At 45.7% G+C, this 109,868-nt stretch carries 131 protein-coding genes and 3 other RNA genes (2 of these 134 cut by a window edge); 75 read left to right on the top strand and 59 right to left on the bottom strand.

All coding sequences use genetic code 11. From position 1 onward, the window contains the following. The 4 genes from recR to ffs all read right to left on the bottom strand — a co-directional run. Nucleotides 1–260: the 5' portion of a recombination protein RecR gene (recR, locus tag JSU04_01235; GenBank protein MBS1968896.1), read on the bottom strand. 355 nt of this gene lie to the left of the window's left edge; 260 of the gene's 615 nt are visible here — the first part of the coding sequence; its start codon is at nt 258–260; the stop codon falls past the left edge of the window. Nucleotides 261–264: 4 nt separating this feature from the next. Then, nucleotides 265–588, bottom strand: coding sequence for a YbaB/EbfC family nucleoid-associated protein (locus JSU04_01230; GenBank protein MBS1968895.1), 324 nt, complete (start codon nt 586–588; stop codon nt 265–267). A gap of 1 nt (nt 589) precedes the next feature. Further along, on the bottom strand, nt 590–2,221 hold the full coding sequence (gene dnaX, locus JSU04_01225; protein MBS1968894.1) for a DNA polymerase III subunit gamma/tau: 1,632 nt from the start codon (nt 2,219–2,221) through the stop codon (nt 590–592). Between the two features lie 50 nt (nt 2,222–2,271). Then, nucleotides 2,272–2,369: signal recognition particle sRNA small type (gene ffs, locus JSU04_01220), an RNA gene on the bottom strand. A gap of 116 nt (nt 2,370–2,485) precedes the next feature. On the opposite strand from ffs, the gene JSU04_01215 reads away from it, so the two are divergent. Then, nucleotides 2,486–2,857, top strand: a complete 372-nt coding sequence (locus JSU04_01215) for a hypothetical protein (protein MBS1968893.1) — start codon at nt 2,486–2,488, stop codon at nt 2,855–2,857. Nucleotides 2,858–2,942: 85 nt separating this feature from the next. On the opposite strand, the gene JSU04_01210 is transcribed toward JSU04_01215, so the two are convergent. Beyond that, complete coding sequence (locus tag JSU04_01210; GenBank protein MBS1968892.1) at nt 2,943–3,905, bottom strand: serine/threonine protein kinase; 963 nt, start codon at nt 3,903–3,905, stop codon at nt 2,943–2,945. A 28-nt stretch (nt 3,906–3,933) separates the two neighbouring features. Here JSU04_01210 and JSU04_01205 point away from each other — a divergent pair, with 28 nt between their 5' ends. The 4 genes from JSU04_01205 to JSU04_01190 all read left to right on the top strand — a co-directional run bounded on the left by JSU04_01205 (nt 3,934) and on the right by JSU04_01190 (nt 7,261). After that, nucleotides 3,934–4,701 carry a M48 family metallopeptidase gene (locus JSU04_01205; GenBank protein MBS1968891.1) on the top strand — a complete coding sequence of 256 codons (768 nt, stop codon included), beginning with the start codon at nt 3,934–3,936 and terminating at the stop codon, nt 4,699–4,701. A 126-nt stretch (nt 4,702–4,827) separates the two neighbouring features. Next, nucleotides 4,828–5,706: an alpha/beta hydrolase gene (locus tag JSU04_01200; GenBank protein MBS1968890.1), complete on the top strand. Its 879-nt coding sequence runs from the start codon at nt 4,828–4,830 to the stop codon at nt 5,704–5,706. A gap of 200 nt (nt 5,707–5,906) precedes the next feature. Next, on the top strand, nt 5,907–6,584 hold the full coding sequence (locus JSU04_01195; GenBank protein MBS1968889.1) for a hypothetical protein: 678 nt from the start codon (nt 5,907–5,909) through the stop codon (nt 6,582–6,584). A 29-nt stretch (nt 6,585–6,613) separates the two neighbouring features. After that, nucleotides 6,614–7,261, top strand: a complete 648-nt coding sequence (locus tag JSU04_01190) for an iron-containing redox enzyme family protein (GenBank protein MBS1968888.1) — start codon at nt 6,614–6,616, stop codon at nt 7,259–7,261. A 14-nt stretch (nt 7,262–7,275) separates the two neighbouring features. On the opposite strand, the gene JSU04_01185 is transcribed toward JSU04_01190, so the two are convergent. Together JSU04_01185 and JSU04_01180 are read right to left on the bottom strand one after the other, a co-directional pair. Beyond that, nucleotides 7,276–8,046: a hypothetical protein gene (locus JSU04_01185; protein ID MBS1968887.1), complete on the bottom strand. Its 771-nt coding sequence runs from the start codon at nt 8,044–8,046 to the stop codon at nt 7,276–7,278. Between the two features lie 6 nt (nt 8,047–8,052). Beyond that, on the bottom strand, nt 8,053–8,322 hold the full coding sequence (locus JSU04_01180; protein ID MBS1968886.1) for a helix-turn-helix transcriptional regulator: 270 nt from the start codon (nt 8,320–8,322) through the stop codon (nt 8,053–8,055). Nucleotides 8,323–8,647: 325 nt separating this feature from the next. Between JSU04_01180 and JSU04_01175 the strand changes: the two genes are divergently transcribed. The 6 genes from JSU04_01175 to JSU04_01150 all read left to right on the top strand — a co-directional run bounded on the left by JSU04_01175 (nt 8,648) and on the right by JSU04_01150 (nt 13,468). After that, nucleotides 8,648–9,958: a hypothetical protein gene (locus JSU04_01175; protein ID MBS1968885.1), complete on the top strand. Its 1,311-nt coding sequence runs from the start codon at nt 8,648–8,650 to the stop codon at nt 9,956–9,958. A 127-nt stretch (nt 9,959–10,085) separates the two neighbouring features. Continuing rightward, on the top strand, nt 10,086–11,033 hold the full coding sequence (locus JSU04_01170) for a TIGR02147 family protein (GenBank protein ID MBS1968884.1): 948 nt from the start codon (nt 10,086–10,088) through the stop codon (nt 11,031–11,033). Nucleotides 11,034–11,320: 287 nt separating this feature from the next. Continuing rightward, nucleotides 11,321–11,672: a transfer-messenger RNA gene (gene ssrA, locus JSU04_01165) on the top strand. 150 nt (nt 11,673–11,822) lie between these two features. Continuing rightward, nucleotides 11,823–12,077: a GIY-YIG nuclease family protein gene (locus tag JSU04_01160; GenBank protein ID MBS1968883.1), complete on the top strand. Its 255-nt coding sequence runs from the start codon at nt 11,823–11,825 to the stop codon at nt 12,075–12,077. 42 nt (nt 12,078–12,119) lie between these two features. Next, nucleotides 12,120–12,521 carry a nuclear transport factor 2 family protein gene (locus JSU04_01155; GenBank protein ID MBS1968882.1) on the top strand — a complete coding sequence of 134 codons (402 nt, stop codon included), beginning with the start codon at nt 12,120–12,122 and terminating at the stop codon, nt 12,519–12,521. Nucleotides 12,522–12,673: 152 nt separating this feature from the next. Then, on the top strand, nt 12,674–13,468 hold the full coding sequence (locus JSU04_01150) for a class I SAM-dependent methyltransferase (GenBank protein ID MBS1968881.1): 795 nt from the start codon (nt 12,674–12,676) through the stop codon (nt 13,466–13,468). 45 nt (nt 13,469–13,513) lie between these two features. On the opposite strand, the gene JSU04_01145 is transcribed toward JSU04_01150, so the two are convergent. Beyond that, nucleotides 13,514–13,840, bottom strand: a complete 327-nt coding sequence (locus tag JSU04_01145) for an EthD family reductase (GenBank protein MBS1968880.1) — start codon at nt 13,838–13,840, stop codon at nt 13,514–13,516. A gap of 68 nt (nt 13,841–13,908) precedes the next feature. Here JSU04_01145 and JSU04_01140 point away from each other — a divergent pair, with 68 nt between their 5' ends. The 3 genes from JSU04_01140 (at nt 13,909) to JSU04_01130 (ending at nt 15,489) form a co-directional block, all read left to right on the top strand. Next, nucleotides 13,909–14,352, top strand: a complete 444-nt coding sequence (locus JSU04_01140) for a helix-turn-helix transcriptional regulator (GenBank protein MBS1968879.1) — start codon at nt 13,909–13,911, stop codon at nt 14,350–14,352. 28 nt (nt 14,353–14,380) lie between these two features. Next, nucleotides 14,381–14,821 (top strand): SRPBCC domain-containing protein, encoded by a 441-nt coding sequence (locus JSU04_01135; GenBank protein MBS1968878.1) that lies wholly within the window; start codon nt 14,381–14,383, stop codon nt 14,819–14,821. Between the two features lie 149 nt (nt 14,822–14,970). Next, nucleotides 14,971–15,489 carry a hypothetical protein gene (locus JSU04_01130; GenBank protein MBS1968877.1) on the top strand — a complete coding sequence of 173 codons (519 nt, stop codon included), beginning with the start codon at nt 14,971–14,973 and terminating at the stop codon, nt 15,487–15,489. Here JSU04_01130 and JSU04_01125 read toward each other — a convergent pair whose 3' ends face one another. Next, complete coding sequence (locus JSU04_01125) at nt 15,490–16,452, bottom strand: SOS response-associated peptidase family protein (protein MBS1968876.1); 963 nt, start codon at nt 16,450–16,452, stop codon at nt 15,490–15,492. Between the two features lie 95 nt (nt 16,453–16,547). Between JSU04_01125 and JSU04_01120 the strand changes: the two genes are divergently transcribed. The 6 genes from JSU04_01120 to JSU04_01095 all read left to right on the top strand — a co-directional run bounded on the left by JSU04_01120 (nt 16,548) and on the right by JSU04_01095 (nt 21,411). Beyond that, nucleotides 16,548–17,075: a hypothetical protein gene (locus JSU04_01120; GenBank protein MBS1968875.1), complete on the top strand. Its 528-nt coding sequence runs from the start codon at nt 16,548–16,550 to the stop codon at nt 17,073–17,075. A gap of 151 nt (nt 17,076–17,226) precedes the next feature. Continuing rightward, nucleotides 17,227–19,434 (top strand): catalase/peroxidase HPI, encoded by a 2,208-nt coding sequence (katG, locus tag JSU04_01115; protein MBS1968874.1) that lies wholly within the window; start codon nt 17,227–17,229, stop codon nt 19,432–19,434. A gap of 267 nt (nt 19,435–19,701) precedes the next feature. Further along, nucleotides 19,702–20,340 (top strand): GNAT family N-acetyltransferase, encoded by a 639-nt coding sequence (locus JSU04_01110; protein ID MBS1968873.1) that lies wholly within the window; start codon nt 19,702–19,704, stop codon nt 20,338–20,340. Nucleotide 20,341: 1 nt separating this feature from the next. Then, nucleotides 20,342–20,536, top strand: coding sequence for a hypothetical protein (locus JSU04_01105; protein ID MBS1968872.1), 195 nt, complete (start codon nt 20,342–20,344; stop codon nt 20,534–20,536). Between the two features lie 73 nt (nt 20,537–20,609). Then, complete coding sequence (locus JSU04_01100) at nt 20,610–21,095, top strand: SRPBCC family protein (protein MBS1968871.1); 486 nt, start codon at nt 20,610–20,612, stop codon at nt 21,093–21,095. Beyond that, nucleotides 21,088–21,411, top strand: a complete 324-nt coding sequence (locus JSU04_01095) for a helix-turn-helix transcriptional regulator (GenBank protein ID MBS1968870.1) — start codon at nt 21,088–21,090, stop codon at nt 21,409–21,411. The genes JSU04_01100 and JSU04_01095 overlap by 8 nt, the downstream gene beginning before the upstream one ends. A 3-nt stretch (nt 21,412–21,414) precedes the next feature. On the opposite strand, the gene JSU04_01090 is transcribed toward JSU04_01095, so the two are convergent. After that, nucleotides 21,415–21,618: a DUF2892 domain-containing protein gene (locus tag JSU04_01090; protein MBS1968869.1), complete on the bottom strand. Its 204-nt coding sequence runs from the start codon at nt 21,616–21,618 to the stop codon at nt 21,415–21,417. A 175-nt stretch (nt 21,619–21,793) separates the two neighbouring features. On the opposite strand from JSU04_01090, the gene JSU04_01085 reads away from it, so the two are divergent. Beyond that, nucleotides 21,794–22,207, top strand: a complete 414-nt coding sequence (locus JSU04_01085) for an HIT family protein (GenBank protein ID MBS1968868.1) — start codon at nt 21,794–21,796, stop codon at nt 22,205–22,207. A gap of 2 nt (nt 22,208–22,209) precedes the next feature. Here JSU04_01085 and JSU04_01080 read toward each other — a convergent pair whose 3' ends face one another. Continuing rightward, on the bottom strand, nt 22,210–22,623 hold the full coding sequence (locus tag JSU04_01080; protein ID MBS1968867.1) for a hypothetical protein: 414 nt from the start codon (nt 22,621–22,623) through the stop codon (nt 22,210–22,212). A 189-nt stretch (nt 22,624–22,812) separates the two neighbouring features. On the opposite strand from JSU04_01080, the gene JSU04_01075 reads away from it, so the two are divergent. Continuing rightward, entirely contained in the window at nt 22,813–23,310 is a 498-nt protein-coding gene (locus tag JSU04_01075) for an FBP domain-containing protein (protein ID MBS1968866.1), read from the top strand. Between the two features lie 2 nt (nt 23,311–23,312). Here the strand turns inward: JSU04_01075 and JSU04_01070 are convergent, their stop codons facing one another. From JSU04_01070 to JSU04_01050, 5 genes are all read right to left on the bottom strand, one after another. Further along, nucleotides 23,313–23,912 carry an HAD-IA family hydrolase gene (locus tag JSU04_01070; protein MBS1968865.1) on the bottom strand — a complete coding sequence of 200 codons (600 nt, stop codon included), beginning with the start codon at nt 23,910–23,912 and terminating at the stop codon, nt 23,313–23,315. Between the two features lie 3 nt (nt 23,913–23,915). Further along, a complete protein-coding gene (xth, locus tag JSU04_01065) occupies nt 23,916–24,689 on the bottom strand; it encodes an exodeoxyribonuclease III (protein ID MBS1968864.1) in 774 nt (257 codons plus the stop codon). 66 nt (nt 24,690–24,755) lie between these two features. Continuing rightward, complete coding sequence (locus tag JSU04_01060) at nt 24,756–25,196, bottom strand: hypothetical protein (GenBank protein MBS1968863.1); 441 nt, start codon at nt 25,194–25,196, stop codon at nt 24,756–24,758. Continuing rightward, complete coding sequence (locus JSU04_01055) at nt 25,196–25,999, bottom strand: hypothetical protein (GenBank protein MBS1968862.1); 804 nt, start codon at nt 25,997–25,999, stop codon at nt 25,196–25,198. Before JSU04_01055 ends, JSU04_01060 begins: the two co-directional genes overlap by 1 nt. Before the next feature lie 177 nt (nt 26,000–26,176). Beyond that, the gene (locus JSU04_01050) at nt 26,177–27,073 is read right to left on the bottom strand and encodes a LysR family transcriptional regulator (GenBank protein MBS1968861.1); all 897 of its coding nucleotides are present in this window, start codon (nt 27,071–27,073) and stop codon (nt 26,177–26,179) included. 126 nt (nt 27,074–27,199) lie between these two features. On the opposite strand from JSU04_01050, the gene JSU04_01045 reads away from it, so the two are divergent. Next, entirely contained in the window at nt 27,200–27,745 is a 546-nt protein-coding gene (locus JSU04_01045) for a hypothetical protein (protein ID MBS1968860.1), read from the top strand. Between the two features lie 46 nt (nt 27,746–27,791). On the opposite strand, the gene JSU04_01040 is transcribed toward JSU04_01045, so the two are convergent. The 3 genes from JSU04_01040 to JSU04_01030 form a co-directional block, all read right to left on the bottom strand. Further along, nucleotides 27,792–29,018 carry a hypothetical protein gene (locus tag JSU04_01040; protein MBS1968859.1) on the bottom strand — a complete coding sequence of 409 codons (1,227 nt, stop codon included), beginning with the start codon at nt 29,016–29,018 and terminating at the stop codon, nt 27,792–27,794. Nucleotides 29,019–29,199: 181 nt separating this feature from the next. Beyond that, a complete protein-coding gene (locus tag JSU04_01035; GenBank protein ID MBS1968858.1) occupies nt 29,200–30,156 on the bottom strand; it encodes an SRPBCC domain-containing protein in 957 nt (318 codons plus the stop codon). Continuing rightward, on the bottom strand, nt 30,140–30,505 hold the full coding sequence (locus tag JSU04_01030) for a helix-turn-helix transcriptional regulator (protein MBS1968857.1): 366 nt from the start codon (nt 30,503–30,505) through the stop codon (nt 30,140–30,142). The genes JSU04_01035 and JSU04_01030 overlap by 17 nt, the downstream gene beginning before the upstream one ends. Before the next feature lie 117 nt (nt 30,506–30,622). Between JSU04_01030 and JSU04_01025 the strand changes: the two genes are divergently transcribed. Continuing rightward, nucleotides 30,623–31,969: an MBL fold metallo-hydrolase gene (locus JSU04_01025; protein MBS1968856.1), complete on the top strand. Its 1,347-nt coding sequence runs from the start codon at nt 30,623–30,625 to the stop codon at nt 31,967–31,969. Here JSU04_01025 and JSU04_01020 read toward each other — a convergent pair. After that, on the bottom strand, nt 31,958–32,323 hold the full coding sequence (locus JSU04_01020) for an MGMT family protein (protein MBS1968855.1): 366 nt from the start codon (nt 32,321–32,323) through the stop codon (nt 31,958–31,960). The genes JSU04_01025 and JSU04_01020 overlap by 12 nt on opposite strands. Nucleotides 32,324–32,449: 126 nt before the next feature. Here JSU04_01020 and JSU04_01015 point away from each other — a divergent pair, with 126 nt between their 5' ends. The 5 genes from JSU04_01015 (at nt 32,450) to JSU04_00995 (ending at nt 35,428) form a co-directional block, all read left to right on the top strand. Next, nucleotides 32,450–33,052 (top strand): hypothetical protein, encoded by a 603-nt coding sequence (locus JSU04_01015; protein ID MBS1968854.1) that lies wholly within the window; start codon nt 32,450–32,452, stop codon nt 33,050–33,052. Between the two features lie 113 nt (nt 33,053–33,165). Then, the gene (locus JSU04_01010; protein ID MBS1968853.1) at nt 33,166–33,507 is read left to right on the top strand and encodes a hypothetical protein; all 342 of its coding nucleotides are present in this window, start codon (nt 33,166–33,168) and stop codon (nt 33,505–33,507) included. Beyond that, entirely contained in the window at nt 33,479–33,919 is a 441-nt protein-coding gene (gene yidD, locus JSU04_01005; GenBank protein ID MBS1968852.1) for a membrane protein insertion efficiency factor YidD, read from the top strand. The genes JSU04_01010 and yidD overlap by 29 nt, the downstream gene beginning before the upstream one ends. Next, a complete protein-coding gene (locus JSU04_01000; protein MBS1968851.1) occupies nt 33,897–34,607 on the top strand; it encodes a hypothetical protein in 711 nt (236 codons plus the stop codon). Before yidD ends, JSU04_01000 begins: the two co-directional genes overlap by 23 nt. Beyond that, nucleotides 34,604–35,428: a hypothetical protein gene (locus tag JSU04_00995; GenBank protein MBS1968850.1), complete on the top strand. Its 825-nt coding sequence runs from the start codon at nt 34,604–34,606 to the stop codon at nt 35,426–35,428. The genes JSU04_01000 and JSU04_00995 overlap by 4 nt, the downstream gene beginning before the upstream one ends. Before the next feature lie 2 nt (nt 35,429–35,430). Here JSU04_00995 and JSU04_00990 read toward each other — a convergent pair whose 3' ends face one another. Then, nucleotides 35,431–36,429 (bottom strand): hypothetical protein, encoded by a 999-nt coding sequence (locus JSU04_00990; GenBank protein MBS1968849.1) that lies wholly within the window; start codon nt 36,427–36,429, stop codon nt 35,431–35,433. A 270-nt stretch (nt 36,430–36,699) separates the two neighbouring features. Here JSU04_00990 and JSU04_00985 point away from each other — a divergent pair, with 270 nt between their 5' ends. Further along, complete coding sequence (locus tag JSU04_00985; GenBank protein MBS1968848.1) at nt 36,700–38,778, top strand: hypothetical protein; 2,079 nt, start codon at nt 36,700–36,702, stop codon at nt 38,776–38,778. 58 nt (nt 38,779–38,836) lie between these two features. Here the strand turns inward: JSU04_00985 and JSU04_00980 are convergent, their stop codons facing one another. Beyond that, nucleotides 38,837–39,247, bottom strand: coding sequence for a CoA-binding protein (locus JSU04_00980; protein ID MBS1968847.1), 411 nt, complete (start codon nt 39,245–39,247; stop codon nt 38,837–38,839). Nucleotides 39,248–39,402: 155 nt separating this feature from the next. Continuing rightward, nucleotides 39,403–39,906 (bottom strand): pyridoxamine 5'-phosphate oxidase family protein, encoded by a 504-nt coding sequence (locus tag JSU04_00975; GenBank protein MBS1968846.1) that lies wholly within the window; start codon nt 39,904–39,906, stop codon nt 39,403–39,405. A gap of 408 nt (nt 39,907–40,314) precedes the next feature. Here JSU04_00975 and JSU04_00970 point away from each other — a divergent pair, with 408 nt between their 5' ends. Together JSU04_00970 and JSU04_00965 are read left to right on the top strand one after the other, a co-directional pair. Continuing rightward, nucleotides 40,315–40,806, top strand: a complete 492-nt coding sequence (locus JSU04_00970) for a hemerythrin domain-containing protein (protein ID MBS1968845.1) — start codon at nt 40,315–40,317, stop codon at nt 40,804–40,806. A gap of 9 nt (nt 40,807–40,815) precedes the next feature. Then, complete coding sequence (locus JSU04_00965; GenBank protein MBS1968844.1) at nt 40,816–41,091, top strand: hypothetical protein; 276 nt, start codon at nt 40,816–40,818, stop codon at nt 41,089–41,091. Nucleotides 41,092–41,188: 97 nt separating this feature from the next. Here the strand turns inward: JSU04_00965 and JSU04_00960 are convergent, their stop codons facing one another. Together JSU04_00960 and JSU04_00955 are read right to left on the bottom strand one after the other, a co-directional pair. Beyond that, nucleotides 41,189–41,545 (bottom strand): alkylphosphonate utilization protein, encoded by a 357-nt coding sequence (locus JSU04_00960; protein ID MBS1968843.1) that lies wholly within the window; start codon nt 41,543–41,545, stop codon nt 41,189–41,191. Between the two features lie 24 nt (nt 41,546–41,569). Next, a complete protein-coding gene (locus JSU04_00955) occupies nt 41,570–42,199 on the bottom strand; it encodes a TetR/AcrR family transcriptional regulator (GenBank protein ID MBS1968842.1) in 630 nt (209 codons plus the stop codon). A gap of 88 nt (nt 42,200–42,287) precedes the next feature. Here JSU04_00955 and JSU04_00950 point away from each other — a divergent pair, with 88 nt between their 5' ends. Then, nucleotides 42,288–42,824 carry an SRPBCC family protein gene (locus JSU04_00950; GenBank protein ID MBS1968841.1) on the top strand — a complete coding sequence of 179 codons (537 nt, stop codon included), beginning with the start codon at nt 42,288–42,290 and terminating at the stop codon, nt 42,822–42,824. Between the two features lie 8 nt (nt 42,825–42,832). Then, a complete protein-coding gene (locus tag JSU04_00945) occupies nt 42,833–43,291 on the top strand; it encodes a GyrI-like domain-containing protein (GenBank protein ID MBS1968840.1) in 459 nt (152 codons plus the stop codon). Between the two features lies 1 nt (nt 43,292). Here the strand turns inward: JSU04_00945 and JSU04_00940 are convergent, their stop codons facing one another. Then, complete coding sequence (locus JSU04_00940; GenBank protein ID MBS1968839.1) at nt 43,293–44,045, bottom strand: dienelactone hydrolase family protein; 753 nt, start codon at nt 44,043–44,045, stop codon at nt 43,293–43,295. 127 nt (nt 44,046–44,172) lie between these two features. On the opposite strand from JSU04_00940, the gene JSU04_00935 reads away from it, so the two are divergent. Together JSU04_00935 and JSU04_00930 are read left to right on the top strand one after the other, a co-directional pair. Next, a complete protein-coding gene (locus tag JSU04_00935) occupies nt 44,173–44,670 on the top strand; it encodes an SRPBCC family protein (GenBank protein MBS1968838.1) in 498 nt (165 codons plus the stop codon). Continuing rightward, nucleotides 44,671–45,210, top strand: a complete 540-nt coding sequence (locus JSU04_00930; protein ID MBS1968837.1) for an SRPBCC domain-containing protein — start codon at nt 44,671–44,673, stop codon at nt 45,208–45,210. A 16-nt stretch (nt 45,211–45,226) separates the two neighbouring features. Here JSU04_00930 and JSU04_00925 read toward each other — a convergent pair whose 3' ends face one another. The 3 genes from JSU04_00925 to JSU04_00915 all read right to left on the bottom strand — a co-directional run bounded on the left by JSU04_00925 (nt 45,227) and on the right by JSU04_00915 (nt 47,422). Beyond that, nucleotides 45,227–46,099 (bottom strand): SRPBCC domain-containing protein, encoded by an 873-nt coding sequence (locus JSU04_00925; GenBank protein MBS1968836.1) that lies wholly within the window; start codon nt 46,097–46,099, stop codon nt 45,227–45,229. Between the two features lie 101 nt (nt 46,100–46,200). Continuing rightward, nucleotides 46,201–46,653: an Hsp20/alpha crystallin family protein gene (locus JSU04_00920; GenBank protein MBS1968835.1), complete on the bottom strand. Its 453-nt coding sequence runs from the start codon at nt 46,651–46,653 to the stop codon at nt 46,201–46,203. Between the two features lie 358 nt (nt 46,654–47,011). Beyond that, on the bottom strand, nt 47,012–47,422 hold the full coding sequence (locus JSU04_00915; protein MBS1968834.1) for a diacylglycerol kinase: 411 nt from the start codon (nt 47,420–47,422) through the stop codon (nt 47,012–47,014). Between the two features lie 210 nt (nt 47,423–47,632). Between JSU04_00915 and thrS the strand changes: the two genes are divergently transcribed. Next, nucleotides 47,633–48,856: a threonine--tRNA ligase gene (gene thrS / locus JSU04_00910; GenBank protein MBS1968833.1), complete on the top strand. Its 1,224-nt coding sequence runs from the start codon at nt 47,633–47,635 to the stop codon at nt 48,854–48,856. Here thrS and JSU04_00905 read toward each other — a convergent pair. Continuing rightward, nucleotides 48,831–49,436, bottom strand: a complete 606-nt coding sequence (locus tag JSU04_00905; protein ID MBS1968832.1) for a hypothetical protein — start codon at nt 49,434–49,436, stop codon at nt 48,831–48,833. The two genes, thrS and JSU04_00905, sit on opposite strands and share 26 nt — an antisense overlap. A gap of 32 nt (nt 49,437–49,468) precedes the next feature. Here JSU04_00905 and JSU04_00900 point away from each other — a divergent pair, with 32 nt between their 5' ends. The 7 genes from JSU04_00900 (at nt 49,469) to JSU04_00870 (ending at nt 53,741) form a co-directional block, all read left to right on the top strand. Further along, on the top strand, nt 49,469–50,458 hold the full coding sequence (locus tag JSU04_00900; protein ID MBS1968831.1) for a hypothetical protein: 990 nt from the start codon (nt 49,469–49,471) through the stop codon (nt 50,456–50,458). Nucleotides 50,459–50,500: 42 nt separating this feature from the next. After that, nucleotides 50,501–50,992, top strand: a complete 492-nt coding sequence (locus JSU04_00895) for a hypothetical protein (protein MBS1968830.1) — start codon at nt 50,501–50,503, stop codon at nt 50,990–50,992. A gap of 83 nt (nt 50,993–51,075) precedes the next feature. Continuing rightward, a complete protein-coding gene (locus JSU04_00890) occupies nt 51,076–51,810 on the top strand; it encodes a DTW domain-containing protein (GenBank protein MBS1968829.1) in 735 nt (244 codons plus the stop codon). Continuing rightward, nucleotides 51,807–52,139: a hypothetical protein gene (locus tag JSU04_00885; GenBank protein ID MBS1968828.1), complete on the top strand. Its 333-nt coding sequence runs from the start codon at nt 51,807–51,809 to the stop codon at nt 52,137–52,139. The genes JSU04_00890 and JSU04_00885 overlap by 4 nt, the downstream gene beginning before the upstream one ends. Before the next feature lie 40 nt (nt 52,140–52,179). Further along, nucleotides 52,180–52,419 carry a hypothetical protein gene (locus JSU04_00880; GenBank protein ID MBS1968827.1) on the top strand — a complete coding sequence of 80 codons (240 nt, stop codon included), beginning with the start codon at nt 52,180–52,182 and terminating at the stop codon, nt 52,417–52,419. A 38-nt stretch (nt 52,420–52,457) separates the two neighbouring features. Beyond that, entirely contained in the window at nt 52,458–53,402 is a 945-nt protein-coding gene (locus tag JSU04_00875) for an aldo/keto reductase (protein MBS1968826.1), read from the top strand. Nucleotides 53,403–53,411: 9 nt separating this feature from the next. Beyond that, a complete protein-coding gene (locus JSU04_00870) occupies nt 53,412–53,741 on the top strand; it encodes a hypothetical protein (protein ID MBS1968825.1) in 330 nt (109 codons plus the stop codon). On the opposite strand, the gene JSU04_00865 is transcribed toward JSU04_00870, so the two are convergent. Beyond that, complete coding sequence (locus JSU04_00865) at nt 53,734–54,366, bottom strand: hypothetical protein (GenBank protein ID MBS1968824.1); 633 nt, start codon at nt 54,364–54,366, stop codon at nt 53,734–53,736. The genes JSU04_00870 and JSU04_00865 overlap by 8 nt on opposite strands. Nucleotides 54,367–54,429: 63 nt before the next feature. On the opposite strand from JSU04_00865, the gene JSU04_00860 reads away from it, so the two are divergent. The 5 genes from JSU04_00860 to JSU04_00840 all read left to right on the top strand — a co-directional run bounded on the left by JSU04_00860 (nt 54,430) and on the right by JSU04_00840 (nt 57,294). Next, nucleotides 54,430–54,675 (top strand): hypothetical protein, encoded by a 246-nt coding sequence (locus JSU04_00860; protein ID MBS1968823.1) that lies wholly within the window; start codon nt 54,430–54,432, stop codon nt 54,673–54,675. Nucleotides 54,676–54,688: 13 nt separating this feature from the next. Next, a complete protein-coding gene (locus JSU04_00855) occupies nt 54,689–55,300 on the top strand; it encodes an FMN-binding negative transcriptional regulator (GenBank protein MBS1968822.1) in 612 nt (203 codons plus the stop codon). Nucleotides 55,301–55,305: 5 nt separating this feature from the next. After that, nucleotides 55,306–55,740 (top strand): GNAT family N-acetyltransferase, encoded by a 435-nt coding sequence (locus JSU04_00850; protein MBS1968821.1) that lies wholly within the window; start codon nt 55,306–55,308, stop codon nt 55,738–55,740. A gap of 81 nt (nt 55,741–55,821) precedes the next feature. After that, nucleotides 55,822–56,376 carry a hypothetical protein gene (locus JSU04_00845; protein MBS1968820.1) on the top strand — a complete coding sequence of 185 codons (555 nt, stop codon included), beginning with the start codon at nt 55,822–55,824 and terminating at the stop codon, nt 56,374–56,376. 168 nt (nt 56,377–56,544) lie between these two features. Next, nucleotides 56,545–57,294, top strand: a complete 750-nt coding sequence (locus JSU04_00840; protein MBS1968819.1) for a cyclic nucleotide-binding domain-containing protein — start codon at nt 56,545–56,547, stop codon at nt 57,292–57,294. On the opposite strand, the gene JSU04_00835 is transcribed toward JSU04_00840, so the two are convergent. Beyond that, complete coding sequence (locus tag JSU04_00835) at nt 57,284–57,763, bottom strand: GreA/GreB family elongation factor (GenBank protein MBS1968818.1); 480 nt, start codon at nt 57,761–57,763, stop codon at nt 57,284–57,286. The genes JSU04_00840 and JSU04_00835 overlap by 11 nt on opposite strands. Nucleotides 57,764–57,951: 188 nt before the next feature. Here JSU04_00835 and JSU04_00830 point away from each other — a divergent pair, with 188 nt between their 5' ends. Then, nucleotides 57,952–59,406 (top strand): DUF1254 domain-containing protein, encoded by a 1,455-nt coding sequence (locus tag JSU04_00830; GenBank protein MBS1968817.1) that lies wholly within the window; start codon nt 57,952–57,954, stop codon nt 59,404–59,406. Here the strand turns inward: JSU04_00830 and JSU04_00825 are convergent. Continuing rightward, a complete protein-coding gene (locus JSU04_00825) occupies nt 59,403–60,173 on the bottom strand; it encodes a lytic transglycosylase domain-containing protein (protein MBS1968816.1) in 771 nt (256 codons plus the stop codon). The two genes, JSU04_00830 and JSU04_00825, sit on opposite strands and share 4 nt — an antisense overlap. Before the next feature lie 170 nt (nt 60,174–60,343). Here JSU04_00825 and JSU04_00820 point away from each other — a divergent pair, with 170 nt between their 5' ends. The 4 genes from JSU04_00820 to JSU04_00805 all read left to right on the top strand — a co-directional run bounded on the left by JSU04_00820 (nt 60,344) and on the right by JSU04_00805 (nt 64,495). Beyond that, the gene (locus tag JSU04_00820; protein ID MBS1968815.1) at nt 60,344–61,102 is read left to right on the top strand and encodes a cyclic nucleotide-binding domain-containing protein; all 759 of its coding nucleotides are present in this window, start codon (nt 60,344–60,346) and stop codon (nt 61,100–61,102) included. Nucleotides 61,103–61,118: 16 nt separating this feature from the next. Beyond that, a complete protein-coding gene (locus JSU04_00815) occupies nt 61,119–61,892 on the top strand; it encodes a LamG domain-containing protein (protein MBS1968814.1) in 774 nt (257 codons plus the stop codon). After that, nucleotides 61,879–62,778: a phosphate/phosphite/phosphonate ABC transporter substrate-binding protein gene (locus tag JSU04_00810; GenBank protein ID MBS1968813.1), complete on the top strand. Its 900-nt coding sequence runs from the start codon at nt 61,879–61,881 to the stop codon at nt 62,776–62,778. Before JSU04_00815 ends, JSU04_00810 begins: the two co-directional genes overlap by 14 nt. Nucleotides 62,779–63,265: 487 nt before the next feature. Then, a complete protein-coding gene (locus JSU04_00805) occupies nt 63,266–64,495 on the top strand; it encodes a GAF domain-containing protein (GenBank protein ID MBS1968812.1) in 1,230 nt (409 codons plus the stop codon). Nucleotides 64,496–64,525: 30 nt separating this feature from the next. Here JSU04_00805 and JSU04_00800 read toward each other — a convergent pair whose 3' ends face one another. Next, nucleotides 64,526–65,752 carry an NADP-dependent isocitrate dehydrogenase gene (locus tag JSU04_00800; GenBank protein MBS1968811.1) on the bottom strand — a complete coding sequence of 409 codons (1,227 nt, stop codon included), beginning with the start codon at nt 65,750–65,752 and terminating at the stop codon, nt 64,526–64,528. A gap of 89 nt (nt 65,753–65,841) precedes the next feature. Between JSU04_00800 and JSU04_00795 the strand changes: the two genes are divergently transcribed. Together JSU04_00795 and JSU04_00790 are read left to right on the top strand one after the other, a co-directional pair. After that, complete coding sequence (locus tag JSU04_00795; protein ID MBS1968810.1) at nt 65,842–67,440, top strand: FAD-dependent monooxygenase; 1,599 nt, start codon at nt 65,842–65,844, stop codon at nt 67,438–67,440. Nucleotides 67,441–67,478: 38 nt separating this feature from the next. Continuing rightward, nucleotides 67,479–68,678 (top strand): M20/M25/M40 family metallo-hydrolase, encoded by a 1,200-nt coding sequence (locus tag JSU04_00790; GenBank protein ID MBS1968809.1) that lies wholly within the window; start codon nt 67,479–67,481, stop codon nt 68,676–68,678. Here the strand turns inward: JSU04_00790 and JSU04_00785 are convergent. Beyond that, nucleotides 68,675–69,598, bottom strand: coding sequence for a LysR family transcriptional regulator (locus JSU04_00785; protein ID MBS1968808.1), 924 nt, complete (start codon nt 69,596–69,598; stop codon nt 68,675–68,677). The two genes, JSU04_00790 and JSU04_00785, sit on opposite strands and share 4 nt — an antisense overlap. 92 nt (nt 69,599–69,690) lie before the next feature. Between JSU04_00785 and JSU04_00780 the strand changes: the two genes are divergently transcribed. Next, nucleotides 69,691–70,056 (top strand): HPF/RaiA family ribosome-associated protein, encoded by a 366-nt coding sequence (locus JSU04_00780; protein MBS1968807.1) that lies wholly within the window; start codon nt 69,691–69,693, stop codon nt 70,054–70,056. A gap of 29 nt (nt 70,057–70,085) precedes the next feature. Here the strand turns inward: JSU04_00780 and JSU04_00775 are convergent, their stop codons facing one another. Further along, nucleotides 70,086–70,940 carry an FTR1 family protein gene (locus tag JSU04_00775; GenBank protein ID MBS1968806.1) on the bottom strand — a complete coding sequence of 285 codons (855 nt, stop codon included), beginning with the start codon at nt 70,938–70,940 and terminating at the stop codon, nt 70,086–70,088. A 15-nt stretch (nt 70,941–70,955) separates the two neighbouring features. Next, a complete protein-coding gene (locus JSU04_00770; GenBank protein ID MBS1968805.1) occupies nt 70,956–71,279 on the bottom strand; it encodes a cupredoxin domain-containing protein in 324 nt (107 codons plus the stop codon). 86 nt (nt 71,280–71,365) lie between these two features. On the opposite strand from JSU04_00770, the gene JSU04_00765 reads away from it, so the two are divergent. After that, nucleotides 71,366–71,956, top strand: a complete 591-nt coding sequence (locus tag JSU04_00765) for a hypothetical protein (protein ID MBS1968804.1) — start codon at nt 71,366–71,368, stop codon at nt 71,954–71,956. Nucleotides 71,957–72,036: 80 nt separating this feature from the next. On the opposite strand, the gene JSU04_00760 is transcribed toward JSU04_00765, so the two are convergent. From JSU04_00760 to JSU04_00750, 3 genes are all read right to left on the bottom strand, one after another. Further along, complete coding sequence (locus JSU04_00760) at nt 72,037–72,657, bottom strand: superoxide dismutase (protein ID MBS1968803.1); 621 nt, start codon at nt 72,655–72,657, stop codon at nt 72,037–72,039. Between the two features lie 94 nt (nt 72,658–72,751). Continuing rightward, nucleotides 72,752–74,032: a polyamine aminopropyltransferase gene (gene speE / locus JSU04_00755; GenBank protein ID MBS1968802.1), complete on the bottom strand. Its 1,281-nt coding sequence runs from the start codon at nt 74,030–74,032 to the stop codon at nt 72,752–72,754. Between the two features lie 7 nt (nt 74,033–74,039). Next, nucleotides 74,040–74,966 carry a class I SAM-dependent methyltransferase gene (locus tag JSU04_00750; protein MBS1968801.1) on the bottom strand — a complete coding sequence of 309 codons (927 nt, stop codon included), beginning with the start codon at nt 74,964–74,966 and terminating at the stop codon, nt 74,040–74,042. A 183-nt stretch (nt 74,967–75,149) separates the two neighbouring features. On the opposite strand from JSU04_00750, the gene JSU04_00745 reads away from it, so the two are divergent. From JSU04_00745 to JSU04_00700, 10 genes are all read left to right on the top strand, one after another. Next, nucleotides 75,150–75,815 carry a Bd3614 family nucleic acid deaminase gene (locus JSU04_00745; GenBank protein ID MBS1968800.1) on the top strand — a complete coding sequence of 222 codons (666 nt, stop codon included), beginning with the start codon at nt 75,150–75,152 and terminating at the stop codon, nt 75,813–75,815. 39 nt (nt 75,816–75,854) lie between these two features. After that, complete coding sequence (locus JSU04_00740) at nt 75,855–76,487, top strand: RDD family protein (GenBank protein MBS1968799.1); 633 nt, start codon at nt 75,855–75,857, stop codon at nt 76,485–76,487. Between the two features lie 300 nt (nt 76,488–76,787). Continuing rightward, the gene (locus JSU04_00735; protein MBS1968798.1) at nt 76,788–79,484 is read left to right on the top strand and encodes a hypothetical protein; all 2,697 of its coding nucleotides are present in this window, start codon (nt 76,788–76,790) and stop codon (nt 79,482–79,484) included. Next, nucleotides 79,481–80,011, top strand: a complete 531-nt coding sequence (locus JSU04_00730; GenBank protein ID MBS1968797.1) for a hypothetical protein — start codon at nt 79,481–79,483, stop codon at nt 80,009–80,011. Before JSU04_00735 ends, JSU04_00730 begins: the two co-directional genes overlap by 4 nt. Nucleotides 80,012–80,017: 6 nt before the next feature. Next, nucleotides 80,018–81,010, top strand: coding sequence for a prepilin-type N-terminal cleavage/methylation domain-containing protein (locus JSU04_00725; protein ID MBS1968796.1), 993 nt, complete (start codon nt 80,018–80,020; stop codon nt 81,008–81,010). A 1-nt stretch (nt 81,011) separates the two neighbouring features. Continuing rightward, on the top strand, nt 81,012–82,571 hold the full coding sequence (locus JSU04_00720) for a hypothetical protein (protein ID MBS1968795.1): 1,560 nt from the start codon (nt 81,012–81,014) through the stop codon (nt 82,569–82,571). Then, the gene (locus JSU04_00715) at nt 82,543–84,927 is read left to right on the top strand and encodes a PQQ-binding-like beta-propeller repeat protein (GenBank protein ID MBS1968794.1); all 2,385 of its coding nucleotides are present in this window, start codon (nt 82,543–82,545) and stop codon (nt 84,925–84,927) included. Before JSU04_00720 ends, JSU04_00715 begins: the two co-directional genes overlap by 29 nt. A 5-nt stretch (nt 84,928–84,932) precedes the next feature. Next, entirely contained in the window at nt 84,933–86,246 is a 1,314-nt protein-coding gene (locus JSU04_00710) for a rhodanese-like domain-containing protein (GenBank protein MBS1968793.1), read from the top strand. Then, nucleotides 86,243–87,208, top strand: coding sequence for a hypothetical protein (locus JSU04_00705; GenBank protein MBS1968792.1), 966 nt, complete (start codon nt 86,243–86,245; stop codon nt 87,206–87,208). Before JSU04_00710 ends, JSU04_00705 begins: the two co-directional genes overlap by 4 nt. A gap of 82 nt (nt 87,209–87,290) precedes the next feature. Further along, entirely contained in the window at nt 87,291–87,947 is a 657-nt protein-coding gene (locus JSU04_00700; GenBank protein MBS1968791.1) for a cupin domain-containing protein, read from the top strand. On the opposite strand, the gene JSU04_00695 is transcribed toward JSU04_00700, so the two are convergent. The 7 genes from JSU04_00695 to JSU04_00665 all read right to left on the bottom strand — a co-directional run bounded on the left by JSU04_00695 (nt 87,944) and on the right by JSU04_00665 (nt 93,489). Continuing rightward, a complete protein-coding gene (locus tag JSU04_00695) occupies nt 87,944–88,282 on the bottom strand; it encodes a hypothetical protein (protein MBS1968790.1) in 339 nt (112 codons plus the stop codon). The two genes, JSU04_00700 and JSU04_00695, sit on opposite strands and share 4 nt — an antisense overlap. After that, a complete protein-coding gene (locus JSU04_00690; protein MBS1968789.1) occupies nt 88,266–88,838 on the bottom strand; it encodes a hypothetical protein in 573 nt (190 codons plus the stop codon). Before JSU04_00690 ends, JSU04_00695 begins: the two co-directional genes overlap by 17 nt. Continuing rightward, nucleotides 88,828–89,868, bottom strand: coding sequence for a hypothetical protein (locus tag JSU04_00685; protein ID MBS1968788.1), 1,041 nt, complete (start codon nt 89,866–89,868; stop codon nt 88,828–88,830). Before JSU04_00685 ends, JSU04_00690 begins: the two co-directional genes overlap by 11 nt. Nucleotides 89,869–89,871: 3 nt before the next feature. Further along, nucleotides 89,872–90,981 carry a hypothetical protein gene (locus JSU04_00680; GenBank protein MBS1968787.1) on the bottom strand — a complete coding sequence of 370 codons (1,110 nt, stop codon included), beginning with the start codon at nt 90,979–90,981 and terminating at the stop codon, nt 89,872–89,874. Then, on the bottom strand, nt 90,974–91,618 hold the full coding sequence (locus JSU04_00675) for a hypothetical protein (protein MBS1968786.1): 645 nt from the start codon (nt 91,616–91,618) through the stop codon (nt 90,974–90,976). Before JSU04_00675 ends, JSU04_00680 begins: the two co-directional genes overlap by 8 nt. Before the next feature lie 98 nt (nt 91,619–91,716). Beyond that, nucleotides 91,717–93,189 carry a methyltransferase domain-containing protein gene (locus JSU04_00670; GenBank protein MBS1968785.1) on the bottom strand — a complete coding sequence of 491 codons (1,473 nt, stop codon included), beginning with the start codon at nt 93,187–93,189 and terminating at the stop codon, nt 91,717–91,719. A 3-nt stretch (nt 93,190–93,192) separates the two neighbouring features. Further along, nucleotides 93,193–93,489: a chorismate mutase gene (locus JSU04_00665; protein MBS1968784.1), complete on the bottom strand. Its 297-nt coding sequence runs from the start codon at nt 93,487–93,489 to the stop codon at nt 93,193–93,195. 181 nt (nt 93,490–93,670) lie between these two features. Between JSU04_00665 and aroF the strand changes: the two genes are divergently transcribed. Next, nucleotides 93,671–94,483 carry a 3-deoxy-7-phosphoheptulonate synthase gene (gene aroF / locus JSU04_00660; protein MBS1968783.1) on the top strand — a complete coding sequence of 271 codons (813 nt, stop codon included), beginning with the start codon at nt 93,671–93,673 and terminating at the stop codon, nt 94,481–94,483. Here the strand turns inward: aroF and JSU04_00655 are convergent. After that, the gene (locus JSU04_00655) at nt 94,476–95,867 is read right to left on the bottom strand and encodes a hypothetical protein (GenBank protein ID MBS1968782.1); all 1,392 of its coding nucleotides are present in this window, start codon (nt 95,865–95,867) and stop codon (nt 94,476–94,478) included. The two genes, aroF and JSU04_00655, sit on opposite strands and share 8 nt — an antisense overlap. A 143-nt stretch (nt 95,868–96,010) precedes the next feature. Between JSU04_00655 and JSU04_00650 the strand changes: the two genes are divergently transcribed. Beyond that, complete coding sequence (locus JSU04_00650; GenBank protein ID MBS1968781.1) at nt 96,011–96,766, top strand: TfoX/Sxy family DNA transformation protein; 756 nt, start codon at nt 96,011–96,013, stop codon at nt 96,764–96,766. On the opposite strand, the gene JSU04_00645 is transcribed toward JSU04_00650, so the two are convergent. Further along, complete coding sequence (locus tag JSU04_00645; protein MBS1968780.1) at nt 96,767–98,893, bottom strand: fatty acid cis/trans isomerase; 2,127 nt, start codon at nt 98,891–98,893, stop codon at nt 96,767–96,769. Between the two features lie 198 nt (nt 98,894–99,091). Continuing rightward, nucleotides 99,092–99,538 carry a fibronectin type III domain-containing protein gene (locus JSU04_00640; GenBank protein ID MBS1968779.1) on the bottom strand — a complete coding sequence of 149 codons (447 nt, stop codon included), beginning with the start codon at nt 99,536–99,538 and terminating at the stop codon, nt 99,092–99,094. A gap of 113 nt (nt 99,539–99,651) precedes the next feature. On the opposite strand from JSU04_00640, the gene rnpB reads away from it, so the two are divergent. Next, nucleotides 99,652–100,047: RNase P RNA component class A (gene rnpB, locus JSU04_00635), an RNA gene on the top strand. A gap of 8 nt (nt 100,048–100,055) precedes the next feature. On the opposite strand, the gene JSU04_00630 is transcribed toward rnpB, so the two are convergent. Further along, nucleotides 100,056–100,481 carry a hypothetical protein gene (locus JSU04_00630; protein MBS1968778.1) on the bottom strand — a complete coding sequence of 142 codons (426 nt, stop codon included), beginning with the start codon at nt 100,479–100,481 and terminating at the stop codon, nt 100,056–100,058. Nucleotides 100,482–100,525: 44 nt separating this feature from the next. On the opposite strand from JSU04_00630, the gene JSU04_00625 reads away from it, so the two are divergent. Further along, the gene (locus JSU04_00625; protein ID MBS1968777.1) at nt 100,526–101,347 is read left to right on the top strand and encodes a class II glutamine amidotransferase; all 822 of its coding nucleotides are present in this window, start codon (nt 100,526–100,528) and stop codon (nt 101,345–101,347) included. 41 nt (nt 101,348–101,388) lie between these two features. After that, the gene (locus JSU04_00620) at nt 101,389–102,345 is read left to right on the top strand and encodes a hypothetical protein (GenBank protein ID MBS1968776.1); all 957 of its coding nucleotides are present in this window, start codon (nt 101,389–101,391) and stop codon (nt 102,343–102,345) included. Here JSU04_00620 and JSU04_00615 read toward each other — a convergent pair whose 3' ends face one another. The 8 genes from JSU04_00615 to JSU04_00580 form a co-directional block, all read right to left on the bottom strand. Beyond that, nucleotides 102,346–102,867, bottom strand: a complete 522-nt coding sequence (locus tag JSU04_00615; GenBank protein MBS1968775.1) for a CAP domain-containing protein — start codon at nt 102,865–102,867, stop codon at nt 102,346–102,348. Between the two features lie 107 nt (nt 102,868–102,974). Beyond that, nucleotides 102,975–103,769, bottom strand: a complete 795-nt coding sequence (locus JSU04_00610) for a hypothetical protein (protein ID MBS1968774.1) — start codon at nt 103,767–103,769, stop codon at nt 102,975–102,977. A 98-nt stretch (nt 103,770–103,867) separates the two neighbouring features. Beyond that, nucleotides 103,868–104,041, bottom strand: coding sequence for a DUF1328 domain-containing protein (locus JSU04_00605; GenBank protein MBS1968773.1), 174 nt, complete (start codon nt 104,039–104,041; stop codon nt 103,868–103,870). An 82-nt stretch (nt 104,042–104,123) separates the two neighbouring features. Continuing rightward, nucleotides 104,124–104,852, bottom strand: a complete 729-nt coding sequence (locus tag JSU04_00600) for a hypothetical protein (protein ID MBS1968772.1) — start codon at nt 104,850–104,852, stop codon at nt 104,124–104,126. Continuing rightward, nucleotides 104,845–106,074 carry a hypothetical protein gene (locus tag JSU04_00595; GenBank protein MBS1968771.1) on the bottom strand — a complete coding sequence of 410 codons (1,230 nt, stop codon included), beginning with the start codon at nt 106,072–106,074 and terminating at the stop codon, nt 104,845–104,847. Before JSU04_00595 ends, JSU04_00600 begins: the two co-directional genes overlap by 8 nt. A 122-nt stretch (nt 106,075–106,196) precedes the next feature. After that, the gene (locus JSU04_00590) at nt 106,197–106,721 is read right to left on the bottom strand and encodes a hypothetical protein (protein ID MBS1968770.1); all 525 of its coding nucleotides are present in this window, start codon (nt 106,719–106,721) and stop codon (nt 106,197–106,199) included. Between the two features lie 90 nt (nt 106,722–106,811). Then, nucleotides 106,812–107,867: a methyltransferase domain-containing protein gene (locus JSU04_00585; protein MBS1968769.1), complete on the bottom strand. Its 1,056-nt coding sequence runs from the start codon at nt 107,865–107,867 to the stop codon at nt 106,812–106,814. Nucleotides 107,868–107,872: 5 nt separating this feature from the next. Further along, the gene (locus JSU04_00580) at nt 107,873–108,340 is read right to left on the bottom strand and encodes a hypothetical protein (GenBank protein MBS1968768.1); all 468 of its coding nucleotides are present in this window, start codon (nt 108,338–108,340) and stop codon (nt 107,873–107,875) included. A gap of 87 nt (nt 108,341–108,427) precedes the next feature. Between JSU04_00580 and JSU04_00575 the strand changes: the two genes are divergently transcribed. Together JSU04_00575 and JSU04_00570 are read left to right on the top strand one after the other, a co-directional pair. Beyond that, nucleotides 108,428–108,991, top strand: coding sequence for a DUF4442 domain-containing protein (locus JSU04_00575; protein ID MBS1968767.1), 564 nt, complete (start codon nt 108,428–108,430; stop codon nt 108,989–108,991). Between the two features lie 9 nt (nt 108,992–109,000). After that, a protein-coding gene (locus JSU04_00570; GenBank protein ID MBS1968766.1) for a methylcrotonoyl-CoA carboxylase crosses the window boundary here: on the top strand, nt 109,001–109,868 show its 5' portion. 740 nt of this gene lie beyond the right edge of the window; 868 of the gene's 1,608 nt are visible here — the first part of the coding sequence; the start codon lies at nt 109,001–109,003; the stop codon falls past the right edge of the window.

The following is a 109,868-nucleotide window of genomic DNA, read 5'->3' as shown; positions in this document are numbered from 1 at the left end:
TCTTCCACCACGCAGATTGATTCATCGGTACGATGAACGTCTTTGCAGTATTTGCACTCATCAGCGTCTGTGTAGTTATAGCAAGTTTTGCAGGTGTGAACTTCCGCACGCACACGAATCAAAGCCTCGCTCAAGCGATCGGTGTAGTTATCCTTCGACTTGAGGATATGATACGCCAAGCGCTGAGCCGTCTTCGGACCGATGCCCGGAAGTCGGCTGAGTTCGTGAACTAATTTTTCGAGTGCGGGAATATTCAGCATGTCTCTAGAATAGACCAGGAATGTTCATGCCGCCAGTAACTTTTTCCATCTCTTTTTGCGAAGTTTCACGAGCGATCTTTACAGCTTCGTTTGTTGCTGCCAAAACCAAATCTTGTACCATCTCAACATCGCCTGATTTGATGACATCTTCTTTGATGATCAAAGAAGTCATTTTGTATTCGCCGTTTACTTTCACAGTAACAACGCCACCGCCGGCAGTTCCTTCGTACTCAGCTTTCGCGAGTTCTTCTTGGACCTTTTTCATCTTACCTTGCATTTGGTTAGCTTGCTTCATCAGCTGAGCCATACCGCCAGAAAAACCTTTCATGTTACCTCCTGCCTTTTTCGGCAATCTCAGTCACGGCTTTGATTTGGCCTTTGAAAGCCTTCTGAGCCGCAATCACCATCGGGTTTTCATCGATTTGTTTACGAATTGCATCCTCTGCTGCCTGAGATTTCTTCTGCATCAGAGTATTGGCAGTTTCGCCTTCAATCGGATCCCGACTGCTTAAAACTTGGAAAGAATAACCAGCCCCCCAGTACGAATCAATAAATCCTTGCAGCTTGGCGCGGATGGCAGAGTCATTCATTTGCTCTTTCAAAAACGCCAGCTTTGGTGGAACTCCGAGGCTGAGGAGAGTTCCTTCTTCTTTCACAAAAATCAGATTTTCGATTTTGGCCGCAAACAGAGCCTCATCCTGACGAACAGCATGGACAAAGGCGAGCCATTTTTCATTGAGATTCGGTCCCGTAACGTACTTCGGGCCTTCAGGAACGGCAGGTTTCGCAGCAGCGGCAGCTGTTTTAGTCACAGTCGCGCGCTTGCCTAGCCTGGCACCACCTCTAAGCAAGCTTTCTAGATCGGTGATCTGAGGAGCTGCGGCCATTCTAAGAAGGCTTACTTCCAGCACAATGCGTGGATCCTGAGCCTTCGGAATATCGTTGCCGCCTTTAAGGGCCATATCAAAGAGCATGTGAAGATCTTCTTCAGAAGTGTTCTTCGCCATTTCACCGAGAGCTTGGATTTCAGAATCTGGAAGTTCGAGGATATGAGCGACTTCCGCACCGGAAACTTTCACCAAAAGCAAATTGCGGATCATCTCGAGCAGATCTTGCGCAAACAAGTGTGGTTCAAAACCAGAAGTCGCAATTTTCTCAAGCACCGCCATCACCGCTTTAGTATCGCGTGAAAGAAGGCCTTGCAGAGTCTCAAGCAGCAAGCTACGGCTCGTCAGACCCAAGATCTCAACCACGTTTTGGCGATTGAGAGGGCCATTCGCGAAAGTGATCACTTGATCCAGCAAGCTCAAGCTGTCGCGCATAGAACCATCACCCTGACGGGCGATCATCCACAGAGCTTCATCTTCAGCGCCGACATTTTCGCCGTCGCAGATTTTTCTCAACTGATCAGTAATTTGCTTGATCGGAATGCGGCGGAAATCATAGCGCTGGCAACGCGACAAAATCGTCTGCGGAATTTTTTGTACTTCCGTCGTCGCCATGATGAACACCACATGCTCCGGTGGTTCTTCGAGGGTTTTTAAAAGCGCATTGAACGCGCTTGTCGAAAGCATGTGAACTTCATCGATGATATAAACTTTGTATTTACCAGAAGACGGCATGTAGCCAACAGAGTCGCGCAGATCACGGATCGCATCGACACCGTTGTTGCTCGCACCATCGAGCTCAATCACGTCAGCACTACGGCTTTGCGCGATCTCAAGGCAAGAGTCACACTTATCACAGGGAACAAAATCAACCGCATTCGGGCAACGAATCGCCTTAGCAAGAATACGTGCTGAAGAAGTTTTACCAGTCCCGCGAGGGCCGGTGAGAAGAATAGCGTGATGAAGGCGATTGTTTTTAAGGGCGTTGGTCAGCGTTTGGGTAATATGGTTCTGTCCAACGACTTCGTTGAAAGACTGCGGACGCCATTTACGTGCTATGACCTGATAAGACAAAGAGACCCCTCGAAAAAACTGACTCTAGCACAAGTAGCAGGAACAAAGAAAGTGGCCGAGCACCCCATATCACATAGTCCCTTAAACGCCGTTGCTTCCTTCCGGACCTAGCGGATTCAGTAAGGGCTCTATTGTACGGGACCCGGCCATGGGTGGATGTATCTCCCTGCAGAGCGTATTTCACCTAATAACGCCCCGCGCACACTAAAAAGTCGTGAACATTTCCAGGGTCTTTGCCTAAATTCAACAAACACAGGAGGAACTATGAAATTCCTAGTAATTAGCCTTAGTTTTATGAGCTCTCTCGCGCTTGCTCAGACGATGGGAATCAAAGACATCCCAGCTGATGGCGACACAACAATCAAAATCGAAAAAGGTCAGAAAACTGACAATAAATTCGAAATCACCGAAGGTGTTGATACCATCGAGGGCGATGCAGCTCCGCTTTTGAAAGAAGCTCGTTCAAACTGGAAGACCGCTTGCACGGACTGGAAAAAGGAGTTCAAAGACCTTAACAAAGGCAACGGCAATCAGATTATTTCTATGAGCTGCGGCACTATGAAATGCTCGACCACAGCAATGGAAACAACCTGCTCATCTGAAGCCAAACACAAAGTAAAAGTCCAAGTAAAATAAGTACTTACAGACACCAGGGTCCCGGGGACAGTGAAACTTCTTCTCGGGATCTTGTGATTTTCAAAGGCCCCTTTACTTGGAATAACTAAAGAGCCCAGGCGATCTTTTCGAGCGCCTCAACCTCTTCAGCCCAGTAGCGATACGTATTGTATTCCGGGAATAGGCGCGGGAAGCTCGGATCTTCCCAGCGCTTTGCGATCCAACCTGCATACGAAATAATTCTTAAGCCTCGAAGCCATGGCACCCACGCCCATTGATGATCGGGGAACTCACGCAACTCTTCATAGCCTTTGATAATTTCATCGCGCTCGCGTTGGCCTTCTTCACCTTCACCACTAAGGAGCATCCAAAAATCTTGAATGACCGGACCATTGCAGAAATCATCGAAGTCGACCAAGAAAAACTGTTTACCGTTGTGAAGTAAATTGCCTTTATGGCAGTCGCCGTGAATGCGGATAAACTCACTCGGATCGAGGATGTCATCCAAACGCTGCAGAATGCCCTCAGCCGCGTCGTTGTAACGACCGCGCACTTCGGGGGCGATCCAGTCTTGCAAGAAGTCTAAGGTGTCCCAGCCGCCGTAATAGCTCGTGTCTAGTACCGGGCGATGAGGAGCTTCTTTGCGCGCGCCCACGTTGTGAACTTGCGCCATCAAGCGGCCGATCTGGAAAAGCTCATCGCCAACAAACTCTTGTGGCATGCGGCCGCGGACTTTCGGAAAAAACGCCGCGTACATTCCATACTCTTCAGCAACGGTGCTGCCAGAGCGAAGTTTCAGTGGTGCGACTGCGGGAATGCTTTCAGCTTGCAGATCCAACAAGAACTCGTGTTCTTCAAGAACCGCTTCTTTACTCCAGCGATTCGGGCGATAAAATTTCGCAATGATGTTTGTGTGATTTTCAAATGAATTTTCGAGACGAATGTCAAAGACCCTATTCTCATAGGAGTTGAGCTGTGAAAACTCACCCGTTGTAAGAAATCCCTCGTTTTCTGCGGCTTGTAGAACCTTTTCGGGATCAAGATTGTAAAAGGAGCTCTTTGAATTCATAATACGAGTGTAAATCTCATAAGACTCCATGGCAAACAAGGCAAAAGAAACAGAAAGCTTTTCATTTTCAAATTGGACGGTTGAAGTCCATCGCCGAGCGTTCCGACGCTCGGTCTCGATTTATTTGTATCCACAGAAGCCTATCAAAGTGGTTGCCGGGAAGCTCACGACGCAGAAGGTGATCTACGAATTCCTGCTGTCAAAGAAAGACTGGATCGAAAAGCACTTCACTAAGTTCAACGAACTTTCTGAAAAGTTTCCCGAAAGAAAAATAAGGTCTTATGAAAAATTCCCGTTTCATGGCCGCAATCTGCCACTGAAGATGGCGCTGACGGTTTTGAAAAAATCTTTCGTCGCGATTCAAGATGAAGAATTGCGTTTGCATATTCCGCACAATAAATGGAGCGCGGATGTGCTGACCGACGAGCATCCGGAACTGCTTGCGGTGATTCGTGATTTCTATAAGCGCGAAGCCATCAAGACCATCACGGAGCGAACTAAACATTGGGCCGGGCAGATGAGTCTCTATCCCAAGACTCTGAAGTTCCGCGAACAAAAAACTCGCTGGGGCAGCTGTTCTTCGAAGGGTGGTATTAATTTTAATTGGCGTTTGATTGTGTTCAAGCCTGAGATCGTTGATTACGTGATCATTCATGAGCTTGCACATCTTCGTCACATGAATCATTCGGCGCACTTCTGGCAACTTGTCGAAGCACACTGTCCAGATTACGAAGTTTTGATGAAAGAACTCAGAGAGTCTCAGTATCTTTGTGAATTTCTCACGCCACAATCTTGAAACTTTCTTTAAAGTCTTAATTCACGTTTGTATTTTGTAGGTTCTCAGGATTTTCCATGGTCTTCGTGGAAGCTGCGGGATTAGTCTGCGGACTTCTTTCCTCTCATCCACACTAAGGAGACTTTCATGCCCAAGGCCCGCTTGAATGGCACTGATATTTATTTTGAAGACTACGGCCCTAAAGAGGCGCCAGCGATTGTTTTTAGTCCTCTTCTATACATTGATATGTCCGTCTATAAACCGCTCCTGGAGCTTTTCAATGATGAATTTCGTGTGGTGACCTATGACCATCGTGGGCAGGGGCAGAGTGCGCGAAATACTAAAAAGTCGGACCTACAAACTTCAACGAAAGACACCATTGCCCTGATTGAGTATTTAAATTTAGAGCCCTGTCACTTCGTGGGAAATTGTCTAGGCGCTTTTGTTGGATTGAACTTGGCTGTGCAACGCTCGGATCTCTTAAAGAGCTGCACGTTAATGGGGGCCGTGCCTGAAGGGGCCACCACCAAAGAGGCCAAAGACATGGACAACTATCTGGATAATTTAAAGAAGGAGGGGCCTCGTCTTGGTATGCAGAGCTTTGTGAACCGAGTTTTTGGCGAAACATTCCGAACGAGCATGGATCCGTCGGTCATTGAGCGGCGTGAAAAGATCCTGCAACATTTGAAAGTAATGTCTGTCGACGAACTTGAAAATGCCCGTCAGATTTTTCATCGCCAGACGATTTCAAAAGAGGACTTACAGAAAATTTCTGTGCCTGTTTTGATTATTGCCGGGGATGAGGATGTTCCAGAATATTTAGCTTCCTATAAGCGTTTAGGACTGGCGATTCCACATGTGACGTATAAGACTCTCCATCACGCGGGTTACTCTCTCGTCGTCGAACAGCCTTATGAAGTTGCACATCTCGTTCGAGATCATATCGAAAAAGCAGAGCGTAATTATGCGGCGATGTTGTCATCCGGCAAAAAATCAAAGGGAAAACCCTCACGACTACGCTCATAAATTAAAACTACATTATAGAGCAATTTAAAAAGAGGCCAGCTAGCCTCTTTAGTGGACCGAAGTGCACGAAAAGGTCCTGGTTTGAAACCCCGCAAAAAAATTTTTACTGGGCCTATCGCTTGATTTTATTGTTCGAGCCAACTCTGGTCTCCTCTTTGAATAAATACTGTTTATAAATGGATTTGTTTTAGGAGGAAGTCATGAAGTTAGAATACGTGATCGTACCCGGTCAGTGGCCAGCGCCGGAGATCAAAGATTTGTATCAAAATGTTTTTAATTGCTGGTGGAATGTTTGGACCGAAGCTTTCAAAGAACTCGGTAAGCCCGATGGATATTTGAAATCAGATGCCTTCACCCGTCAGGATTATGTGGGTGGTATACTTGTGGATGGAAAGTGCCTTGCAGTGTGCTTCTATCGTTGGGCCGATCCGACGATGCCGACGATGGCAAAAGATTCTTATTTTTCAAATTGGGGCGAAACTCATATTCAAAAATTACGTTCGCGCGGCGACAAGATCGTTGTGTGCAGTAACTTCACGGTGGCTCGCGAAGCCCGCGGCGTGAATTTAGGTTTTCCGATGAAAGATCTTTTGATGGGAACTGTGGCGAAGACATTTGCTTGGTTAAACCCTGATGGCATGACTGCAGCCCTTCGCCGTGATCGTAACGTGCAAGGAGTGTGTGGCAAGTGGGGCGCACAAGAAATTGCATACGAGGTTCCATCGGGACACGGTGATACGGTTGAGCTTATGGGTTTCTTTAGCGACGTAATGGCAAAGCATCCACGCCAAGAACTCAGCGATCTCGTCGACAAGCTGTGGAATGAAAGCCCGTATATTCCGTCGACAGGCGATATCGAAAGAAAAATTGCAGTTTAGTTTTAAATATAACTCACGGAGGAGTTGTCATGCGTAAATATAAAATTGAAGACGTAGAGGGTGCTTTTGAAATCGCAGTCAAGAAAATGGCTGATGCTGTTGATGCGTTTCCTTGGGAAGACGAGGCTTGTTATGCTCAATGGTTGGGACAGACTTACTACACGGTCCGCCACACAACGCGCTTTCTGACGTTGTCAGCGGGCTTGATGAAAATTGATCAGGAATCTTTCCATCAATTCTATTTGCATCATCTTCGCGAAGAAACAGGTCACGAGATGATGGCTTATCGCGATTTCGAGGCCATGGAATGGAAAGTCGAAGACATTCCCGAAACAACTGAAGCTCAGTTGATGATCCAAAGTCAGTATCACTTCTTGCACCAAACGCCGTTTGCACACTTTGGATTCTTCTGGTGTTTAGAAAGACTGTCATGTGATCGTGGTCAAATGATCACTCAGCGTGCGCGTAAAGCTCACGGTCCCGAGACCATCAGCTTTATTACTTTGCACGCGGCCGAAGATGTCGGCCACGTTAAAACAATCCGCGATAAGGTGAGCGATATTCCGCCCGCGGACTACGAAGACCTGATTAGAAATATTGAGCAAACAGGTTATCTGTACTCAAAGATGTTGAATGAGATCGCGGTGAAGTACGCGAAAAAAACAAAGGCTGCTTAAAGCAGCCTTTGGGTTTAGATAAAATCGAGTTTCAAGGCGTCGTCGCCGACATTGAGGAGTCGTGCCTCGGAGGTGACGACAAAGCCGCAGATTTCATTGCGGGCATTGAGCGTCGGATACATATCTCTAAACTGAACGATAATAGAACGAGGTAAGAAGGGCTGAGTAGTTCCATCATCATAAGTTTCACGAACAACGTGAGGGCCTACTGGCATCTCGGTGTTTGCGCGGGGAGCTCCGCTCATCACTTGAGCCACGATCGCGTTTAGTTGCTCCATGACTCTGCTAGGGCGCTCCCAAAGGACGTACCATTCGTTCACACACAAATCTAAAAGAGAATAGCCACAAGTTTTAAAGAAGTTGAGGCTGCGATGAAGTTGAACGCCTTGATGGTTGTAGATCTCGATAATGCGGTCTTGAGCTTTTTGTTCCCACGTCTCGTCGGAAACACGGAAACCAAAGCAAGAAAGAGCTTTTTTTGCCAACCCCACTTCGTTAACTCCGTCTTCGATTTCAGTTTCTGGCTCCGGAGAAATTTCAGGCTCCATGGAACTAAGAACACCGAGAAGTTTTTTTGCGTTATCGAGAACTTGGAGTTGCTTTGTCTCGTCGAAGCTCAGAAGAGTTTCGACCGCAGACTTGGTATACGCTCTTGTTGGGTAGCCGCGTTTGAGTAATAGGCCGTGAGCGTGATCAATATGATGTGTAATCTCTAAAGCAAGAGCACTGTTTAGACGAATTGCTTCGGTTTCGAATTTGTTCATCAGCGCAGTGCTTGCCTGCATAAATTCCTACTTTGCTTTAGATTGCTTATAGAACTTTTCAGTCAACTCAGCAGTCACTTGGTCAATTGTCGCTTTCAACATAACATCAAACATATCGTTTGCGGAGATGTTGTAGATCTGAGCGATCTTGCGAAGAGTTGCTACTGGCGGTTGCGAAAGACCGCGTTCCCAGTTGCTTACAAATTGTGGGCTTGTGTAACCAAGTTTCTTAGCTACCGCACCTTGAGAAAGACCCGCTTGAAGTCGTTTTTCTTTTAAAAATTTTGATAAATCCATAAACGTGCCACTTCCGTAAATTGAAAAATATTTATCGCAAATCTACATTTTTTTGTTCGATTTATCAATTGAATAATGATGGAAATTGTTTCGGAGTCACACTTCGGCATTTTTTCTATAGTCGTCTAAGAGTTTGTTAGAGACTTGAAACGTGCAGTGGAAGCGTCTTCTCAAGTGACAACTTTTTTAACAAGGCTGAAATTCTTTCCGCGAAAATCTGATCTAAAGAGCTTCTACTGGCTCTAAATTACAATACAGCCATGACAATTTTTGGCCTACGGCTTGCTCAATGCCTTGCTGGATATAAAAATTGGAGGGCCTATTTATGGGTTCAGGGATTCACATTAAAACAATTAAGTATTTAGCAACAGTATTGGCTGTTGTCGCGCTTTCTGCATGCGGTGAGAAGAAAGAGGTCCGTGGACCACAGCCTCCGCCAGAGGCTCCGAAGACAACAACGACAGTTGATAACATGAGTAACCCAGGCGGCGGCGTCGATTTGCCAGGCCCAACAGCGCCAGGTACAACACCGACGCCAACTCCCTCGGAGCAAGGGGCGCCAAACCCAGATCAAACAATACTCAAGGATCCTCTTGATGATGATTCTGGATACGAACCAGTTGATCCTCGCGCTATCGACAGCAATGATTTTGATAAACGTTATACGGGCATGACCGATCCGGATGGTCTTTTCTATACGGGCTCCTCAACAGACAAACTTTTGACTTATCTCCGTCTGAGAAATGAAGACCCTAATTTGGATGCCAGCGTTAAAGCTCGCAACTTAGATGCTGCGCAAAGTATTCGTTCTGCGCATCTGAGCCGCGATCCTGAAACCGGTGATGTTGTGATCACTTTAAAAATTAAAGAAGGTCAAAACTTGAAGAACTACGTTCTTGCCGGTGGAATCTCTGAGGGTGAAGGCGCCTCAAAACTGCGTCTTGCCAAAGGCAGAAACGGCTTGAAAACAACGGGCGAGCAAACAATCAGCGGCAAAATGAAATGCCTTGATCAAGATGGCGGCTGCGAAACTATTTTTGCACGCCTCGTTCTTGAAGCTCCAGCGCCAGCTCCGGCTCCGGTAGCCTTGGGGAATTCAAGTGGCGGCCGTGCCGCTGTAGCGATTTTGTTCCGTCAATCATTGGCGGATATTCGCGCGAGCATTACGAAAAGTTCTGGCAACCCGGAGTACGATAACATCCGTGACTTCTTTATCAACTCTCATAACGAAGCTAATACTGATATGAAGTTGAAAAAAGTGGTGTTGAAATCTTTCGAGGTTGTCAATGGCCGCTCTGGTTTCGAAGCTCAATTGATTGGTGAAAACCGCCAGTTGATTTCGTTGGGTGGTCCGTTGCTCGCTCCGGATGCGGGGACTTCTGTGGATATTCGCGCAGACCGTACCGCTGAAATGCAGGACTCTCTGGATCTTGATAACTTAGCTGGTTACAAATTTGATTTGGCTAATTTTATTGGCAGCGCGCAAATCGTGAACAACAACGGTTTGGGTCAGGTACGTATTGCGTTGAAAATGCGAAAGCGCGTTGGTTACACACCAGAGCCATTCAAGCTTACTGTTATGCGCATCATTAAACCAACTGTTGAGCCAAACGAAGATAACTTGAATTTAAAGTAAAATTACAAGCTAAAAGCTTCTTTCCTTTGCGGGGCGGCCTTTTCAAAGAGCCGCCCCGTTTTTTTTTGTTGTCAGGCCGAAAATCCCTGTGGTCCACTTATAGGCATAGAAAAAGGAGCTCGATTCTATGCACGGAACACAGCTTGAGTTTGCAAAGACTGCAGCCAATTCGAATACTTCCATTCCTGTCCCGCAGGTTTCAGATTACATGGATTTCCGCCAATACCTGGCGAGTTTCTTTGAATACAAACGTAAACTCACGGCGAGCGATCTTCGCCCTTATAACTACGCGGCGTTTTCTGCCGGCGCGAATATCAAATCACCGAACTATTTAAAAATGATCATCGAGGGCCGTCGCAATCTTTCAGAAGAGATGGTTTTGAAATTCGCCAAAGCTTTGGGTCTTAATAAAGAAGCCACAGAAGATTTCGATTTGCTCGTGGCATACGGGCAGGCGACAGATCCTGCGGATAGGAATATGTTCCTTAAAAAACTTTCGGAACACCGAGTGCAGGCCAAGCTCAAAACCGGCGAGATCGACAAAAAGACTTGGGAAAAGATCCCGAGCTGGGCCGCATGGGTGATCTACGCGATGGTGGATCAAGAGGGCGTGAAGTACGACACAAAAACTCTCAAGGATCTTCTTCGCGGTAAAGCTTCTGAAGATGAAATTGAGCAAGCGTTGCAGAGTCTCTTTAACTCGGGCGAGCTGGTGCTAGATCCAGAAACTCAGGAAGTGCGCAAAGCTCGCGCGCTGATTGAGTCGGCGGAAGATGTTCCAGTAGCACTCGTAAGGAAACTGCAAGCTCAGCTCATGTACTTGGGCTTAGAATCTTTGTATCAGGATGCTGCGAACGAGCGCGAGTTCGGTACGTTGACGTTGAGTATGACGAAGCAAGAGTTTGAAGAAGTGAAGTTCAAGCTTCGTCAGATGCGCAAACAAATCAATAAAGACAATTCGATTGCGCGTTCTTCATCAAAAGGTGAGAAGGTTTACCAACTGAACATCCAACTTTTCCCGGTGACAAACGCCGTTTCTGCTGACAAAAACAGCAAAGATGATTCATCGCACTAGAATTTAAGAATCTTAAAAAGAGGGCCATAAAATCTCCAAATTTTGAGCAAGTCTGTGGATAACTCTGTGGAGACGGTTGATAACTTGGCGATTTGAGTCCGTTTTGTGTCAGAATGTCCCGTGCACACAATCAAAACTTGTAAAGATTTGGACAAAATCATGACAAGTTGGGGATATTTTGCCCCCAGCGAAAAGTGACGTTTTCACTTGAGATCACCAAAATTTCGGACATGATTACTAGTTTTTTTGAATTGAACAGGATTGTGATATACTCGCGATCCTGATGTGGGGGCGACACGGCTTCGACGTGGGTGCTGAAGCATAAGGAGCATACCGGGGAGTATGAGGACCTCGTTAAAAACATACACTTTGTAATTGGCAACGATTACGCACTTGCAGCTTAATTTAATTTAAGCGCACGAGCCCTCGCTAGTGGTGACGCCGCGAGATCAGTTCGTCATTAGTTACCAAGGCTCTAGTGGGTTTCGCAGCGCTAGGGCCGAGATAAAGCTGCGAAAAATGTTGTGTGCGGATTCTGTCGGTAGAAGACGCACAACCAAATTAAATTACCGGCTAAGTATGTAGCGCCTTATCGTGGATCGCTTGCGGACGGGGGTTCAATTCCCCCCGCCTCCACCAACCTTCGCTCTGCGAGCTTCGGCTGGCGGGCCACAGGTTTTTCAAAAGTTAGTGTGGGCTATGTCCGAGAACGCGAAGGTTGTCCGCCGAAGCTTTAGCGTAGGCCGGACCGGTAATTCGCTTTATTTCAATTACAGCTAAGAATAATGTTTGCAATGCGCAAGTCGCATGTATGTTTACCGCTTAAGAAGCATTCCATGTCCAAATCAAATCTACTCAGGCATCACTGATAATCCCAAGCAGCGCTTGGCAGACCACAACGCCGGCAAATCCCCACACACGAACAAGTACAAGCCATGGAAAATGGAACTATGCATTTGGTTCGCAGAAGAATCCAAAGCAAGAGCATTCGAAAAATATCTAAAATCAGGTTCGGGTCGAGCATTTAGCGCAAAGCATTTCTAAATTCACTTGGTCTGAATAATTTCAAAATGTAGAGTGACCCTCATGCCGAATAAAAACGAGATCGAAGTAGTCAAAAAATTCTACGCTGCCCTCAACCAAAACGATGTTCCTGCGGCACTCGAGTGCCTTGATCCACAAATTGAGCGGGTCGAGTTCGAAGGGACTCCGTCAGCAGGCAGGTTTCGCGGTCTTTCTGAAATGAGTGCGCATATATCGCAAGGTCGTTCGACTTGGGCTGAAGGAAGTTGCAATCCTGAGCGTTTCATTTCTGAAGGCGACAAGGTTGTTGTGCTCGTGCATGTGCACGTCAGGCTGAAAAATAAAACAGAGTGGATCGATGGACGCGTAGCCGACGCCTTTACTTTAAAAAATGGCAAGATAATTGAGTTTCGATCTTTTATGAAGGCCGAAGAGGCTTTCAAGTGGGCTGGCGTAAAGGGGTAGGGAACTAAACTCCCTTATTGACGGCACGGCACTCTTATTCTAACTTCGCTCCATCAAATGAATAACTAGTTCCTAAAATCTCATTTTTCTCTCTATTGGCTACGGCATCGTGGTCTGTATCTATTTTTATTAAATTTAATTTGGAGTTAGTCATGGAATCAAAATTTCACGAAGGTCTCTATTCGTTTTCAAAATATTATGACATCGCGTTTGATTTTAAAGATGTCCCGAAGGAATGCGCGTTCCTCGAAGGTTTGTTTTTAAAACACTCGCAGCGTAAGTTGGCGTCGTTCATCGAGTTTGGCGCCGGTCCGGCTCTTCATTGTCTAGAGTTGGCAAAGAGCCTTAGGCAGGTGACTGCTGTCGATCTTTCGCAAGAAATGGCCGACTACGCGAAGATGAAGTCTCTTGTTCTAGGAGTATCGCTAGATTGCGATTGCGCTGATATGGTCACCTATCAATCTTCAAAGACCTATGACATGGCAGCGTTGCTGATGGATTCAACTTCCTATTTGCTAACGAATGCGCAAGTCATTGAACATCTTCACTCTGTTGCAAAGGTGTTAAACCCTGGTGGTCTTTACGTTCTAGAGATGAGTCATCCTAAGTCGGTGTTTGATATCTCTAAGACGACTGTGAATGAATGGAATATGGAACGAGAAGGCATCAAGGTGAAAGTCACCTGGGGTGGTGCTGATGATAAATTTAATCCCATCACTCAGCTGACTGAAGTGTCAGTGGTGCTTGAATATCAAGATGGCGATAAGACGGGTATTCTGCATGATCGGTCTCTGCAACGATGTTTTACGGCGACCGAGTTCGCGGCGCTCGTTACAGCTTCGGGTGTTTTTGAAATCGTCGAGTACTATGGCGGAATGAATTTGGCGATGCCGTTTAACAATGAGGAACATTCGTGGCGAATGGTTCCTGTGTTGAGAAAGATATAATTTGAAGCACAGGGGAAGGGAAACCTCCCCCTAGCGGCTGATTATTTACGAACTATAAGCCGTCACGACGTCTCCGAAAAGAAACATCTGCACATCTTCATCGTTAGGTGCGAGGATTCGGCGGTCCTTCGCGCATGCTTGCCCGCATTCTGAGGCAAAGGCTTCTTTAATCGCATCCATAGAATCAAAATAGAGAGTCGCAATGAGATAGGTATTCTTATCTCCACTGGCCACGGCAATAGGCCCACGGCTGACTTCATATTTTCTGAGGCCCGGCAGGCCCTTGGCTAAAGGAATATGCACATCCCAGTAGTGCTTTTCAAAGGCTGCGATGTCTTTAGGAGTTTTATAGATCACTAACATTCTTGCCATAAATACCTCTCTGTTTCAGATTAGGCAATTAACTTGTATTTTGCAAGTTAATGTGTAAACTGTATCATATGAAGAACAAGAAGCTCCGTTCCCACTGTCCTATTAACTTCTGCCTTGAGTCCTTTGGGGATAAGTGGACTCTATTGGTTCTTCGCGACATCGTCTTTCGCGGGAAAAGCTCTTATAATGAGTTCCTCAAATCTGAAGAGGGCTTTGCAACGAATATTCTGGCTGCTCGGTTAGAGCTTTTAGAAGACGAGCGCATCCTTAAAAAAATCGTCGATCCTGAAGATGCCCGTCGCAGTAAGTTTATCCTGACTGAAAAGGGTCTCGATCTGATTCCGATCATGTTTGAAATGATGGTCTGGAGCGAGAAGTATGACTCCAAGTCAGAGGCAAAGCTGATCCCGCGTTTGATGGGGTTGATTAAAGACGACAATCATAAAATTAGCGAGAAAGCCAAAGAACGTTTGCGCAATGGACAACCACTTTTTCCTGAATACTTAGGATGAAAAACCAGCACAACAGAAAGAGGCCCCCATGAGTTCCAAAAACTATACAGTTTCGATTTCCGTGAATAAGACTCCGAAAGAAGCCTATGATGCGATCCGAGACGTCAAAGCCTGGTGGGTCGGTGAAGTGAAGGGTGATGGTTCGGAGGTTGGATCTCAGTTTAATTTCCGTTACAAGCACTATCACGACAGCACTCAGAAAGTGACTGAGCTTGTTCCCAATGAAAAAGTTGTTTGGCGCGTGGAAGATGTCGGCGTCAGTGCCATCAACGAGTGGAAGGGCACAAAGATTGTGTTTGAGATTATGCCGAAGGGGAAAGAAACGGAAATTGTTTTCACCCATCACGGATTAACTCGCCAGTCTGAGTGCTATGATGCTTGCTCGGGTGGCTGGGATTTTTATATCACTCAGAGTCTTAAGAATCTTATTACCAACGGTCAGGGAATTGATCCTAAGTTTGGCGAATAGGATTTATAAACTGAAGGGTACACTCATCATGGTTGAGTTTGGCTTATTTTCAGTTGAGAACCCTTTTAATAAAATATAGATTTAGTCACATGAACATTTCGTCGGCAGCCCTTTCTTTTGGTTCCTTAAAACACTCTTGGGATGTCTTTATGCTCTTCACGATTCCGATCGGCGGAGGCATTCCCGCAGGCGTCGTGCTCGCACAAAGCAAAGGGATCGGCTGGGTCGCGATGTCGGTTCTGTATTTTGTTTCAGATGTGTTACTGGCATTCGTATTTGAGCCGATCATGATGTTCTTTGCGTGGCTCGCGAAGTATTCAAACTTTTTAAGACTCTATATTGCGAACATGAAAGCGTTCACTGATAGAACGATTGCAGCTTATGGGCATAAGCCGGGTCCGTTCTTACTGATTGCGATTGCTTTCGGTGTCGATCCAATGACGGGCCGGGCGGCAGCGCTGGCTCAGGGCCATGGCTTTATTGCCGGTTGGGCAGTGGCGATCGCCGGCGATATGTTGTTCTTCTGGGTAATTATGGCGTCGACGATTTGGCTCAATGGTATTTTGGGGAATGGAACGCTGACGGCGGTAATTATTATGGTGCTGATGTTTGCGATTCCGCCGCTTGTGAGAAAGATCAAAGGCGCTGTAAAGCCTGCGCAAAACTAATTACGCGGCTTTGTGCTCGAAGTATGTAGGGACGACATCTGTTAGTAGTTCCACCAGTTCTTTTGTCGTCTCTTGTGGATCTAGCCATCTTTCGAATTTATCTTCAGACAAGAAAACCGGGCAGCGATCGTGACCTGCGGCTGCAACCTCTGGTGGTGGTTCATCAGTAATTGCAGCAAACGATCTGAGAAGTCCCGGTTCGATCTTTGATTCTTCATAAATCGCGGCTGACCACATGATCTCTTGATCTTTCGGCTGGAAGTAAATGATCTTTGCTTCGCCGTTCGGGCCTTCGACACTTTCATAGAAACGTAAGAATGGAAAGATCGCGTGTTTCTTTCCGAAGACGGGTTTCCAAGTGCGGGATTCTAATAATTTATCTCTACGAGCATTGAATAGATTGTACTGGAACGCATTGAGTTCTTTACCGTTCTTCGGGCACATATGATAGCGCATCAGACGAATCACTTCTTCTTTACCGTCTTTGACGATAACGGGAGCATAGAAATTCGGGAACACGCGGGGAGCACCGGTTTCTTCGATGCGTTCGTAGTAATCGATCTTTTCTTTGTGCCACTCGACCGTCTCGCGACGCTTTGCTAGTTTTTCATCGAGGCCTTTAGCTTTCGAGCCAGATTTGATCTTCGCTTCGAAGTCTTTAACGTCTTGCTCGTACTTTTTGAGCTTCGCTGAGAACTTTTCGATTTCGCCTTTGTAGTGCTCTTTCGCCATTTTAGCGAGGCGCTTTTGCTGTGCAGTTTCGGCGTTCTGAATAATATAGGAGTCGAGGCCCGACGGAATCATCGCCTGGTCGTACTTCATACGAATACTGTAAGCCTCATCGAAACTTTCCCAGTCGATTTTAACGTTGAATTTCTTTTGAAGCTTGCGGAGGTCGGCCTCGATCATCGCGGAATAGCACATGAGATTAGTGTTCCAGTGGTGGAATTCGGAGACAAGCATTTAACTGATCGAGCAGGTCTTACCGCCCGAGGTCTGGGTTAGGTTCTACTACCGTTTAAACATATTTTGTTGATAATATGTGACGGGGGAAGTACATGAGAGAAGCTATATACTGGGATTTACTTACGACATTTCATTTGATTGTTATTTTAGTTTTTCTGCTAATTTTTGGGTTAGAAATTCTGTTCATTAGAAAAGCATTTGCAAAGAGAAAGATTCCTTTGATGGGAGCTTCTCTATTTCTTATTTTGGTTACTATATTTGCTGCGCTTATTGCGAGAGGGTCCATGTTTCCTGGTGGTGGACTCTATGATACGTTTTATGATGCTGACAGATTTCGTATTATGAACATTCAAGAGCACCTCGAGGCACATCGAGAAGCATGCAAGTCCTATCCGACCAGTGAGCAAGGGTTAGATCGCCTGACTTGCGATTTAAAAAAAGTTGGTTGTCCTGATTTCGTACCAATGAGTAGTTCTATGATGGAAAACGTGAAGTATAAATCTGATGGACAGACTTACGAGATCGAAACGACTCGAGACTATGGAATTCCAAATCTTTTAATAAAAGCAAAGAATGGCGCCCGCCCTCGTCTTTATATTCGAACCACAAATGGTACTTAAAGTATCCTGCGTGTCCTAAAATCATGCTTTTCGACAATTTCCTTATAGTCCCAAACCCACTTTTACTTAGAACGTCATTGGACAACTCGTCCGGTAATTGATCTCCTTCTAGGATCTATAACATACAAACTTCCCTAATAAGGAGCTAACTATGTCTGAACCTAGAAGTGAGAGTGAAAATCCCGCTATTCCGTCGCCGAAACCTAAAACTATGAAACGCCCTCATTCCAATCGGGATTGGTGGCCGAATCAGTTGGATCTCTCCGTGCTCAATCAGCACTCGCCGAAATTAAATCCCATGGACGGTAAATTCAAATACTCCGAAGAGTTCAAGAAACTCGACGTCGAGGCGCTTAAGCAAGACATGTTCAAACTTATGACCAATTCGCAAGAGTGGTGGCCTGCTGATTACGGACATTATGGGCCCCTCTTCATTCGTATGAGCTGGCATGCCGCTGGTACCTATCGTATCGAAGATGGTCGCGGTGGCGGTGGTGATGGAGCCCAACGATTCGCGCCACTCAATAGCTGGCCGGATAATGCCAATCTCGATAAAGCGCGCCGCTTGCTTTGGCCACTTAAAAAGAAATATGGTCAGAAAGTTTCTTGGGCGGATTTGCTGGTGTTTGCCGGCAACTGTGCGCTGGAGTCCATGGGCTTTAAAACTTTTGGCTTTGGTTTCGGGCGCGAAGATGTGTGGGAGCCTGAAGAGGTTTTCTGGGGGCCCGAAGATACTTGGCTCGGGGATGAACGCTATAGCGGTGATCGCGAGCTCGCAAATCCTTTCGGGGCCGTGCAAATGGGGTTGATCTATGTGAACCCCGAAGGACCCAATGGCAATCCCGATCCGAAGAAAGCTTCGAAAGATATTCGTGAAACCTTCGCGCGCATGGCGATGAATGATGAAGAGACCGTGGCGCTGATCGCAGGCGGTCACACCTTTGGAAAAACTCACGGAGCGGCCCCGGCTGATAAAAATGTCGGGCCTGAGCCTGAAGGCTGTCCGATTCATGCCATGGGGCTTGGTTGGAAGAACTCCTTTGGTACCGGTAAAGGTGATGATGCCATCACCAGCGGTCTTGAAGGTGCTTGGACCAGCACGCCGACAAAATGGGGCAATGGATTCTTTGATAATCTTCACAAACATGAATGGGAACTTAAAAAGAGCCCTGCCGGTGCTCATCAGTGGAAACCAAAAGACGGTGCCGCGAAAGACACCGTGCCCGATGCGCACGATCCGAATAAAAAACATGCACCCACGATGCTTACGACCGATCTTTCATTAAAGGTCGACCCAGAGTACGCCAAGATCTCAAAGCGTTTCCACGAAAATCCCAAAGAGTTCGCTGAAGCCTTTGCAAAAGCTTGGTACAAACTCCTTCATCGCGACATGGGTCCCGTATCTCGCTATTGGGGACCATGGGTTGCGCCAGTGCAGATCTGGCAAGATCCTGTTCCTGAAGTTGATCACAAGCTGATTGATGCTCAAGATGTGAAGGCTTTGAAAGAAAAAATTATGGCTTCGGGAATTAGTCCTTCTCGCTTGATTGCCACGGCTTGGGCGGCGGCATCTTCATATCGTGGTACCGATATGCGTGGCGGAGCTAACGGTGGCCGTTTACGATTAGCGCCACAAAAAGATTGGGAAGTGAATGAGCCGGAAGAACTCGCAAAAGTTCTGCCGGTCTATGAAAAGATTCAAAGTGAGTTTAATAAATCAGCTTCTGGTGGCAAGAAGGTTTCTCTTGCTGATTTGATCGTGCTGGGTGGTGGGGCTGCGATTGAAGCGGCGGCGAAGAAGGCTGGCTTTAAAGTCGAAGTACCATTCTCGCCAGGGCGTACAGATGCTTCCCAAGATCAGACCGATGCTCATTCGTTTGCAGTGCTTGAGCCTCGTGCTGATGGTTTTAGAAATTACATCCATAGCAAGATTCAGCTCTCGCCTGAGACATTACTTTTGGATCGCGCGAATATGCTGGAGTTGACGGCTCCGGAGATGACGGTTTTGATTGGCGGTCTGCGTGTCTTGAACGCGAATCATAAACAGTCGCATCATGGGGTCTTTACAACTCGTCCCGGAGAATTGACGAATGATTTCTTTGTGAATCTCTTAGATATGGGAACTGAGTGGGATAAGTCTTCGCAGCCGGGCGTGTATGCTGGCCGTGATCGCAACACGGGCGAAGTGAAGTGGACGGCCACGGCCGTGGACTTGGTCTTTGGTAGTCATTCGCAGCTTCGTGCTTTTGCCGAAGTCTATGCGTGTGATGATGGTAAAGAAAAGTTCGTTCGTGATTTCGCCGCTGCTTGGGGCAAAGTCATGAATTTGGATCGTTACGATTTGCCAGAACGTCAGTAATAAGTCGTTTCCAGCCCTGGCCCGCTTGGCTTGGGCTGGAACTATCACGACTCCCGGCCCGGATTTAACGAGACTAGGGAGCAGAAGTGATCTTACCTAGCTCGCAGAGCATAATTTAGTCGATGAATCTGCTATTTTGCTGAATCCACTTGCACTCGTGCGGGAGGCGGCGCTATTTAGATAGCTCCCCAAAACATTAAAACCAAGTCTGCAATCTGCTCGCTCTTCGAAGATGGGCGCTATTCTTGTGACTTACGGAAAGTAAATATGAAGTTTTATAAGCACTATAAGAACAAACCTTATACTTATCTTGGCGTGGCCCGACACAGCGAAACTCTCGAAGAGATGGCTCTATATGAAACGCGCTATGCAAATGATCTCGGTAAATTGTGGGTTCGCCCCAAAGGCATGTTCTTTGAGTCCGTCACGATCGATGGCAAGACAGTGCCTCGCTTTAGAGAGATCCCTCTTGAAATCAAAGCGTTTACAAAAGTTAGTGCCGCAGAGTTTGATATCGTCGCAGGCCTTATGGAAAAAGCTTTCGGTCAGTGGGACGAGAAATGGTTCCAAGGCACCTTTAAAAATCATACCGAGTACTACTTGCAGCTTGCTTACGTAGAAGGACAGCCGGTGGCATTTAAGCTTGGTTACAAATTGAATGAGCGCGAGTTCTATAGCTGGCTCGGCGGTGTTATTCCAGAATTCCGCGGCTTGGGTATCGCTTCAGATTTGATGAAGGCTCAGCACGAATGGGCGCGTACGCAGGGCTACAAACGCTTGCAAACGAAAACGCAGAATCGCTTCCGCGATATGTTGTTACTGAATATTCGTTCTGGATTTAATATCGTTGGTTATCACTCTTCAGATGAGGGTGGGGCTAAGATCGTTTTGGAAAAGGAGCTCTAAAATGGATGAACAGGATTTCGAAGGAACACTTGTCCTAGAAAAACTCGCAGAGATCGGCAAGGTCGAAGCATTTTTTGAAGCCATTGACTCCGATGACTTCGGCCGTGCCAAGGCCTTGATGAAGCGTGCGAACGTCGATTCTGAAACCATCGCCATGGTTTTAAAGAAAATGAGCGATGCCGACGGGGAACACTGATCTGTTTTAATACATGCAACTTTTTGGTTGCATAATTTATGGGCTTTGATAATATGCAACTAAGAGGTTGCATATGAATACTGACGGAATTAAGAAGCAAATTCTACTGGCGGCTCCAAGATCCAAGGTTTGGAAGGCCATCACGAACTCTTCAGAGTTTGGTGCCTGGTTCGGCATGAAGCTTGAGGGTCCTTTCATTGCCGGGCAAACCATTAAGGGCACTATTGCTCCCACTCAAGTCGATCCCGAAGTCGCAAAGCTGCAGGAACCTCACACGGGAAAGCCTGTGGAAATGTTTGTTGATAGCATCGTACCTGAGACGAAGTTTTGTCTGAAGTGGCATCCGTTCGCGATTGATCCTAAAGTCGATTACTCGAAAGAACCCATGACTTTGATCACATTTACCCTCGAAGAGCAGGGGACGGGCACTTTGCTGACGATCACTGAAACGGGTTTTGATAAGATTCCTATTTCCCGCCGCGCGGAGGCCTTGAAGGCCAACGATGGTGGTTGGGCTCATCAGTGTATTCTTTTGCAGAAGTATCTCAGCCGTGGCTAGCTCGTATAAGAAATCCGCAGAAATGTTTGCAGCTCTCGGCGATGAAACGCGTTTGCAGCTCGTCGCCGCGATTTGCGAAGAAGGACCCCAGTCCATTGCTCAGCTGACGGCGGGGAAAAAGATCACCCGCCAAGCAGTGACGAAGCATTTAGAGACTTTGCAAGAAGTTGGGCTTGTGCATAGTCACCAAAGCGGGCGTGAGAAAATCTGGGATCTCGACAAGAAGCGCCTGCAAGTCGCCCAAGATTATTTAGAAATGATCTCCTCGCAGTGGGACCGCGCCCTTCACCGTTTGAAGATGTTTGTTGAAGAATAAGTACTACTTACTGGCTGGGGCCTGCTTTTTATCCGCCGTAGAAAGATGAAACGGTAAATAAGCTGGACACCATCGGAGAACTGCGGTCGCTAGTGGAATAAGACCGATCAAACCCCAATAGCTTTCATAATAAAGACCAGCGCCCAAAATAAGAAACCCTAAAACGGTTCTGATCAGACGGTCATTGTTACCAACATTTGCAGTCATAAAGTCCTCCTTAGAAATGACAGAATGTCTCGGTGATGAGCCACTTTGTCTCAAGAATTTTACCAAATGCATTTAATCTGCATTTGATGTCTTTGGAGCTTTAATACAGCAACTGCAATGCCAACTGCTTAAAATACAGCTTGCTTTCGCTTTTATCGCAGGCAAAATTTTTCCCATGACATGCGTGTTTTGCAAAATCATCAATAGGGAATTACCAGCCAGCATTGTCTATGAAGACGATCTCTGTATTGGGTTCTTAGATATTCATCCCATCAATGATGGCCATGTTCTCGTGGTTCCTAAAGAGCATCAACCCCGGCTGACGCAAGTTCATGGGAAAACCGTTGGGCACATGTTCTTAGTGGGACAAAAGGTTCTTAAAGCACTCGAGCAATCAGATATTCGCTGCGAAGGCGCGAATTTGTTTTTGTCAGACGGTGCCGTTGCTGGGCAAGAAGTGATGCACTCGCATCTGCATATTGTTCCCCGCTATCGGGGAGATGGGCAAAGAACCGGCTATACCCATTCCGATGAGGTTCCGCGCAAACGCCTTGATGAAATCGCGGGGACGATTAAAAGCTTTCTGTAATTCTATTGGTTGCCGTACTGGAAGAAGCAATACGCTTTTATGTCGACCTTGGCGTCTGCGCAGTTTGATTTTACATTCACTTGATAAGCCGCCAAGTTGCCATTTGCAGTTGGAATCATATCGAAACCTCCAGCGAGATAGATTTCATCTTGCTCGTTGCGGCTACATTCATTTTTCTTTGTTGCTTCAAACATTTGGAAAACAATCTTTTTCTGAGGAACGTCAGAACCCATTTTTTCAACTGTCACAGCTTGATTTGTATAGCCAACACCCGGAGCTGAATCGCTAAAGGCGAGTTCAAATACAACGCTTTCACCGCCGACGTTGTCGACACCTGCGCAATTGTAAAGAACCGCCGCACCGGCAAATGAGTAAGAAGAAACCAAAAGGGTCGCTGCAAAAATGAAATGCTTCATATTAAGTACTCCTAAAAAAGGGTTACGGTTATTCAAAGCAGAAATAACTTAAAATGACTGATTGCAGAAGTAGAATGATTCGACTGGTATAATCTAGAAATTAGAAGGATATCTGGTTTTCGCGCCCTTGTTTGTTTTTGGCCGATAAGAGCGCTTTGACACCCTGAGGAGTTCCGTTAGAATCATCCTATGATCACAGTGACAAATAATAACAGAACTGAAATCACATTCTCGATCGCTTCCGAAAAAGAACTCGTAGAGGCGTTTCGCTATCGCGATCAAAAGAAGCTGATCTTACCTGAGAAGCTTTCATTCCCATTCAATGTTCGTTCTTATTTCACTTGGAAAGAACCTTCTGGCGTTTACACCTATTTGGTTTTTAAAATGCCAAACTGGGAAAGCCCACGCGGAGTGGCGTTTAAGCGCACCGCTTCTACTGGAGAACCTACCGGTGGTCTCTGCAATTGGTGCCATGCTTATGGGTCGTCTGAAGATATCGGAATGCTGTCAGTCACAATGAGCGGCAACGTCAGCACTTCGTATTTTATCTGCCAAGATTTGCGCTGTATTGAAAAGATTGAAGAGGCTTCCATGCTCGGAGGAAAAGATCCGTCGAAAAATATTGCGAATCTTTACTATCGCATGGAAAAGCTTTTCGAAAATATCAGTAATTACAAGCAAGATTAATTTTAAGGGAAGGTCAGAGAATAATTGCTGACGTACAAGCACTCCATACCGGCTTTACGAGCAGATTCTAAGCCCAATGGCGCATCTTCAAAAGCCAGGCAATCTTTCGGATCGACACCCAGGCGAGAAGCCCCCAGCAAGAAGCAATCAGGAGCTGGCTTGCCATGAACATAGTCTTCGGCGCAAATAAGTTCCTTGAAGTAATGAGTCAGTCCCAGGTGAGCAAGCACACGGGTCACAGGCGCGCGACGGCTGCCAGTGACAACCGCCATTGGCAGTGTGCCGTGATAGTGCTTGATAATATCAACGACGGGTGCGATTTCTTTCACTTCATGAAGGGCTGAGAAGAAATGAACTTCTTTCTCTTCGAGAAACTTTTCAATCGCGATTTCCACTTTGTGCATATCATTGATCATTTGAACAATCATGCGAGTCGGGCGGCCGGCCCAGGCTTGATGTTGCTCACGGCTGAGTGAAAGATTGTACTTCGCAAGTCCGATATTCCAGGCCTTCCAGTGCGCGCCCATGGTATCGGCCACTGTGCCGTCAAAATCAAAGAGCAACGCTTTAAAATCACGATCAGGATAAAAGTTCTTCAGCATATTCTACTTCTTTAGTGTCAGTCGTACTGGGCAGTGGTCGGACCCCATTACATCCGGGCAGTGGGCTGCAGCCTTCAAGCGGTCAGAAGCTTCTTTGTTCACGAGGAAATAATCCAACCGCCAACCGATGTTCTTTTCGCGAACACCTGGACGATAACTCCACCAAGTATAATGATCTGGACCTTGCTCGAACTTGCGGAAGCTATCCACCCATTCCAGCCTCTCAAGAAACTTCGTCATCCACGCACGTTCTTCCGGCAGGAAGCCCGCATTTTTCATATTTGACTTCGGGTTACGAAGATCAATTTCTTTGTGAGCAATATTAAAATCGCCGCAGATGATGACTTCACGGCCCTTCTTGCGAAGAGCTTGCAGCCGTTTTTCAGCAGCAGCACAGAATTCAAGCTTAAATGGCAAACGTGCATGGTCGCGTTGGCTATTCGGCCAATAGCTATTGATCACGGTGATCGGGCCGAAGTCTGCTTCGAGCCAGCGGCCTTCCCGGTCAAATTTAGGAATGCCTAAACCGAGGCGAACATCATCGGGCTCTTTTTTTGAATACATTGCAAGACCGGAATAGCCGGCCTTCTCGGCAAAGTTCCAAGAAGAATGGTATTTTGCCGGGTGATAGAAAGTTTCATCGCCTTTGATGACGTCATCAGTGAGTTTAATTTCTTGCAGGCAGACGATGTCGGCTTTTTCTTTTTCGAACCATTCACGGAAGTTTTTTTTATGAACCGCGCGAAGGCCGTTAACGTTCCAAGAGATCAGTTTCATAGACCGACATACTCTCTCAAAACGTGGATTTTCGCTATAAATAAATGGATGGAGCTAGAAACGCAGCTACTTTACGGGCTGCGTGTCAGCCATGCGGTTCTCGTATTTTTGGTTGGCAAAGAGGTCAAAGGTTTTCAGTCGCACATCGGCGATTTCATCGCAGGTCTTCTGCACCGTTTGATCTTGGCAATATTCATAGACCTTTTTACGGATTTGATCCCAGGATTGATACCAATCCCGGGCCTCATCGAGGTCTTTTTTTGTTTTCTGGCTAAGCGACGGAATTTTATTTAATAAAGGCAGGATATTGGCGAGATAGAAATCTTTCTGTGAATCCTGCAGATCATGGAAGGTATCATAAGACGACATAAAGAACGGAGGCTTAGACATATCAATCGGTGTCGAATCTGGCTCTTGGCTTGGCAAAATATCTTTGCTTGCGAACGCAAGGCTAGCCGCTAAGAGATTTAAAACTATAATGGCACAGAAAACTTTAATTGGGTTCATTATTGAAATCCTGCTGGAAAACGGTGACGTGTGATGCTTGCAAGTGATACGCGATTGTTGTCGCTGATATTACGAAGAGCATCGTCAATCGCGGCGAGTGAAGTTTCGTAAGAAACAGATCCGCGGCGCACGACCGTAAAAGACTTGGAGTCCGAGCACTCGGATTTATCTACCATGCGAGTGTCTTTTGAAGCAGCATAGCCGAAAGAGTTGTCGCGGTTGATTTTGCCGGTGCGTGCATCACGCAGTCCCATCGACCCCATATAGAAGTCAAAACGGTTTGGCCCACGGATCGCGCCACCGGTATCTTGAACAATGAGATATCCTGGATGAATCATTTTACTACCATCAGGCAGGTTAATGACTTTTCCCTTGAGGGAAGGCATTTGAATAATATCGCCTGGTTCATAGTAGCGCATATCTGCGGCGACTGAAATAAATGGAATCAAACATTTGCCGCTCGAACCAATCGTTGTGTCGCAGGAACTAGTTAATGTATGGGTTTTTCCTTGGTGAGTATAGATCTTACCGCCAGGCAAAGTTCCTGAGCCTTGCATGCGAACCTCTTTCTTAAAGGCTTTGCAAGGATTCGACTTCCCACAAATCTTTGAGACATCAGGAGTGTAGTACACAGATGTCGTCGCAATATTAGGTGCGCAGAGACGCTGAATGCTCGCCTCTGCGATATTTAAAAAGATCGAGGCACCGAGCACATAGCCTGTAAGTTTGAGCGGCACTGAATACTTCATGGAGTAACTAAGGAGCAAACCCGGTGCCGCCCAGGCAACGACCGTGGCGTCCAATACTGCGCAAGCTCTAGTCACTGTCGAGGTTTCACTACAGTGATTTTTCAACGTTTAGAAGAGTTCTACGATGCGTGTGTTCCGCCATCTCTTCTATTGAGCGCCAGACTACTTTTGGGATCGTTCCAAAGTGATGTTTGAACGCTCGCGACGAGGGAACTGTCTAAGAATCAGATGCTAAAATTCGAGGTCAGGTTTTAAGTGTCTCAAAAACATACGCGAAGTCAGACTGAGCTGCTTTCCTTTCGGCCGAGCCAACCACAGATTAAATGAATGAATGTTCTCAATCGGAATTTCAAACAGTTCACCGCGCTTGATTTCTTTCTCGACCATAAAGCGGGAAAGATATGCAACCCCTTCTCCGGCGAGGCAGAAGCGCTTTTGCGACTCTTGGCTATTGATCTCGAGACCCACTTGCGGAGCCTCGCCAAACAGCTCCATTAGAACGCGTGAAGGACGGCTTGAGAGGAGGGCCCCAAGAGACGAGATATAACCATAACTACGAATGAGTTTCTGAAGAGTCTTTTCATTGCTTGAGGATTTGCACTCTTTCCAGATATCAGGGTGGCAAACCAGAGCCATGATTTCGGGGTGCAAAATACGATATTCAATATTCGGCAAATTCACTTTCGCAAACAGCAAGCCGAATTCACTATCAGTATTGAGAATTGCTTGCGCGATTTCATCCGGCGTGCCCGAGCGAATACTTGGTACTACTTTCGGATACTGTCTGCGAAACTTATGCATTGGAGTGACAAGATAGTCATTGATCACGTGATCCGAAGCGGCGAAACGCAGAGGGCCTTCGCATTTTTCCTGAACTCCACGGCAGAGATTTTCAATTTCTTTCTCAGTTTGAAAGAGGCGCTCACAGAGAAGAAAAACCTCGTGACCCTTGGCTGTGAGGACAACACCGTTCTTTGAACGATCAAAGAGAGTGACCCCTTCATTGTCTTCTAGCAAGGCAACAGAGCGGCTCAACGCCGACTGACTGATATTCATTTTTATCGCGGCTTCAGAAAATTTACCGGCTTTCGCGACTTCGTAAAACACGCGGAGGTAATTTAGTTCCATGAAATCAACACCTTACAAGTATCTAGAAAATAGATAGTAAATATAAAATCATTCTAATTTTCAAATCATTAAAAGTAAACGAAATTGCCTCCAGATTAATCAACAACTCTTTTAGGAGATTTAAAAATGAAAACTTTGCTCGGTTCTCTCACAATATTGTTCTCTAGCTTCGCGTTTGCTCACCCAGGTGGCCACACTCTCACTTGTAAGTCTGCGAAGAATTCAGGTGCCAAACAGGCAATCGAAGTTTCTTTGCATCGCTCAAACGGAAAAGGTTGGTATGCACCAACGATCTCCGTAAAAGCAGATGGCAAAAACTACGTTCTCGATACTTCAGACGATATGGATAATTATGGCGACACATTTCACAATTCACCTCTGGGAGTTATTCACGTCACGGCTAACAACTATAATGACAATACAGCAACTACCTTTGGAAGTTTTTCTGTTGTTGGCATTCCAAGCACTGTGCGTGCTTTTGATGACCAAGGACATGCCGTAAAGTACGACCTTAAGGCACAAAAGGATCAAGACGGTTGCTATGATTCAAATGGCAAGGCACGTTTCCAAGGTGTGATTGAAGGTCAGTTGAAGTCCAACAATAAGGACATCTCAATCGAGACACAAATTCTTGATTGTGAACTCGTATACGATTCTGGAATGGCTTGTTAATCCGAGCAGGGGGCTCCGCACACGGTTCGGTGCGGGGCCTTCATTTTTAATGACGGTACTTCCGTTGCTTGCCACAGTCGTGGCATTTATGCATTCGGTGATGACAGCTGTTTGTATTCGGTTTTGATTGTAAGCAGTAAGAAATCACCACCACAGCACCTGCTGGAACAGCACTAGTGATTGTGACCTTGTTTCCTTCTAAGACAAACATAGCTCCGACGCCATTCACGGTCACAATAATACGTTTTGGATCAATGCCGGTGTAATCTAAGATAAATTCTTTCTGAATTTCCATCTGCTGACCGCTGAGTTCTGCAATCGACGCTAAGCCTTCATCGATATCATCATTTGCAATATCAATCGCGACACCGGGGTTGAGCGCAATCATATCCGTATAGCCGTAGCCAATTTCTTTTCCCGCAGGTGCCGGGGCATCGGCATAGATAATTCCTGAGACTGCAACCGGCATCGTTCCTTTAAGTAGTGCCAGACGATTTGTAAGTCCTGCTGCTGTGAGGCCTTCGCAGTCACGAATACGTGCCGCGAGTTTTCCAGGATCGGTCTCTGCGCCAACTCCAACTGGCACCATCGCGCAGATATCACGGCGATCCGCCACGAAAACTACGCCAAGAGCCGCGTCTGGGCGGAAGAATCCCAATGACTGAGATTCCGTAAGTAATGCTGGGGTTGTTATTCCATGATAGAGCGAGAAGAGGCCTTCTTCACCGCCACCTGCCGCGGGATCCATTTCGACATTATTTAATTTCATATCGAGATAAGTCTGAATCTGTCCTGCGGAAAGCTCTGTGGATTTCAGGACAATCGGTTCAGCCGCTGCCCGATACAGTTTTCCAGACAGGGCCGAAAGGCTTCCGTGCGAAAGCATTACAGCGATATTAAAGTTGGCGCCCTCAGGAAGAGAGGTAATGAAGTTATTAATTCCTGCCACAATGGCTTGGCGTTCAGCTGCGAGACTCGCAGAAGTTTGGACGACGAAAAGGACATCCACAGCGCGCGTGGCTTTCACGGGCTGTTTAAAGGTTTCGCTGAAACAGTTATCTTTGGTCTTCACGCACTTGTGAGGGTTTTTATCAGAGGATTTGCCTTTGAGCGCAATGGCTTCGACGCCGAGGTTCACGTCACTAGAATAGGACGTCGAAGATGCGAGAAATGAGCTCTCAGAATCGCCCGCGACCTGCGAGCAATTCTGGAACCCCACCGCGACAGCCAGTGCCAGCGCAGTCATGCCACCATACTTGGTAAACGACGTCATAGGTCCTCCGTGAATCTTCCTTAATTTTCAGGGATAGAGATTCAAATGGAAAGAACGCTTTTTGATTCGTTTTTCTTTGAGATTTCGTGTGTAGAAATTTTTAATTTTTTTGAAAGAAGTTAGGCAGTTTCTGAAACTTTCGGAAAGCCGCAGTGGGTGCGGCTTTCCGAGGTAAATAGATTTATACTGTTGCGAGGTATTCTTCGAGTTTGTCGAAAGAACCGGTCCAACCCATTGTCATGCCCGCTCTTCCCTTGATGAAAGTATCGAGTTCTTCTGGAGTCACATTGCCGGTTGGTTCCCACTCGATGGTTACACGGGTTTGATTCGGGCCTTCTTCAGCCAAAGTCACCACTGTCAGCATTGTTGCCGGCCATGTTGGTGCCATTGGGTGGCGCGTGAGCCCTTCATTCTCATCTGAGAACTGCTGAGTGTAGACGATGCGGTTCGGGCTCTTGACTTCAAGGTACTCCGCACGGCCGTACATTTTCATGCCGTCCGCATTACTCATGTAATAGAACGTGCTTCCGCCGGCCTTGATGTCAGAGCGGATGAAGTGCATATCAAAACCCGTTGGTGCAAGCCACTTTGCGAAGTGCTTTGGATTCGTCCAGACCTCAAACATCGTTGCTATCGGCGTATCGAAAGTGCGGTTGATAACGAACTTCTCTTTGCCCGTGGATTCCTTGTCCAGGAATTCCGCCAAACGGTCCCAAGTGGAATTGCCATTGGCTGCTTTGATGAACTTTTTCGTCTCGGCCAAAGCTTCTGCAGAAGGCAGGGCCATGGTCATCTTTAACTCCGTTTTACCTTTAGCCAATTCTTTGAAAGTCGCTGTCACTCTAAAAAGGGGAGGGCGATCTTCAGTGCCGCCGTGGTCATAGACCAAGCGAGAGTACTGTTCTACTTCGTGATAGACAGTGTAATTGGGGTAATCCACGCCATCCGGACCGTGCATGGTGTATTTCCAGAATCCGCCGGCACGAAGATCTTTGCCGTGATGAGTGATTGTGAAGCCGCGCGGGCCCCACCATTGTGCGACCTGCTTTGGGTCAGTCCAAGCGTCCCACACGGCTTTCACCGGGGCATCATAAATACGTGTGAGAGTGAATGCGTGGGCGTTATTTTTTGCGCTCATTTTTCTTCCCTTTCGTTTTTTCTTTAGCTGTGACGGTTTTTAAATAATCTCCGAGGCGATCCAAACTTTCTTCCCAGAATACGCGATATTGCTCCATCCAATCCGCGACATCTTTGAGGCCTTCGCTATTGAGCTTGCAGGGCCTCCATTGTGCATCTTTGGATTTCGTAATGAGTCCCGCTTTTTCTAAAACTTTGAGGTGTTTTGTAACCGCGGGTAGACTCATGTCTTTCAAGAAGGGCTTTGCTAAATCAGAAACACTGGCTTCGCCTTTTGAAAGCTGAGACAACATCGCTCGACGAGTTGGATCTGCGAGGGCTGCAAAGGTTTGGCTTAAGTGGTCTTGCATATTTTACCTTTAGGTTAATTAACTACTTGGTTAAGTATATCGGCAGATTCGTAAAAAAGTCAATAGGCGTTAATTATCCTTGCAGTTTCAATAGGTTATGTGGATATTGCGATCACGATGTCGCTGAAGATTTCACGAATTCTGCATGCCGGTTATGTCCTCGAGTGTGAGGGCTCCAAGATCGCCTTTGATACGATCTTCGAGAATCCATTCAGCCGCAACTGCTATGCCTTTCCGTCTGTGCGCTTTGATGAGGCGCAAATTCGTGAACTCAAATTCGATGCGGTTTTTATTTCGCACTTTCATGATGATCATTGTTCTTTCGATAGTTTGAATCTGCTTTCGCGCGAGATCCCGATTTATGTGTTCTGCGTTTTTGACGAGCTCTTTGCGTGGCTCCGGGAACTGGGATTTAAAAATGTCTTTTCTTTAAACCTCAATGAGCCGGTGAGAGTTGGTTCGATCGAAGTGATTCCGCGCCGAGCTCTTGATTCTAATGTCGATTCTTTATTTCAAGTGAAGGCCGGCGGAATGAATATTCTGAATGTCGTCGACTCGTGGATTGACTACGATACTTTGGATTTGCTCGTGAGTGAGGGGCCTTGGGATCTCGTGATGTGGCCGTTTCAAACGATGCGCGAATTGGAAGTGCTTTCACCGTCGCGAGCAGAGCCCGCGCCGGCGACTCTTCCTGGCGAATGGATAGAGCAATTGCAAACTCTGAAACCGCGCTTTGTGATTCCGAGTTCGTGTCAGTTTCAGATGGAATCTTGGTCTTGGTACAATCACGCGTTTTTTCCGGTGACCTACGAGCAGTTTGCAAAAGAAGTTCAAACGGCTTTGCCAGAAACTCGGGTCGTTCGCCTGAATCCCTCAGTGTCAGTGAGCTTAGATCAAAAGTCACTGAGCGCTGCTGAGTCTCTTTCGTGGGTTCAGCCTGTGGGCGAGCAAAATCTCGATTATGACTACCAAGTGAATTTGCGAGCGCCGCCCACTGCTGAGATTGCCAACCATTTTCCAGCTCTGAGTGCTGCGCAGACGGAAGCCGTTTTAAAGTATTGCCGTCAGGGTTTGATTGAAAAATACCGGTCTCTGGAAGAGCCTGAAAATCGTTACTTCAATAAAGCGCGCATCTGGCGGCTCTCTATCTATGATCATCGTGGGCAGGTATATTCATTTTTTTACAATGTAAAGAAGAACTCTATTGCAGCGATGTCGGAAGCTCCGGCAAGTGAGCTTGGATGGACCACCGAGATACCAATAGCGAAATTTTTCGGCGCGTTGAACGAAGGAGAGTCACTGACTTCGATGTATGTGCGGATCAATGACACCGTTTTTGCTCCGACGACTGAAAAAGAAATCGCCGAGGCAGATCTTGTCGAAGACCCGCTCGTCCGCTGCCTTTTTAACGGGGCCTTCGGCTCTTATCAGCGGGCTCAGTTAAAGCGTCTATTAGGAAAATAACTTTGGTTTGTTCTTCGCGGGCTTCTTTACGGTGGGCTTTTTATTCCACTGAAATTTTTTAAGATCAATTTGGTGGGCTTCGTTGAACTCAATGCCCTCTTTGAGGAGCAGCTGCTTTTGTTTTTTAAACTCCGCCGAACCCACCGGAAATGAAATCATTCCTTTCGAATTCAGAATCCGTTGCCATGGTAGATTGTGCGCTTTTGACGAGGAGTGCAGAATCCACGAAACTCCGCGAGAGCCCTGAGGTTTTCCAGCAAGCTTGGCAATTTGCCCGTAAGTAGCGACTTTTCCCATCGGAACTGCTTGAATAAACTGAATGACTTTCTTTGAAAAAGGCGAGCTGTTGTCCATGGCGAAAGCATATAAGTCGGTGAAACCATTGTATATTCAAATAACGCCGGTTTCGCAGAGCAAATTCTTCGCCGGCAGTTGCTTAAAAATTTGGCTTTTGTAAACAAATATGCAATAACCCGCCCCATGAACGACTCTATTAAAATCAAAAATCCGTCGCCTTTTCTGCAATCTGTTTTAAAGCTCGATAATTATTTTTCTGAGCTCGTCCGCTTGGGAGAGAAGGTCGAAACTATGGATCTCAAATCTGATTTTGACTTTGAGCAGGCAGAACGTTTGATCAAGCACTTTGCCGAATGTGGCGAAGGTGTTTCGCAAGAAGTGATTGTGATGTCCCAGGCGCTATCGGACCTTCGTGGACAGGCTGAGCACGCCGCCAAGATCGTCGCGGCTCGTGCGGATGTTTTGCAAGCTCGAAAAGAGGAGCAACAGCGCAAAATGGAAGAGTTCCGCCTTCTCGGAGAAAAGGTTCGCGATCTGACCACTTCCTTGAGCGGCTTTAAATTTCAAGAGGGCGCTCAGCTCTCTGATGAAGAGCGCTCGCAGTTGACATCACGTTTGGCAGAGTTCGAGGCACGATTACGACCCTTGATTGAAGAGGCGCAGACTTTGAAAAAAGTAGGGCATGAATCTAAGATCAAAATTCTTGAGCAGAGTGCCGACTCCTTAGGACAAAGCCTTCAGGCTGTTAGCCAAAAGATTAGTTCTGTACGCGATCATCACCCTTAATTGGTCCGGTTTTAATGACTCAACACGAAATGGTTGTCATTGCTCAGCCTTTACCACAAAATGATTTTTCCAAGAAATTTGGGAAATATTAATAACAGGTAAAGGGTTCTATCATGAAAAAGTTCGTGCTCGCAGCACTTGCAGGCTTCTACGTCGTAGGTTGTGCATCTACAACTACTATTCGTTCAACTGATTCACAAGCTAAGATCTACGTCGATGGCGAAATGAAAGGTACTGGCGTTGTTACTCACACAGATACAAAAACAGTGGGTTCTACAACTTCTGTACGTATTGAAAAACCTGGTTGCGAACCAATGTACTACTCTTTCTCTCGTAATGAAGAATTCGATGCTGGCGCTTGCGCAGGCGGTGTTTTCGTTCTAGTTCCATTCCTCTGGATCCAAAAATACAAGCCAGAGCACATTTATGAGTACAACTGCACTCCTAGAAAATAATTTGAAATCTAAGAATTTAGTTTCAACAGCCTGGCTTATTGCCGGGCTGTACTTTTTTTTGGGCTGCGCTTCTCCGTCTTTACAGCCGAAATCCATGAGCGCGATCGATGCCCGTTATCAATTGAAAAATTCTGCTGAAAAAAATCCCGTCAAGACCGGTGGCAGCCCCGGAGTTTCATTTTATCAAAATGTTCTCAGTAGTACCCTCGGTAGCCACTGCAGCTATTTTCCAAGTGATTCCCGTTATGCAATGATGATATCTAAACGTTGTGGTCCCGTGATGACGATGTTTAAATCCTTTGAGAGATATTCTCGGGAATTCGATGCGGCTCATTTGGGATTGCCGATCGTAAATGTCGACGGGGATAATCACTTTAAGGATATTCCAAATGAATGCGAATGGATTAATTAGTTTTCTACTCCTATTGCTCTTTCCACTCGCTGGTTTTGCAGATTGCAAAGATGCTGCCGGCTTTTTTAAAGAAGGCCGCCGTTATTTCGAGCACGAGCAATATCTGCTGTCTTCGGTTCAATTTAAAATGTCGTCGCAATTCGCATGTCCTGCGAATGAAAAATCAGAAAGTCTTTTTGCTTACACTCTGGCTATGAACAAGCTCGGCGAAAAATCCGAGGTCTTGGGCTCACTAGGTGATTTGGATTCAACAGCGAGTGCGGATTTGAAATCTAAGACCAATCTCTTTAAACGGGTTGAGCTCGGTGTATCCGCTCCTTTGTCGGCTGATCAAGAACGCCGAGTGAAAGCCTGGGAAGAGCGTGTCCTCCTTCCGGAGCATCGAAAGTCACCGGCCTTAGCCGGTACAATGAGTGCCTTTATTCCCGGAGCGGGGCAAGCATACGTCGGCTCTTGGCAGTCGGCGGCGTATTCATTTTTAATTAATGCCTTGTTCTTGTCTGCTGCAATAGAGCTTCAAAACAAGGGTCTTTATGCGACTTCGTTGTCAGCCGGACTTGTTTTCTCAGTCACTTATATTGGCGGTATCCTGAGCGCGGTTCAGTCGGCCCAAACTTATAACCACAACCAGGTGGTGCCAACGGAAAATAAAATGTATCAAGAGCTCTTTCCGGAATTAAAGCCGTGAGAATTCTTTTAGCTCTGTTGCTTTTACTCTGTACTGCGTGCTCGAGGATCGAGATCGCAAAGCGTTGGGGAGACACGTTTCTTTGGTGGCAGGTGAATGATCTTGTCGAATATTCGAGTGCCGTCAAAGCAGAGGCCCGCAAGCAAACCGATCAAATGTATGCCACCATCCAGGCTAAGGGATTTCCCGCTTGGGCAGAGCAGATGGAGGCTTTCAAAGCCAAAGTCGAAGCCAAGTCTTTGAAACAAGAAGACGTCAGTAACAGCATGCAGGAATTGCGAAAGCAGTTTGAGCAGCTAGGAAAAGATCTTCAGCCGAATGTTCTCGCTCTGATTGATCTGATGGGTGAAAAAGAGTTTCAGAACTTAATTCGCAACTATCGTAAAAAAATCGAAAAAGAACAATCTGAAGCTGAGGACGTGAAATCACAGCGGGAAGCCGTCGAAGAACGCTATGTTTCCGCGATCGAATTCTTCGTGGGGAGCCTTATAGGCCCGCAAGAGAAGCTTATTAAAGATTTCATGACGAACGAGCCTTATCCATATCAGTTACAGCTTAAAAACAAGCGTCGTTATCTCGAGATGATCGAGGCAACCAAGGGCGATAAAGAAAAGTTGAAGTCTTTAGCAAAAGATTTCTCTGTTATTAATAGCTCGCTCGAGGCGGCTGAGTTTCATTCGGCGCGTGCGGCTTACGTAGAGAAAATGGATCAGCTGACTTTTAAAGTGCTTGAGCAAATGACCGAGAAGCAAAGAAAGCACCTGAGCGCGAAGCTTGGCGAAGTCGCCAAGGTTCTTCGCGATGGCAAAGTACCTTTGTAGAATTATTTAGGTCTGAGTTGGTGTCTGAAGAAGATGCCGTCGTCGCCGAATTGCGAAGCTACGAAACTCGAAGTCGTTACGATATCTGCAATATGCTCGGACTCCTTTAAGAAGTTCGGAGCATTCGCTGGCTGATACTCCATCAGATAGTTAAAGGAATTGTACTTCTCAGGAGCTGCGAAGACCTGATAGATCACCGTTCCGGCAGGGATTTTCGCGTAGTCCTCACGAAGTTCATGCGGTGTAGACGGGAAGCTTAAGCCGGGACCCGGAACAAAGAATAATTGACGAGGAGACACTGGTTCCGCCACTTTTTGCCCATGAACGTCCATCTCGCCGAATTCGTGGGCACCGAGTTCCTCAGGATATTTTGTCGCTGTTAAGAAAATCTTGTGAACCATTTTCTGACCGAAGCCATCACCCACCGGAACAATGTTAGATAATGGGTATTTAAAGAAATTGTAGTCTTCGCCTTGTCCATCCAACGAAACCAACGCGGAAATGTTGGTGCTAGGATTGCCATCACGGAAAATCTTAAACGCCAAGCCAGGGGCCACCGGGCGGCTGCCGGTCGGTTTGTATGTCAGAGAGACTCTTAAAAGACCGCACTCAGCGCCGCTCTGAAGAAGACCTGTGTATTTGGTGCCGGCAACGGGGACCAGCTTTACCTTAGCGATACTCGCACGGCCATGGAGATATTTCTTCCATCCTGTAGGGGCGAAGTCAGAGTAGTTTGTTCCCTTAATGCCAACTTCTTGCTTACTCATCGCCATTAATTGAAACATTCCGAACTCGCGGTTCGGAGGTAATTCTTTGTAAGCACTTTCTTCGATTTTACTCCAGAGGACATCTTGCTTCTCGCAAGCTTTCATCGATTCGTAGTTTGACGGAACAGAAGCAGGCTCACGAGTTGCAGGTGGTTCGATGACGAGATCAACAATTGAGTAAGTTGCAATGAGTGCAATGATGAGCACGCCAAACGAGATTGTCCTTTTTTTCATTAATCCTCCGAAACACTTTTATTGTAACAATGCTTGAACTGCGTTTGCATAGACATATTTTCGCTCGCTCAAGCACGTCCAGTGCAAATACGCACCATGAAATTTGTTATTGTAGTAGTGATTTGAGCGCTGTTCTTTGGTCTAGGTTTCGAGCGATCACTCCGAAGACGGGACAACGATCGGAGCAATGGTCTTGCGATTGTGGAGCATCTACCCTATCGTAAATTCATACTGTTTAAAATTTAAATAAAGCATGTAAAAGGAGTTTGCATGAATATGAATCAGAGGATGATCGTATCCGTTCTTGTCAGCGCAAGTATGGTGCTGTCATCATGTGCCCACGGGCCTTCGACACCAACAACACAATACATTTTTGATACTTCGATTCCTGCTGGAAGCGATGAAGCCCGCCGCGCACCAAGCTCTGAATTGGCTGGAACTCCTTGGACGACATGGTCAGAAAAAGGTGAGCTCAGAGGTTTACTTGACCTTAAGAAAATGCGTGACAATCTCTTTAAAAATAATCTCCATGATCCGCATGTGGGTTACTTCGGTTACGCTCCGATTGATTGCTCGAAAGTAAATACAAACTTCAGACAAGCTGATGGTTCTTGTAATGATCTTTCAGATGGCCATATCGGTGCTGCTGGCGTAGCTTTCGGTCGTAACGTCGCTCCTGAGTTTATCGATAAAAAAGCACAAGAGAAGTTGATGATTCCGAACCCGGCAGTGGTTTCAAAAGAGTTCTTCACACGTGATGAATTCAAGCCAGTTCCTTTCTTGAACATGCTTGCGGGTGTTTGGATTCAGTTCATGAATCATGACTGGTTGACTCACGGACCTAACATGGTCGGTAATCAGTATAAAATCAAAGGTCCAGATGGCGTTGAGCACGTGATCGATAGAACGAAGGACAATCCAAATCCTCGCTCTCAATATAAAGAAGGTTATGACAAAGTTTCTGCCAATGATTCTACTCACTGGTGGGATGCTTCTCAGATCTACGGTAATAACCAGAACGAGCAAAATGTGTTGAGAAGTTTCTCGCGCGGTAAAATGCGTACTGAAACTGTGAATGGTAACGAGATCTTACCTAAGAACAATAGTTTGAACCCTGCTGATAACAGACAAAACAACGGTTATGAAGTGACGGGTTTCCGCGACAACTGGTGGGTCGGTCTTAGTATGTTGCACACTCTTTTCGTCAAAGAGCACAACGCGATTGCTGATACTTTGATGAAGAAGAATGTGACTTACGATCCAAAAACTCAAAAGTTTACATGGAGAAATGGCAAAGAAGTTAAGGTACTTGATGAAAAAGGCCTCGACGAACAAGTATTCCAAACAGCTCGTCTGATCAACGCAGCGGTTTTAGCGAAGATTCATACGGTTGAATGGACTCCTGCAATCTTGCCTAATAAGGTATTGCGTGCGGGTATGTACGGTAACTGGTACGGTTTGGCGAATCCGCAAACTTGGTCAAAGCTCATTAAGCGTATCCCTGGGTTGGGTAAAACAGACATCATCCCTGGACTTAAAGAAGGTTACTTAGTGGGTGGCGTTGTTGGTGATAAAACTTGGAACGCCGGTGTTCCTTTCTCAATCACTGAAGAGTTCACGTCTGTTTACCGTTTGCACTCATTGTTACCAGAGGCTCTAAACTTTAAGTCCGTCAATCAACCTGGCAAAATCGAGTCCGTTCCATTTGCTGAGACTCGCAATGATAAGAGTTACGGCATCATGGCGACTCATAGCTTGAAAGATTTGTACTACTCTTTTGGCACTCAGCACCCAGGTCAGTTGGTTTTGAACAACTTCCCGAAATTCATGCAAGAATTCACTGTTCCAGGTCATGGCCAAATGGATTTGGGTATGGTTGATATCATCAGAGATCGTGAAAGAGGTGTGCCTCGTTACAATCAATTCAGAAGAGCGATCGGCTTAAAGCCAATCAAGTCATACAAAGACTTCTTCCCGGCTAATAAACCATTGGATGCAAGACAGGTTGCTGTTGTAGACAAGTTCTACAAAGTTTACGGTCGTGATTCAGTAGGTAACGACAACGTTGAAATGATTGACTTGCTCGTGGGTACTTTGGCGGAAGAAGTTCGTCCTAAGGACTTCGGTTTCGGTGAAACTCTCTTCCAAATCTTTATCTTGATGGCATCACGCCGTTTGATGGCAGATCGTTTCTATACGGCTGATTACAATGCTGCTCACTATACGCAAACGGGCATGGATTGGATCGATAATGAAGGAACAATGGCTCAAGTTATCGGACGCCATATGCCTGAGTTGAAACCTAAGATGACCGGTTTGACGACAGCTTTCGAGCCTTGGCATGACTAGGATCTAGAAATAGATTAATTCAAAAAGGAGAAGGGAAACCTTCTCCTTTTTTTATGCCTTAGAAGTATTTCTTATGTTCAATGATCAGGCAGCGGTTCGAAACCACTTTGATACCGGCTTTTTCTGCGCGGGCCTCGGCCGCGGGATTTGAAATCCCCAGTTGTAGCCACATCACTTCAACTCCGCCGACTTCCAGAATCTCGTCCACAACTTCATCAATACGGTCAGAACTTCTAAAGACATCAATGAATTTGCGATACTCTGCCGGTACTTCTTTTAAAGAAGGGTAGATCTTAAATCCTCCGGCATCGTGTGCTTTCGGATAGGTGCCGACCATCTCCCAACCGTGATCACGCATATATTCAGGGACATAGTGACTTGCTTTGCCGGCATCGGGACTTAATCCATAAACCGCAAACTTTTTATATTTCTCCAAAAGGGCTTTGAATTCACTGTCTTTAACATTCATGGCTTTATTTCCTTGCTTGCCATTCTAGTGAGGAAACGTGCGTAATTTCAAGTAAAGGGTCAAAACACAAGGAGTCATCATGAGTAATGAAATGCCAGCTAAAAAAACTGATTATACCTCCGAGACATCCGCGTCCGTAAGATGATCAGAGCTAGTCAATGTCGAATGTTGAGTTCGCCATGGTCGCCAATTTTGATGTTTTCAGAGCCTGTGACATACTTGGCGAACTCAAGAATCTTCGCAACGGGGTAAGAGTGGCCTTCCCAGTACTCTACCTTTTCGACTTCCACTTTAAGGAGCTGAATTTTTGGATCATTTGGCCCTTGAGGGAACCAGACTTCATAAGTTTTTGACCAGAGTTGATGGATCTTATCCAGATCATCGTTGACGAGCTCTGCGATACCTACGGCTGAAACAAATTTGCCGGAACCGGCGTAATTTACTACAACGTGGCTGCTATTTTCTATATTCATAACAACTTGCGAAGCTTTAGAAACCAAAAACCATAGACTGCCATCAAAGCCCATCTCTTGGGTGACTAGCGGGACACTATGCAAGACGTTGCCGTTAGATATAGTTACGAGCATCGCAATCTTAATATCGTCGACGAGGTCACAGAACTTTTTAACTTGCGGATCAATCGTCTCATTGCTCTCCATGAGAACCTCCTTGTAAAGCATCTATTATTGGACAGCATCGTTTTGATTCCAATGTGACTGTTAGCAGGTATCTCGGGGAATAATTTCCATTGTCATTTACCTGCGTCCCAAAAATCCCCGCGAGGTACCAAAATTCCCTGAATATTGGTGCAAACCTCCGTCAGATAAAAATAATCGGCTTTTGAACTTGGCCCTGTGGTTGCATAGAGGTTTCAACAAGAGTGGTAACAAACGCTGAGAAATTTCGAGGGGGAACTTATGGATCGCAAATATACAGACAAAGTGATGAATGTGATTGCAAATCAAGACGGTAAAATCGGCTATTTGATTGCGTGGCTCTTGGGCGTACCAGCTTCATTATTATTACTTATTTTCCTGATTCGCGGACACTAGCAAGTAGAGGAGATCATGTTTTTCAATTCATCAACGATTGATCATCTTGTCGAAGATCATGACAAAATCCGCGAGCACATGGATGTGCTCCTCGACCAGAAGCAAGACGATGGCAGTAAGAAACTGGCCTTCGTGAAGATGCTGCCTATGTTGATCTCTCATAGTCATCGTGAAGAAAAAGTCGTCTATAGTTACATGGCCAAACAGAGCGAAGAATTAAAGAGGTTGGCCATTGAGGGAGATGAGGAGCATGCAATTCTGGATGGCCTGGTCGAGGAGCTACAGGATTATACCTTGCCTGATGATGAGTGGATTGCAAAGTCAAAGGTCTTTGCGGATCTTCTTTGCCATCATTTTGATTTAGAAGAGCGTGAGGTTTTTCCAAAACTAAAAAAGGTACTGAATGACGAAGCTGATGAGCAGCTTTGTTTTGAGTATGACGGCCGTCGTTCTTATGAACGTCCGACGTATCAATCATCTTTGTTTTACACACTTTTATCGTTCTAGGAGGTTTTTATGAACGGATTTACTATTGGCTCATTGGCGATTGCGTGTGCACTTGCTTTTGCAATTAAAGCAAGCGCAGAAGAGAGCACTTTAGAAAAGACTGAAGCGGTGGCAAATAAAGCTACAGATAGTGTTAAAGAAAGCTATCGTGATGTTAAAGACAAAACTTGCGAAATGGTGAACGGGAAAATTCACTGTGTGGGCAAAAAAATTATGAATAAGGCTAAGACTTTAGGAGATAAAACGGAAACTAAGGCAAAAGAAGTAAAGAACAAGGTCGATTAGTTCTGTGAGTCCGAGTTGTTTTGTTGACCTCCACCACCAGCGCCTTTGGGGTATTGAGGTGTCTGGTGGTGGATGGGAGACGAAGCTGTTAGGGCTGTTAGGCCTTGCGAACGAATTCTGATTTCAAATTCATTGCGCCAATACCGTCAATTTTACATGAGATGTTGTGTCCGTCGGCACCATCAGTAAGGCGGATGTTTTTAACTTTGGTTCCCACCTTTACCACCGAAGAAGATCCTTTAATTTTTAATTCCTTAATCACAGTCACACTGTCGCCATCGGCGAGGATGTTGCCGTTCGCATCGCGAATAGAATTGTCTTCAACAGCTTCAGCGGGAGCCTCCGCAGAGGCATGCTGGCTCCACTCATGTGCACACTCTGGGCAAACCCAAAGGTTGCCATCGGAATATGTATGTTCTGAGCCGCATTGCGGGCATTTTGGTTCTGTGCTCATATGAATCTCCCGGTTGATTGGGTTCTATTTCTTTTCCTGAAGAGAGTCAAAATAGATCTCAAGGGAGTTGTATAGAACCTCGAAAGTCTTCGAGTCCTGCATTCCTTTCAGCATTCCGTAGAAACCTTCGTGAGCCATAACGACAAACTGAGCGACGTGGCGAGTATTGATGTCTTTTTTTAGATAGCCGTTTTTCTTTGCGCGTTGAAGGTGTCTATCGGTTTCATCAATCCACAGGTTCAAAGCTTTATCGAGGCGTTTGCGGAAGCCCTCGTCAAGAGGAGACATCTCTTGCACAAGATTATTCAGTGGACAACCGAGCTTTAAATCTTTCGGCTCGGCCTTGCCGATATTATTGCGCATTTGTTTGAGTATGCCCTCAAGAGGGTTGTCGTATTCTTCGAGGGGGGCGGTCCACCGCGTGACCGTCAGAGGTGCGATCACTTCATCCACAAGTGCATAGCCGAGATCTAATTTTGTTGGAAAGTGATGATAGAAAGCGCCTTTAGTCATCGACGTTTTTTTCACGATATCATCGACGCTCACACCTTGGAAACCATGTTTAAAGATCTCGCCGAATGCGACCCCTAAAATCTCTTTTCGAGATTTTTCAAGATTGCGGGTCTTTTTAGCGGCCGAAGTCTTTGATTTCATAGATCTAATCCTATCAAACCTGGACCTCATTGACAACATACTAAATAGTATGTTAAATTTTTGATACATAAATAACAAAGGGGTTCTTGTGATCGGAAAGATCTTAATGAGTATCATCGCTGTATTGGCTATCTTCTTGGGTTACGTTTCAACTCGCGAAGGTCAATTTAACTATTCTCGCAGCGGAGTGATTAATGCCCCTGCAGAGAAAATCTTTCCATACCTAAGTGATTTCTCTAAAGGCGGCGAGTGGTCTCCTTATGAAAAGATCGATCCAAATATGAAGAAGACAATCACTGGTTCTCCGGCCCAAGTCGGTCAGGCTATGGACTTTGAAGGCAATAGCGATGCGGGATCGGGACGTCTTGAGATGCTTCGTGTGATTCCTAACGAACTAGTTGAGATTAAGCTCATCATGACAAAACCGGTTCATGCAGAGAATATCGTGACTTACAAGCTCACGCCCGAGGCCAGCGGTGGCACTCGTTTTACTTGGTCTATGTCAGGTGATGGCGGTTATCTGACAAAATTGATTTCAGTCTTTATTGATTGTGAAAAGATGATTGCAGGTCAATTTGAAGTAGGTATTAACAACTTGAAGACGCTTATCGAAGCGCAGAAATAGAGGACGCTATGAATCTCACACTAAAGCCTGATGTGGTGAACTGGCCCGAAATTCACTATGTCTTCGTTGAAGGCGTTGGCCCCTTCCTTGAAACAGCACCGGCGGCTTGGCAAGCTCTCCATAAAAGTGTCGATCAGATTGCAAGCCAAGGCAAAATCAATGGCTACATGAGCCTTTATAAAATGGAGCCAAAAATGCTTTACCGGGCGGGTGTTGCGCTCGATAGAAAACCGGAAACAATTCCTCCGGGTTTTCAATATGAAAAGTTCCAAGGCGGTAAGTACTCTCGCTTTGTGTTGACGGGCTCTTACGCGCAATTACCTGAAGCCTGTGGTCGCGTATTTAATACCGTGAAAGAAACAAATCTGCCGGTTGATAATAATTTCTTTATCGAAAATTATGTAAATGATCCGCGAGTTACTCCAGAAGAGAAGCTCGTGACTGAGATTTTAATCCCGACTAAATAGTTTATTTTTTGAGGGTGCGCTGGAAAAGATCGAAAAGTTTTTCCCAGTGCTTTTCTTCGCCGGCTTTGTTGTAGGCAGGCAAATCGGACATGGTCCAGCCATGAGGGCAGTCTTTGAAAAGTTCTGCGTTGAACTTTACATTCGCTGCTTTGAGTTCGGCCGCAACTCGTTCCATTTGTTCAAGCGGCATGTGCTGGTCGTGATCGGCGTGGCCTACGTAGACCTCTGCTTTGATTTTTTTAAACCAGCGGTGAGGACTGGTTTCTAAATCTGTTGCAAGACCTCCGGCATGGAAGCTTGCAGTGGCTTTGAAATCATCTGGAAAATCACCGGCTGTGCGGAGAGCTTGCCCACCGCCCATGCAATAACCGGTAGAGCCGATTTTATTCGGATTCACATTGGGTTGTGATTTTGCAAATTGAAGAAAGTCTGCTGTATCTTTTTTCGTTAGAACTGGATTTACTTGAGAAGCAGCAGCACGGATATCATTCCAGATGACTGCAACACCATCTGGTTTTTTAAGCAAACTATAGTCGAAAACCGGAGCACGGCGAGTTCGATAGAAAAGATTTGGAGCAAGAACATAATATCCTTGAACGGCGATTTTATCAGCCATCTCTTGGATGCGAGGGCGCAGTCCAACAGCGTCCATGTAAAGGAGCACGATCGGAAGATTCGTGGTATTTTCAGGACAAGAGATATAGGCATCGCAAACGCCATCTTGCATCTGGATGTCGATCATTTGTGATTTCATGAAACCTCGCTAGATAAATTATTTTTAGCGGAACATAGAGCCTTCCGCAATCATGTGAAACGCACAGTGTAAGTATTTGTTTTTACAAAGAAGCTAGTTCCAACTATGTCAAAGAGGAGACAACACTATGGCACAAAGTTTTAAAGTAGATCCGAAGCGCGACCTGGTACTCGAAAGAATCGTAGATATTCCTCCTGAACTTATTTTTAAAGCGTGGACGACGCCTGATATTCTGATGAAGTGGTTCTGCCCGCGTCCATGGAAGACGATTGATTGCGTGATGGATCTCCGTCCTGGCGGTCGTTTTAGTACAACGATGCAATCGCCTGAAGGACAAAACTTTCCAAATGAAGGCTGCTTGCTTGAGATCGTTCCAAATCGCAAACTGGTTTGGACGAGTGCTTTGACTGAAGGTTACAGACCTATTGGTGCTGCGATTTCTGGTGCGGACCTTCTCTTTACCGGAATGATCATTCTGGAACCGCATGGCGCTCATGGTACGAAGTACACCGCCATTGGTATTCATAAAGACGAAGCGGATTGCCGTCGTCATGCAGAAATGGGTTTTCAAGAGGGTTGGGGTATTGTCCTTGATCAGTTAGTCGCTGAAATGAAGGGCAAGTAAATGAAAAAAAATATCTGGAAGATTCTCGGCGCTATTGTCGTTGTTTTAGTCATTGTTGTTTTCATATTATTGCAGACGCGGTCCACAGTGACTATTCAGCATGTGTTCAATGCCCCCGTAGAAAGAGTTTGGACGATGTGGAATGATCCTGAGTCGATCAAAAAGTGGTGGGGACCCACCGGCTATTCCTGCGCGGTTGCTCAAAACGACTTGAAGATTGGCGGTAGATACTTCCTTGGTATGCAAGCGCCAGATGGCAAGATTTCATACAACATCGGAATTTATACTGAGATCGACCCAATGAAAAAGATCGTGTCCAAGCTTTCATTCGCAGACGAGAGTGGCACTCCGGTTCCGGCTTCGCACTATGGGCTTCCTGGAAACTGGGCTGATGAAGCTACCGTGATGGTGGAATTCACAGCAATGGATGGGAAGACTCAGGTCCAAATCACGGAAAGCGAAATTCCAATGATCATGAAGCTCTTTGCTGGAATGGGTTGGGGACAGCAATTCGAAAAAATGGATGCTCTTTTAAAATAGAAAGATCCGCGCAATTTTAAGATTTTTTCGCTAAGAAGGTCGCCAGACGATCGAGCGTTTGGCGGCTATTTTCAAAAGATTTGGATTTCTTCGCAGCTTCAAAAGCCTGTGGAGTGGGAAAGGTCACCTTCATGGTGACTTTTGTTTGTCCTTCGACTCTCTCTAAGTGAACCATTGTTTTAAACTGTTCAGGCTCTTGATCTGTTCCTTGTACATAGCTTAAAAGCGAGGGTTGAACGGCTTCGATATATTCAACCCGGTTCGGGTAAAGAGTTCCATCCGCACTATGAATCAGGAAGCGCCAGAGACCGCCGGCTTTCACATCGATCGAGTGCGTTGTTAGGCCAAGTCCATTTGTTCCCCACCATTGACTGAGCTGTTTAGAGTCCGTCCAGGCGGAATAGACCTCTTCAGGAGTGGCATCAAACATTCTGTGCGCAATCAATTCGCGATTTGAGCGGTCTAAAATCATTTCCGCAACGACAGCTTCCATACGATCCATGTTTTGTTCATTGGCTTCCGTCACAAAAGCGCGGATTTTGTCTGCTTCATCCTTGGTCGGAAAGATTTGGCGGAAGGTCACCTTTGTTTGACTGCCGGCTTCTTCAAAAGTAACGACAATTTGAAACTGTGGTTTGGAAATATGATTCAGTACCAGACGGTTCGGTATTTTAATTTCAACGAACTGACTGCTATTAGGATAGTCGACACCGTTCGGTCCATGCATGACAAAGTTCCATGCACCACCAGGCTTCAAATCAAATTCATGAAAAGTATTTCTAAAATCCTTCGGTCCCCACCATAGAGCTAAGTAATGCGGATGGGTCCAGGCCTTGAAAACATGCTCTGGAGAAGCATTCACTGTTCGGGTCGTGATAATTTCTTTCATGCTTCAGATTTTAGAGGGCGAACGGAAATTTCACAAATAGTTGCTGAAAAAAGGAGGACGAGCCGGCCCGAAGGACCGGCCCGTTTGCGGGGGAAGTGGGCTCAGTTTACTTGAGTCGTTTGTGTGGAATCTTGTGCTGTTTTGCCGCCCAAGAATTTTTCTAGAAAGCTGCTTTTGCCGGCCTGAACTTCAATTGTTCGGGCCTGAGCAGCCGGTGTTTTTGGAACATAAAGATTTAAAACGCCGTCTTCATAGTGAGCTTCGATTTTATCGGTACTCACGGTGCTTGGTAACACGAAACTGCGTTTAAATGTGCCATAAGATTTTTCAAATTTCTTTCTTTCACCACTGATGGTGAGAGCTTTATCTAGGACCTCGATCTTGATCTCGTCTTTTTTCACGCCAGGAATATCCAGGCTAATCGCATAGTGATCGTCTTGTTCGCTCACTTCATACGCTGGAGAAAATTCCGCTGTTTCATCAAAGACTCGGTCCATCTGTCTCCAGAGATCAGAATGAAGACCTGTAGTAAAGAAAGGGTATGCTGTTCTCATTTCAAACCTCCTATTGGTTTTGTTAATTTCTCTTTCTAGTTAAAAACTGTGTTTTCTATTTTTTCTGTCAAGGCGATGTCGCCACAAAAAGCAAAGCCATCAATCCAAGAATAAAAACTATTTTTTTCGATACGCGATCCAGTGTTTGAGACAAAGGGATACTCCTTGTTGAGAATTTGAGTCTCACAATTGAAAATAATTATTCGATTTTTATTTTTGGATTTTTAGTTGGGAGGCACGACCGAAAGGCCGCAGGTATGCTTTTTCATATAGTAAAGATCTGTTTGCTTTGAAAGAAGTCAAGGCAGCCGGGAAAATATTTTTAGGTTTGGTGTAAGTGTGCGTATTAAAAGCACATTTAGATGTTAAATTTTTCGTACAGAAAAATAAAAAAGACAACGACGGAGATAACGCACATTAAAAAGATGGCCGCCGCCGCGCAGTCTTTGGCAAGACCGATCTGTGGGTTATGCTCCGGATGAAGACGGTCTAGGGTATTTTCAATTGCTGTATTGACGAGCTCCAAAGCCATGATACTCGACATTAGGATCAGAAAAATCGCCCACCAGATTGGTTCCGCTTTCAGAAAGAAAAGGATGATACTCGCGACAATGGCTAAAACCACTTCTGTTTTAAAGCTATTTTCTTGTTTGAAAGTAGAACGCAATCCATTCCAGGCAAAAAGAAAGCGATTATAAAAACTTTGGTTTTTCTGCAAGTGATAATCTCCTTTGAAACTATAGTACTTATAGACAGAGCCTGTATTCAACCTCCTTTTGGAGCCCATAAGTAAAACTAATTGGGAAAAACCGGCTCTTTTAGCTAAACTGCAATAATGAAAGCTTTGTCTGCTTTACCTCTTTTCTGCTTCCTTCACACCACCCCATAGGGGTTGTCACATTATTTTGTCCTTCTGGGACAATCCCGAAAATCTTACGTCTATTTCTATCAAGTTATTTTAAATATCTGAGGTATTTTTATGTCTAAAAATTATGATCATCGGCAATTAGCCGATGAAATGGAGATCTTTTTCTTTAACGAACAAATCGGTGCAGGCTTGCCGGTGTGGCTTCCTAATGGAGTCGCCATTCGAGATTCTTTGGAAGCATTCGTGAAAAATCTGGAACATCTTGCCGGTTATCAGAGAGTTTCAAGTCCACATGTCGCCAAGAGCGATCTTTATGAAATATCGGGCCATTTGCGAGCATTTCAGAAAGACATGTTTCCACCGATGCAATGGCCCGAGGATCAGAGTCATTACTATTTAAAGCCGATGAACTGTCCGCACCATCATAAGGTATTCGCATCGAGCCTCCGTAGCTATCGCCAGCTCCCTTTGAGAATTGCAGAGTACGGACAAGTTTACCGTTATGAAAATAGCGGGTCACTAAAAGGCCTTTCTCGTGTCCGTGGGCTTTGTCAAAACGACGCCCATATCTATGTAGATCCCAGTGAAGCTAAGGCAGAGATCAAGAGTGTTCTTGATATGCACGAGAAATGTTATGCAGCTCTGGGATTAAAGGGTTATCGTTACCGGCTTTCAAAGCATGATCCCAAACGTATGATGGATTTTGACGGTGAACAGGAGCTTTGGCTCAAGGGCGAAGCGATTTTACGCGAGTGCTTGATTGAAAAGAATTTGCCGTTCTTTGAGGCGGAAGGTGAAGCCGCGTTCTATGGACCGAAAGTGGATGTGCAGATGAAAATGGGGAGTGGAGATGAGGAATCCATTGCCAGTGTGCAGTTGGATTTTAACTCGGCGGAAAAATTTGATCTGAATTTTATTGCAAAGTCCGGTCAGAATCAGCGGCCGTGGATTATCCACCGGGCCCCGCTGGGTAGTCATGAACGGTTCGTGGCTTTGTTGCTTGAATACTATAATGGACAACTTCCTGGATGGCTCAGTCCGGTTCAGGCTTATTTGCTTCCTGTCAGTGAAGATCAAATTCCTTTTGCGAAAGAGCTTGAGAAAAAACTTTTAGCCAAGAACATTCGTGTCCATGTGGATTTGAATCAAGGAAGTCTTTCGAAGAGAATTCTTTTTGCTCATCGTCTTCGACCGTTTGCCAAAATCGTTCTAGGACCGAAGGAAGTTTCGTCAGGTGTGTTTGAGATTCAACTCCGGGATGAGAAAAAACAAGTCAGCGCCGAGCGCCTGATAGAAGAACTGCAGCCGCTTATTTCACCGGTGGAGGTGCAATAACCTGTTTTTCTTCTTGAACCATATAGCGGAGTCCGATCAGAGCCCCATACTGATCGGACTTTTCGCCTTTTTTGCTTGTGAATGACAGGGAATAACGCCCCTCTAAAACCACAGCGAGGCGATCTTGGTTCCAAAGATCCCCTTGAATAGACCAATCCACCCCGTACTCGGTAATGTCACGGGCGGAAGTGTCCACGTCCATGCCGGCGGGAACGTTTGAATAGACCGTTTCAGGTTCTCCCATTGTATAAGAAGAGTAAAAGGCGAGAGATGTGGAAAAATAGGCTGTTAACCATCGCCGATAGCCCATTCCAATGTGCATAATTTGCGATTTTTCGGAAATGAGATAGCCGTCGACCTCTCGAAAGAACATTTGCGGGAAGTAAAACATGCTGATTTCAAGGCTTGCGTGAGAATTAAAATCTCCGACCGCAATCAGGCCGACACCGGTCTTATAGGAGGAATTAAGATCAGAATTAAAGCCGCCATAATTGGTGCGGCTATAATAAGGGCCTAAAGTCGCCGTGACCTGACCCTCTACCGGGTCATAAGCGAAGCTCTTTCCAGTAAGGAATAGCAAAATGATAAAAGCCCTTATAAGATATCTCATAAGTGAAGAGTAAAATTGATAACCAAGAAAATCCAATGAAAATCGTCTGCAGGAAAGCTTTATTGTGGGGGCTATGTCTGGGGATTTCTTTGTTTCAGATTCATGCCCTTGCTCAGGAAGAAGAGGAACCAGAAAAGGAAGAAAGCAAAACTTGGGAACAAACTTTTATCGATAGCAATATTGCGATTTCTAAGTGGTTCGATAGCGTAGCCGAGGGTTTGGACCTGTTTTTAGTTGGCCGTCGCGTGACCAATCGTGTGAACGAAAGCAGCGTGCGAATTGAGAACTTAATTGTTTCTCAAGAGGGAAAGGCGCTCAATAATTCGGTGAGCGTCGGGGTTAATCCACGATTGCCCAACTTGGAAGAATACTGGCATTTAAAATTTGCTACATATGATGATCGTGAAGACCGGCGTAATACGCCAAGCGACTATCTTCGTCAAACACCACGGGAAAAGAGCTACGGGGCGACGGTGGGAGTTTTCAAAAAATTAGGGAACGTCAGAACATCCTTTGAGCCCCGCATTGAACTAAAAGATCCCTTGAGCGTTTCGCATTCGTTAAGCTTTGAAAGTGTCGCGCGCATGAAAGGTTATGAAATCAATCCGAAGCTAGAGTTCTGGGCGACACCAGACAAAGGCGTTGGAACCTTTCAGGCGCTGAATTTCTATTTCCAGCTAAGTAAGATTTGGTCGATCACGCTGGTCAATCAGGGTAACTATGAAGAAAAATCGCACTTATATTCGGTATCCAATGGTATTTCCTTTGGTCAAATTCTGACTCGCAAGTCAGCACTTTCCTACAACTTCTTTACCGGCTCTAATAATCAGCCGAACTACCATCTTGAGAGCTATAATTTTGGCGTCGCTTACAGCCAGATTCTCTACCGAAAAATCCTGGATTTTCAGGTAACCCCGAATGTGGATTTCCAAAGAACTCTGGATTTTAAGAGGGTTTTGGGTATTACTTTCGCGATCAACCTGAATTTCTAAAAAAAGCAGGGTAAAAGCTAAGAAATATGCTAGGTTAGGCCTATGGAAAACTCATGCTGTGTCTGCCAAAAACCGAAAGCAACTCTTGTTTGTGGTATCTGTAAAAGCGCTGTTTGTAAGAAGTGCGCTCAATTTACTCAAGAGGACAGTTTTTCGTTTCTGGCAAAAGTTCCAGACGATCTTACTCATGGCACTTATTGCGGGCCTTGTTTTGACGAGAAGGTCGCTCCAGAGCTTACGAAATATGACGACATTATGGAGCGAGCAAAGAATATCGCCGTGTTTTTCAAAGATCAGGCCAAAGAAACCCGTCTGGTGAAAAGATCCAATGAAATTTTCCGTGTGAAAGATTGTGCTGACGAAGACGAAACTTTGCTTCGCTTAGCTTTCTTTGCCGCTCAAAAAGATTATAACAGCCTGATCGATGTGGATATTACGTCTGAGAAGATCCGTACTGGCGCCTATCAAACCCAGAGATGGAGTGGAACCGGTGTTCCAGCAAATCTCAGCGATAGAAAGATCTCACGCTCTTAGCCCTTTCTTAGTCCAGTTCTCGGGTGTAAATCTTAAGTCATTCTTTTGTTTCAGTTAATATGAAGGCGTCAGGAGAAGACGCCGTGGATGTTCAACGTTATTTAGAACGACGCCAACTGCAAAATGAGCAGCAACCAAAATATCGCGAGCTGTGCATGGTTTGTATTCAGCCGAAATTCAGCTGCTATTGTGAGCATATCCAAAAGTTTGATCCGCACATCGACTTTGTGGTTCTAATTCATCCAATTGAAGTGCATCGCCGAATTGCCACCGGCAGGATGTCACACCTCACTTTGCAGAATTCTCATCTGATTATGGGCCAAGACTATACCGAAAGCAGCGAAGTGAACCGATTATTGGAAGACCCCTCGCGCCACTGTGTAATGCTTTATCCAGGCCGGACCTCTCGTAATTTGACTCCCATGAACGATCAAGAGCGGACCGAACTTTTTCCTCATGGAAAAAGGCTGACGATTTTCGTGATTGACGGAACGTGGGCGACCGCCAGAAGAACGGTTCGCCAAAGTAAAAATTTGCACGCAATTCCAAGAATTTGTTTTGCGCCGGAAAAACCATCGACGTTCCGTGTTCGTAAACAGCCTCACGCCGCCTGTTATTCTACGATTGAAGCGATTCATCACACGATTGAGCTTTTGGGAAAAAGCCAAGGGTTCGATACGGCTTCGCGAGAACATGACAAGCTTCTTTATGTTTTCGACAAAATGGTAGAGCGACAGCTGGAATTCATTAAACTTTCTGAAAACAAGCCCGGCCATCTTCGTTATCGCAGGGATAGAAAGAAACTGGCTAGTGCATGAAGATTTACCTCCGGGCTTTGGCGGCTTTTTACTTTATCGGATTTCTTCTGCACTTCGCAGATGTTCTCGGTCTTCGGTTAAAGTTTTCGGAGTTAAGTACCGGCTGGAAATTCTGGATTATCTATTTGGGATTGATGGACCTTGCAGCGGCTGTAGGCCTTTGGTTTCAGCATACAGGTGGGATAGTTTTATTTCTGATTGTCGCGATTTCTCAATTGATTGCTTACATCGGATTTAGAAATTACTTCGGAGATCAAATTTCATTGATCTACTTCCATCTTGGGACGCTCGCAATTTATTTTGGATTGTACAAATACGAGCATCGATAATTCTTGCCTGAGCGAAAAATAAAGTTAACAATGCTCTCGCATGAAAAAGAAGAGCATCATCAAAGTTTGCGTCTTTCTTATTCTCCTGGCGATACTTGCTGGAGTGGGTTACGGTATGCGCCCGATCTGTAGCCCCATTGCCGACGAAGCTCTTGGTCACTTCGGAGTTCCTATCGAAGAGCGGCAAGATCGCGATTTCTATATGAAGGTTTTCCAACATAAAAATGACGGCCATTGGTATCAATGTAAAACCGCAATGTCGCGGGCATTTTTCTTTTAGTCATGATATAGTGCCCAATATTTCATCAAGGAGTGCATATGCAAAAGCGTGCTCTGGGTAAATCGGGAATTGAAATAGTCCCTCTCGTATTCGGTGGAAATGTTTTTGGCTGGACAATCGACGAAGCCACATCCTTTAAAATTTTAGATCAGTTAGTTGGTGAAGGCCTTAACTGCATCGATACTGCTGATATCTACAGCACGTGGACAGGGCAGCCGGGAATTTCTGAAACCATCATCGGTAAATGGCTAAAGACATCAGGAAAACGCAATCAAGTTGTGATTGCCACAAAACTTGGCAAAGAGATGGCTCCTGGAAAGATTGGTCTTTCAAAAAAATACATGATGACGGCAGTCGAAGACTCCTTGAAGCGTTTGCAAGTTGAAACGATCGATTTATATCAATCGCATGACGATGATAAAAACACTCCGTTGGAAGAAACGATGGGGGCTTTTGAGCAACTCATTAAAGCCGGCAAAGTACGTGCGATCGGTGCTTCCAATTATACCGGCGATCGTCTGCGCCAAGCGATTGAGGTCGCAAAACAAAAGGGCTTCCATACTTATCAGACCTTGCAACCGCACTATAACTTGTATGACCGAGTAGACTACGAAACTCATCTTGAGTCCGTTTGCCGTGAGCATGGTTTGGGAGTGATCCCGTATTTTTCTCTGGCCAGCGGTTTTTTAACCGGGAAGTACCGTTCGGAAGCGGATTTTTCCAAAAGTAAACGTGGTGGTGGCATGGGTCGTTTCCTGAATGAGCGGGGATTTAAAATTCTCAAAGCTTTAGATCAGGTTTCAGAACAGCATAGAGCAACTCAGGCTCAGGTCGCGTTGGCGTGGTTGATGGCACGCCCGGGAATTACTGCACCGATTGCCAGTGCAACAACGCCGGAACAGTTGCATGATATTGCCGGCGCGCTTAAGTTAAACTTAGACGCGGCTTCGATTCAATTATTGAACGACGCTAGCGCCATTTAGGAAAAAGTTATGCAGACACTTTATCGTGAAAAATCGCTATTGATCACTGACGAGGGCATCACTATTTTTAAATACTATTTTCCTTTGGGGCAGCCGAAGAAAATCGCCTGGAATCAAGTGAAGAATATCAAGCAAGAGCCTTTGACTCTTTTTACGGGGAAGCTGCGTGCTTGGGGGATGGAGTTGAAGCCTTATTGGTTTAACCTAGACTGGCGGGCGGCAAAAGATCAAATGTTCGTAATCGATAGCGGCGGCTTTTTCAAAGCAGCCATCACCCCAGATAACGTTGAGGCTGTAAAGAAAGTTTTTGAAGAGCAAGGCAAGCTCAGACCTAGTTAATATACTCTTCGCGAATCGCAATCAGACTCGCCTGACCTGGGCGCTGTTTTCGGCAAAGGAAATAGGCGGGAACAGGCAATAGTCGTCTTTGTCCTTTTTTGCCATACCAATCAGCCCCTTTTTGCAGGCTTCGTTCGGCTTGCGGAGTGGTAAAGTTCCAAATCGAGGGGGCAAACTCTTCACGAATCGAGAGCTGTTCGCCGAGCGCTCCGATGGCTCTGCCTTCGACCACAATTCTATCGTAGCGGCGTTTTTCGCCAGCTAAGTAATGACAGTCTTCCAGCTGGCCTTGGATGATGATGAATTCTTCAGGATGTTTTAAAAAGCTGCGTAGTGGGTTTAGCGCCATTTCTTTTCTGAAAAGCCATGCACCGACGAAAAAGGCGATTCCCACAATTAAGACGGCAAGGCCGGCAAACAGGAAGCTCAAAAATTTCTCTTCATTCTCGAAAGCTTCATTGAATAAGAAAATGGCAAGAAGCACAGAGATAAGACTCGCCACGAAAAAGCCGGCAACGGTGCCCCAGCCGACACGGCCATCGGCTCTGGACAGTTTGCGAATGCGGGCTGGATCTTGGAGCCCGGTTTCATTCTGAATGATTAAATGTTGCCAGGTACGATACATGATTCATAGGATGGAGGATGTTAGATTTATAGTAAAGTCTATTGGATGACGAGGAGATCTTTTATGTCTGACGATTTGAAGGCAGAAATTGAGCGTTTAAAAGCTGAGAACGAATCTTTGAAGAACAAAAAGGGAGCTAAAGGCACTCTTTCTATGAAGGTGAGTGAAAAAGGCGCTTTATCTGTTTATGGAATGGGTCGTTTCCCTGTGACTCTTTATAAAGAGCAATGGTTGAAACTTTTGGGTATCGCTGAAGACATTAAGAAATTTATCGAAGAAAATGACGATAGATTGAAAACTAAAGAATAAGCTCGTCAAATCAGTGTACGTTCCTACGAGATTTAGTAACAAAGACGCTGGTCAGTCGCTGGATTTGATTCGTCAGTATCCGTTTGCGACTGTGTTCACCGTTCAAGGGGGGATGCCTTTTGTCAGTCATCTCCCTTTGGTTTTAGAAACACACGGTGATGAGATGTTCCTCTTGGGACATCTGGCGCGCGCAAATCCCCATGCAAAAACAATTGGTCAATCGGATGCCTATGTGATTTTTCACGGGCCACACCAGTATATTACTCCGGTTTGGTACAAAGAAAACGACGTGCCGACTTGGAACTACGCCGTTGTTCATATCACGGGCTCTTGCGAACTTATCGAAGACACCAAAAACATTACAGAGTGTATTGAAAAGCTCACGAATCACATGGAATCGGGCCGCTCTCCTCGTTGGGACTTTTGGGTTCCAGAGGATTTGCAAGACGAAGCCCTGAGTAAGCACATTGCGGGATTTAAAATCCGGGTAAAGTCTTTGCAAGGCAAATTTAAACTCAGCCAGAATCGGAGCCCCGAAGATCGCGATGGGGTAATGCAGGGTCTACAAGACCAAGGCGATGAAATGAGTCTTGCGATCCTTGAGATGATGAAGCTGAGAAAGTAGGAGTCATGAAGGACATTACTTTTGTTAAAATTCAAAATCGTGAAGAACTTGAACGCTGCTTTCCAGTAATGAAAGAGCTGCGGCCTCATTTGAATGTTCAGGAGTATCTGGAAATTTACCGGCATGCTCACGCCATGGATGGATATGAAATCCTTGCCATGGAACAAAAAGGCGAAATCATTGCAGTGATGGGCTATCGCATACTTTATGATTTTGTTCGCGGCCGTCATCTTTATATCGACGATCTTGTCAGTACTGAAAAGATGCGTTCTCAAGGCCTGGGCGGTGAAATGTTAAAGCAAGCCGAAGTGATTGCGAAAGATCTGCATTGTAAATCAATGCGTCTTTGTGCCGTTCTTGAGAATGACCTTGGTATCAAGTTTTACGAAAAGCACCACTGGACTAAACGTGCTTACGCTTTCACTAAGAAAGTCCCTTAAAAGCCGCTGCAAAACTGGACTAAAACATAGATCCATGCCGGAGTTTGTTTGATATCTTAGAGTTCTACCTAGGAGTCACAAATGAAATGGATTGGTATCGTCGTTCTCGCGGCGCTCGCTACAGCATGCTCATCAGCGCCTGTCGAATCACCCGTATATAAAGCAAAAACGACGCTACCAAGTGAACCTGTTAGCAATGAACAGCCCTCCATTGATTATGTAGGATTACAAAGAGCCATGGGGATGGAAATTCCTGTGGAAAAGCTCGGTTATCGCGAAAAGCCTTTTGATACTTGCCAAGCAGGATATGGATATTCGACCACTCATAATTGCCACAAAGAATACATGGTTGTGATCAACATTCAGCTTCAGTGCCGTGACTCTGAAGGCACCGTTGCAAATGGCGTAACGAATGCCGATTTGACTGCGATTGCAAATCGCCCGGTCAGATGGAATATGAAACCCAATCAAGGCGTCACGACAACAGACAGTGACGGCTTTGCGCAGATCATGACAGTGTCGGCGCGTTCACCCCGAACAGAGCGTTTGAAGATCGCTGTTGGTAGTGAATTTCTTTATATGCGCGCTAATGAGATCACCCGCGTGGTGACTCCGCGGCCATGGTGTAATCAATAAGACCGTATAGAAGTTCGTCGGCTTTTCTCATCTTGGTGCGAATTAAATCGAACCTGGCGTTCCTTTTGACAGCGGCTTGAGCCAGAACACAAAGCGGGAGATAATTGTTGTATAAGTAGTACGTCGGTTGTGTCTCAAGAAGAGATAAATTGGAATGGAAGGTACAACATGGCACGTCCACAAGATAAAAACGTCTTTCTAATTGTGAGTGGTAACGGTAACCGCATCACTGCGATGTCCGAATTTATCAATAAGAACTTCACCAACTGCTCGATCTTTCATGCAGCGGACTGGTTTGATACGAAATATAAAATCGACAACGTCTTTCCAAAGATGGTCTTTGTTGATGAGTATCTGCCAAAGTGCTCCGGTCTTGAGATTGTCGCAAAAATATATAAAGAGAAAAATCATAGCGATGTTCATATAGTGATTATGTCGGTGGTAGCGGATTTAGATCTGTACCCTCCTAACGGGCGTATTCACTATCTCACGGAGCCGGAGCGCGAAAACGCCGTGGTCGAAGTGGTCGCGAAGCTTGTCACTCCGAAGACGGGGACACAAACGACAGAGTATACGCTCCGCCATCTCCAAGCCGGGGAAGTGCTTTTCAAAGAGGGCGACGCCACACAATCGGTTTATATAGTTAAGAACGGAACTCTGAAAGCTTATTCGGATGGACTTTCAGGCGGCCGTGTCACCTTAGGTGAAATCGGCGCCGGTGAGTTCGTCGGTGAGATGGGTCACTTCAATCACGAGCCGCGTTCGGCAACGATCGAAGCCGTCACCGATGTGGATCTTGTCGAAATTCCGATGAGCTCTTTGGATAATGTGATTTTCTCGAAGCCTTCGTGGGCACGGGCTTTAGTGAAAACACTTTCTCAGCGCTTAAAACGCGCCAACAAAGTTCTTACTGGATAGAAATAATATCGTACTCAAGAGTTCTATTGCCTTGCTCAAGCAGAGCGGTGTCTCCGACTTTAAGTCCAAGGAGGGCTTCGCCAAGCGGGCTGCTTGGCGTGATCACTTGGATCTTTTTCCCTTCAAATGTGACATTCACGCCGCCACCTTTAGTCATCACAAAAAAGTAGCTGCTTTTGCCGTTGAGTTCAGTTTCAACGAGCGCCGTTGCCGAAATAGGATCGTTATCAGTAAAGGATTTAGGCTCTGCGTGTTTGAAGATCACTAAAAGCTCTTCAGTATCCGTAATACGCTTGGACTGAGCTCCGGCTAAATAAGAGGCCTCCAGTGCCCGCGTATCATACTCATTTTCAGGTTTGCTTTCCTCGTGAGTCGCTGCTTCGCGAGTCGCACGCTCAGACTCTTTTAATACCAAAAGGTCTTTTTCCAGTTCAGCACGAATGTGAGCGATCAGTTTTTTCTTATCCACGGTGTCCTTTTCTAAATCTTAGATAAAGAACTACCGCGAGTTGAAAGTTCACTCAAGATCTTATTGGCCAAACTCCAGATCTTTGGCAAGTTTGTTGTCTGAACATTCTGTCAGTGTGTCAAACTTGTCAACGGATCCGACCAAAAGCGTAACGTGCCCTCATTAAACTTTCTTTCGTGGGGGAAATTATGAAATCAATCAGAACCTATTTGATGCTCATTTTTAGTATTCTAGCGTTAGTTGGTGGCAGTGTTTTAGTCATGTCCTGCGAACGGGATTCTAAGAAAAGATCTCAGAGGGAAGATCTTGCACGAGATGCTTATTCTTATGGATTTCCACTGGTGTTAATGGACACGGCAAGGAGACATACAGAAGTGCTATCGAGATCTTCTGATAAGCAGAGCAAAGTGCCTATGTATCAATTCTATCATACACGCAAGGTGCGCGAGAATCGCTATCATGATCTCGCCTCTCTTGATAACGATATGATTTACTCAACCGCATGGTTGAACTTAGCAGATGATCCTGTCGTGCTTACGATCCCTAGTTCTGGAAATCATTTTTTTGTCGGCGGTCTTTTGCAGGCTTGGTCTGATATTTTCGGTGTTGTTGGCACGCGCGCCACAGGGCGTGGTAAGCAGCGATTTCTTTTAAGTGGGCCCCAATGGAAAGGGTCGACTCCAAGAGGGATGAAGCCTCTTCGATCTCCGACAAATTTGGTTTGGGTTCCGATTCGCATTTATGCCGGCAGTGGCACAGACACCGCTTCCGTAAGAGCTTTTCAAAATGGCCTTCACCTGACACCGCTTAGTCACTGGGGCAAAAACAAAAGTGGGATGCGCATGGTGGATGTGGATTTAACAGTAGATCCTCGGATTGCGCCGCGGGATCAGGTTTTCTCGATGAGTGCTGACGAGTTTTATACAAAACTTTGCGCATTGATGGTGGATAACCCATCCCCTCCCATCGACACGGCCTTTATGGATAAACTTCGTACGCTGGGTATTGTTCCAACAAAGAATTTCAAATTCTCGGATCTGCCTGTTGATTCACAAAGAGCGTTAAGTGAGAGCGTGAAAGGAGCGAAAAATTTTATCTTGGCACATCAAGGGTCTTTCTCACCAACGGGGCGCTTAGTGAATGGCTGGACGATGCCAATTACGACTTCAGGTTTTGGCACTGACTATCATCGTCGCGCCTACGAGGCGTATTTAGGACTAGGTGCTTTACCTCCACAAGATGCGCTTTTCCCGATCGCATATGAGGATAATATGGGCCAGCAACTCATGGGTGAGAACAGCTATAAAATCACCTTTGCAAAAGACAAGCTGCCGCCAGTGAATGCCTTCTGGTCGATTACAATGTTTCATCTGCCGGATGTAAACCTCATTGAAAATGCACCTCGCCGGTATTCGATTGGTCAGTATACTCGAACGCGCCCGAATCCTGATGGCTCATTAACGATCTATATCCAGCCGACAAGTCCAGGCAAAGATAAAGAAGCCAATTGGCTGCCTTCAGGTAAAGGTAACTTCCAGCTAACGATGAAAATGTATTGGCCTAAGAAGGAAGCTTTAGAAGGGCGCTGGACGCCGCCGGTTGTGGAGCGGGTCGAGCAGCCACGTATGACAATAAACTATTAGCGGGTGATTTGCTCAACTTCATTATCCTTCGCGAACTGCACCATTTCTTTTTGTGCGGAAATCATCTGTTCATAGATACTGGTGTAGTTCTTCATAACCCGCATTGCATAGTCCCGTTTAATGATTTTGCCATCAGGTGAGATGCTACCGATGGTGCGGCTGACTTTGCGCATATTTTTGGGGCCCATATTATAGGCCGGAAGATAGTGGTAAGCCCGGCTGTCGAACTCATTGCGGAGATGGGCAAAGTACGTGATCCCAATTTTAATATTTGTAACTGGGTCAAAGAGGGAGTTTGCTCCCTTCCATGGCATTTTATATTTTTTGGCAATCCATTCGGCAGTTTTTGGCAGGATTTGCATCAGACCTATTTCGCCGGCGTCGCCACGGGCGTCAGTGTTGAACCCGCTTTCCGTCTGAATAACAGCTAGAACGAAAATAGGATCGAGTTCCTGGTTTCGGCTTTCCATAATTACGGCTTCCGTAATTTCAGCAAGGCGGCTTTTCCATTTCTCATCCATGGAGGACTCAATTTTTTTATAAACCAGATAATTGAGATCCTGTTCACCCTCAAAGCGCTGAGCAAGGCTGCCCTTGTAGGAGACCCCTAGAAGCTCACGGGCCTGATCCTGGCGAGCTTGCTCATCCACGCTAGGCAGATTCAACGTCGAGAACTCGACGAGTGTCATGTTTTGAAACAATAGGACCATAAGGCCCCAGCCCGACAAAATGGCGAAAACGCCAATGCGCTTTTTGGATAATGTCATGTGTAATAGATCGGCATTTTCTCAAAGCTTTTCGAGAGCTAAGATGACTCACTTTGTGACTCATTTTGGTGCCGGAGCTGAAAATCCTTGCAAACTGATTCGAACATTTGAAGGTCTATAAGATTCGAATTTTCATTTGCTAATTATTCGACTTGAAATAGCATTAAGCGATGGCTGAACTTGAAAATAAGAGAATCTTCCTAGTAGCGACATCAAATCCTGAGCTAAATGCTCAGCTTGAAGAAGCAATCAAAGCGCACGTCCAAAATTCTACGGTTTTCACTGCGACCGATGGGATTGAGGCTTTGAGAAAATCTGAAAATGTTCCGCCTCATGTGGTGGTTGTCGACTTCCAAATTCCAAAAATGAATGCGGTCGATCTCACGCGTAAGATTCTTGATCGCAAAGATCGCATGGCAGTTATTATCTTATCGCCTTCGGTGGATGAGCATCTTTTCATGGATGAAGTTGTAACGGGACAAGTTCAGTTTCTTTCCGGCACGGGAAAGGTCAGTGTTTTTAACAACCTTGTGACCCGTGCTCTGAACTGGGTTTCACATGAGGATAAGGCTTTATACCACTTGATTTTCTTATCGCCTGGCGAGCAGCTTATTAAAGAGGGTGAAAAGGCAGATTTCGTTTATATTTTGAAATCCGGTGAGCTTAAAGCATATAAAAGTGATCCCGCAGGTGAGATCGTGCTAGGCACAATCGTTCCCGGAGAATTCGTCGGTGAAATGGCCTATATCAACGGTGAAGCACGTTCTGCGAATGTGAAAAGTACTGCGGACTGTGAATTGATAGAGATTCCAAGCGCGAGTCTCGATGCCGTTTTGTTTTCACGCCCGGCGTGGTCGAAGGCATTACTAAAAACTCTTTCAAAACGCCTCAAAAATTCCAATGATGAGAAGGGCGCAAAGACAGAGTAGTGTTGCAATAGTTTTCATGGGAAAACTTTGTGGATTACTTCTGTCGTTGGGCGCGGCACTTCTTGTAGCGTGTTCTGGCGATAGCTCCTCAAATCCAGAAAGACAAAAGACCTTCAATCGATTTTGGACCCCGCAGTACGATAAACTTCAACAATATTTTCAAATGTCCTCTTCGCTTTTTGGTGATAACTCCGTTTTCTTTGCGATGGTTGGCTACAACGGCACCGTGAGAAATCCAAACTCGATGGGCATGACAACGACTTCGGGAATGGTCGGTTTCGCGACTCATTTTGATGGTGTTGATGACAGGGTCTTTTTGCCTTTTTATGGGAATCTTAACCAGGCGGTCTTTTCTTTGACGGCCTGGATTCGTGTTACCGGCGGCGGTGGAGACCGTTGCGTACTGGCTTCGCGGGATACTTTGCCGACGCGTGGCTATGCTGTTTATGTCGATTCAAGTGGAGTGCCGCAAGTCCGCTTAGGAAATGGCTCGGCAGATACGTGGATCATCGCGCGCGGAGCCGCTATTCCCAACAATGTGTGGACTCATATCGCCGTTACATTTGATGGTTCAAGTTTGCGCTTTTACCAGAATGGCTTTCAAGTGGGTGTAAATTTTCTAGTCTATGCTCCTAACACGACACGGCCCCTCTATTTGGGAGCCGGTGGAACAGAGTTGAATCCCAACGCAGCAGATTTTTTTAATGGGGATATTGACGAGGTAGGAATTTGGAGTAGTGTCTTGGCCGACACTGATGTCCAAACCATCTACCAGCATGCCTATGACTAAATACCTTCTTATTCTCGCGAGTGTTTTTGTTCTAGTAAATTGCACCACTAAAACTGAAGTTGGTACTCCAGGAAACCCGATTAAAATTTCGTTGGTTCCTGGTCAAGATACAAAACTTCTCGAAGAGAATGGCAAAGAGCTCGAAGCTTACCTTAAAGAGAAAACCGGTTTGCCGTTTGAAGTAAATGTTCCATCAAGTTTTATCGCGGTGATTGAGGCTCTCGGTTCAAAGCGTGCTGACATGGCGATCATGAACACGTTTGGTTACATCATTGCCCATGATAGATATGGTGCTGAAGCGGCGTTAACAGGCGTTTACAAAGGCCGTGACGTTTACTGGGGTCAGATCATCGCCAGAAAAGACGGACCGAAAACACTTAAAGACCTGAACAATAAAAAAATCGCCTTTGTCGACCCTTCTTCTGGTTCAGGGTTTGTTTTGCCTTCAAAACTTTTGAAAGACGAAAAAGTGCAGCCGAAAGAGGTCGTTTTTGCCGGCCGCCATGACAGCGTTGTCACCATGGTTTATCAACGTCAGGTAGATGCCGGTGCGACTTATCACACCCCGGCGGAAAATGGTGAACCTCAGGACGCGCGTAAACTTGTGAAGACTCAGTTTCCGGATGTTTTTGACCAAATCGTTATCATTACTAAGACGGATGCTATTCCAAATGATCCAGTAGTTTTCAGAAAAGATTTTCCACCTGAGTTGAAAAAGACTGTTGTTGATGCTTTGAAGAAAATGGTCAAAGACGAAAAAGGCGGAAAGATTCTTTATAACTTGTATCACATGGACGACTTCAAAGACGCCAATCTCAAAGATTACGATAAAGTTCAGCAGATGCTTTTGGATCTCGGCAAATCTGCCAACGATTTAATTAAGTAATTTCAGCCAAGCCTCGTGGTGTAAAATCACGAGGACAACAAAAGGCAATGATATAGGTATTAAGACTTCCCAGGACTTCTTGCTATAAAGCGCATGGAGTCCAGTAATCACGAAGATAATCGGCGATAGCATTGCTAATGCGAGCGGTACGGCGAAATTTGCTAAAAGAAATATCCCAAATACAATTTCAAAAGCTTTCACTGCGGGCATAATGAAACGACTTTCAACACAAGCGGCAGTAAAGTTATCGATCGCCTTTGAGGACGGTGGAATTGGCTTCCAGTGGAAGAAGCCATTTAGGCCCCAAAATGTGAGCTGTATTCCAAGTATGCATCGGAGGAATATTTCGAAGAACTCAATCATGTTTGCAAAATACCTCTGAAAGACCGGAATTGCTAGACCTATGGATGATGAGGACAAGAATATTGTACCCGTAGACTAACTTTGTTTATAGACTTATTCGAACACAACTAGAAGGCTGCAACATTTGGAATTCAACACTGACGAACAACTCAGACTGCGTGTTTTAAAAGAATATAACATCCTCGATTCAGAATCTGAACAGGCTTACGATGATATCACTTATCTGGCGTCGACGATCTGTCGCACTCCTATTTCTTTAGTGAGCTTCATTGATAAAGACCGTCAATGGTTCAAATCTCATCGGGGAACTTCACTTCAACAAACTTCATTGGATACGTCGATTTGCGCATGCGTAGCGCAAGATCGCCAGCCAATGATTGTTCCTGATACCATGAATGACCCGCGTTTTCGGGATATGGAACTTATGAAGGGGCCTCCTTTCATTCGCTTCTATGCGGGAGTCCCGTTGATTTCTCCGGAAGGTGTTGGGCTTGGGGCACTCTGCGTGATTGATCTTGAGCCGAGGCTCATGACCTCAGAGCAGATGCAGGCCTTGACAGCTCTTGCTCGTCAGGTGGTGGCGCTGATGGAGCTTCGTAAAAGCCAATCACAATTTCACGATCAGCAGGCAAAGCTTATTCATAAGACAAAGCTCGCGTCACTCGGTGAAATGGCGGCTTCGATTGCCCACGAGATTAATAATCCTTTAACGATTATCAATGGCAATGTCGGACTCTTGCGCAGAATACTCAGTCACATTCCTGAAGGACGTTTGCCAAAAGCCAATCAGTATTTGGAAAGTATTGAAAAGACTGTGCATAGAATTGATAAAATCGTCCGTGGGCTGAAAGCTCTTTCGCGTGATGGTTTTAATGATCCGTATGAAACGGTGGATTTAACTACATCGATTATTAATGCGAACTCACTGAATCGTGAAAAGTTCATCTATCATGGAATTGAAGTCCGTCAGAACTTACCACCCGCCGGGGCTTTGATAGAATGCCGTTCTGTTCAGATCGAGCAAATTATCATTAATCTTCTCAGTAATTCGTTTGATGCCGTTCGTGATTTACCTCAGAAGTGGGTGGATATTGCAGTTTTTGATGAGGGCGATTTGTGGGTCATTCGCATCGCGGATAGCGGCCAGGGTATTCCGGAAAATCTGCAAGACAAAATCATGCAGCCATTCTTTACCACAAAGGAAATGCATCAGGGGACGGGCTTAGGTTTGAGTATTTCCAAAGCGATTGCTGAAGAACATGGCGGTAGCTTAGAGCTAGATCCGATTTCTAAAAATACATGTTTTGTGCTGACGTTACCGAAAAAACAGAAGGGACTTCGAAAAGACTCCTAGCAGCCCGAAGACCGCTAGGAGTTTATTGAATTATTTCGTAAGTGCTTTTCTTAAGTTGCTATCCAACAACTCTAAGAAGGGCTCAGTATTCATGTACTGATCTTGAGTTACTTTGTCGCCGTAGATGCAAACCGCGAGGTCTTTAGTCATTTTGCCGGATTGAACTGTGTCGACACAAACTTTTTCCAAAGTCTGAGCAAAGTTAACCAAGGCTTTGTTACCATCCAAGTTACCACGATGCTCAAGACCACGAGTCCAAGCAAAGATCGAAGCGATTGGGTTGGTAGAAGTCGGTTTACCTTGTTGATGTGCGCGGAAGTGGCGAGTCACAGTGCCGTGAGCTGCTTCAGACTCCATTGTCTTGCCATCTGGAGTGATCAAAACAGACGTCATCAAGCCGAGTGAACCGAAACCTTGAGCAACTGTGTCTGACTGAACGTCGCCATCATAGTTCTTACAAGCCCATACGAAGTTGCCGTTCCATTTCAGTGCAGATGCAACCATATCGTCGATAAGACGATGTTCGTAAGTGATCCCAGCTTTTGCGAATGTTTCTTTGAATTCTTTGTCATAGAGCTCTTGGAAAATATCTTTGAAGCGACCGTCGTACTTCTTCAAGATGGTGTTCTTAGAAGAGAAGTACAAAGGCCATTTTTTTGTCAAAGCCATATTGAAGCAAGAACGAGCAAAACCACGAATAGATTCATCGGTGTTGTACATTGCCAAAGCAACGCCATCGCCTTTGAAGTTGTAAACTTCGTGAGAGATCTTTTCGCCACCTTCTGGTTCGAAAGTGATCGTGAGTTTGCCTTTGCCTTTAGTAACGAAATCAGTTGCGCGATATTGATCGCCAAACGCGTGACGGCCGATGCAGATTGGAGCAGTCCAGTTAGGAACCAAGCGAGGAATGTTTTCGCACACGATTGGCTCACGGAAAACTGTGCCATCTAAAATATTTCTGATGGTCCCGTTTGGTGATTTCCACATCTGTTTCAAGTTGAATTCTTTGACGCGAGCTTCGTCAGGAGTGATCGTCGCGCATTTGATACCAACGTTGTACTTTTTGATTGCTTCAGCAGCAGCCACAGTTACTTCGTCATTGGTAGCATCACGATGTTCCATACCCAAATCGTAATACTTGATATCCATATCGAGGTACGGAGTGATGAGTTTGTTTTTAATAAAAGACCAGATGACGCGAGTCATTTCGTCGCCATCAAGCTCTACTACAGGATTGGTGACTTTAATTTTTTGCATACAAATCTTCCATTCATAGTGATTGTTTTGGACCCACTATAAGTGGTCCACTTTTGAATGTCGATATTCAATTGCTTCGGGAGCCTTCTATGACACATCCAACCGATGTTGATGTTCTTATCGTCGGGGCGGGTCCCACGGGCCTGACTATGGCATGTCTCCTGGCGCAATTCGGAATCAAATTCAGAATCATTGAGAAAAACAAAGGCATCACCGATCGTTCTAAGGCTCTTGCCGTTCAAGCGAGGACTTTGGAACTCTTTGAACAACTTGATCTTGCTGAAAAAGCCCTAGAGCAAGGACATCCCGCAGAAGGGCTGGATTTGATTGTCGAGGGAAAGCCCCGTGTCAGCATTGATCTTCGGGAATATGGCCAGGGGCTTACGAAATACCCTTACGTATTAATTCTAGCGCAGGATCGGACGGAAAAACTGCTTTTGGATAAGTTAGAGAGTTTCGAAAAAAAGGTAGAGTGGCAGCGAGAACTGGTTGAGCTTGTTCAGCACCCCGAATTTGTCGAGGCCTATGTGGCCGGCGGCGAACGGATGGAGACCGTCCGCGCAAAGTACTTGGTCGCTGCGGACGGGGCGCGAAGCTCAGTACGGACTTTTCTGCAACTGCCGTTCGAGGGCGGAACTTATGAGAACCGCTTCCTTCTTGCTGATATCCAGGTGCAGGGGCCGGTTTCGCGCCGGCATGTTTCGCTGTGTCTTTCGGACAGGGGTTTTGCGGGATTTTTTCCGATGTATGGTGAGGATCGGTTCAGAGCCATTGGCCTGTTGATGGATGATTTACCTAAGAGCGAAGAGGGAATATACGAACTCATTGCCCGTGAAATTAGTTTGCAATCGGAGTTACCGATAAAAATTTCCGACCCACGCTGGTTCTCGAGTTACAAACTTCATCATCGCTGTGTAAATCGCTTTAAAGAACAGAGGTGTTTCTTTGCCGGCGATGCGGCCCATGTTCATAGTCCCGCGGGCGGGCAGGGCATGAATACTGGAATTCAAGATGCTTTTAATCTTGCCTGGAAACTTTCATATGTTCTCTCTGCAAAAGCTCATCCAAAAATTTTGGAAACCTATCATGAGGAACGCCATCCGATTGCCCGGAAGCTGATTCATGGCACTGATCGGGTTTTTTCTTTTGTAACCAATCAAAGGCCCTATATCCGCTGGGTACGATTGCATTTAATGCCGCATGTTTTGCACTTGGTATCTAAATTTGAATTTTTTCGTTCCTTTGTTTTCAAATTAGTTTCCCAAATCGGCATTCAATATCGCGCAAGCTCGCTCACACAGCAATGCTTCTCAACGGCGGGAGCGCTTCGCGCCGGGGATCGTTTTTGCCAGTCAGGTTGTCAGAATGGAATGTTCCACGCGTTTCTGGTGGGCGGACAAGAAGCGCAACAGCACGCCATGGATGTGCTGGAAAAATTTTTTGAAAGCCGGGTGAAGTTTCATACTCTGGATAAACGACCAGACTTGCATACGATTCTGCAGTCATTCGGTATTTACAGAGATGGTCTGATCCTTGTTCGCCCGGATGGTTACGTCTGCTATTGCGGAGATGCGCTTGATATCAATCACTTGCTGAAATACTTAAATCGCTTCTATTTCGAAAAGGGATCACGAGTGGAAAACCATCCCGATAGAAAAGAAGCCTTTCCTTTTGAAAGTTTCATATAGTACGCTTATTTCACACTGACACACATTCAAAGGAATGAATGATGAATAAGCTCTTGGTGATCGGGATGGTCCTTTTTGTTAGCAGTGCCAGCTGGGCTGCGCGCCCTATTTTGGCGGAAACTTCTTTTCTACGCGCTTTGAAAATACCCATCATTGCAGAAGAACCCACGAGCCACGTTGCCTATGCTTACGTGACTTCAGAAATGGAAGACAGGCTGATCGATAACTCACATCTCTTTGGTAAATGCGCCGGCTTTGAAGTGCTGCCTGAGTTGCAAGTTCAATCTCCTGAACAGTTGTTGACAACACTCAAGAGTCTCCAGGCAAAGAACGAAGATTACGATCGCGCTCCTATGCGGGCTTTGCAGATGACTGCGGATCCGCAGATTGAATCGGCTCTTCAGCAAGTCAGTGAACAGAATCTTCGCGCAACCGTTGAGTGGCTTTCAAGCTATCCGACCCGAGCTTCGCGCGATGCTAAAGCGAATGATCCGGTGACTGCGTTTAAAGATCGCCTCCAGCAGATGACGGCATTCACCGGGTATCCAGTGTCGATCGAGCTCATTGATCATCGCGGAACAAAGCAAAAATCGATTCACCTCACTATTTCGGGAAAAGGCCGCCCGAATGAAATCATCGTTTTTGGTGCGCACTTTGATTCGATTAATAACCAATGGGGCGGAGGAAATGCGCCGGGTGCTGATGATAACGCGTCAGGTTCGGCCAATCTCTTAGAGACCCTCCGAATTCTTTTAGCCCAGCCCCAGCCACAAAGAACATTGGAATTTTTCTGGTACGCCGGCGAAGAATCCGGTTTGATCGGCTCTTCTGAAATCGCAGCTCAGTACAAAACTCAAAAGAAAGATGTCGTGGCGGTTCTTCAACTTGATATGACTCTTTATCCAGGGACAGCGCCGTTTACTTTGGGGAGCATGACGGACTTCACCAGTGCGTGGATGCGCGATTATCTGCGCGCGATGAATGACACTTATATCAAGGCAAACATTGTCGAAGATAAATGCGGCTATGGATGCAGTGATCATGCTTCATGGTATCGGAATTCTTATGCGACACTGATGCCGTTTGAAGCAACCATGCGTACGATGAATCCGAATATTCATAGCAGCCAAGACACTCTTAATCAGAAACTGAACTTTGCGCACTCGGCGATGTTTACCAAGATCGCGCTCGTTATGGCGATGGATCTTGGTAACAGCGCTGCTCGGCAGCCGTACTAGATTTTTACCGGCCGATTGAGTGCCAGCAGATTATTCTTAATCTCTTCAAAAAGTGGATCATACTTGATCTGCTTTCTTGAGATCAGGCTGAGGCTATGTTTCCAGAGACCCTCTGATGGGCCGATGATCTTCACCAATCCCATCTTGAGTTCATTGGCAATATATGGAATCGGCAGAAACGCGCAGCCACCGCTATCCACCACTGCGCGTGCGACAACGGAAAGGATATCACTTTCCATCAGAATCGGTTTATCGAGGTTTTTCTGCCTTAGAAAAATGTCAGCTTCCTGACGAAGACGTAGATCTGGTGCTGGGAGGAGTAAGCCAACTTTGTCATTTTTAAAAAGTTCGCTGAGCGTCGGAGTTTTGCGATAACCGCTCTTCCGAAGAAGGTCTTTTGAGACTACCAAAGCGACCGGCATACGTACGGATACCACTTCGTGCAGGTTTTCATTCTGCAAGGGATTGTTCGTCAGAAAGAGATCAATCTTTTGAGATCTCAGTTTCATCAAAAGTTCAAGCTCGCTTGCGGAGCTGACATTGAGAATACAGTTAATATGATCCTTGCCTTGTTGGAGGATGTCTCCTAGCAAATCGGCGACGAAGGGTCGTTCGACATGATCGGTTACGCCGATGTGAATACGGCGTTTTTCAATCTGTTCGGGGCTTTTTAAATGGTTTGCAAGATGATCAGCGATCTCAAACATCTGCCGACAGTAGGTGTAGACTTGTTCGCCATCTCGGGTGAGCTGCATTTTTCGTCCGTTTTTCTCGAAGAGTTTGCGGTCAATGCTGTGTTCAAAGGTCTTAATTTGCGCGCTGAGGGAAGGCTGGCTGATCGCGAGGTGTTTTGAAGCGTTGCTGACGCCTCCTAAGCGAGCCGTCACATAGAAGTAGTAGAGATGATTGTAATTAAACATAGATAAATCCTAACTATAAGTTAGTTATTATATATTTTATCTAATGTCTCAAATCAACGATACTTATCTTAGGAACAAGATAGGAGAACGTTATGAGAATACAGACACTCTTCCGAGACTTAGACCGATCCGAAGCCCTTGAGACTTATTTAGAGGAAAAAGTTGGGGCCAGTATTGAAAACTTCCTGAAATATCAACCAAATACAACAGCTACGGTCCGGATTGAATTAGACCGTCATCGCAGTCAGACTAGAAAGCCTTCGTTCCACTGCGAAATTATCTTAAAACCAACAAGATCCAAACAACCCATCAAAATCTCAAAACATGCAGAGGATGTTTACACCGCTGTGAGTGAGGCCTCAGCGGCCCTCAAGACTGTTTTGAGTCGACGTTCTGCTAAAAAAGCACAACATCGCCGACATGAGCACATACGCGAACTACGTGATCTAGTCGCGTGAGTAAATTTTTATAATAAGTGTTATTTATTCTACCCTGCTGAACGGGGAGCTGTTGTGGCTCCCTGTTCTCTTTTGTAGAGCAGCAAAAATGCGGCTGCGGCCCAGAAGGCGCCATAAGCCAATACGAGCGTCAAAGAAGGCATCGGTGTATATCCCACGAGCTGAGTCGCCAATTTTCCAATAAAGCTGTCAGAACCGAGAACCGCGCTGCTATTCCAGATCGGATTTAAACCCGATGGAATGTATTCAAGCTCGATCATTTTGTTAATCCCGCTCACCAGCATGGAAGCTGCAGCCCCGAGTAAGAACAAGTTTGTGACGCGGAAGAAGTTCTTAATACCCACAAAGCGCGTTGTTTTGTGAATGCCGAACATCAAGCCCACAGAACTGGCGACGCCAAGAAGGCATGCGAGACTAATCAGACCATAAGAAGTATTTGCTCCTTGGGACATTGAAAGACCATAGAGGTACACCACGGTTTCAAAGCCCTCACGTGTGATCGTGTAAGCCACTAGTGCCAGTAAGCCCCATGTGAGCGTCTTCGTATTGTGAGAATGCACGGCTTTACGGATTTCACCCGTGACTTCGGCCGAGTGCTTCGCCATCCACACCACCATGTGCAACATCAAGCCGGCTGCGAGGAGGGGAAACAAACCCTGGACCAGCTGAGCGTGGTCAGAATCAAAGATCGAATCAAAGTTGATCATCGCGTAGCCAAAGCCCACGCTCAAAACTAGGCCGGCCCCAAGACCACTCAGGATGAAATTACGAGAGCGCGCCCAAGCTCCCTGGCGGGAAAGGCCCGTATAGAGTAAGAAGATCACTAAAACAGCTTCAAAACTTTCGCGCCAGACAACCAAGTAAGAATTCAGAAATTGAGCCATGGCAGATCTCCCTCGTTATTTAACGATGATTTTTCCTTTTGCAGTTTCAGGATGGAATTCGCCGAAGAAAGTGTAAGTACCGGCTTTCAATGGGCCGATTTTAATTTTTGCAGATTTTCCAGGAGGAATGACTTTTTCACGGTGAAGCTCCACGCTTTCGAATTCTTCAGCGTCGCTGCCTTCGTTTTTCACGAGGAGTTCCACTTTCTCGTCGACGGCGATTTCAATAGTGTCCGGTTCAAATTTACCGTCTTTCGCAACAAGCACGATTTCACGAGCCGCAAAAGCAGAAGAAGTGAGGTTAAGAACAAGAACGCCGGCGACCATTGCTAATTTCATTGATTGCTCCTTTAAAAGTCCTCTATGCTTTCACATAAGATCGAAAAACAGGCAAATTAATCGAGAGCGATTATCACTTGTTTTTCATCTCTGCCGGGAGCCTAGCAATGGACATTTTGATACTGAACGGAAGCATTCATGGTGAGGCTGGTAACTGCGGCCTTTTGATTCGTCAGCTGAAGCGAAATCACAAGGGAATCCGCTTTCAGACTGTCAATCTGGTAAAGACCTCCTTCGGACCGGGCCTTGCTAAAAAAATCGCTCAGGCCGATGCTGTTCTGTGTATGACGGGAACTTACTGGGATTCATGGGGAAGCCCTCTCCAAAAATTCCTCGAAGACGCGACGGATTTAGAGGCCCGCCCTGAGATTCTCGGTAAGCCTCTGGGAGTTTGCGTGCTAATGCACTCGGTGGGCGGTAAAGCGGTGCTGTCACGTCTGCAGGGCGTGTTTTCAACGATGGGCTTCTTGATCCCACCGATGACTGGGATGGCTTACTCGCTAGCGGGGGAGCTCGCCCTGAAGTCAAAGAACGTTCATGCCAAAGACTTTTGGTGTTTGGATGATCTTAATGTTGTGGTTGAGAATTTGAAACTGGCTTCGTCGGTAAAGACACCTTGGGTGACGTGGCCCGTAGATCGCAAGAATTTTAGAAAGAAATGGGTCGCTAAATCTTAGCCCCAGAAAGAAGAAACCCCCACCTGGGTGGTGAGGGTTCTCGTCCGCCTTTTCATCAGCGTGGGATCAGTATAGCAAAATTACGCCTTCATAGAAGTCGTTAATTCGCGAACTTTTTGAGAGTCAAAGTTTTGAGATACGAAGTCCCAGTTAACGTTATTCCAGAATGTCTCAAGGAATTTCGCGCGCAAGTTTCTGTAATCAATGTAGTATGCGTGTTCCCAAACGTCAGCCACCATCAATGGACGTGGGCCGTTGTTTGTAAACGGCACTTGAGCGTTTGAAGTAGAAACAAGGCTCAATTTGCCAGAGTTGTCAGCGCACAACCAGATCCAGCCAGAACCGAAAGTTTTTACGCCGCCATCAACAAACTTTTCTTTGAGTTGATCCATGCCACCGAAGTCACGAGTGATCGCCGCCATCAAAGTTGCAGAAGGCTTCATCGTTGAGTTTGGTTGCATATTGAACCAGAAGAACGTGTGGTTGTACGCCTGAGCTGCATTGTTGAATACGCCGCCAGTTGAAGACAAAACGATTTCTTCCAAAGATTTACCTTTGAGAGAAGCGTCTGTTTCCATGAATTTGTTCAAGTTGTCGATGTAAGCTTTGTGATGCTTATCGTAGTGATAAGTCATTTGCTCTTCAGACAAGAAAGGGGCGAGGGCAGTTTTAGCGTAAGGAAGTGTAGGTAGTTTAAACATAGGTGTCTCCTTGAAGTGAGATAAAATTGAGTTAACTATTTCTCAATTGATTTCCAAGAAGACACTATAGCCAGGACCCCTTTCGAGGTCCAATTTAAACGCTCTCTCCCAACATATTTCTGACGAAGGTAGGGAGGCTAAATGCTGCTGTATGCAATTCGTGATTGTAGTACTTCAGCTTTTTAGCAGAGGCGAACTGACGCGCTCTATCGGCGTTGAAGTTCTTCACAGGGTGAGTGTGTCCTTTAACACCCATTTGAAGACTCCACATGCCAGAAGGGTAAGTTGTCGCATGGAAGAGCATTGTGTGCGTTTGCTCTTTGCCGAAGATGCCTTTTAAGCACTTATTGAGTTCCATGAAAGTGTCCTCATGGAACATCGGTGATTCGCCCTGAGTGATCAAAGCACCGCCTTCTTTAAGCGCGTTACGGCAATTGCCATAGAATTCTGCAGTGAAAAGGCCCTTAGCTGGACCCACAGGGTCAGAACCGTCCACGATGATCACATCAAAACTATTTGGAGCAGCGTCCTTCACGAACTGGATGCCGTCACCGACAATGAGATTCAATTTCGGGTTGTTGAACTCAGACGCGACTGTTGGCAGATGCTGTTTCGATGCGCGGATAACTGCGTCATCAATTTCAACCATCGTTACTTTTTCAACGTCATACTTGAAGAGTTCGCGGATTGTTCCGCCGTCGCCACCACCGATCACAAGAACGTTCTTCGCATTGCCATGCATTTGCATGATCGGGTGAGTGATCATTTCGTGATAGTGATATTCATCGCGCTCCGTGCACATGATCATGTTATTGATCGCAAGCATCTTGCCATAAGCGTGAGTTTTGAAAACACGCACTTGCTGGAATGGAGAAACTTCGTTGAACAGAACTTCGCCGTTGTAGCGGAGTGAAAGAGCCTGGTTCTCGTCTTTGTCCGTGAACCAAACGCTGCGTTCAACTTGCGGATCGTGGATCGGGCTTGGCTCGTGACGAGTTGCCTGAGGAACGAATTCAGATTTCTTGATCAAGTGCAAAGAACCACGGTTGAGTTCCATTGCAGAGTAGTTGGCTTGGAAGATCTGCTTCAAGTGCTCGAAGCAAACCCATGGATCGACGCTTTCGCCACAAGTAAAGAGGTCGACGGCTGCGTATTTGTATTCAGGCCATGTGTGGATCGCCAAATGGCTTTCCTGGATCACAACCACTCCGGAAATACCCCACGGAGAAAAGTGGTGAAACGTGGAATTGATCACTGTCGCCCCCGCGATTTTTGCGGCATTAATCATAGCTTCTTCGACGATTTGGGCGTCGTTCAAAACTTGAGCGTTACAGTTGCTGAACTCAACTAAAATATGGCGGCCTAATGATTTCATAGGTGGCTTATAATTTATGTTTTATTTCAAAGCAATGATGGATTTTCTGATCATGAAAATCCTGCGGAATAGACTCTCGCGTGATGTCTTTGATTTGGTATTTTTGCTGGATATTTTCTGACAATTTAAATTTTCTTTTATTGTTGGAAAAATACAAAACTCCCTCTGGGCGGAGCATGCTCATGGCCTTTTCTACGAGGAAATCCTGGTCTTTTTCGACCTCAAAAGCCTCCTCCATCTTTTTGGAGTTTGAGAAAGTCGGAGGATCCAGGAAGATCACATCAAAACGTTGTTGACCCTGCATTTTGTGCAAAAACTCTAAAGCGTTCATGTTTACGAATTCATGATGTTCCATGGGAATCTGATTGAGCTGGAAGTTCTCCTGAGCCCAGCTGAGGTAAGTCTGTGACATATCGACGCTGGTGGTGCTGCGAGCGCCTCCCAGAGCGGCAAAGACGCTGACGGCGCCCGTGTAACAGAACAGATTCAAGAAATCTTTATCGCGAGCGGTTTTAAAAACCACCTGGCGCATTGGGCGGTGATCCAAAAAAAGACCGGTATCGAGGTAGTCGTAGAGGTTCACGTACAGCTGGGCTTGGCTTTCACGGACAGAGAAGGTTTCTTCACGGCGATCGAGCTTTTCGTACTGCTGGAGACCTTCTTGGCGGGCGCGGCGCTTGACGACGATTTTCTCCTCAGGAGTTTTAAACAGGGCTTTGATGGCTTCAAGAACATGCGGCAGGAAGTTCTTACCGGCGTCGACGACCGAATCGGTTTTATCGTAAACCACGAAGTGGTCTTTGTAGATATCGACGATGTAGGGATACTCAGGAATATCGCGATCATACAGGCGGTAGGCCTCGATGTGGTGGCGGTTTGCCCAGGCTTTGAGTTTGCGGTGGTTTTTATCGAGGCGGTTTTTGATCATGTCCATGGGCCATGTTTTAGACAAGAAGCGGGGGATATGGTAGTGCTAGTTCCCATGTCTGAAGAAGTTTTAGTACAGCAAATCGCTTTTGAGCTTGCGCGCTCGGGTTTCGAGCTCGCTTTTGTGAGCCACAAGGGCGTTTTGTACTATTCCTACTTTCCAAAAGCTGTTTCGGCGCCATCTTCCGCAGTGGTGAAACTCCTGCAGGGCTTGTTTGACCATCATATCGATCACTCGTTTTTTATCCTGCGAAACCGCATTTTTACGACGGCACCCGTAACGGCGATGTGCCACGGGATGATCAAAGTGGTGGCGAAGCGGGTGCAAGGTGATGTGGTGGCCGTGGATCATGGCGTGCCTGTTCCGTTTGCGAAGGTTTTGGTCGGTGACGACGCGCTTTTGGCCTCTGTTCGGTTTTTGAGTGCTGAGAACCAAATGCCGCTTGAGAAGATCAAGGCGCTCGAGCAGGAGTCCAAACTGGCGTGGGTGCAAAAGATTGCTGCACTTAATGCTCGCGGCGAGATTTTGCATGATTACGATCGCGACATTGCTTGCTTGCTTGTGGATAGCACTGGGGAAATCCTCGCTTACGGCTTAAACTCGAATTCAAAGAATAAAACTCTGCACGCTGAAGTAAATATGGTGCAGCGATATTATCGCGAAAAAGGTTTGAAGTTGCCGGCAGGGGCCAAGCTCTACACTACGCGAAAACCGTGCAAGATGTGTGCGGGCATGATTCACGATTGGTGTGAAAATCCGGCCGCACTGGAGATTTATTACCTCGAGGATGACAAGTCCTCCCAGAATACTGTGTTGGATTCCGTGGCAACATGGATTCGTCTGGACTCTCTTTAGGAATTTTGATTTAAATAGGTTCGCATTTGAGGAGAACTTATGAATTACGCAATCGCAACGACTGAGTACGCAGGTTTCTGGAGACGCTTCGGCGCCATCATCATCGATGGTTTTTTTATCGCCATCTTGGGCTTGCTTTTCAAAGTGATCGGTTTGTACTCCGTGGGTTTGGATATTTTGCTGGCGCTTTTGTACACTCCGTTTTTTGAAGCTTCAGAATTGCAAGCAACTCCCGGCAAAGCTTTGCTCGACATGCGTGTTGTAAATATGAATGGCGAACGCATTACTTTCAAAAAAGCTTTCATTCGTTATTTGGTTCGCATTGTGAGTGGTTTGCTTTTGTGTTTTGGTTTTTTGATGATGCTTTTCACAGAGAAAAAGCAGACGTTGCATGATTTGGCTGCGGAAACCCTCGTGGTTCGCGGCGATGTGAAGAACGTTAATTTTTTCCAAGCATGGTATCACCAAGTTTTGGCGGTGCTTGGTATGACTGATAAAGTCCCCGAAAACCGCTCTGGTGGTGGATCTGCGGGCGCTCCAACTTCTGGACCAGACTCCAAACCCGCTCCAGCAGCGGCGGACCTGGCAGGGCTTTATGAGCTGTTTCAAAAAGGCATCCTCACAGAGGCAGAATACAATCAGAAGCGTGAAGAGCTGTTGCGCAAGCTTTAGAAACGCCACTGCCGTACTGTTCGAAAAAAATCAGTATCTTCCATAGTTTATAGACCTTGAGAGAGACAACATTGTGGAAATGTTCTTCGTTTCGCTTTGTTTTTTTGTGAACACTAGCACTAGGTCCATCTCAAGTTGGGAAATACTGGGAGCGATTTGACACATTTGTGTCTGCTTACAATATAATTAAGGGTGTGTTGAAGAACGTATTGAAAAATCAGCGGCCCGTATATTTCTGAAGTAATTCAAGCGACTGTAACTCTCGTGGTAGTTTTTGGGGCGCTGCTGGGGAAGGCTCACGTGTCCAGAGTAAACAGCCCTAAGATGAAAGCGACTCGCCGTCGTTGGTTCGGTCTCGGCCGGAACAACAAAGGCTCCGTACTCCTCCTCGTCATGATCGCCGCCCCCGTCGCGGCCGCCTTGTTTTTTTCTTTGATTGAATTGGTTCTGATCTCCAAACAGCAAACACTCATTAATCGTAATATGGTTTCTTATTCAGCGGTCATGGATGGTGTGATTGATTACACCAACTATGCAATCAAGAATCGCTGGTGCATGACCTCCAGTTGGACCCGCGATTCCAATTGCAATATTAAAAATCCAATGAGTCTTGAGCGCTTAACGCTGGATACAAGTGCCATTACCGCTCTTCGTGACTTGAACGCGGGTGATCCTTCATTCACTTCTGCGGGTATCGTATCAGAGCAAATTAATACCATTGTTAATGTCAGTGAGATCGTTACTGGTCATCCTTTGCTCAACATTGTTAAGAATCTTGATAAGACCGGTAAGGCAGTCTCTCAAATCGGGATTACAGTTAAAAGAGTTAATGACTCAAATATTCCTCGTCGTGGACGTGAAGTTTTCTTAGATATCAAAGTTACATTGATGTCCGGCAGTGTGATCTTTAGAAACCTTTCTTCAATTACAGCAACCAGTCGTGTGATGGTGACTCCGCGTGAGCTTAACTACTTTTCTTTAATCGTGCCTCGTGACTTGTATTTAAATGGAACAGTTCCAGGACTTGGTGGATCGAACGGTGATATTGGGATTCCAACCGGAACTGGTGGCGCCGGAATTACTTTCGAAAGTCCGGTTTTTGTAAATGGGGATATTCATATCCCTAACCCAGTTGCCAACTATACCAGTGTTAATTTTACCAATCGTGTGATTTTAGGTGGGTCTAACGGCAATACCGGCGGCCGTCTGATGCGAGGAGGTTCCCCTTTTTCAGCACCAAATGATGGGAATATGTCGAGCTATCTCTATTCTGTGCTTCCGAACTTTGGTGGATTTAAAAAAGGAGTCGATGTTGATGGTATTCGTGATCAAGGATTAGATGTTCTTGCCGGATATAATGCGACAGCTCCTCCAATAAATGCGATGGTAGGCTCAGATCGTTGCATTGGGGTTAATAATGTTTTTTACAAATTAAGATACACCAATCAGTCAGATTTGGTCATCAAGCCATTGCCACCACTTCAAGCGAATGAGTTGCGATATTACGTTGGGCTTACTCAAGGAAACTTATTTGTTCATCAAGAATTGCGGCCGTATTTTCCATATGGTTCCGGTGGACGAGCATTCCTGACTGACATCATTACCGGAACAACAAGTGGTAGTAGATTGAATGGTCAGGCAACTATGTACTTCCGCTACGACTCGGGTCCTGCGGGTGGAGGGTCGTTAGGAGGCCCAGCTTATATCGGTGGCCCTAATAACATCACAGAAGAGTTTACTCTCCGGCCAAATGCACGGGTGACTATTAAACAACCGTCAGGTTCATACGGTGGTAGAATAGAAATTGAAATGCTGCCTGTGTACTATGGTGGAGATACCACGCGTGCGATGCAGATGCAGCTCTTTGAGTTGCGTGTACGAGCCCCCTTAGCAAAATATCCTCCCGAAACAGTGCAAAATTTTTCGCTCTATATGAAGGCTTTCGACCTTGGAGTGTTTGCGGGACGTGATCGTCGTTATCCGGGTGATACTTCGTTTGACTCCTTGAGAATTGGTCACTCAATGGAAGGTTGGTTGCACTTTCAACTTCAAGGCGGCTCGACAAGTTCTGCGGGAACTCTTGTCAGAGTAGATGCGTCTGGTAATCCGATGCCGACCGCTTCAGCAATTTATGATAGGTTGCAGCCACCTGCTGCAAATGTCCCAGCGGGCTATCCCCCACCTCCTCCGGCCCCGCCTCCTGCAGCTCCAAACCCGGCACCGACGCCAATTCCAACGGCGCCTTTGGTTTATGCTCCTACGGATATTCCGTTTCCTGTTTTGCCAGACGAAGGCCAGGATTATCAGTCTTTAGTGGATAGTTGTCTTTCTAACTCTGGCGGGTCGAATGGTATTGCGTTTAAGTCGATTGGATGGAATAGCCCTTTTGTGACGACGACACGGCACTCGTGGCATTTCGCTCCTAACCCAATGCCAACAAGTCCTGATGGGGCTTATAATAGCATTCCAGTTAATCCAGGAACTCCTGTAACCTTGGTGAATGGGACTTTTTCTGTAAATTCGATTGTCAATCAATGTATAGTGCCTAGCACTACTACGGTCGCATCGGGCTTTTTGACTTGTGATCAATTGATTATTCAAGCTAGAACGCAACCATTGTTGATGATTGGAACCTTCATCGTTAATAAAGCGTTTATTGATCCCAGTGCCATTTCAAATGGAATCACTTTTAGGAGCATTTATCATCCGCAAGCTTCAAGTGATTTAGCAGCCCAAGGGGTTTTGCGAAATAAAGATGGTAGCCCATGCACGACACCTTTGCCTTTCCCGATTTGGTGGCCGACTCTTTCCAATACTCAGTATGACTCTTTCCGTAAATGCAGTGTGGTTTCTTTAAGAGATAAAGCGAATCCGTTCACATGGACCGCAGTGAACCCTGATTGCGGCGTGGTTGCTGGTAACACCATGGTTCAATGCCAAAAGCATCCCATAAATTACATACTGAATGAAATCAGTAGGACGAGTGAGTTGCAATGAGACATCTCATAAAAAACAACCATGGTCAGACAGTAATTGAGAACTTGTTGGCAATGGCACTTCTCGTGCTGGTATTTTATATGATTGTCGATGGAAGTGTTCAGCTGTTTAAAACTGATAGTAAAACAGTGCGAACTAGCTCTGAGTATCAGGTTGTTTCCCAATTAATTGAGACCATCAAAGGCGAGCCTGCAGTTTATCAGAAAAACTTTAATATTAATGCAGGTAATAGCCAGAGTTTCTTGGCAAGTTTTCCTTACGGATATAGCGGGACTATTATGTATATGGGAAATGCCGGTAACCCGCCTAAGTGCGATCCAACTAATCCGGCGGCGACGGCTACGCTCAATGGAACTGATTTACCAACGGATTCATTTTGTGACGGTCTAATTACATATACCATTTTACCGTCACAGAGTCTTTCTGGGATGTTTGAAGGAACAATACGTGTTGTCCATTTAAAAAAAGATCCTAAAGATCTCGATTTGCAGGACAACTACTACTACTTTTTAATTAACACGAACTAGGTAGTTATGAAAAATAACAGAGGGTTTTCTTTAACGGAGCTTTGTATAGCCATTGCCTTGGGAGGTATGGTCTTGCTCGCGTTTATGGACGTGATGCAATACATGCGAGTTATGGAAAATAGAATCCGTGTTAAAGCAGATTCTCAAACAACACAGTCATTAGCTGAGCGCTACATGTGGATGCATTTAAAAAATGCGGCTCCTTCATTCAATAATTTACCGATGCTAGACGATACCAATCAAAAGTTTTTCGATTTGAATCGTGATTTGGCTGCAACATCTAGTAGCCTGGGGCTGACTCGCAAATTAACCATGAATCTTACTGGTGGAAAAACTGTTTTCACAGCCCTTTTGAGCGAAAGTACGACAGCTCAAGTTCAGAATGGTTATCCAGAAGTCATTTTTTTAGACCCAACGAAATTCTATAATATTTCTCTAGGCTCATCTTCGAATATTCCTTTGAATTGGGATAAATTCAGAAATTTTATCAATGCGTTGAATCCGAATTTTTTAGTAAAGGCGACGCAGGTATTGGAAGTATACATTCCCTCTACAATGAGGAATGTCGGGGCTGCAACAACTGTAACTCCAAATTCTACTAGCTATTTTTTGAGATGTACGAATGTTCCTGGTTCTAGCTGTAGTACTGAGGATTTTGGCGGACTGGTTTCTTTTAGAAATGCACAGAATAATGCGATAGCAATTACAGATTTCGACAATTACTTGAAGACCATACCACCCGCAGGTGGCGGGATTCCGCCAATTTTAGCTCGCTCAGTTCGACTCATTCGTTATGAGTTAAAGCCAAACACAGTGATGAATTATGGTAATGACGCTGGAGATCTATATTATAGTACCTGGAATGGCGCAGCCTATAGTACTCCTGTGCTTATTGCAGACCGAATTATCCAAGTGGTTTTTGCTCGCCCTAATATCAGTGACCCTACAATAACAATTGATGTAACGCCGCAAACTGCGCAACAGCGCTTGGGGAAATAAAATGAATAAAAGAATATTCTTGAGCATTTTATTGGCAGCGTCAGTTCCGGTTTATGGAGCTCAGGTCCTGGTCCGACCAAGTCAGGCTGGAAGAGCGACCGATACAATGATTTTTACAGATCAAGCGAGTTCTTTTGCAGATGCCTCCGTTGGCTTTCAGGTGAGAATGAATGTTTCTTGTTTTGGAACGAACTTGCGAAGTGTCGCGAATCCAGTTTCTCCTGCAAGCAGCGTAAAGTTCAGCATGGCCTTCAGATCTGGTGGGACTTTTTCAGTAGTCTTCCCAGGATGGATGGTTATGAACACAAATTATAGTACAATGGTCCCTTCTCCGGCACCTTTAGCAATCGTAAATGGTGGGATGTTCTATGTGGATAAATCGCCTGATAGTCGAGATTGGCCGTATGAGCCCGCAAATCGACAACCGTCTATAACAAGCGCTTACGGAAATACTATTATTTTCAATGCTCCGCCGAATTTAACCACGGGGCTTTCGTTCAACGGCACCTCTTATACTAATGCTGATTTTTCATCGCTTATTAGTGAAGTTCAAATTATTCAGGATGTTTACAGCGTCGTGGGGCAAGTAAAACTGGTTAAGCTCGAAGAAGAGCAAAAAATTAAACCTTGGAAAATACAAACGGCATTATCGTCATTCATGACTCCTCTAAAATGGATATCTTGGGGGGCTACTGAAAAATCATACGCGGGTGGTGATGGAGGTGATGGCGGCGGTGATGGCGGTGGCGGAACTATAAATGACCAAGGGGCACCTGTTGCTGTAGCAGTTCCTTTACTGCAAGGTCCGGATGCGAACACCGACGCCGGCTGGGGACAGCCTCGATTTGCTTGGTGGGAACAAATTAAGACACAAGAAAGTATTGTTAATCCGATTCCTAACCCTCATAACTACACAAATACACCAAGTGATGTTCAGAGATTTATGGGTAAGGACGGACCTCTTTCTGCGAATTGGGAAGCGACCTGGTCTAGTGATATGAGAGTTTTAAATATCAATGCCTCTTTCCCGGGACAGGTTGATTTCTGCGGAGGATTTTTCTCCCCCCTCATGTTGTTCTTTGATCATCAAGAGCCGCAATTTAATCGTTATGTGAATTTTAAAATGAGCAGCTACGCAGATCAAACCTATTGGCCAGAACCAGAGCTGAATGCTGCATTCTTGGTTCTTGATAGAAACGGTGACGGAATTATTAATGACGTTACGGAGATGTTCGGAAGTGAAGATAGCTCAATGAATGGTTTCGAGATGCTAGCAGCATTTGATGAAAATGGTGATGGGGTTATCGATGCCAAAGACTCAATATATCCGAAATTGAAATTATGGCGTGATTCTACGGGTACAGGTAAGACGCTTAAAAAAGATTTAGTCTCTCTAAAAGAGGCTGGCGTGGAATCAATTTCTCTACGCTATGAAAAAAGCGCTGCTATGGGAATTGGCAATCGTGCGGAATTAAGAGAACGGTCATCTTTCAATATGGTCAGAAATGGCAAAAGAACTAAGGGTGAAGTGATTGACGTTTGGTTTGCTAGCAAAAGGTAAACTCTTTTTCCAAGAAAATAGAGAGGAAATCCAAAATTCGCCAGTTTTGCGAAAATACGGATTTCTTCTATCGCTTATTCATTTTTTTACTTTTTCTTACTGGTTCTTTGTTGGTGAAGTCTATAATTACATTAGCAAGGCGACTCCGGGAGTTTGCCAGCCTTTTTTACAATTTTGTGAGAGCTATCGATTTGGTAATCCGATTCTTTGGCGTTGGATTCTTGTCTTTTATTTTATTATAGGCGCTATTGGCTCGGTCCTTTGGCTACGCAAATCTATTTCTCTAGCGTACTCCTACTCTTATTTTGTACTGCTTTTTAAAATTTTCATCTATGTCCAAGATTACCGTCTGATGGGTAATTTTCACTATATACATTTTATTTTTATTCTCTTATTTCTCTTAGTTCCAAGAAAGATACAGCTGATTCCTATTTCAATTGTCCTAATCTATTTAGGTGCTGGTCTGCTAAAATTAAATAGTGAGTGGATTTCGGGAAGTGCGTTATATGGCGATATTGGCCCTTTGAAATGGATACCAATTCAAATGGCTACTATCTATGTTATTGTTTTGGAGCTAGGTTTTTCCTCTCTATTGTTAAGCCGTCACCGTTTTTGGCAGAAATTTGCGCTATTTCAGTTTTTTGTCTTTCATATTTACTCGATACAAATCGTGGGGCTTTTTTATCCTGCAGTGATGTTTTGCATTTTGAGTATCTTCATTTTGATGTCTAAAGAACACGCGGACATGCCAAGCATTATAAGTGTATGGCGTTACAAGCCTCACCGAACTCTCTCGTTGCTTTTCATTTTAGCGCAGATTTATCCACTCATTTTACCTGGAAAGTCAGCTCTTACTGGCGAAGGTCGACTTGTCTCACTCAATATGTTTGATGCGCGGGCGGTTTGCCGGCACACCTTTGTGGTCGACCGAGGCATGGGACATTATGTTCAGATGCAGTTGAATCTTGAGAGTTTTGGTACGCGTATACGCTGCGAGCCCTATGTGTATCTAGAATTCGCGCGGCGCTTGTGCGAGGACTACCAGAAGAATAACGATTTTGCTGTAGTGGATATTCACATGCAGTCAAGATTGAGTAGTGAACAAAATTTCCAACCCATCGTTGATATAAATGATGTTTGTAAGAAAGAACCTCATTTTAATCCGTTTTGGGCAAATTCTTGGATTAAGAAGAGCGTTGAAAGTGAAGTAGAGATTTCGCCTTGGAAATATCAAGAATCAAAATTAGATCCTAATAATTCCCCGGCAATGTATCGTGAAAATCCACAAAGGACGGGTGTTGTAGAGACAAAAGAACTTATTCACCCGATGAGTAGGCCGATTTGGAGAAAACCAAATTGGAATGACTCTCGTCATAGCGCTAGTAAGAGCTCACCGATATCTGACGGTAAAATGATCTATGCCGGGTCTGACCAAGGATTCTTTTCGGCAATGGATTTGACAGGCCGTGAAGTTTGGCGCTGGGTAATGTCAGCTAACCGAGGAGTCCATGGAACTGCCATGATAGTCGGCGAATCAGTATTTTGGGGTGACTATGATGGAATTTTGTACTCCGCAAATAAGGGCAATGGAAAACCAAATTGGCTTTTGCCATTGGGACAAACAATCGGTTCTTCGCCACTCTATAGTAATGGCGCTATTTTTGTTTCTGTAGAGACATTCTCTCCTCCAGATGGATTTGTGACGAAGATTGATGCGAAGACGGGAAAAATGCTGTGGAAAAGTTCGATGTTAGGAGAGCAGGCGCATTCTTCTCCGGCTTTATCGGAAGATGGAAGTTTGATTTTTGTAGGAAGCAATAATGGATATATAAATGCCATAGACTCTTTAACTGGAAAAATCGTTTGGAAATATGCAACGGGTCTTGCCGTTAAAGGAACACCCATGGTTGTTGGAGATTCAGTTACTTTTTGTTCATGGGACAAAAATATTTATAAGCTAAAGGCCTCAACTGGAGACCTTTTGTGGAATTCCCCGTTAGAGGGATCCTGTCAAAGCTCTCCTACGTGGTCTAAGAAAGAAGATGCTGTGTATATTAGTACATCTTCAGGCAGAACTGTTGCATTTAATTTTTCTAACGGGAGAGAAATGTGGCGGCATCAGGGGAGCGGAGTTTTTTTCTCCAGTCCTGTGTTATTAGTTAAAGATGGAGTTAAGCCTGAGGAAGAGCTGGTTGCCGGCTGCTTTGAGCGGGAGCTTTGCATTTTCAATTCAAAAAAAGGCGATATTTTACGACGAATTAATCTTGGTGATCGCCTAAGCTCTGTCCCTTGGTTCGAAAATGGGGAAATGACTTATTCGTTAGATACTTCAGGGGGACTTGTTCAATGGAAATAAATTTTATGCGGTATATCTTCGCCATAATGATGGTGACTGCATCCTCTCTTAACTTTGCTATCGCCGCTGATAAAAAGAGTGCTGCGGCGCCGTCGAAGTGTACGGCTGCTAATGCTGAAAAGAGTATTCACATGAATAGTGTGAAATTTTGGAAGGTCGTTCAAAATAAGCCTGAGACCCTCTATTTTGTAGATACAGAAAAATGCTTTTTACCTAATCAAAAAATAAACTTATTTGAAACAAAGAATGGTGATGGATTTGTCTACTGGCGTGCTCCACGAGGAACGGTTAAAGTTCAAAAAGTCGAAAATATCAATTTTTCTGAATATAAAAAAAGAGAAGTAACGAAGACAACTGAAAAGGAAATGAACAATTTCAGGAAACGAGTGGTAGATTTTACTGGAAAGAAAGCTTCTGAAATAGACTCAGTACCAATAATCGCAGTCACAGTTTTGGCGGATAAATTAACTGACAGCTTGAAAACGGGTGGTAGTCCGAGGTTTCACCCCGCGGCGAAGTCATTGAAGAAAAAGCAGTTCGTCGACGAAGTAAAAAATAATCATGCTTACGATATTAGACCTGCGGCATTGAAAAAGAAAGGTCCCCTAAAGTATGCGAATGTTCTTGAGTATATAGACTACACGAGAATAGCATCTGAGATTTTATCTCCTGAGGAAATGTCTAAGCTCAAAATCAGATTTAGTAAAAATACTCTACCAAAGAATAAAAGTGAGCCAATAAGTATTATTTCAGGATGCCCTGGAGAGTACTCCGCCTACAACACTATTACTCTCTTAACGTCAATGGGTTATAAGAATATTTCTTGGTTTCCGGGGGGAATGTCTGAGTATGGTAAAAAGGCACAACCATGTTTAACTCCTGAAAAGCCTCCAGTGGCCCCGATTCTCGAGGCCTCCCAAGTTCGGGAAATGATACAAGATAAAAAGCACAATGAGGTGATAGATGTTCGTTCTGAGAAGAGATTTTCTTTAGTTGGTGCCAAGCCAATGGGTTTTCCAGAGAAAAGAAATGCTTTATCAATGCCATTGTACCGATCTTCTATAACTGCCGAAGGCCTTGTTTCGCATAAAGAAGGTTATAAGGGAAAGATTCAGATTGGTGCAAATAAGAATATCATCCTTGTTGGCGAGAATGAATACGACTGGCGCCCTCTGAAGGCAGCTATTTACTTAAAATCGAAAGGGTATAAGAATATTTACTGGTATCGTATGGGCATGAAAGATTGGGCACAGAAGGTCTTATTTCACCCTGAGCTGTATAAGTTAAATCGCGCGGTCAAATCTGGGGAGCTATATTGAAATACATATTCTTTTCGATAATTTTTCTTTGTTTTCAGGCTCATGCAGATCATCAATCATTGGTATGGATTGTTGCGCCTGAAATTTGGAGCACAGAGAGCCCCGAGCTAAAAGCTGGAATTGAAAATTTAGAGTCCTATTTACAGAACTCTCTTGCAGAGCCGGTAAAAGTTGAAATAAAAACTGGAAAAGGATTTGCTCTCAGTCAGTACTATTCTCTTCAAGAAGAGCTAAAGACCGCACAGCCGGATTATATTTTTTATATTGAGTCATCGCGGCTTCTTGCTAAGGATTTTGAGGAGATTTTGCTAAGCAAAAACCTACCTAATAAAGCGCTGACTCGAGATTTTTTCTCTGAAGATGAAATTTTGAAATATCAACCGGGTTGGTCTAGAACACTTTTGCCTAATTTCTCTTTTATAATGCCGATAAAAAGAGCCATATTTATTCAGAATCGTTTGAATAAACACTGGAAGAATGAAGACTCTTCTTCTGACGAAACAGAGTTCTATCTAGATATAAGTTTTACTCCGTATCAAGTCTTAAAATTTTTGTTAAAGGATAAGGAAAAAATTATTTTTCTTATCTCTCCGGAAAGAACTAAATATAGCCGCGAGATATTTTCGGATAATGCTTTAAATTCTTCTCTAGCACAAATGTTCTTCCAAGGGGCGAATGTTGGTAAAGAAAAGATTAAAGATTACTTGTCTTATTCTGGTTTAAATTACCAACTGCTTCCCGCTGAGTTTTTTCAACTTTTGCGTTCAGATAATCTTGTAAGTGGATCTCGCAACATATTGAACTCGTCTGGGATCAATAAAAGCTTTCAAATTATTAAGCCGATGATTTCGAGCTATTTGGTTATGGAAAAAAATAAAAAAGAGAATGAAGAAAAGCTTAAAATAGAGGCGCAGAAGTCAAAAAATGCGCCTAAAAAGGCAAAAAGAGCTAAACCAATCTAGGTCCTTAGTCTGCTTATGAGCGTTGGGCAATGACTGCAGCGGATTTTAGCGAGATAGTTTTTTAGATAGTAGGGGAGCGACTATGATTTACAAGATGGTTAAAGAAGGATGTGTTTTAGATGCGTCTGCCACTATGTATCCGAGTGTCTTAAAAGGCTTCGGGCGTTGTGATGAGAATTTTTCGCTCCCGACAAGCACCTACTTTGGGTTCGTTCTCAATGGAAAATATGAACTCCAGCGCCAAGGCCAACACTACGTCACTCTTCAGGGCGGCATGTACTTCTCTGCGCCGGGTCCACTCCACATCAAAGGCGACGGTGAAATCATCGTCATCGAGCGCGTCGGATATCGCGGGCTTCTCCATGTCGGTGGCCCCGTCGAAGATAGCGGCCGTCTCTGCTATATCGATAACTCGAATACGACGATCATTATTCCGCCGCCACGTATGGGGGATCCGGTTTTCAATCTTTTAGTGTTCCCACCAAAAGTGATTCAAACGCCGCACATTCATCCGACGATTCGTCTCGGGGTCGTCTTTGAAGGTGAAGGGGAGTGCGTGATGCCGAATCAGAAACTTCCTCTGAAGCCAGGCATGGCCTTCTATTTGCCAGAAGGTTTGGTTCACTCGTTCAATTCTTTCGACAGCAAATTGAAAATCATCGCCTTCCATCCGGATTCAGATACCGGGCCGACAGATGATTCTCATCCGATGTTGAATCGAACGTTCACTAAATTTTAGGTTTTCTTTTTTGCTTTCTTGGCGGCGCCCGCATTTTTGGCCGCCTTCTTCTTTCCGGTGCCGGGCAGATTCTTGCCCTCTTCGACTTTATACTTTGTCGTAAGGATGCCCATCAGGCTCATGAGGTTTCTAAAATAGGCCGCCTTTAGGTCTCCATAGTCGAAGACGATGCCAAATCGTTCCTCAAAGGTATTCACCAGCTGAATCACCGAATATGAATCGAGAATTCCCTCTTCAAAGAGGTCCGTTTGTGCGGTGAAGTTCATCGTACGCACACGCGGGTTTACTTCCAATATGGCCTTCTTTAAGAGCTCAATGTTAACTTTTTGTGCCATGGAGGCCCTTTCTCTCTCTATTCATCACCGAGTAAACCCCAAGATTTACATTAAAACGCATATGCTCATAAAGAGCATCCACCTGGTCGAGGGTTTCTGCAGCATTGACCGCCGTAGAAAAATTTTTTCTGAACTTTTGAAGCCGCGCAAATAATAGCTTCTTTTCCTCGGCTACAAAGAGCCAGTACTTTTTGAAGCTGCCTGAACTTATCGGAGTGTTCTCCAAAACACTTTTCGTGAAGCTTGCCTTAATCTCATCACGCATAATATAGAGGCTCGTCAGCACTAAGATAACGATCTCGACCTTTCTGCGCAAAACACCAAGACGTTCTTGCTCTGGCTTACTCAGTTTCGAGGAGGCCTTTTTAAGCCCCGCTTTCGGCTGATAAGTCTGAGTTAACGGTTTAATTTCGGGCAGCTCAAGCCGGGAACTAAGTATATGCACATAAACGCCCTGGATGCCTACCAAGAAGTTAAACTTCGTACTTCGCTTCGTAAAGAGCACGCGGTGGGTTTTAGCATCTGTATAAATGAAGAGCTTCACTCTATCTGACATAGTGCTTGAGCTCCTCAAAAGTTTGAATCGGTTTGTAGTTTGAATCTACGCCAATACGTTTTTCATCAATGACATAGGTTTTCTCCAGGCTTTGAATCTTCGTTAGATTCAACTGGCCCGGGTCTTTCGAAAAATCTGCGATGTATTCTTTCGCCGTGAATTTATAAGACTGCCAAGTATTGCGGATTTTCAGATCATGATTCTGTAAGCTCCAGTTCTGGAAGCTCGGGCTATCGTAGAAGTGCTGGATATGACTGCCATATTTAGCCTTCAAGTCCCAACTCGTGCTCTCGATAAAACGAAATTTCACGTGCTGCCATTTCTGCGAGAAGTTCAGCCACCAGAAAAAGTCGTGGGCCGTTTTAATCGGAAAAGGAGATTCCTCAACAATCGGATGAAAGTGCTCAAAAATACTTTTTCCAGGTCCCTTGGTGCCGATGTATGCTTCGATGATCTGTGGAGCCACGTCTTTATAGTTTTTAAAAAGAACTTCATCCCCATACTGGCGACTACCGGCACCCAGAATGTCCGAGCCAAAGAGTTGATCGCCCAGTTCACCCGTCACCATCAGGGTATGACCCTTGAGCAGCATTTTCGAAAGCGGGCGAAGAGTATTAATAAGATTGAACTTCACAACATACTTATCAAAGAAGAACGGATTTTCTTCGACAGAGTGGTGAGTGAGCACAACGGACACGCGAGAAAGTTCTTTTGCCGGCCAGAATTTCAGAATCGAAGTGAGCATTCCGGTGCTATCGATGCCGCCGCTGTAGGCGAACCAATAGTTTTCATAATCAAGTTTCAACAGATTCAAAGCTCTTTCGGCACAGCATTCTTCCCACGTCTTTGCTTTACCAATCTCTTGAATACTAGCCACTGTTTCCGATTGAAGATCGTAGTTAAAAAAATCTGGCTTGTACTTAAGGCGGCTGATCGCTTTATCAAAGGGATCGAATAAAAGATCCTCTTGAGAGATTATACTCTTAAGACTTCGGCCAGTTTTAAAGCTTAGATTTAAGAGTTTTTCCATATTTTAGAATGGAGCGTCCTTAAAGCTATTATTAGGATTAAACCAATCTGTGCGCGGCAGAGTCATATACATATGCATCTGATCATCAATAAAGTTCTTTTGAATCTGATGCATAATGACCCAAGCAAGCGAACCGTTCTTGGTTTTAAAATCACGATAGTCTGAATCTTTATTGAAGCGATAAATCACATCTTTCGCTTCTTGCTTATAAGATTCCCATTTGGTGACAACGCGCTTGTCAGGATTTCCCATGGACCAGAGCTGGAAATCATCGGTGCCATAGAAGTGAAAGAAATAGTTATCGATGAAATCACGGTCAATATTGTGAACAACAAAATCTGAAGCGTAGGTCAGCATTCGGAAATAGACCGATTGCCACTTCAAAGAAAAATTAATCCACCATAAGAAATCCGCGTTGGATTCAACCGGGCACGGAGCCGCAGCACGAACCTTTTCAAAAAGATCCATGTACCAAGAGATCACGGCATCATTATGCCACTTTCTGCCAAACATCTGTGCCATTTGATTGCGACTATATTTCTTCGCAAGGGCTTCTTCGCCATGCACATCTAGGAAGTCTTTAAATAGGGCTGAACCAAAGATTTGATCATTGTACTCGCCGCCAACAAAGAGAGCTCGTTTAGAGAGTGCGTAAGGATAAACTGCAGCAGCTTCGAGTTTTACTTTGCCACGGAGATGATCGCGGTAGAAGGCTGGGTTCTCGTTAATTGATTCTTGGGACATAAAAGCACAGATACGATTTTTCTGTTCTTCCGTCGCATTTTTTAAAAGAGAAACCATCACAAGTGTTGAATCAATGCCACCGGAATAGAAAACATTAATCGGCAGATCATGCTCGTCAGAACGGCGAAGAAGCTCTTGTGCGCGTTCATCACAAATTTGCTCGTAAGATTTATCAATCTTACGAAACTCTGGAATAGGGGCGTGGACCGCGACATTTACCGGCACTTGAATGGTGTGAGTGCGATCAATCAAGACGACGTTCTCATTAAAGAGATTAAACGCCTGCCGGAAAGCCCGGATCCCCGGCAGATCCTGCAACTTTTTCTTAGTAATGAGCATGGGATTATAGATAAAGATATTCTTAGACATGGGAATTTAAATAATACTCCCTGATGAAATCTTGAAAAATATCATGAAGGTCTTCTAAATTTGCGGCATTGGCAAAGAGGTCGTAATACTTCAGCTTCACCTCTTCCGTTTTCCACAAGTCAGCTTGAAATAAACTAAAGCGGAAGATAACCTCATCAGCCGCAGCCCGAGGAGTGATCTTTTTCACTTGAGCATACTGAAACACAAAGAGACATTCTTGAATGAGATCCTCATTGTATCCAGATGCGCGAAACTTCAACGCTTGTTCGCGGCGAATATAGTCAACGAGCTCCCCATAGAGTTCTGAAGGTGCCACGCGCTTACGAGCCTGACTAACCACACGAGTTACGCGGCGGAGATAACGAGCGCGCCCTGCAAGCAGAATGCAGGTGTTTTTCTGCTTTTCCGTTATGGGTTTTGGATTTTTAATTTTTACGACAGCTCCGGATTGACGATGAAAAAGATAGTTCGGCAGCTCTTCCGGCGGAATACTTCTCAAATATCCCACTGTATCTTTGGAGTGAAGAATAGGTTTTGCTCCGGAGATAATATTAAAACCCATCTCCATTTCTGAAGACATCAGTGCTTGAGCGGTACTAGTGTATTGAGTTACGCAGAGAATTCTTTTTGATTTCAAATGCCACAAGATACAAAGACTTCTACGTGAGACTCTAACCTCAGCTTCTTCCATAGATATAAACTGTCTCAAAAACAAATTTAGCGATCAATATAAAACTACTTACGCGCCAAAAAGGTCGTGAAGTGATAGTAAGCATTGATCACGTGAACTTCGCTAAAACCGATGTTTTTCAACTCGGTCAAATACCAATTCAAAGGATAAGGCTCGAGGACACCTTTGATAGATTCCGCTTTGTCTGCAATCTGCTGTTCGGTCAAACCATTCCGGCGCTTAAAATCATGATACAGATCGAGAAGGAACGGATTTCCCTGAGTTTTATCAGACAGAATGAGGAAGCCCTCTTTCTCAAGACCATTGTAGATATCTTCCAAATAGGCCTTACGCTCTTTGACGAAATGAAGAGTCCAATTCGCGCAAACAATGTGGAATGGCTTTTGTCCACGAGGGAAAGTGTCAGAGTGAATAACATGATCGCTATATTTAGATCCCTTGATCATGGCCTCGGACTTTTCAACACCCCAAACATCTGTGAAACCGCTCTTATGGAATTCATCCATGGTTTTTCCAATAGCAGAACCCACATCAAGAATGCGGCATTTCTTATCCGGATAAGCCTTGGTCGCAATCTCGACGCACATGCCGATGACTTCTTTATAGCGTGGGATCGAAGTCAGAGCGATATTCTCAAACTCATCCGCTACCTTATCGTTAAACTGCCAAGAGCCGGCCTTCAATTTCGTACCTGGTTTATACTCGTCAAATCCAGCTTTCGGCTGCTTGAACTTGCCAGTTTTAAGTTCTTCAGCGAGGTCGGCGACTTTAGCGCCGCCTTTTTGAAAGCGCATCATGAAACGAACCGGAGATTTCCAGCCGGGAATCACTTCATTGAAAGCGTCGTGAGTTCCTTTTACTGCCGCCGGAGTAATAACACCTTCTTGGCTTGTAAAACCAAAGTGCTCCATCACCATCTTTAGACCGCCGGGGCTAACACGACTGCCGATACCTCGGGCACGTTCTTGGCCGTTCGGTAAAGTGATTGTTTGTTTGCTCACGAATTCAACGTAAGGAGTTTCAGGATCTAAATTCTTTTGTGGCATAATGGATTCAAGCAAAACCCATTCTTTCGAGGCGTATGTCATTTTCTCAAGAACCGAAAAATAATCGAGAAAGACATAAAGAACACCGGCCATCATTACGATGTCGTATTCACCTTTTTTGACTTCAGCGAGAAAATCAGAGATTTCAGATTGGACGATTTCAAACTGATCCTTCGACCAATGCTTACCAAGAAGTTCTTTGGCTTTCTTAGCATACTCAGGCTGAAGTTCCACACCGGTGTACTTTTTAGCGCCGTAAGAAAGACACCAATGCCCTGTCGCCGCCAGGCAGCATCCTAAGTCGAGCACACTTTTTCCTTCGACAAGCCATTCAGGCATGATGGCTGCGTGCTTTGCTTCAAGAGTTTCTTTTGTGACGGGGACGACAGCGCGCTGATTGCGGTTGTCTTCTAAGTAGAAGCCAGGTTCAACTTCGAAGGGTGTTTTTTTCTTTACGTTTTTAGCGGCCACTTTTTATCCTGATTTTGCTTTTGCGCTCTTAATTCTTGGTCGGACTTCGTTGAGAATGCATTGGAAGATGTTTTGCATCGAATCCGCCATCAGAGGCTCTTTAGCGAGCGAGCGAACTCGAGCGAAGATGGCATTTTCTCTGCCTTGGTCAATGAAGGGGAATTGGTTTTGTTGTTTCAACGTCCAAACTTCTTCGACGATGGCAGCACGTTTATTCAGGGCTTCGGCAATTTGATTGTCTATCTGGTCGATCTGATTTCTCAGTTCTTGTAAGGCCAGTGCAGCATCGTTTTTGCTCATAATCCCCTCTATTGTTTAATAATTATTATACTCCTCCGCGTGAATAACCAGTGCAAAAATGAGAGGGCGCTAGACCTAGTGCGAGCTTCCACAATTCGGAAAGTACCCGGCAACATCAACTTTGTTTGTTTCAGTGAGAGAGTGCTTGAGGCAACGCTAATATTTACCGATACTTAATTATATGAACCCCTCAACACGTGTTGTGACAATCAAAACAGCTTATGGAGCCGTGGAAGTCGGCGGAGAAAGCTTCTCGGTCATTGCAGGCCCGTGTTCCATCGAGAGTAAAAAACAGTTTCTAGATACAGCCCAGACAGTGAAAACCAATGGGGCGTGCTTGCTCCGCGGGGGTATTTGGAAGATGCGCACTTCTTCGAAGACCTTTCAAGGCTTGGGCGAAAGCTCATTTGATTTTGTTCGTGAAGTCTTAAAAGAAACGAACATGGGTCTTGTTTCGGAGATTACCGACACGGAGCAAATCGAAGAGGTCTATGATTTCGTCGATATGTTTCAAGTTGGCGCTCGTAATATGTTTAACTACTCGCTCTTAAAAGAGCTGGGTAAGCAGAAGAAACCGGTGCTTTTAAAGCGTGGCTTTGCCGCTCTGATCGATGAATGGATTAAAGCAGCCGAGTACATCACAAACGGTGGCAATGAAAACGTCATTCTCTGCGAGCGCGGAATTCGAACGTTTGAAACAGCGACTCGTAACACTCTCGATTTAAATGCCGTGGTTTACGTCAAAAAGAATACATCGTTTCCGGTCATTGTCGATCCATCGCATGCCGTCGGTATTCGTGCGCTCGTTCCAGATCTTGCAATTGCCTCGGCCGCATCGGGCGCTGACGGTATTATCGTGGAAGTACATCCTTGTCCTGCGGAAGCCCTTTCTGACGGACCTCAAGCACTGACTTTTGATGATTTCAAAAACATGATGTCTAAAGTAAAAAAAGTCACCAAAGCTTTAGATCGCCCACTGACCAAAATTAAGTAAGCATTTTCCAAAGATGCATCAACCAACGATGACCATAAGTGTTCAGCAAAACGGCAAGAGCAATCGCCGATATTTGCAGGGCATAGGTTGCTAGAACTGAAGCCCACGATTGCCAAACTTTCTTTTGATGTGACCACTCAAAAAACCAGTATCGTTGAGTCGTATATAACAAAAGAAAATGCAGCAAGAATAAAATCACCGAATAGCGGGTGTCGGGGTTACGATAGAACTCACCATGGATATCAGCACCCATCCAATTCAGGAACATAATCCCTACATCCAGAGCGCCATTTTTCATTACATAAAAGAAAAAGAAGCAAACGAAGGCGACGACAAAGCGGATGCGGATACGTTTCCACAAGCGAAGATAAAGATATCTATTAATAAATTCGTAGTGGTAAACGCTGCCGCGGCGCCAGTACTCTGCCGGAGTCCGAGCCAGCCAAGAAAAGTTCGTCGCATCACGGACCCTGTAACCGTAAAGTCTTGCAACACCCGTCACGAGATTGAAAACACCAACGTCAGAGAGGATCAGCAAAAAATAGCGCGAGGTCGAGCGAATAAAGAGATTCTTAGAGACATCTAAATCTGATTTATCCAATTGAATGCGCAGATAAATTATCACGTACCCTAGGAGCACGCCCCAAAATCCACTCCACCAGAAGCGTGAAATCGCGGCGCGGTTTCGCCTTGCTAGCAAAGTCGTCACGGGCCATAAAATACTATGAGCTGCCGTCACCGGATTATAAGCAAGAAATGGATCCACCGGCCGAGGAGAAAAAGCGTAGGCCAACTGAACCGCGACAAGAATCATGTACTGAAGTTTGAAATTCCAAAACAAGAGCAGCTGGCCGTAGTCATCCTGGGAGTAGAGTCGTGTACTGACGTAAATCCATGTCAAAGCAAAGTATGCGATCATTCCTATTGAGAGCTTCACGCGAGGTTTGCCTTCACGGCGGTTCATACCCAAATAGTAAGTAAAGATGCAATTTACCGGCAAAGAAAAAAGGATGCAGATAAAAACATCCATGGGCACTTTGCCAAGAAAAAGCATGTAGCAATTAAATGCCCATGCGACCACTGTGACGGCCGTCGTATAATAAGCCCGACTTTTGCGATGGAAGAAAATGGAGATACCAGCACCCGCCAGAAGAAAAGGCATGACATAGCGGGCATGGCGGATAAACGAGAACATGCCGGAGTTTTGTAAACCCTTTGGGTCCACTTCAATGAGTGACTTAATCCAAAATGCCAAGAGAACCAGAAGCGCCGCCGCCAGAGGAGTGAGCCACTTAAATCGGGCAGCACAGTATTGCGATAGACGAATTTCAAACCGCCGCAACAGAATTTCTAATTGCGCGGGAGAAATCATTTTAAAACCCATAATCCATTTTTGTTCATTTTATATGGGACCACAAGTAAACCACCGTCGAGAGGGGCACTAAGGTCCTGATATAATTTGTGACGACTTTGCAACGAACGTATCAATTTCTAGACGGCCCGCAGAGAGCCGAGCTATAAGGAGCCATGGCCAAAGAACCGCAAGAACTCAAATGGATCGAAGACCTCCTCCCGGAGTACGAGTATCGCCGAAAAGCAATGTTCGGTGGCTTTGCTTATTACATCGGCGACAAGATGGTGCTTGCAACTTTTGAGAGCACAGGCAACCGCACGTATAAACGCAAAAAATATCCATTTGAAATATGGAATGGTTGCATGTTTCCGGTGGATCACGAGTTTCAGGAACAGGCCCTCGCACGCTTTCCATTTTTGACTCCACATCCGATTTTGCCGAAATGGCTTTACCTGCCGTTGGAAACTGAAAACTTCGAAGACCTTGTCACGGAAGTGATGGCTCAAGCGGTGAAGCCGACAGGCTATTGGGGTAGTATTCCGAAACCAAAGTCCTCAAAAAAGAAGCGAGCGCAAAAAGAAGAAGACTACGACAACATCGACACACGGACACCGAGAATGTTCTCAGATGCACCTGCGGAAGATGTGTTTAAGAAAGCTAAGAAGATTTCTGATCTCAAGAATCTAGGTCCGAAGACAGAGGAAACATTTCGCATAGCCGGCATCAAGACCGTTTCCCAATTCCAAAAGCTCGGCTGGAAAAAGACGATGGTGAAGCTGGTGAAAGCAGATCCTCGGAACAGACACTCGATGTTTGCTTACGCGATTATTGGTGCGCTCACAAATAAAGACTGGAACGCCATCACCGAGCAGGAAAAAGAAGAGGCAAGAAACTTTTGCCGATCCTTGCCTCGGCCGAAGAAAAAGTAATTACATTTCGTAGCGGGTTAAATCCAAGTAGCCAAATTGTGTTGGCGCCTCTTTTTTAAATCGAGCATTGGCCTCGTCATAGATGTTCCAGAAATTCGCTTGCATACGCGAAACTCCAAAGTCTTTAACGAGTTTTTTGTATTCTTTCTCGGACTTGATCTTAAGGACTTGAGAAGTAAATTTACCGATTTGATCTTCAGTCACGGAGAAGAACATATTGGGATAAGAACCCCAGAAGCCTTCACGGATAGTCAAAGTATCTTCCTTCGGAGCCAATCTCAGCGATTCCGCCAAGATCCATGAAATATTCTGATGTTCGCGATTGTGCATCAGGCTATAGACTTTAGAGGCGCCGTTTTTTTCTTTTATAACCAGCATGGCGATTTCTGGGAAAAATCTAGAAAATGGAGTTTTGTCCGTGGCTTTTACAGAAGCTATCGTGCGAAGCTGCTTTTCGGTTTCGCTTAAACCCACAAGAATATCCTTTGGCGCATGCAAGGTTTTCCAATTAATCGGATCCATGGCGCCGCGAACCTTTTCATCCATACGTGTAAAGAGCACTTTCTCGATAAATTCCTTTTTTGCATGCTTCGGGTTTTCATAGGAAATCCCTGTTGGCAGTTCGAGATTCGTTACAGGAAAAAAGTATTTCATCTTGAGTTCTGTTGCGAGTCCTTGATACCACGCTTTGCGAACCGGGATCCGCTCACTCGGAGGAATAAACGACAAATAAATCTCTTCCGCCTCCATGCGGATCATATCCATGTAGACGCGAGTCAGGAGTTGATGGCCGACGTTGCCGAAGACATCGAAGTTCACAACAAGGTTGTACACCAGGCGCTCAAACAATGGATAATCCAAGAAAAAGATTGTCTTGGAAAGATCGCCAACAGCACCTTTCATGACAACAGCATTGTCGTCATGACGAAGCACCGTCAAGATAGCATTTTTATTATGGCCTTCGCCGTCCCACACATCTTTCAGGGCATAACCCTGAGGAAAAAGTTGTCTTTTCCATTTCGCGCGCAGGTTGCGGTACTCTTCACGGTTCTCAACGAGTTTGCCTAAAAACTCAGGTGCGCTATCGAGCTTAATATCGCTGCCCCAAACCCCCGGCAAAATTAGCATATTTTGAGCTTGGTCCTGAAATCCAGGGGCCTTCACCATTAACTCGGACTCAGGATTAATAAATAGCACATAGAATTGTTCTTGAATCGAATTTACAGCAGCACTGCCATTGCAAACCGGGCCCTTGATAAAAGTACTAACTTGGTATTGAGCATCGTCGAGTAAGAACTGATAGCGTGCCTTCACGGGAATTTCTGAAAAAGCCCAGAATGGGTTTTCTGCTTCTTGATAATTATAGGTGGGAAGGCGGGTCACCTTCCAGTCCCCGCTGAAGAAAAGCTCTTCGAGTCGTTTCAATTTTGTTGGACTGACCTCATAAGGGATATGCGTTTTAGAAACGACGGCCCCTGGAAGCTTGTTGAAGCAATAGTAGAACTTTTCGACTCCGGGATTATCGTTGGGCCGGCGTGTAGCGATTTCAGAGACTTCTTTTGAACACGCGGTGCTTGAACGGACTAACCGGAAGAATGTCTGCGGCTCTTCGGGAAAATACAAGTGTGCTAAGAAAAGGTGTTCATACAAATAGCGGCTGACGACTTTATGGCGATTATCGCCCTGATTAAAGAAATTTTCCCACTCTTTGATTTGCTTATGGGTTTCTTTTGTTAAACCTGCTTGCAGTTTCAAAGTCTCAGTTGTTGGGCCCGGGGCCCCCTTTTTCACCCAAGCTGCCAGTGTCTCCGCCTGATCTTTCTCGAGAGCTGGAAGTGCATAAGGCATTCCGACATTTTGCTCTTTTGGGTTCGCAGCACAGTACTGGCTTTCGGAAACGATCTTCGTCGGCACCGATTTTTCATTATTTTTAGCGGCGATCGTTCGAAAGAAAATATTGGTCTCGGGATCTACGGAATTATTCACGGTATAGAAGCCGCGCATTTGCCAGCCCTCGACAGAGTGAGCATCAATCCACAGGCGAGTGGGAGCGACAGCATCAATTCGGGTGCCATTGTAGACATTGAGCTTATTTGCCCCACGCAAGAAGCCTTCATAGTTTTGCAAGTTCAGCTGGCAAGGAGCATTCATGCAACTATGACAAGCAACGCAGCGGTTACTAAAGATCGGTTGAATTTTTTCAGTGTAGAGATCTGCCGGGATATCAGCAGCGTAGCTAGAAGCTTGAAACTGAAAAGCGAAAAGGATCTGAAGGATCCAAAGCATGGTTGCTCCTTTGAAGTGGAACAACCATGTTACGTAAGATTACTTGTTTGCGCTAGTTGCGAACATAGAAGACGCGAAAGAGCCATGTGTATGGCCAGCTTTGTTGCTAGGTCTTTCTGCAGAAACACGCCAGAAGTAGTGTTTGCCACCTTCAAGGCCTGTGACTTCCAAAGAAGTGGCTTTGAACATCTCCTCTTCTTTCACCAACCATTTGAAGTTAGGATCTGTGGCTACTTGAACGTGATAAGCTTCAGCATTCGGAGAGGCTTTCCACTCCAATTTTACTGAAGAATCGCCGATTTTCGCGAAAAATGCTGGAGCTACTAATTCTGGCTTCTCGGGACGCTCGCTTTGGCTCAAATCGCTTTTAGGAGGTGGGAAAAGGCCGTCCATATTGATGGCACCTTCTTTATTCATTTCTGCCAAGGCACTCACACCCATGGTCAAAGCGGTCACGAAAACGAGAACTGAAACTAAAATTTTCATATGTAGCATCCTTATTTAGCTGGAAAGGCCAAAATAGTAGAAAAATCGCCCTCTGTGAACTCAAAACAGCGTTTGGGGGTTTACAGTTTATGGCCTAGAGTGTTAGAAGAACTGCGGTTTTGCGGATGATCGCCGCCAAAGGGGCCAAAGGTGTTAAAACCGGAGGTTCTGAGGGGGAGGAAAGTCCGGACTCCAAAGGGTAGCGCAAGGGGTAACGCCCCTCTGCAGTAATGCAAGGAACAGTGGAACAGAGAGAATGTCCAGGGCATTGAGCCGGAGACCGGGAACGGGAGGCTTCGGGGAGCCGCTGGAGTGAAAACAGCCAAACTCTGCGCGGAGCAAGATCAAATAGGAAAGCACTAGTACCACGACCCGTGGGTAGCTTTCGGGTAAGATCGCTTGAGGGGGACAGTAATGGCCCTCCTAGAGGAATGATCATCCAAGGTTATCGGGAAACTTATGGGACCTGGTGACTGGGACAGAATCCGGCTTACAGCAAAACCACGTTCCCACCTCATTATTTCTGGGCGGCCGCCAACTTTGGAATGGCTAAGCCCATGGCAATCGCGCCAATCGTGGCAAACGTCCCCGGCAAGAAAAAGAAGTACGTCCAACAGAGAACCGCAAAAGGCACGGCTCCTAAAAACAGCACAATGGCCATTGGTAGGACCAAACGTGGATGCTGTTCTGACTCCTTTGCTAAAATCCACAACATCGCCACAGCCACCATCATCTGCAAGGTCATGATAATACTCATGCCTTGATGGAAGTCCCAGTAAGTCCGCATTGAGCCAAACAGATTCATCTCGTATGTTTTCATGCCTTTTAAAACCAAGGTCTCGGTGAGGTCGCGAGGCTCGCGGGGAATGAGTGTGGTCGAGTGCCCACAGACAATAATCAGTAATGAAATCGCGGCCACACGCAGAAGTGATTTAGCAGTCATGACGCCCCTTTCATTTTGCGGATTTCTCCTGCTAGAATATCGATATGTGCCAACTTCTTGCAATGAATTGCAATGTGCCAACAGATATTTGTTTTTCGTTCACCGGTTTTCAAGCGCGCGGTGGTCTCACTGACGATCATAAAGATGGGTGGGGAATCGCCTTCTTCGAAGGCAAAGCCGTTCGACAGTTTTTGGATTCGAAAGCATCGATTCATTCTCCGGTAGCCGAGTTCATCAAGGCGTATCCGATTCATTCAAAGAATGTCATTGCTCATATTCGCAAGGCCACACAGGGGGCGGTGAGTTTAGAAAACACTCATCCTTTCATGCGCGAGCTTTGGGGGCGTTATTGGATTTTTGCCCACAATGGAAATGTGCCGGATTTCAAACCGAAACTCGATGGTCGGTTTACTCCGGTGGGTAATACAGATAGTGAGCGCGCGTTCTGCTGGATCATGCAGGAGTTCCACCACCGCCATGGCGGTACAATGCCAGCGACAGAAGTTCTCTTTGAAACTCTCGCGGAACTTACCAAGGAAATCGGTCAGCACGGCGAGTTTAATTTTCTTTTCTCGAATGGCGATCAGCTTTTTGCTCATTGCTCGATGGCGAATAAGCTTTCTTATATTATTCGCAAAGCTCCATTCCCGACGGCGCACCTTAAAGATCGCGACGTCAAAGTGGATTTTAACTCGGTAACTTCTTCTAACGACCAAGTGGTGATTATTGCGACCGCTCCGCTGACGGATAACGAAGCGTGGGTTCACCTTGAGCCGGGAACATTGTGGCTCTTTCAAGAAGGTGGACCGCAAGGACATCGCAAAACTGTTATAGGCCATAGAGTTGCTACGAAATGCGTACCTTAACTTCACATTAATAACGGTAGGGAATCCTATGATGGGGCCCTATGAGACTTTACATATTTGCTCTCATTGTTTTTTCAGCCGTTAGTGCCCGCGCTCAAGATGCCAGCGTGCCGGACAATAAGCCAAAACCGACGAAAGTGGCTCAAGCAACAGATTTACGAGACATCGATGCAGAAATCACCAACGCAAAATTGCGGGCGGAGTCCGGATCGAAATCAGAATGGTCGATCAAAGCAGACATCAACTATAACGGTGGCAATTTAGAAACTCCCTTTGGCCCGATTCGCCCGAACTACGCCGGCATCTCTTCGCAAGACAACAGCACGTCCATTGCGGGCACCATTGCAGTGGCTTATCGCCTGACGGCACATGATAGCTTGCGCGCAGGGACGGGGGTTTTGATTCTGACTCCGTTTCATAACTCGTGGGAAGAGGTCACCAATTCTAATGGCAGCCGCAAGACCGATATCTCGAATCCTTACTTAGAATATTCCCGCTCTATGAAGCTCGGTGGCTGGCAGAATATTTTCGATACTTCCTACACGCAGATCACGCAGTCGGCGTATACCAACGCCCACTACGTGGGAACCTTCGATGTGAACCACACTGCTTTATACAAGATCACAGATACAGAGTGGGAAGTCGGTGGCAACATTGATTTCAACTACACATTCTTTAACGATGATAAGCAGCCGACAGATACACTCACCAATCCCGAATCGGGACGCTCGGATTACACGATCGCTCTTTATCCCTATGCAGAATATGCGTTTAACGAGCGTTATTCGTTTCGTACGGTCTTTCGCTTTCTGACCTTTGACCATTACCGCTATGACGATCCAAGCACCTATTTCCGCGAGCTTTACACGCAATCGGTGGGACTTGGTATTGCGGTGACTAGAGACGTGTATCTTTACCCCAATATCCAGTTTGCGCCAGAGCATCTCAGCCCAGAGCGTACGAATGTGGGACTCAATACGACGATCAATATTTTCTAACTATTTATCAGTTCCGACGTAGAACACTTGAGAGGTGTAGAGGTTGTAAGTCCCGACACCCATGGATTTGAAATTAGGATTGAGGATATTCGCGCGGTGGCCAGGGCTGTTCATCCAAAGAACTACCACTTCATCACCGAGCTTTCCCCACGCGATGTTTTCACCGGCGCCTTTGCTGAGGCCAAAACGGGCAGCGCGCTGAGCGAAAGTTTCGCCATCAGGGCGATTGTGATCAAAGTAACCACGGTCATTCATATCTTTGCTCTGTTCTTCGGCCATCGCAGTGCAAGTCTTGCAGTAACTAAAAGCCGGTAGGCCGTTTGCGATACGTTGAACATTTGTCGCCTTAAAAGCCGCGCAAGATGGGCCGTCCATATCATAATCAAGGCAGTCTGGAGTGAGTTCGTAAGTGGCTGAGGAGCCCATTTGCAGTTCGCCGTTGGTTGTGCCGGCGTCACCACTAGAACAGGCAGTCAGAGAATACAAAAACCATACTATCGCGAGCACAACAAACGTCTTCATTCACTTAGTATAGGGGCATTTCCAAGGTTCCCCGAGAGGTTCTCGCTCTGAGAATCAAGTGAAGAAGAGATTTGCAGTTTCTAAAGAAGTCTCATTTTGAGATTTGGCTAAAACGTCACCCGGAAACCCGCCACAGCACCGTCTTTTGTGGGGGCAAAGACCGGCTGGAGAGAGCTTTGGTACATCTGCGCACGCAGACTGCGGTAGTGATTGTTGATTTGCGGGGGAGCAACCCAGGCATCGACGATTTCCCACACGCGAAAGCCAACAAAGCCCAAAACACCAAAGACGATGGCGCCACCACCATTGCAGGTTTGACCATTCGAAGACGAGCTGGAATTCCAGCAATCACCAGCACCGGCAATCATCAAACCGATCGAGCCAAGTTCACCGGCGGTGAAGATCCAGCCTTTGTCAGTGTAGCGTCCTTGAACCGCATGGCCAATACCGAAACCGGGATAAATACTCAGCAAGCCGCCGGCGATATAGGCTGTGTTGCTGATTTCGCCGATATTAAGAACGCGACGATCGTCGTCAGTAAAGTAACGAGAGTTTGGAGAGTTCGGCTGATTCCGAGGCACAATTTCGACCTCTTCATTGCGATCCATCGACTTTTGCGCTGGCATCGCTGCGCGAGCGGCTTTTTCGAGAGTCATGCCCGGTCTTGCATCGCCAGAGGTGATTTTGATCGTGGCTCTTCGACCGCCTTCAGAGACGCGGGTCACTTCGCCTTGGCCAGTTGTATTAAGAGAGTCATTAAGGAAAGAAACTCTGTCGCCTGCCGACAAGGATTCGGAACCTTGCAGGGTCACGGTGACCTGATCGCCATTTACTTTTTCAATAGTTTGAGCCTGAGCAACGGTCGCCAACAATAGAACGATCAAAGATACTACTAAACGCATTTTTCCCCTCTTGTTACTTTGTTAAGTTACAAGAGGGGAGTCGAGTTAGTAAATGCATTTGTCGATCTAGACTTTTACTTTGTCAAAGTCTGCGGACGTCAACGACTTCCGCGGCGGCTGACGAGGTCGATAATGAAGCTAATGACGGCGAGAACGAGGAAGACGGTCAAAAGAAGCTTACCGATCTCCATAGACACACCGGCAATACCTGCTGCGCCCAGGATGAATGCGACAATCGCCAAGATGAAAAATGCAATAGCTGCGCGTAACATATAGAACCCTCCTTAAATATTAGGAAGATCATATATCAAGGGCTCTGGCGGTTTTTATGTAAAAGGGCAAATGACTGAAATTTCAAAAACAGTTGCAGTTTCCGTGACTGCTTTGAAGATCCTGGCACTTCACGCTCTTACCTTCGTAAGAAATTTCCAAATCGGAAAGCGAACCGTTGCGTTCTGTATAAAATAAGTCAGCACCTTTGCTAAAAACACCGCGGCGAGCCTCTTCGCGTAAAGTCACTTTGCCTTGGTTTTCAATACTAGCAATGTACTCGTCCGTAGGGTTTTTGCTTTGTGCCTCTGTCAGCGGAATGGGTATTGGCAAATCCTCTTTGTCAACGCCGTAGAATTTGAGCACGCGCGCAGAGCCTTCTTCGCCAGTGCCTTCGATCTCAATGCGTAAGCGGCGTTTTTCACCGTTAGGCAAAGTGAAATGCACGTTCTTCCAATCAATGTCGTTGGCAATGAGGTCGCCCAGTTCACCACGCAGAGAATCCTGCAGAGCGCGGAAACTCAGCTCAGCCTTATCATCAAGACTGTTATGGATTTGCAGGCAGTCGCCGATTTTACGTAATTGCGGACCCAAAAGCGGAAGCGGTCCTGCGGGGCTTGGTGTTGGCTGCGGAGTTGGTGCCGCCGCATTGAAAGCCGGAGTCGGAGAAACACCTGCCGCCGGCAAAGTTTCCGCTGCGACCGGGGTTTCAGTTTCTGAAGCTGGTTTCGTAGCTCCAAAAAAGTGAAGAGCCGCCCATATCAAGGCAGCTCCCCCTAAAACAACAACGAAAAGATTTCGTCTGTTACTCATATTTTGGGCATTTGTTGTTTGTAGATGCTTCTAAACCCCAACGAGCTGCAAAGCTGTCGTTTGGATTTGAAGAAACGTCGCCCTTCAACATAGCAATAGAGAAGTCATACAAAGAGATCTTCTGGCCCGGAGTGATTTCGATATCTGGGCAAGTGTCCAAAGCGGGCTTCAATTTCTTCGCGCGTTGAGCAGAAGTCAGACCGTTGCCACCAGCGGTGTCGATGATCTGTTTCAAAGTCGTCTTAATACGCTTGTCACGAGAAGGTGTAGAGTAAGAATCGTAGTCACCGGCATCCATGCACTGACCGCCGAGAGCCACGCGACGAGCCTCAGATTTTTTGATGATATCAACGCGAGCGTTCACAAGGTTGCATACGTTAGAAACTTGGCGAGTGACTTCTTCGTCTTTAGATTCTTCACGCAAAGCCAAACGATCTTTAACGTCTGATGTCCAGTCTTTCAAATTACGACGGCCCACAGTGCCTTTGCCAAGATCGTTGAACTGTTCAAGTGAATAACCTGGAAGGCTTTCGACAGCTTGAGAGTAGTAAGCAGGTTGTTTCCAGTTACGGAAACCAGTGCTTGTCTCGATTGGCATGAATACGAGGCTTGAAGTCGTGTTGAGCATACGAACGTCTTTAGGAACTGTAGAGCCGATCAAGTTCACAACGCCAGTCTCAGTAACTTCTTTAACAACTTCAGCGTGGCCTGGATCTTCTTTCACATTGCCGCCGATGATTCTGCGCCAGATGTTGTCCTTCGTGATACGTGGACGGCTCCACACGGTGCCTGGGCGGATGTAAGTACGGTTGATAGCTACTGGGTAAGTATCGTCTGGCAAAGTCTTTGTGCTAGTCACGTCTGCAACGTAGTTCATGAACTTGCGAACGCGCTGAAGAGAATCACCCGTGCTGTCGAAGCGAGACATCTGGTTTGATACACGGCTAGAGCCACCCGTAGAGTCTTTGATAACGAACGGAAGTTTGTTCTCGTAAGAGAAAATGATACGGCCCAAGTAAACAGCATCAGAACAATCTGTTGGGATGCCTTTGTAGTTACCAGCCATGTAGATATCTTCATTGAACTCATTTTGAACCCATTGAGAATATTTTTGTTCCCATTCTGGAGTCCAAGTTTGAGTCTCTTGCCATACAGCTGCTTGAGAAAGGGTTGCACCGAAAAGGAGCGCACCGAAAACGACGGAGGAAAGCATTTTAGTCATAGAAAATTCTCCTAAGGTTTAAAAACAGCAGGAAAATGCACCAGACTTGGTGAAAAAACAAAGGGCCCGCCAAAAAACGCGAGCCCTTTGCAGAATTTACATATTTTTAAAGGCTTTTTTAACTAGCCTGAGAAGTCCGCAAGAGCGTCTTCATCACGGAAGAATGTTTTGAAATCAGGCGAAACAAAAGTGGATTCGTGAATGCGGCCTTCTTGGCAACTTGTCAACGCGGACTCATCATCACCATCGAAATCACATTCGCCTGTGAACCATGCGCGCTCTGAGTAAGTGATTTTGTAACCGATGAATTCATTGTTCTTGTAGATCGCAACAACACTATCCAAACGAGTATTGCCTTCAGCGTAGTAGTCACCTTCAAGAATTGTATCGGCCCATACTTGCGCTTGAGAGGTAGCAACGTATTTCAATGTTGTTTCAACATCGGTTGCAAGGCGGGATTGCCCCGGCTTTTCTACATTGAAAGCGTCTTCATTTTTGAAAGGATCTGTGCAGCCGTTAGCGCAAGCTTGACGGTAATTTTCAATCAAATTGTAGAAAGCATCGGCGCCAGGGCCCTTGGCATCGGCGTAAACATTTCCGCCGAGAACTGTCGAAACAAATACGACAACAGAGATTAGTGATTTCATTTGAGCTCTCCTCATGTCTTCAACATAAAGGAGTTGATGAAGAATTTAAAATGCATATGAATAATCATATTATACGCGTACTGTATAACACTATTTCAGCGACTTCTTTTGAGCATAGACAAAGAGCTCTTTGCCTTGTCTTTTTGGGAGCGACTTCTGCCAGCGGCCCCAGAATACGAACTGGAAGGAATCTTTCAGACGTTGGCGCAGTTCCCATTCGGAACCACCATACGGTGGACCTTGCTTTTTATACATCGTGAAGAAGACACCCATGAGCTGACCCTGGTCGTGGAGCACGCTTTTCCAAACCTTCACAAGTTCTTGGCGACGACTTGGATCAATCGCGCAGTAGCAAGTGTGTTCGAAGACGATATCAAAAGATTTTTGAAAGCTCGGATCGAGTTTGAAAGCGTCTGCTTGGACGAATTTCAAACCTGGAATGTCGCCGTAATTTTTCCTTGCGCGGGTAACAGCTTCCTCTGAGAAGTCCACGCCCGTGACGACATGACCCGCTTGCGCGAAGAGGGCCGCATCATGTCCCTCGCCACAGCCTAAAACCAACACGCGAGACTTTGGCAGCTTCAATCGTGGCAACATGTCTTTGAGGGCCTCTGCGGGCTCACCCAAATTCCAGCCAGGATTTTTTTCTTCATGGTAAATGTTGGTCCAATAATCTGACTTGTTCACATCTCTGTCAGACGGGAAGTAAGACGGAATGTCATAGGTTTCACCGCCGAAAGTGATGGAGTCGTCATCGTAGTCCTCAAGCAATCCGAAGAATGTTGCTTGAGCTTTGCGGGACATCACGAACGGAATGCCATTGCTGGCTTTGCCATGGAAGCGATCCCACTCATCGAGGCTGAGAGATTCTAATTTGAATTCAAAATCGACATGATACGGAAGTAAAAGCACCCATTTGCCGCCTTCGTAAGAAACTTGCGCAGCCACATAGGGCTCATCGAAGGCTTCAACAGTCACAGGAACGCCGCCACAGCGGCTGATGAAAGCCCCGTTGTCAGCAAAAGCCATTTCCATAAAGACTTCGCCGCCGACTTCAGGGTCTTGAGTTCGGAGTTCCCCTAAGAGGACATAGCCCTCTTCGTCGATTTGAATGAAACGATTGGGAAGCTCCGCAACTTCTGACATACGGATTAGTGTGCAGGCTCAGCAGCAGGAGTTGGAGTTGGAGCGGCTTCAGAAGATTCTGGGCCAGCGTCAGGTGTGACAGTCAAACCTTCGCTGAACGTGACGATATCGTTGGTGGTGCGAACGCTTTGCAACGTCCACTTGTCTTGACCAGATTCGTCTTCAGGTTCACGGAAAAGAACCGCTTCACCTTCAACTGTTTGTTCAGTTTTATCAGCTTCCATAGAGTCGCTGAAAGAATAAGCAAATACCGCGCGAACTTTGTTTTCGCTCAAAGATTCTGTCCAGAGGCGGGTGATTTTAAAGTTTTTCGCCGTTGGCTTTTTAGTCATGACTGTTTGCTTAATCAAAACAGCCAGCTTCTCCTGAATGCCGGAGTGCGTCTCGAAGCCGATAGCTGCCGAGCTGTGAATAACGTTCCAAGTCCAAAACAACGCGGCCGTGAAAATAACCAAACTCACAATTTTTTTCATAGATCCCCAGTTCCTCTCTTAGACAACCACATAGGAGCATGATATCCCGTATTTTTCAACAAAGATAGCGTGCGAAAGGGGGAACTCATGCTTTCAACACTCCGTAAAAATCTTGAGAAAAATCTCAAAGACCGCGGGCTCAGTTTACGGCCGACGGATTTGGCGGCACTTGTCGAAGGTGTTGCGCCGAAATCTACACGAACGGCTTTGAGCTATGCGCTGGATTTCTTGCGTCCGTTCTCTGCCGGGATGGGTTTCCGTATTACGCGCTTGTCTGACCGCCATGTCGAGCTGGTTGTTCCAGCTCGTAAACGCAATCAAGACGATGAAGGCCGGATTCATGAAGGGGCTTTGTTGACCGGAGCGCTCGAAGCGGCGCGCTTGCTGTGGCTTCGCCATGCGCCGCTTGGTGAATTCCATGTGCACATGTCCCGCACTCAGTTTCATGTTGTGCAGGATTACACTGGCGATGTGCGTGTTCGCATGGAGCTGCCTGAGATTCAGTGTGAGACCGTGCTTGCGCAAATCCGCGCTCACCAAAGAGCAGAGACAGAAGTAACTTTGCACTTCTTTGATGAAAAAGAAAAATCTGTGGCTGAAGCCACAATGACTTTGCAGTTGAAACATATTCCCGGATTGAATGCACCCTAAGGAGTTTTCGTGGAAGTAATTGAGAGCCTTGTTGATAGTAACTCCGCCGATTTTAAGGCTAATACCGAAGCTATGATGGGCCATGTGGGCCAATGGCGCTCTCGCATCGACCAAGTGAAGTTGGGCGGTGGCGAAGAGGCAATGAAAAAACACAAATCCCGTGGCAAGCTGACAGCGCGTGAGCGTATCGAAGCATTGCTGGATCCAGCGTCAGCGTTTCTTGAGTTCTCGACTCTGGCGGCGTGGGAGATGTACGACAATTCGGCTCCGGCTGCGGGTGTGATCACGGGGATTGGTGTGATTCACGGCACTGAGTGTGTGATCGTGGCTAACGATGCGACTGTAAAGGGTGGAACTTACTTCCCAATGACAGTAAAGAAGCATCTTCGTGCGCAAGAGATTGCGATGGAAAACGGTTTGCCTTGTATTTATCTCGTTGATTCTGGTGGCGCGTTCTTGCCACTTCAGGCAGAAGTGTTTCCAGACCGCGATCATTTCGGCAGAATTTTTTATAACCAAGCTCGCATGAGTGCGCAGAACATTCCGCAGATCTCTGTGGTCATGGGTTCTTGCACAGCGGGGGGCGCTTACGTTCCAGCGATGAGCGATGAGAACGTCATCGTCAAAGACAACGGCACGATCTTCTTGGGTGGCCCGCCACTCGTGAAGGCGGCTACCGGTGAAGTAGTGGATGCTCAGGCTTTGGGTGGCGCGAAAGTTCACTGTGAAGTCAGCGGCGTCACAGATCATTTTGCTGAGGACGATCAGCATGCCATTGAAATCACTCGTTCGATCGTGGCGCACTTGAATCATCGCCGTAAGGTGACGATGAAAACGTTGCCAGTGGTTGAGCCTTTGTATGACGCCAAAGAAATCT

The organism is Bdellovibrionales bacterium, from assembly GCA_018266295.1.
Lineage (GTDB): Bacteria > Bdellovibrionota > Bdellovibrionia > Bdellovibrionales > Bdellovibrionaceae > JACMRP01.
The sequence above is the reverse complement of the archived record's forward strand: the minus strand, read 5'-3'. Positions and strand labels throughout refer to the sequence as shown.

Excerpts from the sequence above, each read along its gene's own strand:
- JSU04_01230 (MBS1968895.1), bottom strand. The coding sequence starts at position 588 with ATGAAAGGTTTTTCTGGCGGTATGGCTCAGCTGATGAAGCAAGCTAAC.
- JSU04_01215 (MBS1968893.1), top strand. The coding sequence starts at position 2,486 with ATGAAATTCCTAGTAATTAGCCTTAGTTTTATGAGCTCTCTCGCGCTT.
- JSU04_01210 (MBS1968892.1), bottom strand. The coding sequence starts at position 3,905 with ATGAATTCAAAGAGCTCCTTTTACAATCTTGATCCCGAAAAGGTTCTA.
- JSU04_01205 (MBS1968891.1), top strand. The coding sequence starts at position 3,934 with ATGGCAAACAAGGCAAAAGAAACAGAAAGCTTTTCATTTTCAAATTGG.
- JSU04_01200 (MBS1968890.1), top strand. The coding sequence starts at position 4,828 with ATGCCCAAGGCCCGCTTGAATGGCACTGATATTTATTTTGAAGACTAC.
- JSU04_01195 (MBS1968889.1), top strand. The coding sequence starts at position 5,907 with ATGAAGTTAGAATACGTGATCGTACCCGGTCAGTGGCCAGCGCCGGAG.
- JSU04_01190 (MBS1968888.1), top strand. The coding sequence starts at position 6,614 with ATGCGTAAATATAAAATTGAAGACGTAGAGGGTGCTTTTGAAATCGCA.
- JSU04_01185 (MBS1968887.1), bottom strand. The coding sequence starts at position 8,046 with ATGCAGGCAAGCACTGCGCTGATGAACAAATTCGAAACCGAAGCAATT.
- JSU04_01180 (MBS1968886.1), bottom strand. The coding sequence starts at position 8,322 with ATGGATTTATCAAAATTTTTAAAAGAAAAACGACTTCAAGCGGGTCTT.
- JSU04_01175 (MBS1968885.1), top strand. The coding sequence starts at position 8,648 with ATGGGTTCAGGGATTCACATTAAAACAATTAAGTATTTAGCAACAGTA.
- JSU04_01170 (MBS1968884.1), top strand. The coding sequence starts at position 10,086 with ATGCACGGAACACAGCTTGAGTTTGCAAAGACTGCAGCCAATTCGAAT.
- JSU04_01155 (MBS1968882.1), top strand. The coding sequence starts at position 12,120 with ATGCCGAATAAAAACGAGATCGAAGTAGTCAAAAAATTCTACGCTGCC.
- JSU04_01150 (MBS1968881.1), top strand. The coding sequence starts at position 12,674 with ATGGAATCAAAATTTCACGAAGGTCTCTATTCGTTTTCAAAATATTAT.
- JSU04_01145 (MBS1968880.1), bottom strand. The coding sequence starts at position 13,840 with ATGGCAAGAATGTTAGTGATCTATAAAACTCCTAAAGACATCGCAGCC.
- JSU04_01140 (MBS1968879.1), top strand. The coding sequence starts at position 13,909 with ATGAAGAACAAGAAGCTCCGTTCCCACTGTCCTATTAACTTCTGCCTT.
- JSU04_01135 (MBS1968878.1), top strand. The coding sequence starts at position 14,381 with ATGAGTTCCAAAAACTATACAGTTTCGATTTCCGTGAATAAGACTCCG.
- JSU04_01130 (MBS1968877.1), top strand. The coding sequence starts at position 14,971 with ATGCTCTTCACGATTCCGATCGGCGGAGGCATTCCCGCAGGCGTCGTG.
- JSU04_01125 (MBS1968876.1), bottom strand. The coding sequence starts at position 16,452 with ATGCTTGTCTCCGAATTCCACCACTGGAACACTAATCTCATGTGCTAT.
- JSU04_01120 (MBS1968875.1), top strand. The coding sequence starts at position 16,548 with ATGAGAGAAGCTATATACTGGGATTTACTTACGACATTTCATTTGATT.
- katG (MBS1968874.1), top strand. The coding sequence starts at position 17,227 with ATGTCTGAACCTAGAAGTGAGAGTGAAAATCCCGCTATTCCGTCGCCG.
- JSU04_01110 (MBS1968873.1), top strand. The coding sequence starts at position 19,702 with ATGAAGTTTTATAAGCACTATAAGAACAAACCTTATACTTATCTTGGC.
- JSU04_01105 (MBS1968872.1), top strand. The coding sequence starts at position 20,342 with ATGGATGAACAGGATTTCGAAGGAACACTTGTCCTAGAAAAACTCGCA.
- JSU04_01100 (MBS1968871.1), top strand. The coding sequence starts at position 20,610 with ATGAATACTGACGGAATTAAGAAGCAAATTCTACTGGCGGCTCCAAGA.
- JSU04_01090 (MBS1968869.1), bottom strand. The coding sequence starts at position 21,618 with ATGACTGCAAATGTTGGTAACAATGACCGTCTGATCAGAACCGTTTTA.
- JSU04_01085 (MBS1968868.1), top strand. The coding sequence starts at position 21,794 with ATGACATGCGTGTTTTGCAAAATCATCAATAGGGAATTACCAGCCAGC.
- JSU04_01080 (MBS1968867.1), bottom strand. The coding sequence starts at position 22,623 with ATGAAGCATTTCATTTTTGCAGCGACCCTTTTGGTTTCTTCTTACTCA.
- JSU04_01075 (MBS1968866.1), top strand. The coding sequence starts at position 22,813 with ATGATCACAGTGACAAATAATAACAGAACTGAAATCACATTCTCGATC.
- JSU04_01070 (MBS1968865.1), bottom strand. The coding sequence starts at position 23,912 with ATGCTGAAGAACTTTTATCCTGATCGTGATTTTAAAGCGTTGCTCTTT.
- xth (MBS1968864.1), bottom strand. The coding sequence starts at position 24,689 with ATGAAACTGATCTCTTGGAACGTTAACGGCCTTCGCGCGGTTCATAAA.
- JSU04_01060 (MBS1968863.1), bottom strand. The coding sequence starts at position 25,196 with ATGAACCCAATTAAAGTTTTCTGTGCCATTATAGTTTTAAATCTCTTA.
- JSU04_01050 (MBS1968861.1), bottom strand. The coding sequence starts at position 27,073 with ATGGAACTAAATTACCTCCGCGTGTTTTACGAAGTCGCGAAAGCCGGT.
- JSU04_01045 (MBS1968860.1), top strand. The coding sequence starts at position 27,200 with ATGAAAACTTTGCTCGGTTCTCTCACAATATTGTTCTCTAGCTTCGCG.
- JSU04_01040 (MBS1968859.1), bottom strand. The coding sequence starts at position 29,018 with ATGACGTCGTTTACCAAGTATGGTGGCATGACTGCGCTGGCACTGGCT.
- JSU04_01035 (MBS1968858.1), bottom strand. The coding sequence starts at position 30,156 with ATGAGCGCAAAAAATAACGCCCACGCATTCACTCTCACACGTATTTAT.
- JSU04_01030 (MBS1968857.1), bottom strand. The coding sequence starts at position 30,505 with ATGCAAGACCACTTAAGCCAAACCTTTGCAGCCCTCGCAGATCCAACT.
- JSU04_01025 (MBS1968856.1), top strand. The coding sequence starts at position 30,623 with ATGTCGCTGAAGATTTCACGAATTCTGCATGCCGGTTATGTCCTCGAG.
- JSU04_01020 (MBS1968855.1), bottom strand. The coding sequence starts at position 32,323 with ATGGACAACAGCTCGCCTTTTTCAAAGAAAGTCATTCAGTTTATTCAA.
- JSU04_01015 (MBS1968854.1), top strand. The coding sequence starts at position 32,450 with ATGAACGACTCTATTAAAATCAAAAATCCGTCGCCTTTTCTGCAATCT.
- JSU04_01010 (MBS1968853.1), top strand. The coding sequence starts at position 33,166 with ATGAAAAAGTTCGTGCTCGCAGCACTTGCAGGCTTCTACGTCGTAGGT.
- yidD (MBS1968852.1), top strand. The coding sequence starts at position 33,479 with ATGAGTACAACTGCACTCCTAGAAAATAATTTGAAATCTAAGAATTTA.
- JSU04_01000 (MBS1968851.1), top strand. The coding sequence starts at position 33,897 with ATGAATGCGAATGGATTAATTAGTTTTCTACTCCTATTGCTCTTTCCA.
- JSU04_00990 (MBS1968849.1), bottom strand. The coding sequence starts at position 36,429 with ATGAAAAAAAGGACAATCTCGTTTGGCGTGCTCATCATTGCACTCATT.
- JSU04_00985 (MBS1968848.1), top strand. The coding sequence starts at position 36,700 with ATGAATATGAATCAGAGGATGATCGTATCCGTTCTTGTCAGCGCAAGT.
- JSU04_00980 (MBS1968847.1), bottom strand. The coding sequence starts at position 39,247 with ATGAATGTTAAAGACAGTGAATTCAAAGCCCTTTTGGAGAAATATAAA.
- JSU04_00975 (MBS1968846.1), bottom strand. The coding sequence starts at position 39,906 with ATGGAGAGCAATGAGACGATTGATCCGCAAGTTAAAAAGTTCTGTGAC.
- JSU04_00970 (MBS1968845.1), top strand. The coding sequence starts at position 40,315 with ATGTTTTTCAATTCATCAACGATTGATCATCTTGTCGAAGATCATGAC.
- JSU04_00965 (MBS1968844.1), top strand. The coding sequence starts at position 40,816 with ATGAACGGATTTACTATTGGCTCATTGGCGATTGCGTGTGCACTTGCT.
- JSU04_00960 (MBS1968843.1), bottom strand. The coding sequence starts at position 41,545 with ATGAGCACAGAACCAAAATGCCCGCAATGCGGCTCAGAACATACATAT.
- JSU04_00955 (MBS1968842.1), bottom strand. The coding sequence starts at position 42,199 with ATGAAATCAAAGACTTCGGCCGCTAAAAAGACCCGCAATCTTGAAAAA.
- JSU04_00945 (MBS1968840.1), top strand. The coding sequence starts at position 42,833 with ATGAATCTCACACTAAAGCCTGATGTGGTGAACTGGCCCGAAATTCAC.
- JSU04_00940 (MBS1968839.1), bottom strand. The coding sequence starts at position 44,045 with ATGAAATCACAAATGATCGACATCCAGATGCAAGATGGCGTTTGCGAT.
- JSU04_00935 (MBS1968838.1), top strand. The coding sequence starts at position 44,173 with ATGGCACAAAGTTTTAAAGTAGATCCGAAGCGCGACCTGGTACTCGAA.
- JSU04_00930 (MBS1968837.1), top strand. The coding sequence starts at position 44,671 with ATGAAAAAAAATATCTGGAAGATTCTCGGCGCTATTGTCGTTGTTTTA.
- JSU04_00925 (MBS1968836.1), bottom strand. The coding sequence starts at position 46,099 with ATGAAAGAAATTATCACGACCCGAACAGTGAATGCTTCTCCAGAGCAT.
- JSU04_00920 (MBS1968835.1), bottom strand. The coding sequence starts at position 46,653 with ATGAGAACAGCATACCCTTTCTTTACTACAGGTCTTCATTCTGATCTC.
- thrS (MBS1968833.1), top strand. The coding sequence starts at position 47,633 with ATGTCTAAAAATTATGATCATCGGCAATTAGCCGATGAAATGGAGATC.
- JSU04_00895 (MBS1968830.1), top strand. The coding sequence starts at position 50,501 with ATGGAAAACTCATGCTGTGTCTGCCAAAAACCGAAAGCAACTCTTGTT.
- JSU04_00885 (MBS1968828.1), top strand. The coding sequence starts at position 51,807 with ATGAAGATTTACCTCCGGGCTTTGGCGGCTTTTTACTTTATCGGATTT.
- JSU04_00880 (MBS1968827.1), top strand. The coding sequence starts at position 52,180 with ATGAAAAAGAAGAGCATCATCAAAGTTTGCGTCTTTCTTATTCTCCTG.
- JSU04_00875 (MBS1968826.1), top strand. The coding sequence starts at position 52,458 with ATGCAAAAGCGTGCTCTGGGTAAATCGGGAATTGAAATAGTCCCTCTC.
- JSU04_00870 (MBS1968825.1), top strand. The coding sequence starts at position 53,412 with ATGCAGACACTTTATCGTGAAAAATCGCTATTGATCACTGACGAGGGC.
- JSU04_00865 (MBS1968824.1), bottom strand. The coding sequence starts at position 54,366 with ATGTATCGTACCTGGCAACATTTAATCATTCAGAATGAAACCGGGCTC.
- JSU04_00860 (MBS1968823.1), top strand. The coding sequence starts at position 54,430 with ATGTCTGACGATTTGAAGGCAGAAATTGAGCGTTTAAAAGCTGAGAAC.
- JSU04_00850 (MBS1968821.1), top strand. The coding sequence starts at position 55,306 with ATGAAGGACATTACTTTTGTTAAAATTCAAAATCGTGAAGAACTTGAA.
- JSU04_00845 (MBS1968820.1), top strand. The coding sequence starts at position 55,822 with ATGAAATGGATTGGTATCGTCGTTCTCGCGGCGCTCGCTACAGCATGC.
- JSU04_00840 (MBS1968819.1), top strand. The coding sequence starts at position 56,545 with ATGGCACGTCCACAAGATAAAAACGTCTTTCTAATTGTGAGTGGTAAC.
- JSU04_00830 (MBS1968817.1), top strand. The coding sequence starts at position 57,952 with ATGAAATCAATCAGAACCTATTTGATGCTCATTTTTAGTATTCTAGCG.
- JSU04_00825 (MBS1968816.1), bottom strand. The coding sequence starts at position 60,173 with ATGACATTATCCAAAAAGCGCATTGGCGTTTTCGCCATTTTGTCGGGC.
- JSU04_00820 (MBS1968815.1), top strand. The coding sequence starts at position 60,344 with ATGGCTGAACTTGAAAATAAGAGAATCTTCCTAGTAGCGACATCAAAT.
- JSU04_00815 (MBS1968814.1), top strand. The coding sequence starts at position 61,119 with ATGGGAAAACTTTGTGGATTACTTCTGTCGTTGGGCGCGGCACTTCTT.
- JSU04_00810 (MBS1968813.1), top strand. The coding sequence starts at position 61,879 with ATGCCTATGACTAAATACCTTCTTATTCTCGCGAGTGTTTTTGTTCTA.
- JSU04_00800 (MBS1968811.1), bottom strand. The coding sequence starts at position 65,752 with ATGCAAAAAATTAAAGTCACCAATCCTGTAGTAGAGCTTGATGGCGAC.
- JSU04_00795 (MBS1968810.1), top strand. The coding sequence starts at position 65,842 with ATGACACATCCAACCGATGTTGATGTTCTTATCGTCGGGGCGGGTCCC.
- JSU04_00790 (MBS1968809.1), top strand. The coding sequence starts at position 67,479 with ATGATGAATAAGCTCTTGGTGATCGGGATGGTCCTTTTTGTTAGCAGT.
- JSU04_00785 (MBS1968808.1), bottom strand. The coding sequence starts at position 69,598 with ATGTTTAATTACAATCATCTCTACTACTTCTATGTGACGGCTCGCTTA.
- JSU04_00780 (MBS1968807.1), top strand. The coding sequence starts at position 69,691 with ATGAGAATACAGACACTCTTCCGAGACTTAGACCGATCCGAAGCCCTT.
- JSU04_00775 (MBS1968806.1), bottom strand. The coding sequence starts at position 70,940 with ATGGCTCAATTTCTGAATTCTTACTTGGTTGTCTGGCGCGAAAGTTTT.
- JSU04_00770 (MBS1968805.1), bottom strand. The coding sequence starts at position 71,279 with ATGAAATTAGCAATGGTCGCCGGCGTTCTTGTTCTTAACCTCACTTCT.
- JSU04_00760 (MBS1968803.1), bottom strand. The coding sequence starts at position 72,657 with ATGTTTAAACTACCTACACTTCCTTACGCTAAAACTGCCCTCGCCCCT.
- speE (MBS1968802.1), bottom strand. The coding sequence starts at position 74,032 with ATGAAATCATTAGGCCGCCATATTTTAGTTGAGTTCAGCAACTGTAAC.
- JSU04_00750 (MBS1968801.1), bottom strand. The coding sequence starts at position 74,966 with ATGGACATGATCAAAAACCGCCTCGATAAAAACCACCGCAAACTCAAA.
- JSU04_00740 (MBS1968799.1), top strand. The coding sequence starts at position 75,855 with ATGAATTACGCAATCGCAACGACTGAGTACGCAGGTTTCTGGAGACGC.
- JSU04_00730 (MBS1968797.1), top strand. The coding sequence starts at position 79,481 with ATGAGACATCTCATAAAAAACAACCATGGTCAGACAGTAATTGAGAAC.
- JSU04_00725 (MBS1968796.1), top strand. The coding sequence starts at position 80,018 with ATGAAAAATAACAGAGGGTTTTCTTTAACGGAGCTTTGTATAGCCATT.
- JSU04_00720 (MBS1968795.1), top strand. The coding sequence starts at position 81,012 with ATGAATAAAAGAATATTCTTGAGCATTTTATTGGCAGCGTCAGTTCCG.
- JSU04_00710 (MBS1968793.1), top strand. The coding sequence starts at position 84,933 with ATGCGGTATATCTTCGCCATAATGATGGTGACTGCATCCTCTCTTAAC.
- JSU04_00700 (MBS1968791.1), top strand. The coding sequence starts at position 87,291 with ATGATTTACAAGATGGTTAAAGAAGGATGTGTTTTAGATGCGTCTGCC.
- JSU04_00695 (MBS1968790.1), bottom strand. The coding sequence starts at position 88,282 with ATGGCACAAAAAGTTAACATTGAGCTCTTAAAGAAGGCCATATTGGAA.
- JSU04_00690 (MBS1968789.1), bottom strand. The coding sequence starts at position 88,838 with ATGTCAGATAGAGTGAAGCTCTTCATTTATACAGATGCTAAAACCCAC.
- JSU04_00685 (MBS1968788.1), bottom strand. The coding sequence starts at position 89,868 with ATGGAAAAACTCTTAAATCTAAGCTTTAAAACTGGCCGAAGTCTTAAG.
- JSU04_00680 (MBS1968787.1), bottom strand. The coding sequence starts at position 90,981 with ATGTCTAAGAATATCTTTATCTATAATCCCATGCTCATTACTAAGAAA.
- JSU04_00665 (MBS1968784.1), bottom strand. The coding sequence starts at position 93,489 with ATGAGCAAAAACGATGCTGCACTGGCCTTACAAGAACTGAGAAATCAG.
- aroF (MBS1968783.1), top strand. The coding sequence starts at position 93,671 with ATGAACCCCTCAACACGTGTTGTGACAATCAAAACAGCTTATGGAGCC.
- JSU04_00655 (MBS1968782.1), bottom strand. The coding sequence starts at position 95,867 with ATGGGTTTTAAAATGATTTCTCCCGCGCAATTAGAAATTCTGTTGCGG.
- JSU04_00650 (MBS1968781.1), top strand. The coding sequence starts at position 96,011 with ATGGCCAAAGAACCGCAAGAACTCAAATGGATCGAAGACCTCCTCCCG.
- JSU04_00640 (MBS1968779.1), bottom strand. The coding sequence starts at position 99,538 with ATGAAAATTTTAGTTTCAGTTCTCGTTTTCGTGACCGCTTTGACCATG.
- JSU04_00630 (MBS1968778.1), bottom strand. The coding sequence starts at position 100,481 with ATGACTGCTAAATCACTTCTGCGTGTGGCCGCGATTTCATTACTGATT.
- JSU04_00625 (MBS1968777.1), top strand. The coding sequence starts at position 100,526 with ATGTGCCAACTTCTTGCAATGAATTGCAATGTGCCAACAGATATTTGT.
- JSU04_00620 (MBS1968776.1), top strand. The coding sequence starts at position 101,389 with ATGAGACTTTACATATTTGCTCTCATTGTTTTTTCAGCCGTTAGTGCC.
- JSU04_00615 (MBS1968775.1), bottom strand. The coding sequence starts at position 102,867 with ATGAAGACGTTTGTTGTGCTCGCGATAGTATGGTTTTTGTATTCTCTG.
- JSU04_00610 (MBS1968774.1), bottom strand. The coding sequence starts at position 103,769 with ATGCGTTTAGTAGTATCTTTGATCGTTCTATTGTTGGCGACCGTTGCT.
- JSU04_00605 (MBS1968773.1), bottom strand. The coding sequence starts at position 104,041 with ATGTTACGCGCAGCTATTGCATTTTTCATCTTGGCGATTGTCGCATTC.
- JSU04_00600 (MBS1968772.1), bottom strand. The coding sequence starts at position 104,852 with ATGAGTAACAGACGAAATCTTTTCGTTGTTGTTTTAGGGGGAGCTGCC.
- JSU04_00595 (MBS1968771.1), bottom strand. The coding sequence starts at position 106,074 with ATGACTAAAATGCTTTCCTCCGTCGTTTTCGGTGCGCTCCTTTTCGGT.
- JSU04_00590 (MBS1968770.1), bottom strand. The coding sequence starts at position 106,721 with ATGAAATCACTAATCTCTGTTGTCGTATTTGTTTCGACAGTTCTCGGC.
- JSU04_00585 (MBS1968769.1), bottom strand. The coding sequence starts at position 107,867 with ATGTCAGAAGTTGCGGAGCTTCCCAATCGTTTCATTCAAATCGACGAA.
- JSU04_00580 (MBS1968768.1), bottom strand. The coding sequence starts at position 108,340 with ATGAAAAAAATTGTGAGTTTGGTTATTTTCACGGCCGCGTTGTTTTGG.
- JSU04_00575 (MBS1968767.1), top strand. The coding sequence starts at position 108,428 with ATGCTTTCAACACTCCGTAAAAATCTTGAGAAAAATCTCAAAGACCGC.